Source organism: Bacillus sp. FSL M7-0307, from assembly GCF_038627835.1.
In the GTDB taxonomy this organism is placed as follows: domain Bacteria; phylum Bacillota; class Bacilli; order Bacillales; family Bacillaceae; genus Bacillus; species Bacillus altitudinis.
In genome coordinates, this window is sequence record NZ_CP152023.1 from 1863848 (window position 1) to 1979190 (window position 115343).

Consider the following 115343-nt stretch of genomic DNA (forward strand, 5'->3'; position numbering starts at 1 on the left):
TACTGGTGATACTGGTGTAACTGGTGATACTGGACCTACTGGTGCGACTGGAGCCACTGGTGTAACTGGTGATACCGGGCCTACTGGTGCCACCGGAGTTACTGGAGCTACTGGAGATACGGGTGCGACTGGTGATACCGGACCTACCGGTGCGACTGGTGTAACTGGTGATACCGGACCTACCGGTGATACGGGTGCGACTGGAGATACCGGGCCTACCGGAGATACGGGTGCGACTGGTGATACCGGACCTACCGGTGCGACTGGTGTAACTGGTGATACTGGTCCAACCGGTGCGACTGGTGTAACTGGAGATACCGGGCCTACCGGTGCGACTGGTGTAACTGGAGATACCGGGCCTACCGGTGATACCGGACCTACTGGTCCAACCGGTGATACTGGAGTAACTGGAGCTACTGGCCCTACCGGAGCCACTGGTGTAACTGGAGCTACTGGGCCTACTGGTGCCACTGGAGTAACTGGAGCTACTGGGCCTACCGGAGCCACTGGTGTAACTGGAGATACTGGACCTACTGGTGCGACTGGATCCACTGGTGCTACTGGTGCCACCGGAGTTACTGGAGATACCGGGCCTACCGGAGATACGGGTGCGACTGGTAATACTGGTCCAACCGGTGCCACCGGAGTTACTGGATCCACTGGAGATACCGGACCTACTGGTCCAACCGGTGATACTGGATCCACTGGAGATACCGGACCTACTGGTCCAACCGGTGATACTGGAGCCACTGGTGTAACTGGTGATACCGGACCTACCGGTGATACGGGTGCGACTGGAGATACCGGGCCTACCGGAGATACGGGTGCGACTGGTGATACCGGACCTACCGGTGCGACTGGTGTAACTGGTGATACCGGGCCTACTGGTGCGACTGGTGTAACTGGTGATACCGGGCCTACTGGTGCGACTGGTGCCACTGGTGTAACTGGAGATACTGGGCCTACTGGTACCACTGGTGTAACTGGAGATACTGGGCCTACTGGTGCCACTGGAGTAACTGGAGATACTGGGCCTACCGGAGCCACTGGTGTAACTGGAGATACTGGACCTACTGGAGATACTGGAGCCACTGGTGCTACTGGAGATACCGGGCCTACTGGTGCCACCGGAGTTACTGGAGCTACTGGAGATACTGGGCCTACCGGTGCCACCGGAGTTACTGGATCCACTGGAGATACCGGACCTACTGGTCCAACCGGTGATACTGGAGCCACTGGTGTAACTGGTGATACCGGACCTACTGGAGCCACCGGAGTTACTGGAGCTACTGGAGATACCGGGCCTACCGGAGATACGGGTGCGACTGGTGATACCGGACCTACCGGTGCGACTGGTGTAACTGGTGATACCGGGCCTACTGGTGCGACTGGTGTAACTGGAGATACCGGGCCTACTGGTGCCACCGGAGTTACTGGAGCTACTGGAGATACCGGGCCTACTGGTGCCACCGGAGTTACTGGAGCTACTGGAGATACTGGTATAACTGGTGCGACTGGAGTTACTGGTGATACTGGTCCAACCGGTGCCACCGGAGTTACTGGATCCACTGGTGATACCGGACCTACTGGTCCAACCGGTGATACTGGAGCCACTGGTGTAACTGGTGATACCGGACCTACTGGTCCAACCGGTGATACTGGAGTAACTGGAGCTACTGGCCCTACCGGAGCCACTGGAGTAACTGGAGCTACTGGGCCTACCGGAGCCACTGGTGTAACTGGAGATACTGGGCCTACTGGTACCACTGGTGTAACTGGAGATACTGGGCCTACTGGTGCCACTGGAGTAACTGGAGATACTGGTCCAACCGGAGATACGGGTGCGACTGGTAATACTGGTCCAACCGGTGCCACCGGAGTTACTGGATCCACTGGAGATACCGGACCTACTGGTCCAACCGGTGATACTGGATCCACTGGAGATACCGGACCTACTGGTCCAACCGGTGATACTGGAGCCACTGGTGTAACTGGTGATACCGGACCTACCGGTGATACGGGTGCGACTGGAGATACCGGGCCTACCGGAGATACGGGTGCGACTGGTGATACCGGACCTACCGGTGCGACTGGTGTAACTGGTGATACTGGACCTACCGGTGCGACTGGTGTAACTGGTGATACCGGGCCTACTGGTGCCACCGGAGTTACTGGAGCTACTGGAGATACCGGGCCTACCGGAGCCACTGGAGTAACTGGAGCTACTGGGCCTACCGGAGCCACTGGTGTAACTGGAGCTACTGGGCCTACTGGTGCCACTGGAGCTACTGGGCCTACCGGTGTAGGATTAACAGGAATTGAAGCGTTTGATCCGGTAGTAAGTCCTACTTACCCGGTAGGGCAAGTAGTGACCTTTAATGGCAGTACGTATGTAGTAAATACTGCACCACCGACAGGTACACCAGATACTTCCCCAGACTACACATTACTGGCTGCAGCAGGATCAACTGGAGATACTGGAGTAACTGGAGATACCGGACCTACCGGTGCGACTGGTGTAACTGGACCTACTGGTGATACTGGTGTAACTGGTGATACTGGACCTACTGGTGCGACTGGAGCCACTGGTGTAACTGGTGATACCGGGCCTACTGGTGCCACCGGAGTTACTGGAGCTACTGGAGATACGGGTGCGACTGGTGATACCGGACCTACCGGTGCGACTGGTGTAACTGGTGATACCGGACCTACCGGTGATACGGGTGCGACTGGAGATACCGGGCCTACCGGAGATACGGGTGCGACTGGTGATACCGGACCTACCGGTGCGACTGGTGTAACTGGTGATACTGGTCCAACCGGTGCGACTGGTGTAACTGGAGATACCGGGCCTACCGGTGCGACTGGTGTAACTGGAGATACCGGGCCTACCGGTGATACCGGACCTACTGGTCCAACCGGTGATACTGGAGTAACTGGAGCTACTGGCCCTACCGGAGCCACTGGTGTAACTGGAGCTACTGGGCCTACTGGTGCCACTGGAGTAACTGGAGCTACTGGGCCTACCGGAGCCACTGGTGTAACTGGAGATACTGGACCTACTGGTGCGACTGGATCCACTGGTGCTACTGGTGCCACCGGAGTTACTGGAGATACCGGGCCTACCGGAGATACGGGTGCGACTGGTAATACTGGTCCAACCGGTGCCACCGGAGTTACTGGATCCACTGGAGATACCGGACCTACTGGTCCAACCGGTGATACTGGATCCACTGGAGATACCGGACCTACTGGTCCAACCGGTGATACTGGAGCCACTGGTGTAACTGGTGATACCGGACCTACCGGTGATACGGGTGCGACTGGAGATACCGGGCCTACCGGAGATACGGGTGCGACTGGTGATACCGGACCTACCGGTGCGACTGGTGTAACTGGTGATACCGGGCCTACTGGTGCGACTGGTGTAACTGGTGATACCGGGCCTACTGGTGCGACTGGTGCCACTGGTGTAACTGGAGATACTGGGCCTACTGGTACCACTGGTGTAACTGGAGATACTGGGCCTACTGGTGCCACTGGAGTAACTGGAGATACTGGGCCTACCGGAGCCACTGGTGTAACTGGAGATACTGGACCTACTGGAGATACTGGAGCCACTGGTGCTACTGGAGATACCGGGCCTACTGGTGCCACCGGAGTTACTGGAGCTACTGGAGATACTGGGCCTACCGGTGCCACCGGAGTTACTGGATCCACTGGAGATACCGGACCTACTGGTCCAACCGGTGATACTGGAGCCACTGGTGTAACTGGTGATACCGGACCTACTGGAGCCACCGGAGTTACTGGAGCTACTGGAGATACCGGGCCTACCGGAGATACGGGTGCGACTGGTGATACCGGACCTACCGGTGCGACTGGTGTAACTGGTGATACCGGGCCTACTGGTGCGACTGGTGTAACTGGAGATACCGGGCCTACTGGTGCCACCGGAGTTACTGGAGCTACTGGAGATACCGGGCCTACTGGTGCCACCGGAGTTACTGGAGCTACTGGAGATACTGGTATAACTGGTGCGACTGGAGTTACTGGTGATACTGGTCCAACCGGTGCCACCGGAGTTACTGGATCCACTGGTGATACCGGACCTACTGGTCCAACCGGTGATACTGGAGCCACTGGTGTAACTGGTGATACCGGACCTACTGGTCCAACCGGTGATACTGGAGTAACTGGAGCTACTGGCCCTACCGGAGCCACTGGAGTAACTGGAGCTACTGGGCCTACCGGAGCCACTGGTGTAACTGGAGATACTGGGCCTACTGGTACCACTGGTGTAACTGGAGATACTGGGCCTACTGGTGCCACTGGAGTAACTGGAGATACTGGTCCAACCGGAGATACGGGTGCGACTGGTAATACTGGTCCAACCGGTGCCACCGGAGTTACTGGATCCACTGGAGATACCGGACCTACTGGTCCAACCGGTGATACTGGATCCACTGGAGATACCGGACCTACTGGTCCAACCGGTGATACTGGAGCCACTGGTGTAACTGGTGATACCGGACCTACCGGTGATACGGGTGCGACTGGAGATACCGGGCCTACCGGAGATACGGGTGCGACTGGTGATACCGGACCTACCGGTGCGACTGGTGTAACTGGTGATACCGGGCCTACTGGTGCGACTGGTGTAACTGGTGATACCGGGCCTACTGGTGCGACTGGTGCCACTGGTGTAACTGGAGATACTGGGCCTACTGGTACCACTGGTGTAACTGGAGATACTGGGCCTACTGGTGCCACTGGAGTAACTGGAGATACTGGGCCTACCGGAGCCACTGGTGTAACTGGAGATACTGGACCTACTGGAGATACTGGAGCCACTGGTGCTACTGGAGATACCGGGCCTACTGGTGCCACCGGAGTTACTGGAGCTACTGGAGATACTGGGCCTACTGGTGCCACTGGAGTAACTGGAGATACTGGGCCTACCGGTGCCACCGGAGTTACTGGATCCACTGGAGATACCGGACCTACTGGTCCAACCGGTGATACTGGAGCCACTGGTGTAACTGGTGATACCGGACCTACTGGAGCCACCGGAGTTACTGGAGCTACTGGAGATACCGGGCCTACCGGAGATACGGGTGCGACTGGTGATACCGGACCTACCGGTGCGACTGGTGTAACTGGTGATACCGGGCCTACTGGTGCGACTGGTGTAACTGGAGATACCGGGCCTACTGGTGCCACCGGAGTTACTGGAGCTACTGGAGATACCGGGCCTACTGGTGCCACCGGAGTTACTGGAGCTACTGGAGATACTGGTATAACTGGTGCGACTGGAGTTACTGGTGATACTGGTCCAACCGGTGCCACCGGAGTTACTGGATCCACTGGAGATACCGGACCTACTGGTCCAACCGGTGATACTGGAGCCACTGGTGTAACTGGTGATACCGGACCTACTGGTCCAACCGGTGATACTGGAGTAACTGGAGCTACTGGCCCTACCGGAGCCACTGGAGTAACTGGAGATACTGGGCCTACTGGTGCCACTGGTGTAACTGGAGATACCGGGCCTACCGGTGTAGGATTAACAGGAATTGAAGCGTTTGATCCGGTAGTAAGTCCTACTTACCCGGTAGGGCAAGTAGTGACCTTTAATGGCAGTACGTATGTAGTAAATACTGCACCACCGACAGGTACACCAGATACTTCCCCAGACTACACATTACTGGCTGCAGCAGGATCAACTGGAGATACTGGAGTAACTGGAGATACCGGACCTACCGGTGCTACTGGTGTAACTGGTGATACCGGGCCTACCGGTGATACGGGTGCAACTGGTGTAACTGGAGATACCGGGCCTACTGGTGCCACTGGTGTAACTGGAGATACTGGTCCAACCGGTGCCACCGGAGTTACTGGATCCACTGGAGATACCGGACCTACTGGTCCAACCGGTGATACGGGTGCGACTGGAGCCACTGGTGCAACTGGAGCTACTGGAATCACTGGTGCCACTGGAGGCACCGGTCCAACTGGAGCTACTGGAATCACTGGTGCCACTGGAGACACCGGTCCAACTGGAGCTACTGGAATCACTGGTGCCACTGGAGGCACCGGTCCAACTGGAGCTACTGGAATCACTGGTGCCACCGGAGTTACTGGATCCACTGGAGATACCGGACCTACTGGTCCAACCGGTGATACGGGTGCGACTGGAGCCACTGGTGCAACTGGAGCTACTGGAATCACTGGTGCCACTGGAGGCACCGGTCCAACTGGAGCTACTGGAATCACTGGTGCCACTGGAGACACCGGTCCAACTGGAGCTACTGGAATCACTGGTGCCACTGGAGGCACCGGTCCAACTGGAGCTACTGGAATCACTGGTGCCACTGGAGGCACCGGTCCAACTGGAGCTACCGGAATCACTGGTGCCACTGGAGGCACCGGCCCAACTGGAGCTACTGGAATCACTGGTGCCACTGGAGGCACCGGCCCAACTGGAGCTACTGGAATCACTGGTGCCACTGGAGGCACCGGCCCAACTGGAGCTACTGGAATCACTGGTGCCACTGGAGGCACCGGCCCAACTGGAGCTACTGGAATCACTGGTGCAACTGGAGGCACCGGCCCAACTGGAGCTACTGGAATCACTGGTGCAACTGGAGCTAGCGGTCCAACTGATACGGCACTTTATGCTGGAAATACAACAGGTCCTACAATCATTACTATTGTTGGTGGTACGAACATTGCTTTACCAAGTAATCAAAATATTAATGGATTTACGCCGAATGGTTCAAATGATACATTCACAGTCCAGCAAACAGGTAAATACTATATCACATATCAAGTAAATACCACTGCTGCACTTTTAGTGAGCACAAGGCTATGGTTGAATGGATCAACTGCTATTCCAGGTTCAATTCAGTCGTCTGCCGTATCCACAACTTTTATGAGCAATACAGTTATTGTCAATTTAACAGCAGGAAATACAATTTCATTACAATTTTTCGGAGCGGTTGTAACAGCCATTCTAATAGGTGGTGGTGCAACCGGTGCATCACTTACCATCATCAGACTCAGCTAAGTGAAACGAAGATAAAAAAAGAAAGGCTCTGTCAGCCTTTCTTTTTTCTATCTTCAATTACGCTTATACAACGGTCAATATCATGAGATTGCAAGAGGTGAAAAATAGACTGTATGAACGAAAACTCTAAGTTCCACCATTCTAATAACTGAAGTTTTTCAATGATATCCGAAGAAAATCGATATTTCATGAGCCGTTGCGGGTTCCCTGCGACAATCGCATATGGTGGCACATCTTTTGTAATCAGACTATTTGCTCCAATGACTGCCCCGTTTCCTATATGTACCCCTGACATGATCGTTGCTCCATATCCAATCCAAACATCGTGCCCTATACACACATCTCCTTTTGATCGTGGATGTCCTTCAATGTGGGCAGCATCTGTGAAAATTTGATTGAAGGGATACGTCGTGACCCAATCTGTTCGGTGTTCACCACCAAGAAAAACTTTTACTTCGTTTGCGATGGAACAAAACTTCCCCACATTCAGCGTTGTCCCTTCTCCCCACGTCAAGACTTGAAAATCTGGTCCAGCATAAGTGAAGTCACCGATATCATACGAACTGAGCTCACTTCTTTGGTTTAAAAACATAGAAGATCAGACCCCCTACAAAGTAATCGATCTTCGTATGTATATGCCAGATGATAGGCTCACATTATGATTGGACAAGTGCAACGATCTGCTTTTTCTTCCATACTAGTCGATAATAGCCATATTGGAGCAATAAGTTTACAAAAAAGGCTGCAGGATAGCCTATCCAGATTCCTTTGATCCCCAGCGATGTATAGTGTGATAGCACATAAGCAACTGGTACTTCAACAAGCCAAATGGAACAAATACTAAAGATGGTCGGCCATAGCACTGTTCCGCTTGCTCTCATTGTGGCTGCAACGATTTGCGCCGTTCCAAAAATGAGATAGCTCCATAGGGTAATCACGACCAAACTATATGCAATGTCAATCGTTGCAGGATCTGTTAAAAAGATAGATAAAATTTGTGGTGCGAAAATATAGACGAAAATAATAATCAATCCGCCTATCGCAAAGTTTAGCCCCAGCCCAATTTTAATGACATCTTTCAAACGATTCATGTTTCCTGCGCCAATGAATTGTGCGGCGAAAATAGATACTGCAATACCAAGGCTCACTGCAGGCATCTGTACATAACTTACGACTTGGTTAACAACGCCATAAGCTGCGGTCGCCTGTGATCCATAATCGTTGACAAAAGAAATGACAGCAATTTCTGATAAAGAAATGAGAATCATATTAATACTAGAAGGGATACTTAACTTTAATAGCGTTTTTAATAAATCTCCTTTCATCAATAAATGCTTTCTAACCGACGCATCAATGCGAAGCGGGTGCTTTGTTTTATAAAGATAGATATGAAGAATGATAAACGTAACGATTGTAGAAATCACAGAAGAATACGCAGCACCATATAAACCAAATGCCGGTAATCCAAGCCAGCCGAATAATAAGATTGGTAGCAATAAAATATTTGTTCCTGTACTAATCATTAAGAAATAAAATGGTGTCTTAGAATCTCCTGTTCCTCGTAAAAAAGTTGTATAGACAAAATAAAGAAATAAGATGGGCATGGAGATGAATAGGATTCTGGCATATGCCGCACTTTCCTCCACAATATTTGCAGGTGTCCCCATCAGATGTAAAATATCTGTGGCAAAAAAACCTCCAATGACAGCTAAAGAAAGTCCGATTAAAAAGGTGAACGAAAGCGTTGTACCGATAATTTCCTTTAACCTCTGCTCATTTTTTGCTCCGTACGCTTGTCCAATCAGGATCGAGCTCCCTGATCCAATCCCAATGGAAAAAGAAACAAGTAAAAAGAAAAGTGGAAAGAATGCAGAAATCGCAGCTACTGCATCCTCTCCAATCCATCTACCGACAAGCACAATGGAAACAAGCTGTCCAATTGATTGCAAAATATTGCTTAATAAAAGTGGAATTAGAAAGATCGACATGGTTTTTACTAAAGATTGATTATTATCTAACGTCATGATGGTTCTCCTTCTCTGTCTAAAGATCCTCAGCTAATATGCTGACAATGCGGTCTTCTATCTCTTTTCCTTTTTCGTCATCAACGAGATGATTCAATAAGATGGAAAAAGCAAGCGTTTTTCCACTCTGCGTTTCAATATATCCAGATAGTGTGCTGACCGTTGATAGCGTACCTGTTTTTGCACGCACTTTTTCTAGTGTAGCTGGTTCTTTCAATCTGTTTCTTAATGTACCTCCCACCATACGCTCACTTGCCCCAGCTAATGGAAGTGCATGGACATAGGTGTTAAACCATTTTTCCTTTTGAATGTTTGTCAAAAATAAAGTGAATTGGTTTGCAGAAACAAGGTTAATGGGTGATATGCCTGATCCGTCTCTCAACACAGTCATAGATGCATCTATGCCATAGGCAGGAAGGCGTTCATTCAGCACGTCAAGCCCTTTGTCAAAACTTCCTTTGTTCTTTACCCGCTTCCCAAGTTCTTTTAACAGAATTTCTGCATGTGTATTGTTGCTTAATTTCATCATCGGAACAAGAAGATCGGATAAAGGCATTGATGAATGGGAAGCGATTTTTTTCGCTTTTTTAGGAACTTGTTTTGTTTTGAGTGGTCCTTTCAGCTGAATCCCCTCAGCCTTTAATGCTCGTTTCATTAAGTCTAAAGCATACGTTGTCGGTTCCCATAATGCGACCCATTGTTTAGACGAAGATGCTTTTAGCGGAATCGTCCCAGTCAGTGTAATTTTGTTTGTACCGTGAGAGCGTTTAAAAGATACTTTCTTCTTTCCTCCTTCTGGCACAGTTTTCACTTGATTGACAACTTGAGCGACGTCAGTCTTCGGGATCATCTCATAGCTGGCCTTCTGCCCTGCTTTCTTTCCCGGCTTAACTTCGAGAATGATCGTTCCTGCATCATAATCCTCATTCGGTGAAGCAGTAAGAGCAGATATTTGAGCGCCGTAATATTGATCTTCATCACTCCACGGCAGATCGATGGAATACCTTGTGTCATCAAACCAAGTATCATCAGCCGCAAGCTGTCCACGAATCGTATGTATTCCGGCCTTTTTGACTTGTTTGGCTAATGCGGCAAAATCGCTTTCTAACAATGTAGGGTCTCCAGTGCCTCGGAGATAAAGATTGCCGTGCAATGTTTTCTTTTGGATTGGACCATCCATCCAAACGTCTGTTGGAAAAGTGTGTGTTTCACCCAGTAGATCGAGTGCGATAGCAGATGTGAGTAGTTTCATATTAGAAGCAGGAGTCAGACGGATGTCTGCTTGATGTTCATAAAGAAGGGAAGTGTCAGAAGTATCGCGTACGCTGATGCCAGCAATCGCGCCCTCTAGATCAGGTGCTGTTCGAATGAATTCGTCTAAAGAAGTGATCCATTTTGATTGATCATCATGAGCTGTTAGTTGTTCATCTTTCACTGAAAAAGGGAGAAATAACATCGACAAAATACATAGTTGTAAAAACATGACCTGTGAGAAACGTTTCACGCAATCCCTCCTTTTTAGAAAAGCAGCCAAATTTAGCAGATTATGTTCATTATACACAAAAGAACGTTTGTTCTCAAAGGTTTTTTAAACAGAAAAGTCAGCTTTCTTTGACGAAAACTGACAAGCCTCTTTTACCTTTTTTCAGGATTCCAGCCATCGCTTCCGCTAAGCACGGCTTGAACGGTGATTTGACTTGCTTCGTTTTTTGTTAATATCGTTGACCACTTCACCCGGTTTGCCACATGACTCCCTGCGCCCGTTGATCCATATTCTTGATATCTAGCCGTTTTTTCGTTGTCTTTGTTATCCCAGTTATGCCATCCCTCAGCTTTAATATGTTCATCCATTTTTGTTTGGAGGAACGTGACAGCCGAATGAGGTCTCCACGGACGGCCTAAGTAAACAGATTGAGACGCAGCCGTTCCTTTATTTAATGTGGAATCAATAAAAACGTAGCCATACTTTTGCGCTTCTGTTGTGGATGCCGCTGTAATATACCCATTTCCAAGACTTTTTATTTCAGCTCTTTTAAATACAGCCGTTGCTGAACCAAATATGAAGTCAACCGTGCCCTCGATATAGCAATTTTCATAATATTGTCTTCCTGTGCCTGTGGCATATAGTGTATCTTGATAACCGAGAACACGTACGTGTTTAAACACAGCCCGGTCTCCAGACACATAAAGGGCAACTGCCTGCCCTGCGTTTCGGCCAGCTGTATTTTGAAACGTGATATTTTCTGCGTAAAAATGATTTGCCCGAATCATTGTACTAGAGCTATTGGTTGTGCTCCCGCTGCTTGCATTTGTATCATCATACGTCAGAATCGTCTGATACTGATTTTCTCCAATAAAGGACACATACGGCTTATTTTGCGGAAGAAGAATCTTTTCTTTATACACACCATTTTTAATATATATCGTCGTTTGCTGTTGATTGTTCACTGGTATCGCATCAATGGCAGATTGAACCGTTCGAAATGTCCCATTTCCTTTTTGATCGACAATAAGCACGCGGTTTGTTTGATGGTTGTGTCCAGCTGCTTGCGCATAAGCTGAGTCAAAAAGCAGTAAGGCCAATACCATCATCAGCAGTCGTTTTCCGTACTTCATCACACATCTCCCCCTTATATTGTGAACGTTTTCATTGACGTATTCTTTTTGATCCTATTCAGTTATAAAACAAAAAAACACAAAAAAACATCCACTGTGTTAGGTTGTGGATGTTTTTTCATATTTCATCGCATAAATTCCTTCATTTTCAATCCATTCACAAAATAGGACGTCTTTATAGGAGGAAATGTGCTGCTTTTTCAATTGCTCTCTCAGCCACGCTTCATCAAATCCAGCTTCCTTTAAATCTTTTCTTAAAATCTCTCCGTCGATAATAAACGTTCTAGGTAATGTGACTTCTTTTCCTTTCACGTTCACATCTTCTGCTGTAGCTGGTGCATACTTCATTTTCGGAAGTACACTCACAGACCCGTCCGTTTCCAAAATGGCAAATTCAATTTCATTAAGAGCAAAATGCCCTTTCGCTCGAATCAGCGTCTGCAGCTGATTTAAATCGAGCATATTTTTCTTTAATCGATTATAGTGAATCTTTCCTTTATCAATCACAAGAGTCGGTCTTCCTTCTAAAAAGGCGCGAATGGATTTGAATTTTTGTGAAAGCCATTCAACTGTGTAGATTAAAACGCCCCAGACTGCAACTGCAAAAAGGATATGTAGCACGTTGACTTCTGGATCAAAAATGGCGTTACCGACCATCTCCCCTAAAATCAGTGCAGAAATAAAATCAAACGGCGTGATTTGTGCAAATTGTGTTTTCCCTAATAGCTTTGTAATGGAAAATAAAGCAAAAAATCCGATAAAGAGTTCAATCAAAATATTTAAAAATGGCACAAATATACCTTCCTTTCTCACTGCATGTACTTACAGCATGTACAGGAAAGGAAGGTTCTAAACCATTTATGAAGGCAGTAAAATAAAGACGTCGTCTTCCTCAAGCGTTTTGTTAGATCCATCATCTAGAATTTCAAATCCCACCATGTCTGAATCATAAAAAGCCATGACCACTCTTTGGTCATGGCTTTTCTCTATATATGGTAAACACCCTTTGTTTGACCTATTTTGGCAGAACCGAACTCCCCATTAAATAACGGTCTACCTCATGCGCCACTTGTCTGCCTTCGTTAATTGCCCAGACAATCAAGCTTTGACCGCGTCTTGCATCTCCCGCTGCAAATACGCCTTCTACATTCGTTGTATATTCCCCATATTTTGCGTCAATCCGATTGTTTTTGCTGTCCACGCCAAAGTGTTTCACTAGCGGCTGTTCAGTTCCCTCAAAACCAATCGCAATAAAGACTAGCTGAGCTGGCCATACCTTCTCTGTTCCTGGAATCTCATGAAATTCAAACTTCCCTTGCTCGTTTTTCACCTTTTCCATTTGAATGGTATGAAGCTCTTTTAACTTCCCATTTTTATCAGCCACAATCTTTGTGGTTTGAATCGAATATTGCCGCGGGTCTTCTCCAAATTTTGCTTGTGCTTCTTCGTAAGCATAATCTAGAGAGAAGACATAAGGCTGTTCTGGCCACATGTTATCCCCTACACGTGTATCTGGAAGCTTTGGATGCTTTCCGAATTGAACAACACTTTTTGCTTTTTGGCGAAGTGCAGTTGCAACGCAGTCAGCACCTGTATCTCCTCCGCCAATCACAATGACGTCTTTCCCTTTTGCGTCAATAAAGTTTTTATCTTTGAATCCTGAATCAAGCATGCTTTTTGTTGCGAGTGTTAAATAATCCATTGCCAGGTGAATCCCTTTTGCTTCCCTGCCTTCAATTAACAGGTCACGCTGCTTTTGTGCACCTGTACAAAGGATAACCGCATCAAATTGCTCTTTCAGTTCATCAGCCGTGATATCCACACCAATTTCTGTATTGGTCACAAAGTCAATGCCTTCTTGTCTTAGCAGTTTAACTCTGCGCTCAACGACTTCTTTGTCGAGCTTCATATTCGGAATACCATAAGTGAGCAGTCCACCTAGACGATCAGATCGTTCAAACACGGTTACAGCATGGCCTGCTTGGTTTAGTTGGTCTGCACTTGCCAGTCCTGCTGGTCCTGATCCAACAATCGCAACCTTTTTCCCTGTACGACTTGAAGGAATTCTTGGTGTAATCCAGCCATTTTCAAAGCCTTTATCAATGATCGTCCGTTCGATATTTTTAATCGATACTGCTGGATCATTGATCGCGACGGTACATGAGCCTTCACAAGGTGCTGGACATACTCTCCCAGTGAATTCAGGGAAATTGTTCGTTTTTTGCAGTCTTTCAAGCGCTTCTTTCCATCTGCCCCGGTAGACAAGGTCATTCCATTCTGGAATTAAATTGTAGATCGGGCAGCCAGAAACGCCGCCCCTGATCTCCATCCCAATTTGACAAAACGGTGTTCCGCAATCCATACATCTAGCACCCTGCTGTTTCAATACCTCATCTGTATAAGGAGCTGAATATTCTTTCCAGTCATTTTGACGAGTGAGAGGGTCACGTTCATTTGGCTTTTCTCTTTTATAATCCATAAAACCTGTTGCTTTGCCCATTGTCCTCTCCCCTTTCTTAATGAGCGAGGGCTGCTTTTTGCCCGTTTGCCGTTTCTTTATTTTTCGGTTTTGTGTTTGCTTCAAATGCGAACATAACGGCTTCCTCGTGGCTGAGGCCTGCTTGTTTTTGTTCCTCAATGCTTTGAAGCATCATTTTGTAATTTCTCGGAATGATCTTAATGAATTGATTCTTTTCTTGTGCCCAGTTCTCTAGAAGCGCTGCTGCTTTTGAGCTGTTTGTATAATCAAGATGTTCCTGAATCATTTGCTTCACTTCTTGTTCTTCTTCGTGATCTGTCAGTTTTTCAAACATGATCATTTCCATGTTACACATTCTTTTGAACTGTTTTGCATCAGATGTATGCACGTAAGCGATACCGCCAGACATCCCTGCACCAAAGTTTTTCCCGACGTCACCTAAAATGACAACACGTCCGCCAGTCATGTATTCACAGCCGTGATCACCGATTCCTTCAACGACCACATTGACACCTGAATTACGCACGGCAAATCGTTCACCTGCACGGCCGTTAATATAAGCTTTTCCGCTTGTTGCGCCGTAAAATGCAACGTTACCGACAATCACGTTCTCATGTCCATTTTGTACAAAGTGATCAGATGTTTTGACAGCAATTTTGCCTCCAGAGAGTCCTTTGCCGATATAGTCATTTGAGTCACCTGTTAAATATAAAGACATCCCCTTTGGAACAAATGCGCCGAAGCTTTGTCCAGCTGAACCAGTGAACCGAAGTGTAATCGTATCCTCTGGCAGACCTTCTTCTCCGTAGCGCTTAGACACTTCACTGCCCGTAATCGTTCCAGCTACACGGTGAATGTTGCGAATGTTTAGTGACAGATCAACCGGTGTTTGATGATCGAGCGCTTCCTGTACATAAGGGAGAATCTCATTCATATCCAGTGATTCATCAATTTTATGATTTTGTGGCGTTCTGAATGTGCGTGCTCCCTCTGGCTGATAAAGCAGGGTTTCAAGGTTCAGCTGTCCTGCTTTCCAGTGTGCTTTTGCTCTTTCACTTACTGATAAAACATCCGTACGCCCAATCAATTCATCCATTGATGTAAAGCCAAGTTCAGCTAAGATTTCTCTTACTTCCTCTGCAATAAACATCATGAAGTTGACAATGTGATCAGGGTCACCCATGAATTTTTTGCGAAGTTCAGGGTTTTGCGTAGCGACACCGACTGGGCAAGTATCTAAATGACATGCTCTCATCATGACGCATCCTAATACGACAAGTGGAGCTGTCGCAAAGCCGTATTCTTCTGCTCCTAAAATCGCAGCCATGACAACGTCGCGTCCTGTCATTAATTTGCCATCCGTCTCAAGAACGACTCGCTCTCGAAGACCGTTTAAGACAAGGGTTTGATGCGCTTCTGCCAATCCAAGCTCCCAAGGAAGTCCTGTATGTTTAATACTTGTTTTCGGAGAAGCCCCAGTACCGCCATCATATCCACTAATCACGATAACATCCGCTGTCCCTTTTGCGACACCTGCTGCAATCGTTCCAACGCCCGCTTTAGAGACAAGCTTGACACTAATGCGCGCGTCACGGTTTGCATTTTTCAAATCATGGATCAGTTGAGCCAAATCCTCGATTGAATAAATATCATGGTGAGGCGGTGGTGAGATCAGCCCAACACCTGGCGTAGAACCGCGTACGTCTGCGACCCAAGGATACACTTTATTTCCTGGCAGCTGTCCGCCTTCTCCAGGCTTTGCACCTTGCGCCATTTTAATTTGCAGTTCATCTGCATTGACTAAGTAATGACTCTTCACGCCAAAGCGGCCAGAAGCAATCTGTTTAATCGCACTTCTGCGATCATCCCCGTGCTCATCTACTGTAAAGCGTGCAGGATCTTCCCCGCCTTCTCCGCTGTTGCTTTTGCCGCCAATTCGGTTCATCGCAATCGCTAGTGCTTCATGCGCTTCTTTACTTAATGAACCAAATGACATCGCACCTGTCTTAAAGCGGCGCACAATGGATTCTGCAGATTCAACTTCTTCCAGACGAACTGGCTTTTGTTTTGAATGAAAAGCAAATAGATTTCTAAGGAAACCAATTCGTTCTTCATCTGCTGCCTTCGTGTATTGCTTAAATAAATCATAATCTTCGTTGCGGCATGCCCACTGAAGGGTATGAATGGTTTTTGGGTTAAAGGCATGATGCTCTCCATTTTTTCTCCACTGGAACTCACTGCCTGATTCTAGTGTTTGATCAGTTGATGCCTGATACCCTGCTTCATGACGAAGCTTTGCTTCACTTGCAATGGTGTCAAGATCAATACCGCCTAGCTGAGAAGCTGTTCCTGTGAAATACGCCTGGATGACATCTTCACTAATGCCGACTGCTTCAAAAATTTGTGCGCCTCGATAGCTTTGGACAGTGGAAATTCCCACTTTAGACATTACTTTAACGACGCCCTCAGTCACACTTTTCCCAAACTTTGTGACAGCTTCATCAAAGCTAATCGCAATCGCTTCTTCAGCAATAAGCTGTTTGTATGTTTCGTAAACGAGGTACGGATGGATCGCATCTGCACCGTAGCCAATCAGTGCGGCAAAATGATGAACCTCTCTTACTTCTCCAGATTCGACGATTAAGCTCACCTTTGTTCGTAAGCCTTGACGCACAAGATGCTGATGAAGTGCACTCAATGCAAGAAGTGGTGGAATCGGCACTTTTTCTTCCGTCATGTCACGATCGGAAAGAATTAGTAAAGATACCCCTTCACGAATGGCTTTTTCTGCCTCTTCAAACATCGCATCAAGACCTCGTTTTAGGTCATCAGTGAAAAGTGTATGAATCGTTTTGCTTTTAAAGGCGTTATGAACAATTGTTTTCAAGCCGTTGAACTGCCCGCTTGTTAAAACAGGTGTATAAAGTTTAATTCTTCGGCATGAATATTCATTTGGATGTAAAATATCTCCTTCTGCACCTAACCAAGTCATGGTCGATGTAACAAGCTGCTCACGAATGGCATCAATCGGCGGATTCGTAACTTGAGCAAACAGCTGTTTGAAATAAGAAAACAGCGACTGTGCACGATCTGATAACACAGCAAGCGGTGTATCACTTCCCATTGAGCCAATTGGGTCCTTTCCTTCTTCGAGTAAAGGAATTAAATACTTTTGAATGTCTTCGTACGTATAATGGAAAGCACGCTGACGCGTTAACAAATCACTCATTATACTAGAATTTTCTGAATTTTCTTCAGAGCGATTGACGTGAACCATTTCTTCATCGAGCCATTTTTGATAAGGAAGTTCATTCGCAATCGAAGATTTCACTTCTTCATCAGAAATAATGCGTCCTTCTTCTAAATCGATTAACAGCATTTTACCTGGTTCAAGACGGTCTTTATACTTCACATCTTCTTCATTCGTGTCGATGACGCCGACTTCAGATGAGAAAATGATATGATCGTCATTTGTCACATAGTATCTCGCAGGTCTTAATCCGTTACGGTCTAAGATGGCGCCGATTTGTTTACCATCCGTAAACGAAATCGCTGTTGGGCCATCCCATGGCTCCATTAACGAACTATGGTATTCATAAAATGCCCGTTTCTCTTTTGACATGTGCGTATTCTCCGTCCACGGCTCAGGAATCAGCATCATCGCTGTATGAGCAGGAGTACGCCCTGCAAGCACGAAAAATTCAAAGGCATTGTCTAAAATGGATGAATCACTTCCGTCTGCATTCAGCACTGGCAAAATCTTGTCTAGATCTTCTCCGAAGGCTTCAGACACGAATTGTTGTTCTCTTGCTCTCATCCAATTGATGTTTCCTCTTAATGTGTTAATTTCTCCGTTATGAATTAAGTAACGGTTTGGATGCGCTCGTTCCCATGTCGGGAATGTATTTGTACTAAATCTTGAATGAACGAGTGAAAATGCAGAAACAAATGTTTCATCCTGTAGATCAAGATAAAAAGCATCAACTTGATCTGATGTTAAAAGCCCCTTATATACAATGGTTTGACTAGACAGGCTGACAAAGTAAAATTGTTTTTCCTCTGCTGTTCCCCAATTTTCAGCCTGCTTACGGATGACATATAATTTTCGTTCAAATGACAAACGGTCTGTTACGTTGTCGTTTGCTCCGATGAACACCTGCCGGACAACCGGACAGCTCTTCGCTGCAACCGTTCCAATTTTCCCAGCATCAACAGGGACCGTTCTCCAGCCAATTAATGTTTGCCCTTCTTGTTTAATGAAGCCGTTGATCTTTTGTTCGATCGCTTGACGCGTTTTGGCATCATCATCTTTTGAAAAGAACACCATTCCTACCCCGTAACGGCCCTTTTCAGGAAGTGCAAAGTCTTGACAGTTCTTTCTAAAAAAAGCGTCTGGCAGTTGTACCATTAAGCCGGCACCATCACCTGTATACGGATCACTGCCTTGCCCGCCGCGGTGATCAAGCTGGCACAGCATTTGCAATCCCTTTTTGACGATGCTATGTGTCGCCTCCCCTTTTAAATGGGCGTACAGTCCGATTCCACATGCATCATGTTCAAATTCAGGACGGTAGAGACCTTGTGGTTGTGGTAGTTGATTATAAGTCATCGTTTCTCTCCCCCGTTTAAAAGATCCGTTTTTTCACAGTAATAAAATCTCACAAACTCTGTAACTTATTTTAAGTTTTCAAATTGATATAAACAATATATAATTTAGATCAAAACAATCTCTTTTTGAGATAGATGGGTGTGAAGTGCAAAAATGGAGCTTCGTCAATTACGTTATTTTGTAGAAGTTGCTGACCGTGAACACGTGTCAGAAGCGGCTGAAAACTTACACGTTGCCCAATCTGCCATCAGCCGGCAGATTGCCAATTTAGAAGAAGAACTTGGAGTGGCTTTATTCGAACGAGAAGGACGAAATATCAAATTAACGAAAATCGGCAGACAATTTTTGGACCATGTCAGAACCGCCCTAAAAGCGATAGATTACGCCAAAGAACAAATTGATGAATACTTAGACCCACACAAAGGGACAGTGAACATTGGATTTCCTACAAGTCTAGCAAGCCAAGTGCTCCCTTCTGTCATTTCCGCATTTAAGCTGGAATATCCAGAGGTCGATTTTTTACTTCGGCAAGGTTCCTATAAGTTTCTGATTGAAGCTGTTAAAAATCGAGACATTGATCTTGCCTTTTTAGGACCCGTCCCGACAAACGATCCTCAAATAGAAGGAAATATCTTGTTTTCCGAAAGCATTTATGCCCTTTTGCCTATTAGTCACCCCTTTAGCGGGCAAAGAAGTATTCATTTAAGTGATTTGAGAAAAGACCATTTCGTTTTGTTTCCTGAAGGATATGTGCTGAGACAAATTGCGGTTGATGCCTGTAAGCAGGCTGGCTATGAGCCTACTATCTCATCTGAAGGAGAAGATTTGGATGCCATTAAAGGTCTCGTGTCAGCGGGTATGGGCGTTACCTTATTACCCGAAAGTGCCTTTTATGAAACAACACCGCGATTTACAGTGAAAATTCCAATTGATTTCCCTCAAGTGAGGAGAACGGTCGGAATTATTGCTTCTAAATCGAGAGAGATGTCTCCTTCTGCCCATGATTTTTATATGTTTGTAAAGGATTTCTTTTCAAAAATTGAACAATATAAATAATTCATTAAAACAAGACATTTCATTTGTAGAAATAATCCCTCTTTGTATATGATGAGTTACAGAACAACAGACTATATGGAAGAAAGGTAATCGTATGAAATCAATTTTATCGTTTTTAAAGCCCTATCGGCTATCCGTTGTGTCCATTGTAATTCTCACCTTTTTAAGCAGTATGCTCCAGCTGTATTTACCGACGCTTACGGCAGATATCGTTGATGTCGGGATCGTCCAAGGAGATGTCGCTTATATATGGAAGGTTGGGGGCTGGATGGTGGCTTGTTCTTTACTTGCCATCTTGCTCACGATTTGGAAGTCCTACTTGTCATCTAAGACAGCTCTAGGCTTCGGGCGTGATATGAGAAGACAGCTGTTTGTGCATGTCGAACAATTCTCATTAGAAGAATTTCAAAAAATCGGGACATCTTCCTTTATTACAAGATCAACAAATGATGTGAAACAAGTTCAAGATGTCACGATCATGATCTTACAAATGATGACACGGGCGCCACTTATGCTCGTTGGTGGAATTATTTTGGCTGTATCTAGAGATGCTGTGTTATCTCTCATCTTTTTAGCAGCTCTTCCCCTTCTTGGCGGGTTCATTTATTTGGTGTCAAGAAAAGCGATCCCCCTCTTTGGACAGCTTCAGAAAAAAACGGACCGGCTGAACTTAATTATGAGAGAGTCGCTTTCAGGCATTCGGGTCATTCGTGCGTTTAACCGAGTAGATGACGAAAAGGAACGTTTTCAAGAAGCCAATACATCGTATAAGGATACTGGCCTTAAGGTCAATCGATTAATGGCGTACTTGTTTCCTTTTATGCTCATCATCATGAACTTCACGAATATCGGCATTGTCTGGATTGGCGCTAATCGGATTGATGCCGGACAGATGGAAGTCGGGAATCTGATCGCCTTCATTCAATATGCGATGATGATTTTAATGGCACTCATTATGCTTTCTATGAGTTTTATTATGGTGCCTAGAGCTCAGGCATCAGCTAAACGGATGAATGAAGTGTTAAATCTAGAACCAAAAATTAAAGACAAAAAAGAAGCTGTCACTAAACTTGATCAGCCGGCCCAGTCCATTCGCTTTGAGAATGTGTCATTTTATTATTCAAATGCTGAAAAACCAGCCGTTCAAGACATGACGTTTGAAGCCAAAAAGGGTGAAACGACGGCGATCATTGGCAGTACAGGTTCCGGGAAAACGACCCTTCTTCAGCTGATGACACGTTTTTATGAAGCAACAGAAGGAAGAATTACATTAGATGGTGTCGATATTAGAGAATTGCCTCAAGAGAAACTGAGAAGTCAGATGGGTTATGTTTCTCAAAAAGCCATTTTATTTAGCGGAACCATTGCTGATAATGTGCGCTTTGGCAAACGCGATGCAACAGATGACGAGATTTGGCAGGCACTGCGGACGGCACAGGCCGAAGAATTTGTTTTGCAAAAAGATGGCGGAATTCACGCAGAGATAGACCAAGGAGGTTCGAATCTCTCTGGCGGTCAAAAGCAGCGTCTTTCGATCGCAAGAGCACTCGTAAGAAAACCTTCATTCTACCTGTTTGACGATAGCTTCTCTGCCCTTGATTACAAAACGGATGCAAAACTTCGGTCAGCACTAGAAGCTGAAAAAGAGCATGCTGCTTTGATTATTGTGGCTCAAAGAATCAGCACGGTGAAGCATAGCGATAAAATCATTGTGTTAGATGATGGAAAAATAGCAGGTATCGGTACACATGAACAGTTACTGAAAGATAACCTTGTCTATCAAGAGATAGTCGCATCACAGGAAGGTCAGGAGGTGGAGCAAGGATGAGTAAAAAAATGTCTTCTGGAATGGGACATAAAGGCGGTCACCCAAGGGGCCCAGTACCAAAGCCGAAGGAATTTAAAAAAACACTTCTTCGTTTAACGGGCTATTTAAAACCGAGAAAATTTCAGCTGATCATTGTCCTGATTGCAGCGATCGGTTCAACCGTTTTTAATGTCATCAGTCCAAAATTACTTGGGGATGCCACCTCTTCCCTATTTGAAAGTTTTACACAAGGAACTGGCGTTCAATTCGATGTCATTTCACGCATTTTATTGCTGCTTGTTCTATTATATGTCGTCGCATCTCTCTTCTCATTCGTGCAGCAATATGTAATGGCGGGTGTCTCGCAGCAGACCATTGCTGAATTAAGGCAAGAAGCAAATGACAAGCTCACACGTCTCCCCCTTCGTTATTTTGATAAAACAACACACGGAGACACGCTGAGCCGGGTGATGAACGACATTGATAATATTAATACTTCTTTACAGCAGGCACTCACGCAAGTGATTACATCTGTTATTACAGTCATTGGAATTGTCGTCATGATGCTTTTCATCAGTCCGCTACTGACGCTGCTTGTTTGTTTGACGCTGCCGCTTAGTTTGTTTGCGATTCGTGGCATTACATCATTTTCGCAAAAGCATTTTAAGGCACAGCAAAAAGAACTAGGGATGATCAATGGACATATTAATGAAATGTTCACAGGACATCAGACGGTTCGTGCGTATGGCTATGAAAAGAAAGCCATTGATACATTTGATCAATTAAACGAACAACTATATGAATCTTCAAGAAAAGCACAATTTATCTCCGGCTTAATGATGCCGATGATGACCTTTATTGGGAATCTTGGCTATGTGGCGGTAAGTGTTGCTGGCGGAATTCTTGTCATTAACGGGAATATTCGTGTTGGGGATGTGCAAGCATTTATCCAATACACACAGCAAATGTCGCAGCCGCTTGTGCAAGCATCCAGTGTTGCAAACTTAGTTCAATCTGCTATCGCTTCTGCTGAACGGGTGTTTGAAATTCTGGATGAGGAAGAAGAACATGCGGAAGAAGATGCAGCGATTGATCTTAAATCCCTTTCCGGAGATGTGGCCTTTGAGCACGTTCACTTCGGTTATGAGAAAGATCAACCCATTATTAAAGATTTGAATTTACATGTCCGAGAAGGACAAACGGTTGCCATTGTTGGGCCAACAGGCGCTGGAAAAACAACGATTATTAATCTGTTAATGCGCTTTTACGAGCTAGATCAAGGCTCCATTCGCATTGGCGGCGTAAAAACAACCGACCTCAGCCGAGAGCAAGTGCGTGACTTATTTGCGATGGTTCTTCAGGATACATGGCTCTTTGAAGGCACAATTTATGACAACATCGCATATGGCAGACCGAATGTTTCAAAAGAGGATGTGTTGAAAGCCGCTAAACATGCCTATGCAGATGATTTCATCCGCACCCTTCCAGATGGATATGACACACTCTTAACAGAAGATGCCGGCAACCTCTCGCAAGGTCAGCGTCAACTGTTAACCATCGCCCGTGCCATCTTATCTGATCCGAAGATATTAATCTTAGATGAAGCAACAAGCAGTGTCGATACACGGACAGAGATGCATATTCAAAAAGCGATGAATGAATTAATGAACGGCAGAACAAGCTTCGTCATTGCACATCGACTTTCAACGATTAAAGATGCCGATCTCATTTTAGTCATGAAAGATGGCACGATTATTGAAAAAGGAACTCATCGTGAGCTTTTGAAAGAAAAAGGTTTTTATGCAGACCTCTATATGAGTCAATTTGCCGAGAACCAAGTCGGTTAAACAGCACCAAAAAGGATAGACAGTATGTAAAAATGCATGTCTATCCTTTTTGTGATGCCTTAAGCTTCCCGTTTTCTGACTTTCACACTGAGTTTTGTCATGTAATCCGCTTCATTTTTAGACATCAGAGAATGAAGTAAATACTCCTCAAAGACATCTCCATCCAGTATCATATCCTCTGCTTCGATTTGATCTAATAAACGTGAATAGGCAGTCTCCATCTCTTCATATGTTCCTTGTTGATACATGACTGCATATAGACCCGCTGGCTTTTTGACTGCATCCGGCCCTTCCATTCGGCAAAACAGCCTATCAGACTGATGATAATGACGCTGCAAAAACTGCTCCTTGTTTAAAACAGAACCATTTGCCGCAGCACCTTTAATCCCAATTCCTTTCAGAAATTCTCCTACAATTCGAGAAATTTCTTCTACAGGTGTGTTTGAATCAATCGGGTTTGATGTACTGAGGACGATCGGTTCCTCTGGCAGTTCTTGAAACAAGACCTCCCCTGTTTTCACTGATGATAATTCATTCGTTGTCTCGATCACACGAAAAAGAAAAGATTGAATATCCTGTAGTTTTTGGATCTCCTCCCCGACCTTTTCTGCTTGATCAACCGCCAGGCTTTGCAATTTATCTTGAGAAGGCTCAGTAAAGTATTGTTTTAATTGCTTGATCGGAAATTGAACAGCACGAAGGGATTGAATGGCCATGAAATGGTCAAATTGTTCAAATGTATAATAACGGTATCCATTTTCCTGAACACCTGCCGGCTTAAACAAATCGATTTTATCATAATAGAGCAGTGTATCTTTTTTCACTTCAAATAATGCCGCAAATTCTCCAGTTAAAAATGTTTTTTGACCATCGCTCATCATTTTTAAGGCTCCTTTCTTGACTATGGAGTTACTCCATCCTTTATGATAACATGCATAAACACCACGTATGTGGAGAAAGGATTTACACATGAACAAAATCGCACAAGATCAAGTCACATTATCACTTGCAAATCAAGAAGACTTCCCTTTGATGAAAAAGGAACTGCAAGATGCTTTCACTGCTGGCATCATTGATGCATTTGGCGATGCAGAAGGTGGACCAATTCCTCCTGATGAGTCGATTGATGAATCCTTTTATTCGTCAGAGAACCTTGTCTATCATATTTTACTAAATGGTCAAAAGGCAGGAGGGGTTGTTTTAAAAATCAACCATCACACACACCGCAATTCGGTGGACCTGTTATACATCTCTTCATCATCTCACAGCCGAGGCATTGGTCAGGCAGCATGGAAAGCCATTGAGGCGCAATATCCAGAAACCAAGGTGTGGGAAGTTGTCACTCCTTATTTTGAAAAGCGCAACATTCATTTTTATGTGAACAAATGCGGGTTTCAGATTGTTGAGTTTTATCACTTACACCATCCAGATCCGAGCTTCCCTCAAGAGAAGAATCAAGAAAATGACCCTTTAGCACCTGAGACATTTGAATTTTTCAAATTTGAGAAAGTCATGAAAAAAGATTGTTCAAGTTCATAAAAAAACTCCCTCTTATGGGGAATTTCAGATTGTTGACAAAGGGCTAAAATGGACTTTACTTTAGCCCTTTGTCTTCTTTTTCAAGAGTTGTCAGTGCTTCAGCATCGTTTCCATGTCGTTCCCCCTTTTTCTCTCTTCTTTTCTCATACACTAAAAAAACACTACCCCAAGGAGAAAGGTAGTGTTCGTTACATTCATTCTAGCTTCTAATCTGACCATCACCAGATAGAAGCAGCTTTGTTGTTGTCAGTGCAGGAAGTCCCATTGGCCCTCTTGCGTGCAGTTTTTGAGTAGAAATGCCAATTTCAGCGCCATATCCTAGTGCACCGCCATCTGTAAAACGTGTAGATGCGTTATGGTAAACAGCGGCCGCATCGACTTCGTTTAGAAAGATTTGTGCGTTTTTTTCATCCTCTGTTATGATGGCTTCTGAATGTTTGGTCCCGTACTGATCAATGTGGTGAATGGCGTCCTCAATTGAGTCAACCACTTTCACCGCAAGATCAAGACTTAAATACTCATCTGTCCAATCTACTTCTTCCGCAGGAACCGCTTCGGAAAAGAAGGATTGAGCGTCTTGATCTCCATGCACAGTGATTTGGTGCTGAAGCAGTGCTTCATTCAATGCTGCACCATTTTCTTTCAGCCAATCGCGATGAACGATCAGAGTCTCAAGCGCATTACAAACGGCCGGGCGATTTGTTTTCGCATTGATGACAATCTGAATGGCTTTTTCCACATTCGCTGTTTGATCAACAAAAACATGGCAGTTCCCTGTCCCTGTTTCAAGAACTGGAATGGTCGATTCTTCTACAACTGTTTTGATTAAAGAAGCCCCGCCTCTCGGAATTAAAACATCTATCCATTCTTTTAGATGAAACATCGCTTGAACCGATGAACGGTCTGTTTGTTCAATAAACTGTACCGCATCACGAGGAATCTTTGTTTGATCCAATGCCTCATGAATGACGCGGACGATGGCTTTGTTGGAAGAAATAGCGGAGGAACCGCCTTTTAAAATCACTGAGTTGCCTGCCTTAAGGGCAAGCCCTGCTGCATCGACAGTGACATTCGGTCTCGCTTCATAGATCATCCCGATCACGCCGAGCGGTACTCTTCGGCTTTTCACATGTAAGCCGTTCTCAAGAGTCCATTCATCCAATATTTCTCCAACAGGATCTGTTAATCTCGTCACAAGCCGCAAACTTTCCGCAAACTCATGAATTCTCTCTTCATTTAACATTAATCGATCCATTAATGCTTCAGAGAAGCCCTTTTCTTTTCCTGCCTCTAAATCCTTTTGATTTTCCTGTAAAATAAAATCACTTTGCTGTTCGAGTGTTTCTGCTATTTTCAGCAGCGCCTCATTTTTTTCCTCTGTTTGAAGTAAACCTAGTTTTTTTGATACATGCTTTGCTTTTTTCGCTTTTTCTTTGACCGATGTGACAACTTCAGCTGTCAGTGTCATGAAATTCCTCCCTTATGATTAGCAAACTGGTATTGATAAATCTAAATGACAAACAAACGCTTCAAGATCTACGACATGCACCACTTCATCCTGTAGCAAGTCACCGTTCAGTGCGAGTTCGTCGGACGCATAATTGACAATGCCAAGCCCTATTTCTCTTTCATCTTGATCTAAAATACGGACAACATCGCCTTTTTTAAACGAACCCTTTACATCGACTATGCCGTCAGAATCCAGACTTTTCTCACGATGCATGAGAAGCTCCTGTGTTTTCTCTTGAACAACGATTTCGCCTTTTGGTCCAGAATGAAAAGCAATCCACTGTTTTTTATAATTCAGCGGCGCTAAATTTTCGTCAGCTGTAAAATAAGTGCCGTCCTCTGTCCCATTGATGGCTTTGTCTAAAATGTGAGGCGTATCGGCTTTTCCCAAAAAGCCATTGATGCCTGCGGCCATTGAAATTTTAAAGGCATCGAGTTTTGATTTCATTCCGCCTGTGCCAACGCTGCTTCCCGCATCTCCAGCGGCTGCTTCGATGTCTTCTGTGATTTCTGTGACTTCGAGAATTCTCTTCGCATTCGGATTTGTATGAGGGTTATCTTCATACAAGCCGTCAATATCAGATAAAATAGCGAGGAAATCCGCATCAATCAGTCCAGCTACTTTTGCAGACAATGTATCATTATCTCCAAACTTCAAACGATTGATCGTCACTGTATCATTTTCATTAATAATCGGGATGATCCCTCGATCTAATAACACATTCATTGTATTTCGCACATTTTGATAGCGCGTTTCATCTGAAAAATCGCTTCTTGTAATTAATAGCTGTGAAGCAATATAACCGTGCGATAAAAATAAAGTAGAATATGACTCCATTAAAAGCCCTTGCCCTATTGAGGCTGACGCCTGTTTTTCTGGCAGTGTTTTCGGTCTATCAATAAATCCTAATTTTCGGTAACCAGCTGCAACCGCACCAGATGAGACCAAAATGACTTCGTGTCCTTCATCTTTGAGTTTTACAATTTGATTGACGAGGTTTTCTAGTTTTTTTAAACTAATCTCACCTTGAAAGCTAGTAAGAGAGCTGCTTCCGATTTTCACAACAATTCGTTTTCTCTCTTTATCTGCGTACACCTTATCACTCCTGTATTGAGGCTCTATTTATATCGTTACTTTTTGTTTTTGCTGTTCACTTATTTCTTTTGATCGATTGGCGGCATGTTTGACGGCCTGCTTGATGGCTTCTCCTCCGCCAAAATCATCTAATGCATCTAGTCCTGCAGCAGTTGTTCCATTAGGTGACGTAATTTTTTCTCTGAGGACAGAAGGGTTTTCAGCTGTTTCTTGCAGCATCTTCGCTGCACCGAGAAGTGTCTGTGTACCGATTTGACGGGACATTTCTTTTGATAAGCCAGCTTCTTCTCCAGCTTCTTCGATTCTTTCCATTAAGAAATAAAAATAAGCTGGACCGCTTCCGGCAATTCCTGTGAAAATATCCATTTGCTCTTCCTGAATGGTATACACTTCTCCCATTTCAGATAAAAGAGCCCGACTCGTGCTTACATGTTCATTTTTCACATAACGTCCAGCAGATAAAGCGGTCGCCGACGCCCCAATCGTACTTGACGTATTTGGCATTACTCGCATAACAGGCTGCCCTTCATGCAGCATGTCTTCAATATACGATGATTTCACACCTGCAAGTACAGACAGGATGAGCTGATCTTTCTGAATATGAGGTTTTAATGATTCAAGTGCTGTTTCAGCATCCTTTGGCTTCATCGCCAGGATCAACATATCCATTTCTTCAAAAGGAAATGAATCCATTGTGGCTGTTTGGATTCCGTAGCGTTTCGTTAGTTCGTTTAATCGCTGCTTATTTTGCTTGTTTGTTGCGTAAATTTGGCTGAGCGGCATCTGACCTGATCGCACAATACCTGCAATCATTCCTTCCGCCATAGAACCTGCTCCAATGAAAGCAACTTTCTTTTGATCAATGATATTGATCCTCTCCCTTGTTCGCTTTTTGTTCGTGTTTTTCGCACGTTAGTTATCGTAACATGATGAGAAATCGTGTCAAGAAAGAGCCAGCGCTTTTCAAAAGTCCCGAATACGCGCTGAACAGCTTGCGGTATGTATGTTAGCCGTGTTTTTTTAAATCATCAATTTAGATCAAAAGAACTATACAGATTTGAATCATAGTACCCTTTCGTTCGACTGAATTCACCATTTTATTTTTGGTTTCGGTGACTTCAATTCTAGTTTTTAGAAAGCGCTATCATTTTTGATGACTTTCTATTTTCCTATAGGATGAATGTGTTTGAATCTTTCGATTAGACTATTGACATATTTTAGAAAACATGTCCGTTGAAATGCGTTTTTCGTGGTGATACCGTGAAAGGGAAATCAAGTGAAAAAGGAGCGTTCATAATGAAAGTAAAAGAAAATTACGTCAATGTCATCCCAATGAAAGAAATCCGATCTACTGATGACCTTCTTTTCCCATTCCCTATCTACAATGAATTACGATCGCAGGGTGATATTCGATACGATGAAACGAGAAAGTGCTGGGATCTCTTTCGATATGCTGATATTCAGTCCGTTCTGAAGCAGCCAAAAGTGTTTTCATCACAGCGAGGAAGAAGTACATCTAAAACGAGTATTTTAACAATGGACCCTCCAAAACATACCAAAATGAGAGCACTCGTCAATAAAGCCTTCACGCCAAAAGCGATCAAACAAATAGAAGAAAAGATCAAAGACTTGACCCATGATCTATTACATCAAGTAAAGGATCAACGGACCTTCGATATTGTGCAAGATCTGGCCGCTCCCCTACCTGTCATGATCATCGCCGAGCTTCTCGGTGCAGAAGTGAAAGACAGAGAGCTGATCAAAAAACATTCAGATGCTCTAGTTGCAGGAGCCAAAGATGATTCAAAAGAAGCTATTCAAGCCGTTGTCGACATGCAAAAACAAGCAGAAAAAGAGCTGTCAGCGTACTTTGCTCATTTGATCCAAAAACGAAAAGAAACACCAGCCGATGATTTAATCTCCCTTCTCATCCAAGCGGAAATTGACGGTGAGCGTTTATCAGAAAATGAACTGCTTGGCTTTTGTATACTCTTACTCGTTGCTGGTAATGAAACAACGACTAATTTAATCACAAATGCCGTACGACTTTTAACAGAACAGCCGCATATCGCCGAATCAGTGCGGCAAGACCTGTCTCTCATTCCTCAATTGACGGAGGAAACGCTGCGCTATTATCCGCCTGTTCAAGCGATTGGGCGAGTTGCAGCAGAGGATGTTCAGATTGCCGGTTCTCACATTGAAAAAGGAGACTATCTCATCAGCTGGGTGGCATCTGCGAATCGTGATGAACGGAAGTTTGACGATCCAGATACGTTTCGTCTTGACAGAAAATCAAATCCGCATTTGAGCTTTGGCTTCGGCATCCATTTTTGTCTTGGTGCTCCTCTCGCCCGGCTTGAGGCTCATCTAGCACTTGAGATTTTACTCCGTACGTTTCGAGAAATCACCCGTGCGGCAGATCAGCTGAAACCAATTCAAAGCACGTTTGTTTTTGGGGTCAAAGAATTCCCTGTGCAGGTCACCCGTTTTTAAAAGCCCCTTTCATCAGGGGCTTTTTTTCATATGCTTATCCTTACCTTCCTGGTCTGAACATGCTAAAATAAAATCCATATGTACAGTGATCACGGAATTCGGAAAGGAAGCTAAACGTATGACCGATTACACAGCAATGAAAGACGGAATATTCAAATCAGTTTGTTCGTTAGATTGCCCTGATCAGTGCGGTCTTTTAATACATAAAGAGAACGGAAAGATCGTTAAAGTTCAAGGAGATCCAGATCATCCAGTCACTCAAGGAAACATTTGCAATAAAGTGCGGAATGTCACAGCTCGTTTATATGATGAAAAACGTCTGACAACACCATTAAAACGTGTAGGTCAAAAAGGTGACCGGCAGTTTGCACCAATTACGTGGGAAGAAGCGATTGAAACCATTCGTCAAAAATGGACAAAGCTGATCGAAGAAAAAGGACCAGAAAGCATTTTGCCTTACAGCTTCTATGGGAATATGGGGAATCTTAATGCAGAAGGAATGGACCGCCGCTTTTTCTATCGACTTGGCTCAAGTCAGCTAGACCGAACCATTTGTCAGTCAGCCGGAACAACTGGCTATAAATATACAATGGGCGCAAGCATTGGGACAGACCCAGAAGAAACCATTCATACAAAACTATTTATCTTTTGGGGCATCAATGCGGTTTCAACCAATATGCATCAAATCACGTTGGCACAAAAAGCTCGAAAGCAAGGGGCTAAAATTGTCGTCATTGATGTGCACAAAAACCAAACGGGCCGGATGGCAGATTGGTTCATTCCGCTTCGCCCTGGCACTGATAGTGCGCTAGCTCTTGGGATCATGCATGTCCTTTTTAAAGAAGACCGCACAGATGCGTCATTTTTAGAGACTTACACGGTCGGTCACAATGAGCTTCGCGAGCATGTGAAGCAGTACGATCCAGAAACGGTTGAACAAATCACGGGTGTCCCTAAAGAAGACATCATCTCACTTGCGAGAATGTACGCAGAGACAACGCCGTCTCTCATTCGTATTGGCAATGGGCTTCAGCATCACGATAATGGCGGCATGAGTATTCGAACCATCTCCTGCCTCCCTGCCCTCACCGGTCAATGGCTGCACAAAGGCGGCGGTGCGATGAAATCGAACTCTTCTTTTCTTAGTTATAATGAAACCGCTCTTCAGCGACCGGAATTATTAAAGGAACGCGAACCTAGAACATTTAATATGAATCAGCTGGGCAGCGTGCTAACGAACGCAGAACCTTCTATTGATTCTCTTTTTGTCTACTCTTGCAACCCGGCTGTTGTGACACCTGAAGCAAATAAAGTAAGAGACGGTTTAATGCGGGAAGACTTATTTACGGTTGTCCATGACTTGTTCATGACAGAGACAGCTACTTATGCGGATATTGTTCTGCCAGCGACATCTGCCTTTGAAAACGAGGATTTTTATACTTCTTACTGGCATCATTACATTCAAATTCAAGAACCTGTTATAGAACGTTATGGAGAAAGCAAATCAAACACTGAAGTGTTTCGTCTTTTGGCTCATGCGATGGGCTTTGAAGATGAAGCCTTTAAAGAGACAGATGCGGAACTAATGGAACAAGCTCTTCATCATCCTGAAAACCCGCACTATGAAAACATTTCATATCAAGCGTTAAAAGAGAAAAAGTGGATCAAAGCAAAACGAGGGCCTTTCGAAGATTTAAAGCTTCCTACCCCAAGCGGGAAAATTGAACTTTACTCTGAACAAATGAAAAAAGATGGATATCCAGCCCTTCCAACCTATGTACCTTTATTCAAGGAAAGTGATTATCCACTAACGTTTATACCGGGACCAAACCATAATTTTCTTAATTCCACCTTCTCTCTTCATGAGAAGCATCAAAAGCTTGAGAAATTTCCGAAGCTTCATATGAATGAACAAGATGCAAAAGAAAGACAGATTGAAGATGGGGATATGGTTCGTGTGCTGAATGATCGAGGAGAATGCGAGCTGATCGTGTCAGTCGGACAAAATGTGTTATCTGGTGTTGTTGTCAGTCAGGGATTATGGGCAGACCAAAAAGGCAAAAAACATTTGGTGAATGGCCTCACACCTGATCGTTTGGCAGATATGGGCGGTGGTGCGACGTTCTTTTCCGGCAGAGTCGAAGTTGAAAAATTATGATAGAAAGAGCCAGGAGTTTTGCTCCCGGCTCTTTTCTTTGACTTTTTTAGTTGCCAATAAACAGCTGATTGGTCATCACATTTGCACTTCCGCTGCTTTGGTAGCCTTCTACAGTAAATGCCGTTTCATACATTTTCCCCATTGGCATCCCTAAGCTTTCCCATTTTCTAAAATGCGCACTGACGGAGACCGTTCCGCTTGTACGTTTCGTTTGACGTACACTCCAATATTGCTTGAAGGTTGCGATCCCGATAATGGAAGGCTGATTGACACGGGTTGTTTCATAAATGTCATATGTGCCTCCATCAGCATAAAATGATCCTTTATACGCTCCTGTTGGACGATACGTGCCCCATGAATCAACAATGTAATATTCTGCTAATGGAGATTGTGTCCAGCCATAGACACATAGATAGGAATTCCCGCCTGGGTTAAAACTTGCGTTGTAATTGATGGAGATGTTGCCAAGCTGATGGTGAGTTCTAGTGGAATCAAACTTTTTCCCTTTTCTAAATAAAGCATTTCCGATATTGTTCCAGCCTGCACTAAATGCCCCGCCGTTATTGAGTGTCATCGAGGTATTTCCATAATCCTTCCATAATTCATAATCGTACCCGCTATGGTTACCCATTTCATTATTCGTAATGGTTCTCGCATGGGCTGGTACAGCCGTCAGTATAAGCGTCAGTCCAATACACATCACAAACAACAGTCTTAATTTTCTCAAATTCATCGTCCATTCCTCTCCTTTTTCATCCTTTTGATTCTGTCATCTCTAAGATGAAACGAATTCATCACCTCCTTTCATGCCCCCACTCACTGCTAGATTATCGATACTTTGCTAGACCCGCATGAATGTCTCTTGTGTATGTATAAATGCTTTGATACAAACGAAAGAGATGATCATATACATCGACATGCTGTTGATTTGGTGTAAATACGGCCGCTTGATGAATAAACTGATCCGCGCACGCCTCAAGTGACTCGTACCAGCCGCATCCAACTGCTGCAAGCATCGCTGCACCTAACGCGGGCCCTTGCTCATTTTCAAGCTGAATCACTTCAGCTTGAAAAATGTCTGCCTGCATTTGAAGCCATGTATGACTTCTCGCACCTCCACCAATGGACACAATAGCATCTATTCTTTTTCCGGCCTGCCTGAATAAAGCGATCGATTCATTTAATGAAAAAGTGATTCCTTCAAGCACAGCTCTAACCATATGCGCTTTTTCATGCCGGCTGTCTAATCCAATGAAGCTTCCACGAATGACTGAATCTGCATGAGGCGTTCTTTCCCCAACTAAATATGGCGTAAATAGCAATCCATTTGCGCCAGGCGCTATATCCTTTGCTCCGGCTAAAAGGGCTTTAAACGAATCATTTGGAGCAAGTAAAGATTTAATCCAATCGAGGCTATAACCTGCTGATAAAGTGACTCCCATTGTATAAAAAGCGTCTTTTTTTGCATGATGGAATAAATGCAAGTTTCCATTCAGCTCTCTGTTATGATTTTCTTCATAGGAAAGAATGACACCTGATGTGCCAATGCTGCATAATGTGTGACCTGATGATAAAATGCCGGCGCCAATGGCACCGCAAGCATTATCCGCTCCACCCGCAAAAACCTTCACCTCTTCTGTCATCCCGGTTTCCTTTGCGATCTGCGGCAAGAGTGTTCCAACCTCCGCCTCCGATGAAACGAGTGGCGGGCAAATACGAATCGGAATATCAAAGGTTTGACAAATCTCCTCACTCCATGTTTGTTCTCCAATATCCAACAGTAACGTACCAGCCGCATCAGAATAGTCCATATGAATAGCACCGGTTAATCGATATCTGACATAATCTTTTGGAAGTAAAAACAAATGGATTCGTTGATCAATTTCTGGTTCATGTTCCTTTACCCATAACAACTTTGGCAGTGTAAACCCTTCTAACGCCTGATTTTTTGTGATCGCTTGCAGCCTGCCTCCTAGCTTTTCTGTCATGCGCCCACATTGCGCTGTTGTTCTTGTGTCATTCCACAAGATGGCAGGCCTGAGCACCTGAAGGGATTCATCCAATAAAACAAGTCCGTGCATTTGTCCAGAAAAACTGATGCCTTCTACCTGCATTGACTGAACAGGCTTTCTCTCCATAAGTTCTGTCATCGCGACAATCGTCTGCTCTACCCAGTCTTCAGGATTTTGCTCACAATAACCTGGTTTGCTTTGAATGAGGCGGTAAGATTTAGTCGTCTCGCAGCATACCTTCCCGCTCTCATCTACTAATATCGCTTTAACTCCGCTCGTTCCAAGATCAATTCCCATCACATACTTCATGTGTTCACTCCTTCAAAACATCCGCCCGCTCAATTAATCTTCTAACAAATATTGATTTAATCTGGCTTTCAGCTGTTCCTCTCTGCCAGATTCGTTTCTGATGAGCGGATGTTTCAGTGCATATTCTTCTAATGTATGAAAGTTTGCCTTTCCTTCTGAAATCTCCCGTCCAATTCCTTCAGAAAAACTGCGGTACCGGTGCTTGATCACATCTTCAAACACACGGTCTTCTATGAGTCTATGAGCCACCCGCAGCCCTTTTGCGAATGCATCCATCCCCGCAATATGGGCATACAGAAGATCTTCCAGTTCAAAGGAGGCTCTTCTGACTTTTGCATCAAAATTGAGACCGCCTGTTCCAAGTCCGCCATTTTGCAAAATTTCATACATGGCGAGTGTTGTGGCATATAAATCCGTTGGGAATTCATCAGTGTCCCAGCCTAGAAGGGAGTTTCCTTGGTTGGCATCAACGGAACCGAGCAGTCCATGAATTCTTGCTACACGCAGCTCATGCTCAAACGTATGACCCGCTAATGTCGCATGATTGGCCTCGATATTTAATTTAAAGTGTGTATCCAATCCATATTGTTTTAAAAAGGCGATTGATGTCGCTGCATCCGTATCATATTGATGAGTTGTCGGTTCCTTCGGCTTTGGCTCAATTAAAAATTGACCTGTAAATCCAATTTCTTTTGCATAATCGACCGCCATATGCAAAAAGGCTGCCAAATGGTCAAGCTCTCTTTTCATATCTGTATTCAGTAGTGTGTCGTAACCTTCTCGCCCTCCCCAGAAAACATAATTTTCTGCGCCGAGTTCCTTTGCTGTTTCGATGCCCTTTTTCACTTGTGCAGCTGCATAGGCAAATACATCTGCATGACAGGATGTCGCTGCACCGTGAACAAATCTTGGATGCTTAAACATATTAGCCGTGTTCCATAGAAGCCGAACCCCGCTTTGCTGCATGTAATCTTTCATTCTTTCTACGATGATGTCTAGCTGCTGATTGGTCTCTTGAAGCGTGTCGCCCTCTGGTGCAATATCACGGTCATGGAATGAAAAATACGGAACATCCAATAGATCAAAGAGCTGAAAAGCCACTTCCAATCTAGCTTTCGCCAAATCCATTCCGCTATAAGAATCCCAGGCCCTTTTCATCGTGCCAGTTCCAAACATGTCTGTTCCATCAGCAGTCAGTGTATGCCAATAAGCGACGGAGAATCGCAGGTGATCTTTCATTGATTTTCCGCCAATCATTTCGCTCGGATCATAATATTTAAATGCGAATGGGTTCTTTGAATGTTTTCCTTCATATTGAATGTTGCCAATCCCCTGTAAACTACTTAACGAAGTCATATTTGATTTGACCATAAGTGATTCCCCCTATATATTCACTTAGTAAGTTGATTCAACAAACGAACGAACGAGTTTACCAACTAATCTCTTTGAATTTTCCATATTTTTTAGTTTTTTAGAAATATTTTCGTTATAATAAAGTGAAAAGCATGTTTTATAGAGAATGAACACGACAAAAAATGGTTTTTCTTCACTTAATCTAAAGACGAAACAAATGGAGTGGATACAATGGATATTGCGGATCAGAACTTTGTGAAAAAAATAAATCAAAAGCTATTGCTAAACGAAATTCTGCACCATGCACCAATTTCCAGAGCAAAATTATCTGAACGCACTGGGTTAAATAAATCGACCGTTTCTTCTCAAGTGAGTACATTAATGAAAGAACATCTTGTTTATGAAATCGGTCAAGGCGAATCTAGTGGCGGAAGAAGACCCGTGCTTCTCATGTTTAATAAACGTGCAGGTTACTCTATCGGCATTGATGTCGGTGTTGATTATGTCAACGGTATTTTAACAGACCTTGAAGGGTCGATTATGCATAATGAGCAGCTCAAGCTCCCATCCAGCACACCTGAAGTGACCGTCCGTATATTAATTGAATTGATTCAGCAGTTACGTTCACACATTCCTTCTTCCCCATACGGGCTGATTGGTATAGGGATTTGTATACCAGGTCTGGTCGATGCAGATGAACAAATTGTGTTTACGCCTCATTCAAAATGGAAAAATGTCGATCTAAAAACAAGCCTCCAAGACACATTCCAAGTACCGGTTTTTATCGAGAATGAAGCAAATGCCGGTGCGTACGGTGAAAAAATCTTCGGTGCTGCTAAACATTATGACCATCTGATCTATGCAAGTATCGGCACTGGTATTGGAATAGGCATCATTATCAATCATCATTTATATAGAGGCACAAACGGTTTTTCTGGTGAAATGGGACATATGACGATCGACTTTAATGGACCGACATGTAGCTGCGGAAATCGTGGTTGCTGGGAACTGTATGCATCTGAGAAAGCACTGTTCCAATCGCTCCAAACAGATGGTCAGTCATTCACCTATCAAGATATTGAGCGGCTGGCGAAGTTAAATGATATGAAAACACTCAATGCCTTGCGTAACTTTGGCTTTTACATTGGGGTAGGTCTCACAAACGTTCTGCATACCTTCAACCCACAAGCCGTTATTTTACGAAACAAGGTCATTGAATCTGAGCAGGCCGTTCTAAGTGTTATTCAAGATGAAGTATCCTCTAGAATGGATGCACAATTCAGCTCACGGGTGGAGCTGCTTCCTTCGTCATTAGGACAAAACGCACCAGCCTTAGGGATGACATCTCTTGTCACTGAAGCTTTTTTACGTGATGTCACGCCTTCACCATAATGGAATACATGTTAAAGAGAGACAGCCTTTAGAGTGTTGTCTTTTTTTATTCAGTTGTTTCTTCGTATCGAAAATACTTAAAATCGGCAGGCAGACGCTCGCCGCTTGTGTCTTGGCACTGCATTCCAACAAAAGCCCCTGTAAAGAATCCCCCTCCTCGAATAAAATCATCTGATAAATGGGTCGATTCAAGCGTTATATCTATTTTTTCCCACTCTTGTTGATCAAAAGAATAAGAATACGTGTACGTCTCTCTTTGAACGGCCACTTTTAAATACACATACGGAATCTCGTCTGGGATGATAATTTTTTTGATTAGCGGCTGAGAAAAGGCCAGATTTTCACACACAGATAATTCAAGGATACGGCCAAGCGCCTCGTCATAAGTCACCTGAAGTGCAGTCCAATTTTCCGTATTATAATAATTCACAAGACCTGCCGCTTGCTGAAAGTTTTCTGGAAAGAAGGAAACCGCTGTCTCTGCTTCAAAATAAAAGCTTTGCCAGCGCCTCGCAACAAACGCTTGTGTAAATTTAGACGTTAAAGATTCCTGCCCATACAGCCTTAAATGATGTGGGTTTTCTGTCACTGAACCAATCTGATCCGTAAATGGAATTCTTAATGTTTGGAAATGTCTATTTAACGATGAATCTTTAAATTCATCGACTATGTGATAGGTTGGAGAGAACTCTTTTACGCTCATCGCAGGCGCTTCAACCTCTAGGAGCCCCTCTTTTCCGCCTACCACATACGGCCAGCCATCTTTCCATTCAAGCTTTTGTATGGCTGTCTCTCTTCCTAAAGGGCACCAGCCTCTTTGCTGAAAAATGGATTCCTTACTTGAATGAATTGGGCGGCCAGTCAGATGAGCCATATACCATTCATTTGTATGCGTTTGTACAATTGATGCATGCCCGCATTTTTGTAGTGGATGGCTAGGCGCATGAAAAGCCGTTAAAATTGGGTTGTCAGGATGAACCTCGTACGGCCCATCAATACTCGAGGAACGGGCGATTGTGGCTGCATGTTCGTAACGTGTTCCCCCTTCAGCTGTTAATAAATAATAGACATCATTGATGTAATAAAGATGCGGGGCTTCTGTCAGTTTGATTGGCGTGCCTTTAAAAATGACCTTCCGCTCACCGACCAGTTTTTTTTCAGATACACTATATTCCTGCAAGGCTATACCTGCAAAGGAGTGATGTTTTTCTCGATGGTCCCACAGCATATTCAACACGTATTTCTTTCCGCTTGGATCATGGAACAAGGAAGGATCAAACCCAGAACTATTGAGCCGAACCGGATCGCTCCACTCGCCATCTACTGCATCAGCTGTGACCAAATAATTATGACCATCCTTAAACGGACCATCTACTACTTTAATATCTGAATAGATGAGCCAAAACTGACCATCCGCATAACTTAAACACGGCGCCCATACCCCGCCGGAATCAGGATTTCCTTTCATATCGAGTTGAGAAGTTTTTTGCAAGGGACGCGCGGCGAGCCGCCAGTGGACGAGATCCTTTGAGTGATAAATTTGCACCCCCGGGAACCATTCAAATGTAGAAACCGCCATGTAATAATCCTCTCCCGCACGGCAAATACTTGGGTCAGGGTTAAACCCTCTTAGCACTGGATTGGTAATGTTCATTGAATTTCCTCCTCTTTTGCTGACACTACATTTTAAAATCGTCGATGTGATCGACATATACTTTATCCCTGTTCTCAAGCTCTCTCACAACTTGTTTATGTTTTTCTTCATCAAGGTTATAAAAGTGAATATCAATCATCGCTAACACAAGTAAGCAGGCAGGGATAACGGTTGTGGTGATTAAAATGCCCAGCAATGCTTCTGGTGTTTGCACTTGGTTTGCTATATAACCAAATCGATCAAGGACAAGTCCTGGAACGATGCCACCTAATGCCATACCAAATTTAAAGAAGAAGCCAATCACTGCGTAGATCAATCCACCCATTCTTTTTCCTGTTTTATATTCACCGTATTCTACAGTTTCAGGAATAAGCGCCCACATGTAAGCGCCAGCCGTAATACTCCCAGCTGCAGCGACTAGCCTGAAAAGAAGAATGAGCACAATTTGGCTCGGCGGTATCACAAGTAAAGCAAGAAGACCAACGATATTCAGCAAAAGCGAATAATTCAGCAGCCTTTTCTTTCCTAACAGTTTGTGCAGCTTAGGTATAAATGGCAGCACCATTAAGGCTGGCAGACTGCCAATCAGGCCGTACCACTTCACTAAATCTTCTCTGCCGAGGTTATATGTCACATAATAGATCCCAACAGAGTTGCTGATCGAGTTCACACCAAAGATAATGATAAAGAATATGCTTAACACAACAAGCGGACGATTCACTCGTAACTGGACAAAGAGATCACTGAACTTGATCTTTTCCTCTGGCTTTTGAAGCGTGACGCGCTCATTCGTACTTTTAAAACAGAAAATCAGTAATCCGCCCCCAAGAACGCCGAGAAATGCCATTGTCATCTGCCAGCCAAGCGCTGTATTTCCTGTTGTATCACCCAAAAAAGTGGCTAGAAACGGAACAAAAAAAGCAACAACTAAACCACCGAGATTTGCAAAAAGCATACGAACAGACGTAATACTGACGACCTCTTGGTTATTTCTTGTCATTGCGGAAGTTAAAGCACCATAAGGAACATTGATGAACGTGTATGTAAGCGATAAACCGACATACGTGATGTACGCATAAATGAGTTTTCCCATTTCGGAAAAATCCGGTGTCGTAAAACAAAGAATGGCAAGAACAGCAAAAGGTAACGCACCAAATAACAAATAAGGTCTAAACCGGCCAAAACGGCTGTTCGTTCGGTCAACCAACGCCCCAATAAACGGATCTGCAAGCGCATCGATGGCCCGAACCACCAAAAACATCGTCCCTGCTGCTGCTGCTGATAATCCATACACATCCGTATAAAAAAATAATAGATACGTAGAGACAGTTGCATAAATTAAATTACATGCGAAATCTCCTGAAGCATACCCCACTTTTTCAGACATACGAATCTTCTTTAAATTCTCACTCACCATGAGTTTTCTCCCTTCTTCACTTAGCCTCTTCTAGCGGACAGATGGTGCAGGGCAGCAGCAATCAATAGGTCGAAAATAAAGCGCTTTCAATTTGTTGTAAAAATGAAGCTGAACATCTCTTTCTTTCAGCTTAGCCCACATAGCAGCAAATCATTTGCTTTAAACAATAGATCAATAGATGATCACCATCTTAGTTTATCGATTAAACAAACTAAGATGAATTCATTTTATAAAATATGATCTAACTTTTCAATATTTTTTGAAAAAATAATCCAAATAATTGATTTACTGTCATTTTTTCTATGCTATGAGGAGATGAACCTTCTTTTTATCTTCCAAAAACCAAGAGAACTCAAATAATGGTTGCATTCATACTGATCCCATGCTATATTAATCAAGCGATGAGCTGAATTGTGTAAGTCGGGTAACACGTCTCTTTGAGACACACACGAATGTGGCGTGTGGTTATTCCGCCTCAATACGCAAAAGACATCTTCTGATGAAGATGTCTTTTTTCTTACCCTATTTTGGTGCCATTTTCAACCGGCTCATCTGTGGCAAGCAGGACAACGTCTTCTTTTGACGGCATGCCTCCTAAGACAAGCACCTCTGATTTAAACCCGGCAATTCTTCTTGGCGGGAAATTAACCACTGCAACAATTTGTCTCCCGGTGAGATTCTCAGCATGATAACGCTTTGTCAGCTGTGCACTAGATTGTTTTATGCCAATCTCATCTCCAAAGTCAATCTTGAGCTTGAAAGCAGGCACTCTCGCTTCTGCAAAGAACTCTGCTTCTACTATCGTCCCAACACGAATGTCTAACGCCAAAAACTGTTCAATATCTGCCATCAGAATCTCTCTCCCTTTCATTCTTTCATAAAAAGGTCACATTTTTCTTCTGCTAGATGATCACTTGTCTCCCACTAATTTCTTTATTGTAGCACACCCTACTCTTCTAAAAGAAAGGGTTAAAAAGCCTATTCATTGAAAATCTCTGTTAGTTTACATAATGATTTTATAGTAGTCTATTAAATGTTTGCATCATAAAAATGAATTCAGTAAAATGGCAAATAATCCTACTGCTTCCTCTCGAATATTTCAGGGAGGGTTAACACTTGTTTACATTATCGGATATGTGGACGTTTTGCTGGTCGTTTTTCGTCATTCTTCCTATCGTTGCCATCTTGCATCAGCTGGGCCATATTGTGGTCGCATGGCTGTTTGGAGCAAAGGTTTCGTTTGCGCTTGGCCGAGGCAAAAAAGTATTGAAAATAGGCGTCGTTGAAATTAGAAGAATCTATTTTCTAGATGCTTTTTGCCATTATGAAGAAATGAGGAGAAATAACCGTTTCTCACACATTCTTGTCTACTTAGGCGGATCATTATGCAACCTGCTCAGTGTTCTCATATTGAATACAATGATCGCCAACGATTTCCTGCCAGAACATCAATTTTTCTATCAATTTGCTTACTTCTCAGTCTACTATGTATTTTTTGCTTTACTGCCAGTACAGTATGCAGATCATCATCCGAGTGATGGGCAAGCGATTGTGAACATCATTCGTCACGGTGAACCATGCGACATCATTGACTAAGATGAGTGGCTTTCACTGTCGATTTGATACTGAATCGTTAAAAAAGGAATACCGAATAGCTTCATTTGATGAATCGCTGTGAGACTTTTTTCCGTCTTCGCTTTCATATGAAAGCTTTCTTCCATTGGCAGTTTCATGGTGATGAAAGACGTATGCAAATACAATCCTTCATCACCCGTACTGCCTTTTGGACTTTTACTTTTTAATAGAAAATCTTCCTTTTCATTCAAAGGTTTTAAAATAGCCGTAAGCTGTGAAAAAGGAAGCGGCAAAGCAATATTCATATAGACTGTCTCTTCATCATGGTGCTGGGCATAGAGCGCATAAAAGACTTGCTCGCCTTTCTCATTGCGCCTGATCCACACACGTACATTCTCCCTTTCTTCAAGAGGATGTTGAAATCTTGAAAGACTACCCGGCATTTCATATGGCATTCGTGATAACCCTAAATAGAGCTGTCCTATTTGTCTAAAAACAGGTTGAAGCAAAAAGACAAACGGCCTTACCCACCAATGAAAACAGACGGCTGCTTTTAACGTAAATGACATCGGGTCCTCATAAAATCTGCGAATAACAGGTGACACACTCTCTGCTGAAAATGCCTTTCCATTTAATTGGTCAAGAGAATCGACTAAACCAATCTTCTCATCATGCTGCATGTGATCATGTTGAAAAGACATGACCTGAAAACGACCGTGAACTCTCGATACCGGAAAATCCTTCTGTTTCAATCGATCAGCTGGTTTTTCAATCAACCATCCTATGAGGCCTGGTAAAATAACCAAACTTGCATTGATACTGCCATGAAACCAAATCATTTGATCCATGCTGATGTAGGTAACATGTAAAAGCATTCCGGCAGAATAAAGGAATGATAGGACGATGGTTCCCATTAACATGATGCTAGAAAACACAACGAACCCTTTTGCGACAGTTGAACGAAAAGAAGTTGTCATACATAAAACTCCATACAAATAAAGTGCGATCACATACAAAACGACGCTGAACGTATCAAACAGGCGAGAATAGCTGATTCCAACAGCAATCATCACTGGCGACAGTAAAATAACCCAGCCGCCCACTTTGTATAGCGTCGTCTCTTTTTTCCGCTGCCTTCCTAATAAGCCATAAAAGATTGGGATAAAAAAAGCCGAATAATGAAAATGAATAGCTGTCAAAAGAACAATCATCGGTGAAAATGTCATCACTTGTATATCTGCTATGTACAGCCAGAACCAAAGCCCACCTAGAGCGATATACATACATGCGCCATCGATCATCAGCTCATGAAGCGGATGGGCCCCTCTTTTCAGCAAACGGGTGAAACCAAATAAAGCCAGAATCATTGTAAAGAAAAGCCATCCCAATGCAAGCCAAAGAGAGTGAAAGATGAATGCGCCTGTTGCACATAGAGCTGCTACTGGAAAGGCTTTCATTATGAAGCTGATCAGCCCCTCCTGCTGCCGTTTCTTCTCTTCCTGATAAAAAAAGTGTAAGAAAGCGGGAAGAAAAAATAACATCGCAATGAGAACAAAAAATTCTGCTATGGGAGCTGTCGTCAAACGTGTAACGAGAAAGCAGGACAGCAACATGATGCTACACATCAAATGCCATTTATTCATGAGGTGACACCCTTTCCGTAAACCGGCCCTTATACGTAAAAAGAGTGCCAAAAAGGCGATTTTTCACTTGAACATCAATGGTATACTCACCTGCATGCTCATCGTAACCTTCTGTTACATCAGATTCACCATAAAGCCAAGAAGGCAGTGGCCACTCCCGCCCAAACAGCAAAAACTTTTGCTTACCTGATTGAATGTGCAAGAACCCTTTTTCCGTGACTGTAAAATGAAGCTCTGACATAAGAAGCCTAGGCTTTCCAAAGTAGTCAAGTACTTGATGGCTCTTCTGATCAATGATCATATCTGCATCAAAATGTCTTTCCTTGTCAGGAAAATAGAACGTTCGAAACCAGTGCATCCCTTCTTCTCCCTTACTTGTCGTAAAAGGCTTGTTCACAATTTGGAAGGGAATATTTCGCCCTCTTTCAGGAAAAAAACAGCGAAACAATGGACCGATTTTGAATAACAATCGGATGAGCTTTGTCCCGCCTCCTATTTCCTCCATGATGCCTTCGGCCGTAAACGCGCGGTTATAACGTTCTTTTAATGTTGGATTCAGCTTATCGTAGTCCTTTACTTGATGATGATGAACGACCATGTCTACCTCCCCTTTTTCGTTTGATCGAAAACACATCTACACAATCTTTTAAATTAATCATTCCTGCAACGGATAAAATGAAAAATGCACTCAGCACCAGCGGCTCGTGCAGAGTCGTTTCTGGCGATAAAATCCCTATACCAAGCATCAGTAGCAGAAAGATGCTTTGAAGGATGAATACATATTTCTTTGGCAGTTTAGGCATGAGCCATGATACACCTAATAGCGCATAAAACAATCGAAATCCGGTGCTATGATCAAAAGCAGAAGGTGAAAAAGGAATGATCGCTTGACATAACCAGACGATGGCAAACAACAAACAAATGCCATAATGGGCAAGTGTTCTCTCAAGCAGCAAACGGGGATGCGTGCCCTTTTCAAGCCACGTCTTTAATGCGCCAAAGCTAAAGGCAGTCATAACCCCCATCATTGGCCGAAAAAAGAACCGGTCTGCCCATTTCCACCCTTTTCCTTCCTTTGTTTCATAATCAAATTGCGTTTGAAACACAATGTGATCATTCGTTTTCATGTATTTCCAATACCCTCCGCCTTCTTTGATGAAAGACAAAGGGTGTGATGATTTAAATTGAAGTGAGGATGCTCTTTCATGACGCTCATCCTTCACGCTCGTTCGATACGCTCCTGTCCCAGTTACACTAATGCCGAATCCAAGGTGTTTCTCATACAAAAAGGATTGGGGCTGTTCATCACTAGGTCCATTTAATGAAATGGTCGAAAATCGCAAATCCCATTGTTCATGAAGCTTTGGATTTTGCGTATACTCCCATACTTTTTCAATAGGTGCTTGAATGGTTGTTTCCACATAAACAGGCTTTCTTTTCATCTGCCTCTACTCCTCTATGTGAATTATTTCACATAATAAGCATACCATGTTTCACAAAACTGTCAAATCTTTATTGGTTTTTTGCCCAAAAAATGTTTTGATTTGTTTACATCTCCTTCATCATATCGGTTCGATACATAAAAAAGACCTGTCAATGAGACAGATCTTCTTGCTCTTTGATGCCTGCAATATAAAGACGGACCGCATAGCTCACACTATCTTCAAGCTGTTCTTTCCGTTGAAATCCTTTTTTGTTTGAAATATCTCCAAAGCCGTGCAGTAAGCTTCTGAGCCCTCTGACGACATGCGTCATGTCCTCTTCTTTTACACCAAAACGAGACATGATGGATTGGACAAAATCAGCAAGGTTCTCTGCAGCCACACTGACTTCTTTTTCATTCATATGTGAAAAAGCAGCTTCATAAAGACCGGGATGCTGACGAACAAATTGAACATATTGTCTTGCAAATGCTAAAACAGCGTCTTCTTTTTCCAGCCCCGCTGTTACTTGTTTGCCGGCCTCACAAAGCATTGTCAGCCCCTTGACAGCAAGAGCTGCCTGTATTTCATGAAGACCGGATATATGGTTGTAAAGAGATGGTGGTCTGATGTTAAGCCGTTTGGACAATGTAGCAATGGTCAACGCGGAAAAGCCCTCTTCATCGACAAATTCGATGGCAGATTCAACAATTTTTTCTTGTGTGATACCCATTCTTGGAGACATGGCTTACTGTCCTCCCTTTTGTAGCTGATGCTTCCTTTTTTCGATAGCGGCTCTGAGCTTTGCCTCAGGCTCTATGATGAGATCACCGTGTCCTGCTGCGAGACAAGACAAGGGAAATGCCAGTAATTTTTCAGCGCTTTTTAGTGCTGTTTCTGCATCCCAAGTGGCAAAAGCCGGGAATGGGAAAGTGAAGCGAAACTCACCCGTTACAAATAAACCGCCTTTTGTCACAACTGCATCACCCGCAATGACAATCCCTGACTTTTCATCGTATAAAGAGATGCTTCCTGGTGTATGTCCTGGTGTGGCAATGACTTTAAGTGACCCAATCTCGTCCCCTTCTTCAACAAGCACGTCTGGTTTTGTGTGAATGTCTTTTGAAAAACTGCCTTTGACTTTTTTCTCTGGCTCACTAGGAAGTAAAGAGAAATCGCCAGCAAACAGGCGAGCATCTCGTTTCGATAAATAAACAACTGCCTCTGGAAAAGCCTTTTTCACTTCATCTAGTGCGCCAATATGATCCATATGACTATGAGTCAGAATAATTTTGTTAATGGGTTTGTTTAATTGATGTGCAAATTCAATTATCGAGCTTGCTGCCATTTTCAAAGCTGCATCAATTAAGATGAGTTCATTCTCTTCCTCAAATACATAACAATTTACCGGAAAAATACGCGGCATGAGTGTAAGCTGGTGCAAACGGTCAAATGTTGTCACTCTCATCTTGTTTTCCCCCTAAAACTAATGTCGTTAGTTTTATATTAACTAATAGTATTAGTTTTAGCAACTATTTTTTCATCGACTGCAATATAAATATCAATTTGCGCTTCTTTTGGATCAATCGATCGTTCGTCGTACCATTCAAAATCGCCAGTATATGTTCGCAAATAACGCTGATCCCAACTCCAAATCTGCTGCCATGTTTCAAACACAACCTCTTCAATCGGGCCCTTTCTCGTTTGAAATCTTGCGTAGGTGGAGCCTGGAATCTCTTTTGCATCTTGTGCTAACTGCTGGTCAACCAATTGCCCCGCTGTGAACAAATAAGTTCCATTTTCATCCTTTTCATAATCTGAATACAGCCCTATGACTGGCGCATGGCCTCCGCGAAGCTGCTGCGTGAAAAATTGCTGCCAAAGCGGTGCAATCTTCCGCTCTTTTGTTTGCTCCATTTCATTTGTTGTTCGAACAGATAATCCCTTGATCCATTGTTTCTGTAAAATCACGATATCGTACATACATTCTCATCTCCTTTTTTCCATCATATAAAAAGAAACCTGACAACATTGTGTCAAGTTCCTTTTGGTTTTTGAAATTGTTTCAACTTGAGATCAAACGCTTCCCGAACGGATGGCGGAGAGACAATGTCAACATCTGGACCTAAATAAAAAAGAAAGCTATATAACCAATCATCCTGAGGCAACGTGATTGTGGCAAGATAGGTACCATCTGCACATACGATGAATTCATTTTCATCTATCCATTCCTTCACTTTACCAACAGAATCTTCAGTCAACCTGAGCGTTAGTGTACTGACGGAAGGTTCTTCGTGCCAAGAATCATTCCAAGGCTTTTCTTCATTTTTTATTCGTTTAGGAAGAAAAGATACTGAATGCGTGATGAGGTCTGACATTCTTTTGAGTTTAAACAGACGAAAAGCTTTTTTCACGCAGCAATACGCATACAAATACCAGTGTCTTCCTTTTAAGACAAGTGTATAAGGCTCTACTTTTCTAGGAAGTGTTTCTCCTTTTGCATTGCGGTAGGTGAACTGGATATATTGATGCGCTGAGGTAGCGGTATGAATGAGCTGGAGCTTCTTTTCTAAGTAGCTGTCTTTCCCCCAAGAGCTTAAATCAATAAATACATGGTGCTGTTTTTCGTTTTGAGGCGGAATCAGGGATTTCATTTTCTTTAGTACATGTTCACTTTCTTTAAAGGTGTATGCACTCGTGATGCTTTCAAGAGCTGTTAAAATCAGTTCAATATCATCATCGGTGAATAATTTTTTCTCTAGACGATAGTCGTCAACGAGTGAAATTCCACCCCCTGCGCCTTGTTTTGTGACAACTGGAATCCCCGCTTGATTAATCGTATCAATGTCACGGTATATGGTTCTCACGCTCACTTCATGTAGTTCAGCGAGGTCTTTCGCCTGTACTTGCCGTTTGCTAATCAGTATCATCACAATGGACAAAACGCGATCGATTTTCATGACTTTTCCTCTTTTTCATAAATATAGGTTTTGATTTGATAAAAAAAGAAAGAATGGTAATGATAAGTAACAGCCAGCATTCGTTTACATCCCTGCCTGTGCAGGAGGAGGTTGCATCATGACACATCACGTATGGCAGTTGTTCATGATCGGGATCGTCATGCTCATCTGGATCATCATTCGAATGAATCGAATGAGACGCTATCAGCTTGTGCGCCCGGTAAATCTTTTCATGAGAATGTATGTATTTAGTCTCACTGCCCTTATTCTCTTATCAGAAGGATGGCAAAATCACAGTATTTTGATTTATGCCGTCATTGGCATGATCTTCGGGAGCAGTCTCGCCGTTCACGCCTATCAGACGATTCAGATGAAATTAGAAAATGGCCGGCTGTATGTGAAAACAAGTAAATGGATTGAAAGCTTTATTTTATGTTTGTTTTTATCTAGGCTGGCATTTAAATCGGTCAATCTGACAACACATGCGATTACCAAAATGGATATCGTTGAATTGTATCAGCATATTGTCAGCGATGATGCGCTGACAATACTCAGCTTTTTCCTTCTAGCGGCTTACTATATTGTGTTTTCTTATCAAATGATGAAAGCAAATAAACGATCAACCCAAGTACATCATGCATAAAAAACCTTCCTATTTAAAAGTAGGAAGGTTTTTTCTCAATCATGCTGTGCATGGTGTATCATTTGTTCAAGCACTTCCATCACATGCTGATCTTCAGGACTGTAAAAAATCGAGGTCCCTGCTCGTCTAGATTTCACGAGACGAAGATTTTTTAAAAAGCGCAGCTGATGAGATACGGTTGATTGCATAAGGTTTAGTGTTTCTGCTATATCATTTACTGAATGTTCACCTTGAGACAGCAAATGCAGAATACGAATACGCGTCGGATCAGATAAGGCTTTAAATGTTTGGGAGACAAGAAATAGACTTTCTTCGTCCAGCTCCATCCGTTCCTGTTCTTGATTTGTATTCAGTTCTTCCTTCATTTCGCTTCACCTTTCTTGTCAGTCAACTCACGACTTATTCTATGTATCATCATATACCAAAACGTGTAGCATGCAAAGCTTCCACACCTTTTGAAAAAAGATTTATTCAAATAGCATTGACACGTGGTAGCATTCTTTTTAAAATGAGCATTATTTATTCATTTTTTTAGAGGAGCTGATAGGCAAATTGACTGAAGAGCCAAGACTAAAACGCAGCCTGACTGTTTTTCCACTTGTTGTGATCGGGCTTGCTTATATGGACCCACTTGTCGTATTTGATTCATACGGCATTGTTGCTCAGCTGACGAAAGGACACGTTGCTGCAGCTTATATCTTTACTTTACTGGCATTACTATTGACAGCGCTTAGCTATGGGAATATGGTGAAGGCTTTTCCAAAAGCAGGATCTGCATATACATACGCGCAAAAAAGTATTCATCCTCACGTTGGCTTTCTTGTAGGCTGGACACTATTGCTAGACTATTTATTTTTGCCTATGGTGAATTTTGCAATCGGAAGTGCATATTTAACCGCAGCCTTTCCTGATGTACCTCATTACATTTGGATCATCATACTTGCTATCGCCATAACGACTGTCAATGTAATCGGTATACGTCTTACAGCCAACATTACAGCGCTACTTGTGACCTTTCAGGTGATTGTCGCTGTTACATTTGTTGGGTTTATTATTTATGGGCTCACGCAGCATGCAGGCACGGGAGAGTTACTGTCAACCCGTCCGTTTTATTCAGCAAGCTTAGATCCCGCCCTTATTTTTTCCGGCGCGACGATTTTATGTTTTTCTTTTCTAGGATTTGATGCGATTTCGACTATGTCTGAGGAAACAATTAAGCCAAAAAGAACGATTCCTCTCGCCATATTTTTAACGGTCGCCATTGGAGGTGTGCTGTTTACCCTCACCTCTTATTTTTTACAGCAGGTGTTTCCAAATTTTCAACAGTTCAAGCATCCAGATGCGGCATCACTTGAAATTGCGGAATTTGTGGGCGGCGCGTTTCTCCACTCATTCTTTTTAGCCGGCACCATGGTCGCTGTCATCTCTTCCTCCCTATCATCACATGCGAGTGCCGCAAGACTCTTGTATGCGATGGGAAGAGATCAATCATTACCAAAGCGTTTCTTCGGTTATATTCACCCAACATTGAAAACGCCTGTATTTAATATTTTATTAATTGGTGTTTTCTCGTTAACCGCAGTTGTTGGTGAGCTTGAGGTCATTTACTCGTTTATCAGCTTCGGGGCATTAATTGGATTTACGTTTGTTAACTTGTCTGTTTTCGCTTACTATTTCATCAAACAAAAACAAAGAGGTGTATTAAACACACTGAGGTATGCCATCATCCCTCTTTGCGGAACGGCTTTTTGTATTTGGCTCTTAACAAGCATCAGTACAAATGCATTAATCATCGGCATGGTGTGGCTCATGATCGGTTTTGTTTATTTCTGCTATAGACTGAAAACAAGAACAGAATTTACGTTTGGCTATGATTGAATATAAGGTTTTCACTTGGTATCCTGTGCAGGATATGGCATAATATAAAGGCTGTACTTCCCTTTTAAAAGCGGGGCAAAACAGGGGTGAACTGACCTTGAAAAAGAAAAAAACAGGATGTTTTGCCATTTCAGGCTGTTTCACGATTTTTCTGTTTGTTTGCGTATTAGCGGCCATTGTCATTTCCTTTAATCAAAAGGAGTTAAAAAAGCTGCCGATTGATACGGAATCAATTGTTTTGTCGAGATTGGATGATTACAAACCGCTTGTAGAAACAGAGTTAAGAGATCAAGATTTAGATCAATATACCGCGTTAATTCTCGGTATGATGTATCAAGAATCAAAAGGCAGAGGCGGAGATCCAATGCAGTCCTCTGAATCTCTTGGTTTGAAACGAAATGAAATCAATGACCCTCAGAAAAGCATTAAACAAGGAGTCCATCATTTTTCAACCATGTACAAGCATGGGAAGAAAAAAGGCGTTGATTTGGAAACCATTATTCAAAGCTATAACATGGGAATCGGCTATATTGATTTTGTTGCAAAAAACGGGGGAAAACATTCCGAAGAATTGGCAAAGCAATACTCCAAAAAGCAAGTGAAGCGAAACCCTGAAGTTTATACATGCGGGGGCGACAAAGATAACTTCCGCTATCCGTATTGCTACGGTGATTTCACTTATGCTGAAAAAGTAAAAGAAAAAACGAAAACAGTTGAAGAAAAGATGAAATTGGCTTCATCATCCACACCATCATCGTAAAAAAAGCACTTCCATGAAGGAAGTGCTTTTCATTTTATGAATGTTCTTTCCCGATTTCCGGCAGGATCGTTTTGGCTAAACGCTGGTCCATTTCTTCATATTCATCATAATGAATCGTTTCATATAGCTCTTTTCTCGTTTGCATGTCTTCCAGCATCCCCTGTTGCGTCCCCTTTTCCTTAATCTCTGTAAATAAACGCTCATACGCTTTTGCAGCAACTCTCAGGGATGACACAGGATAAATCACCATTTGAAAGCCAAACATAGAAAATTCGTCTGCATGATAATAAGGTGTTTTTCCAAACTCCGTCATGTTTGCAAGAAGCGGCCCTTTTATATTGTTTGAAGCATACGTGAAATCTTCTGCTGTAATCAGCGCCTCAGGAAAAATGGCATCTGCTCCTGCTTCTAGATAGAGATTAGCCCGGTGAATGACATCCTCCATCCCGTTTACTGACTTCGCATCCGTTCTTGCGATGACAAGAAGTGTAGGAGCCGCTTGTTTGATCGCTTTGATTTTCGCCATCATTTCTTCTACAGAAACAAGTAATTTTCCGTTTAAATGTCCGCATTTCTTCGGCATTTGCTGATCTTCAATTTGAACAGCAGCTACCTTGCTCTCAACCATCTCTTTTGCTGCTCTGGCTGCATTTAATACACCGCCATAGCCAGTATCCATATCAACTAAAAGAGGCAGCTGAGAAGCTCGAATGATTTCCTTTGCCTTTTCCGCCATTTCAGTGGAATGAATCATACCAAGGTCAGGAAGCCCTTTGCTTGCGCAAAAAGCGGCACCCGATAAATAAAGCCCTTGAAATCCCATTTTCCTCGCATAGAGCGCAGACATTCCATCGTGAACGCCTGGAATTTGAAATAAAGCGGATTTGTGCATTTGCTCTTTAAAAGCTGCGGCTAAGTCAGCTTGATTTACTTCATCATTCACGATCCACACACTAGCTCCCCCTTATATGACAAATAAATCCATAAATGCTGGTACTGTCGTTGTTTTTAATTGATTTGGATTTTGACAAAGTGAAACAATTTGATCGACTTGTTTTTGTGGAAATCTCGTTTTCAAATGATACACCCATTTCTTTTCAAGCAGTGGGATCCCTTCCTGCCTTCTTCTGCGATGACCAAGCGGATATTCAATTTCGATTCGATCTGTCATCGTTCCGTCTTTAAAGAAGATTTGAACACAGTTTGCAATTGATCTCTTTTTCGGATCTAAATAGTCTTCTGTATACCTTTTATCTTCTTTCACGATCATTTGATCACGCAAACGGTCAATGAGCGGATTCTGCGCCGTTTCTTCTTCATAATGATCAGCGGTCAGCTCACCATAGATCAACCCAATGGCCGTAATATACTGCAAGCAATGGTCACGGTCTGCCGGGTTGTAAAGTGGTCCTTTTTTATCAATAATTCGAATGGCTGATTCATGTGTCGTAATCTCAATCCTGTCAATCTCATCTAAACGGTCTTTTACCGCGTCATGTAGAATGACAGCGGCCTCAGCGGCAGTTTGCGCATGAAATTCTGCTGGATAAGCAATTTTAAAGAGTACATTTTCGATCACATATGACCCGAGCGGCTGGGCAAGTGTGAGTGGTTTTCCTTTCATTAACACATCTTCAAATCCCCACTTTTCTGCACTGAGGGGCGTTTGATAGCCCATTTCTCCTTTCAATGTCATCATCGCCAGTCTCACCGCACGGCTTGTAGCATCCCCTGCTGCCCACGATTTCCTTGATCCTGTGTTCGGGGCATGCCGGTACGTTCTAAGCGGTGAATTATCCACAAATGCTTGTGATAACACATGCTGCACATCTTCTTTCGTTCCGCCAAGCATTGCACAAACGACTGCACTTGATGCCACCTTGACAAAAAGAACATGATCCAAGCCATTTCGATTCAAACAATTTTCTAAAGCAAGCACACCTTGTATTTCATGTGCCTTTACAATCGCATGCAGTACGTCATTCATCGTTAGCGGCTCTTCTCCGTTTGTAAGGCGAGTTCTGCTGATATAATCGCTTATAGCCAATATCCCGCCCAGGTTATCTGATGGATGGCCCCACTCCTGTGCAAGCCACGTGTCATTATAATCTAACCAGCGAATCATACAGCCAATATCAAAAGCCGCTTGAACAGGATCTAATACAAATGAAGTGCCGGGCACTCTTGCTCCGTTAGGGACAACAGTTCCAGGTACGATGGGTCCAAGATGCTTCGTGCATTCTGGAAAGTTGAGCGCCAGCATTCCGCAGCCAAGTGTATCCATGAGTACATACCGAGCTGTTTCAATGGCCTCTTTGCTCGTAATTTCTCCATCCACGGCATAGGCTGCGATGTCTTCTAATAGTTGATCTGTTTGATTGGCTACTGCTGTTTTATTCATATTCATTCCCCCGTTTTTCCATCATCATTTGAGACTTTTAATCCTCTTGGTCCTAAATACCGTACTCTCGGTCTAAAAATCCGATTGTGTGAATGCTGCTCGATGACATGCGCTGCTAATCCGCTTGCTCTCGCAGCAAAGAAAATCGGTGTATATAGTGAAATAGGAATGCCGAGCACGTAATAAATCGGTGCTGCGTAATAATCAAGGTTTGGATAGAGGTTTTTCTTTTCTTTCATGTATGCCTCGCCTGCGACGCACATGTCATACAACGTCGTGTCTCCTTTTGATTCGGTAAGCGTTTTCAACGATCGTTTTAAAAGAGCCGCTCTTGGGTCCATTTTTCTCATATATACCCGGTGTCCAAAGCCCATCATTTTTTCTTTTGCGGCTAATTTACGTTCGATGAGCGCAAGGAAACCTTCTGTTGTTTTGCCTTCGAGCAGCATGTGCATGACTGCTTCGTTTGCGCCTCCGTGTAAGTCACCTTTTAATGAAGAAATCGCTCCAGTAAAAGCACCATACATGTCAGAATGAGTAGATGCAATGACTCTTGCTGCAAATGTTGAATTCGGCAGCTCATGCTCACTATAAAGCGTGAGTGTTTGGTCAAATGCTTTGATTTCGTCTTGTGCCGGAGTGCGGCCTGTTAACATCGCTAGAAAGTTTTCAGTATAGGATTTGGTCTGGTCTGAAGTAGGTGTGGTGTCTTGTGTGAGAATATGATAGCTTCCCGCAACAATCGCTGGCAGCTGGCCAAGTAATCGAACGGCACGCGCTTGTTGGCATACTTCTGATCGATCATTCAGTTGTTCATCGTACCCTGCAAGAGCAGATAAACACGTTCTCATGGCATCCATTGGGTGAGTGGTTTTTGGCAGTTTTGTCAAAATGGTTTGAATGGTTGGATGTAAGCTTGTTTGTGAGGAAATATCTTGCTGAAATTGGTGATATTCCATTGCATCTGGTAATCTTCCGTAAATGAGCAGATAGGCTGTTTCTAAGTACGTCTTGTTTTGTGCCAGCTCGATGAGGTCATAACCGCGAATCACAATTTCTTCTTGCTGGACATCTAGGAACGAAATTGACGTTTCGCTTGCCACAATGTCTTCAAGCCCCGGTTTGTACTGCAATTGTTCAGTCATCATATAACCCCCGTTTCGTTCAATTGTGTTCTCCAAACGAGCAAACGGCCAGACATGATGTGATTCTATAGGTGGGAAGATACCGTGCAAGTCGGATACCCAATTCCCATTTTATCCAAAGCACTTCATCTTGTAAATAAAAGAACGTATGTCCAAATGGACATACGTTAGCTGTAGTATGGAGAAATCATGATATATACGATGACACCGGTTAGACTGACATAGAGCCAAAGAGGCATGGTCCATCTGGCAATTTTACGATGACGTTCGACTTGCATTTGTGCGCCTCTAAAGAGAGTGATCAGTGCAAGCGGTACAATGACGGCAGATAAGACGATATGTGTGATGAGAATAAAGAAGTAAATCGGACGAATGATTCCTTCTCCCCCGAAGTGTGTATCAGCTGCCATTGAATGATACGTCACATACGAAATTAAAAAGACAAGTGTTGTTGAAAAAGCCGCAAAGATAAATCGTCTATGGGCTTTAATGTTCTTTTGTTTAATCATAATGAGCGCTGAAAGTAAAAAGATAAACGTAAAACTGTTCATCACGGCATTCAGTAACGGCAGAAATGTAATATCCAGATGACTAAATTTATCTGTTTTTGGCATGAAAAATAATAAAGCAATTAAGCCGTTTATGGCAATTGTTAAAAAGACAACAATGCCGGTGAAATTTTTCGGTTTTTGATTCTGTTCGTTCATGTTTGAAAACCTCTCTTTATTAGTTCCGACTAAGAGTATGTTATTTAACTTTCTCTCTAAAGTCAATGAATTCGCTGTCTTCGTCGAATTTTAGACAAACTTGCCGATTGCCTGCCTTCTAGCGGCTTGAAAGATCCACTCACTTCCTTTAGAATGGGAATTTGTGTGGTTTTTATCAACTCTTCTATGAAAGGAGCAATAGACTTGTCAATCTTACAGGAAACAACAAAAGATGTGAAGACATTAGAGCAAGAATTACAGCAGTTGCAGTTCCAAATGTATCGAATGCAAGAAAATATAAAAGATATTTCAAAAAAAGCAAAGATTATTGGCATTGATCAAGCGAAGGAAGATGAATGGATGATCGTCTCTGCAATTGAGAATGCAGATACGTGCAAAATCATGTTAAGCGATTGCGAAAAAGCTTTTCGCGGACAATCTGATTTTTCCTTGATCGCGGAATATCCTGAAGAAGGAAAGATTCACATTGCCGATATTAAAGGCCCGCCTGATAATGGCTATGGATCAATTTGTATGAAGCATTTAAAAGAAATCGCAAGAGAGCAAAACATTCCAGTCATTACTGGGGATCTCGTCAAAAGAGATTGGAACCATGTGGACCGCCTGATTCATTTTTATGAAAAACACCATTTTGATGTCCAAATTAATTGGAAAGAGCAAAGCGGAGAAATTTATTGGGTAGACAGCTAACGACACAAAAACCAGCGTTGAGATGGGCTTATACGCTGGTTTTTGTCGAAAATGCGAATTTTTCAGAAAAATATGTGTATTTCCGGCCAAAAAAAGGTATAATAAAAGCATCAGGCCGCCACCTGATGCTTTCTTCCAAAAACAATAGACTACTAGTTAAGTACTTTCACTTTGACTGATTTTACGCCCCAATTTTTAGCTTGGGATTTGCTTGGTACGTGTACATCAATTTTGTTACCTTTAATTGCGCCGCCAGTATCTGCTGCGATGGCTTCACCGTAGCCTTCAACATAAACCTTACTTCCTAATGGAATGACATTAGGATCTACTGCGATTACTTTTGCATTTGGGTTTTTGTTTAAGTTTACCCCTGTTGCAGTGATACCTGAGATGCCACCATCATTTGCTGTATAAGCCGTAGCCGTTACAGTCATTTCTTTTTGTACACTTTGACTAGCAGAAGATGATTCTGCTTTAGCTGTTTCCTTTTTAGGAGCAGCTTTTTTCGTTGTTTGCTCTTTTTGGACAGGTGCCTGTTTTTGAACAGGTTCTGAGCTTACCGGAGCTGAGCTTTGACCAGCAACACTTAGTGTTGAACCAATCATAATTATATCTGAGTTTAAGTTATTCCAAGACTTAAGATCGCTAATTGACACATTGAATTTTTGAGCGATTTTCCAGAGGCTGTCCCCCTTCTGGACTTTGTACTGCTCCTGAGTTTTCTCTTTTGAAGAGATTGTCAATTTATCTCCTACATAGATCATGTCTGTAGATAAATTGTTCCAACCCTTTAGGTCCTTTAGAGACACATCATTTTTTTGAGAGATTCCCCAAAGTGTATCACCTTTCTGTACAGTGATTTCCTTTGCAGAAGCTTGCTGTGCTCCTAATGCTGTTGTTGAGATTGCTGCAACAGCAACCAAGGACATAATAGTCTTCTTCATAAAGTAAATCCTCCCTTGTTAGCTTTTTATGGCGGCTAACGAGTGCTATCGTAACATATGTAAATGTCATTTCAATAACAAAACGATATGTTTTAGATTACAGTTCCTTTACATGAAACATCTGTCTCCATTGGTAAATCAGCCCACTAAATGGCTCAATTCCGCATCATATCAAGGTTTTGAAGGGATGGAAATCATCATGATGAAAACGCGTCCAAGTGAAACGAAAAAAATTTATTTTCCTTCTTCAAACTCTTTATTTTTTCTCTTTTTCTATAAATAAACGAATTTCTTCTAAAAAAACATCTCCATATTTCTCTCTTTTTTGTGCGCCGACACCTTTAATATTTAAAAGTTCTTCTTCTGTTTTAGGCTCTACTGCTGACATTTCCTTCAATGTTTGATCAGAAAAGACAACAAATGGCGGAACGCCCTGTTCTCTTGCCAACTTCATTCTGACCATTCTTAGCTGCTCAAATAATGCATCATTTTCTTGAATAGACTCTGCCTTTATCGCCTGCTTTTTATAGACGGTCTCCTGCCCCACTAGCACTTTCTTTCCTTTTTGTGTCACTTTTAGTGTTGGAAAAGCTCCTTCAGACATGTGTAAATACTCTTCCGTAATTAAAAATTCAATGAAATCACTGATATGTTGGGCTGAATGCTGTTTCATTAAAGCATAAGTAGGAAGCCGGTCAAAACCAAAATCAAGCACTTTTTTGTTTTTAGAGCCGGCTAATACTTGAGCAATCATCATTTTTCCGAATCGTTCGTTCATTCTAACGGTACACGACAAAACCATTTGTGCTTCTCTCGTGACGTCTTCACGCTCTCTCTCGTCTAGACAGTTGCTGCATTTTTGACAAGGGGCACTTGATGATTGGTCAAAGTAGTCCATCACAAATTGCTGAAGGCACTGTTCCGTATGACAGTAGTCTACCATTTGTCTCAGCTTGAGCAATTCATGCTGATACCGTACTTCATCTTCTGTTGATTGTTCAATGAGAAAGCGCTGCACGCGTACGCCTTGCGGTGAAAACAGCAAAATGCATTCACTTTCAAGCCCGTCTCTCCCGGCACGTCCTGCTTCTTGGTAGTAACTTTCAATATCTCTTGGAATTTGATGATGAATGACAAAACGTACATTAGACTTATTAATCCCCATACCAAATGCAGATGTAGCTACCATTACTTGAATATCATCATTTAAAAAAAGATTTTGCTGTTCTTCTCTCACTTCATCATCTAATCCTCCGTGATAAACGCCCGCTTTGATCTTTTGCTTTTTTAGACGATGATAAATTTGATCTGCTTCTTTTCGTGTGGCTGTATAAATAATGCCTGACTCAAGACTGTTTTTCTTCATATATTGTGTGATGAATTGGTCGCTGTTTTGCCCTTTCACCACTTGAAAAGACAAATTTTCTCTAGCAAAACCAGTAAAGATTGTTTCTTCTTCGTCCATGCCAAGCTGCTCACATATATCCTGTTGGACCTTCTTTGTAGCAGTGGCTGTTAATGCTACAATAACAGGCCTTTTTGAAAGCTTGTTTACACATTCTTGTATAAAGCGATAGCTCGGTCTAAAATCATGTCCCCACTCAGATATACAGTGCGCTTCATCTATAGCCATTAAAGGAATCGTCAATCGATCAAGCAGCTGAAAAAAACGTTCATTTTGTAAGCGTTCAGGGGTGATATAAAGCAAATCATACTCCCCCTGTTCACATTTTTTCAGCCTTGTATTCATTTCACCTGCTGAAAGTGTACTATTTAAAAAGGACGATCGTATTCCCATCTCATTTAATGCATCAACCTGATCTTTCATTAAAGAAATAAGCGGAGATACAACGATTGTCGTTCCTTCCATCATAAGGGCAGGAATCTGGTAGCAAACCGATTTCCCTCCGCCTGTCGGCATAATGCAGACCGTATCCTTCCGTTTATTCACAATCGATTCAATGGCTTGTTTTTGTCCTTGCCTAAAAGCATCAAAGCCATAATATTGTTTAAGAAGTGCTTCAGCTTGTTGTAACATCCAATTCCCTCTCCGTCGTTTGTTTTGTCTATTTTAACATACATTTGTCCATCCACATTCGGTCTGTTCAAAATCGTATTTTTGGCAAAATAAAAAGCCATTTTCCAAAAATGGAAAATGGCTTGAATCATCCTAGGAAAAGCTGCGGATGCCGTAATCTAAGTAAGAAAGTTTTAAACCACCACTCCTCAAAGTGGGTGTTTGCAGAAACGTTCCTGTCTTCCTCTCGAAGGAGGCGTGACATTCCGGCTTCAATATAAAACTCCCTATTACAGCTTAAAGGTTAAAACTTAATTAACATTACGCGCATCGCAGCCTTTAAACTATACTACACGAAAGTTTATTAAATTTCAAGATATGTTTTTTCTAAAAAAATACTCATGTATACAAGATATTTGTCCATGTAGACGGGGAAAAACATTATGTTGAGAAAACATAAATTCCTCTCATCATGTTATTTTTCCTCATCTACATCAACATCTTGCTCTTCTTCTAGCCTTTCATACGTATCTGAATGCATTTGATCCATCGTTTCTCTATTTGTTAAATCACGCATTTGCTCAGAGAACGAACGGTCAAATTCATTTGGATCTTGATTGGTTTCTTCATTTTTCTTTGCATCAATTGAATAACGAGTATAGGGTACTGCTTTCAAACGTTCATATGGGATGTCTTTTCCTGTTTTTTCACAAATTCCATATGTTCCGTCTTCCATCCGCTTAAGCGCTGCATCAATTTCACCTTCGAGCTGATCATCGACTTGATCTAGCGTCTGTTCGGTCATGCGGTCTAAATAGATGCTTCCGTGATCTGCGATATGGTTTCCAACACCATTTGAAATCTCATTCGATTCGGCCAGCATGGATTCTTCTTTCTTTTTTGATCCTTTCACATCTTCTTTTAATTGAATAAGTCTTTCATATAAATCAGCTTTTTGCTCTTTCGTTAAGCTCACGGTCAATCACTCCTTTCTTTTTACCTTCCCGCTCCATGCGAAATGAAAACATCAAAAAAGCCGCCGCCTCTTTGGCAGCAGCTTTCTTCATTTAAAGATTGCGAAGTGCTTCTTCTACTGGTGTATCACCTTTGATTAAGTCAAAGGCTTTATTTTTCACATTGAATTCCGTTAAGCTTTCCACTAAGACAGTGGCTACATCTTCTCTTGAAATCTCAATGTCACGATCGTCTGGAATATGAGCAGACGCTTCTATTTTCCCTGTCTTCTCCTCATGCAGCAGTGCTCCTGGCCGCACAATGGTGTAAGAAAGACCAGACTGTTTTAAATGTTCATCGGCTTTTCTTTTCGCTTCATAATAAATCTCCATACTGCCTTGTCCTTTTCCTTGATGAGGATCGTCAGCATTATAAGAACTCAGCATCACAAAATGCTGAATATTTTCTTTTTTGGCTGTATCAACGAGGCGTTTTGCCCCCTCTTGATCAACAGCGATGGTTTTATCTGCACCTGTTTTTGAGCCTGAACCAGCTGCAAAGATGACAGCTTCTGCTTGCTTCACAGCATCTGTCACATCCTTTTCAAGATCACCGATGACAGGCGCTGCACCAAGTTCTTTTAGCGCATCTGCTTGTTTTTCATCTCGAATGAGAGCAAGCGGCTCATGTCCTTTTTCTTTTAAATATCGAATGACAAGTCTCCCTGTATGTCCGTTTGCTCCAGCAACTAATACTTTCATTGTTCATTCTCCTTTCTGTATCTGTTTCATCTTTATCCTTTTTTGTTGTGATTCAAACACATGAATAGAAAAAAAGCCTTCCCCACTGTAGTGGGAAAAGCTCAAGAGATGTGCGATAGATAAAAATAAGAACAAAGAATGAGAAAAGTGCATGTGATCTATGTAATCGCATCGTTGATCAGCAAAGATGTTTTGTTAAAATGGCCTGCACGTCACTCAAATCTGTATCTTTAGAAAAATCGAGTTCAAATACTTTTGAGCTTGTAACAAGCAGCATACCAGTGTCCTGATCAAACACGCCAGCTTCTTGAATGGCAAAACTTTCAATTGATCGATACGGCAAGGAGACCCTGACTTTCTTTTTAGAAAATACGCGGTTATCGCCAAAGATCAGTCGTTTATTGGTGAAACAAATTTGGTCGTGACGCAGTCTGTAAACAGCCTCAATTCTTTCTCCTTCAATTAATAAGGATTCGAATTTTTTATGATCATTTTGTTTACTGACAGAAAAAATACCCACGTAAACCCCCTCTTCCTGCATCAAATTCCTTTATGACAAAACGGCCACACGGCTCTGTGGGTACGTTTTATTCTCACTTATAGAATACGCTATAAATCGTCGTTATTCCATTACGAATAGATTAAATTTCATTTAACTTTTTCTTTTTGATCCGATGCTCTTTCCTCTACTTATTTAGACTGTTAAAGCAGGAAAAAAGTTTCAGTTTTTTCAAGAAATCATTCGTTATGAGACCATAAAAAAACAGTGATTATGTAAAATCACTGTTTTAAATGACTATTCATCTTTCGGGGTATCAATCGTTCCTTCGGCATACACATCAGAAATCTGCTCAAGCGTAATCGCCATATCAGCATCTTCATTGTCATGCCAAGCATTTTGATGTTTCTGCTCTTCTTGCTGCTGCTTTTTCATCATCATCACCCTTTACTGTTTTTCTTAGTATGAGTGATGACCCTCAAAATCATTCAGCAGAATTGTCTTCGAAATACTCTTTGTAATACCCGCCTACTTTACCCGTATTATCAACGACAAAGAGAAATTCCTCTGTTTCATTTTTCACATCATATGTGTGTCCAACCGTTAATGCCCGGTCAACCATATATTTTTTCGCATTTGTATGTACACATTTTACTTGTTTTACCGTTTCAGCCGTTTGCCAGTTTTGATGGATCATGATTTAAAAACTCCTTTTTTCATCTATACATTTATTGTAGCCAATTTTTCGTGAAATGCAATGAGTGTTATCGATTGCTTTCAAAGATGTCGTGTAATATGATAAATGTATACGTTTACATATGTGTGCGTATAAAATTGCTTCATGTCCACTTTTTCCACCTAGAACTCGCAGAACAACCCATATCTTTAAGGAGGTTTGTTTATTTATGAGCTCTACAACACTTCAAATCAGTTCAAAACTCGAATCTTTTCTCCAAGGGACGAAAAAACTCTACATTAACGGTCAGTTTGTCACAAGTTATGATAACAAAACATTCTCTACACCTAACCCTGCCACAGGAGAAACCCTTATTGATGTATATGAAGCAGGTGCAGCCGACATTGATGAGGCAGTAAAAGCTGCTAAAAAGGCTTTCCATGGACCTTGGCGTTCTATGTCTGCAGCCGAACGTGCCCGCTTGATGTTTAAGCTGGCAGATTTAATGGAAGAACACCAAGAAGAACTGGCCCAACTGGAAACACTTGACAATGGAAAACCAATTAATGAAACAACCAATGCGGATATCCCTCTTGCCATTGAGCACATGCGCTATTATGCAGGGTGGACCACAAAAATGACTGGACAAACCCTTCCTGTCAGCCAGGGATATTTTAATTATACCCGCCATGAGCCTGTTGGCGTTGTGGGACAAATCATTCCTTGGAACTTCCCGCTACTCATGGCCATGTGGAAAATGGGTGCTGCACTAGCAACAGGCTGCACCATCGTTTTAAAACCAGCCGAACAAACACCGCTATCTGCTTTATATTTAGCTGAATTAGTGGATAAAGCCGGATTCCCAGAAGGCGTGATTAACATCGTTCCTGGATTTGGTGAAACAGCTGGTGAAGCATTAACCGATCACCCTGATGTCAATAAGCTGGCTTTCACTGGATCAACAAGTGTTGGGAAATTGATCATGGAGAAAGCAGCCAAATCCATCAAGCGTGTTACTTTAGAGCTTGGCGGAAAATCGCCGAATATTATTTTACCAGACGCCGATTTAAAGAAAGCCATTCCAGGTGCATTAAACGGCGTGATGTTTAACCAAGGCCAAGTGTGCTGTGCAGGATCAAGGGTCTTTGTGCACCGGAGCCAATATGATGAAGTTGTCGATCAAATGGCTAAATATGCGACATCCTTAAAACAAGGAGCTGGTCTTCATCATGATACCCAGATTGGGCCTCTAGTGAGTAAAGAGCAGCATGAACGTGTGTTAGGTTATATCGAAAAAGGGAAGTCAGAAGGTGCAACAGCCGTAGTCGGTGGTGACTGCCCTTATGAAGCAGGCTATTTCGTCTCCCCTACTGTCTTTAAAGATGTAGAAGATGAAATGACAATCGCAAAAGAAGAGATTTTCGGCCCAGTTCTATCTGCGATTCCTTACGATTCCATTGATGAAGTGGTCGAACGTGCCAATCAATCTGACTATGGGTTAGCGGCAGGACTTTGGACAGAAAACTTAAAGCATGCCCACGATATCGCTGCACGCCTAGAAGCAGGAACCATTTGGGTCAACTGCTATAATGTCTTTGATGCCGCCTCCCCGTTTGGCGGATATAAACAGTCAGGTCTTGGCAGAGAAATGGGATCATATGCCCTTAACAACTATACAGAAGTCAAAAGCGTGTGGATTAATCTGCAAGACTAATCATTTAAGAAAGCCGATGACGATGTCATCGGCTCAGATTGTTGACAAAGGGCTAAAATGAACTTGATTTTAGCCTTTTGTCTTCTTTTCAGCGTGATAGAAAACCTTTGCAGCCCTAGGAAGGACGAGTACTGGAGCGAATTTGACATTCGTGAGCACCGGAACGCAGGACTGACAAAGAATGCGAGGGTTTGTCTACACGCTGAGCCGGTGACGATGTCATCGGCTTTTTTTGTGCTGGCATGTGACAGGCCGACTCCTGAATATAGTGATAAAGGAAAGGAGCATGGCCGAATGCAAGATTTAAAAACGAGAGTCAACGAATATATCGATGAACTGCACATGCAGGTAGAACGCAGACAAAGAGAAGATGGCGCATTTATTTTCTGCTTTGAAGGACCTATGATGACAAATTCTTTTTTCATTATGCTACTAAAAGCCGTTGGTGACCCTGATCAGCAATTGATCCATCAATTGGCCGAAGCAATACATGCCAAACAAAATGAAGATGGTTCCTTTTCTTTGTATCATGACCAGTCGGGACATCTCACAGCTACAGTACAAGGTTATTGCGGAATGCTCGCATCTGGCAGATTTCAAAAAGACGAGCCTCATATGGAAAAAGCAGCACAATATATTCGCTCAAAAGGTGGCCTAAAGAACGTTCATTTTATGACAAAGTGGATGCTTGCCATAAATGGCATGCACCCTTGGCCCTACTTCTATGCACCTCTTTCCCTTTTACTCATCCCTACGTCTTTTCCGCTGCACTTCTACCACCTTAGTGCCTATGCAAGGATTCATTTTGTACCCATGATGATCGCACTGAACAAACGGTATACCTCTCATGCTACGTTTCCATCATTAGCCCATCTTGATGAAAACATGTCTAAAAATCCATTTGACTGGTTTATGGCAAGAGAAGAACGTTCGACTGATCACTTCCTCATGTATATGCGGTCATATACAGCCCTCGACAGCCGGCTCGACTTTTTCGGATATGAAGCGGCAAAGCGATACATGTTTGACCGTCTTGAAAAAGATGGGACGCTGTACAGTTACTTAAGTGCAACCATCTTTATGGTCTATGCCCTCATGAGCCTTGGATACTCCCCTGGACATCATCTCATCCAAAAAGCAGTCAGGGGTATGAAAAAGCTCGTCACCTCCTGTCAAGGCAAGATATATGCTGAGAATTCCACCTCGACTGTGTGGGATACAGCGCTTGTCAGTTACGCTTCTCAAAAATCAGGAAGAAAACGAGAAGATCCCATGATCATGAATTCCTTCATCTATTTGCTGGACCGGCAGCAAATGAAGAAAGCGGATTGGGCAGTTCATAACCGGCATGCTGCTCCTGGTGGCTTTGGTTTCTCACATATCAATACGAATAATCCTGATTGTGATGACACGCAAATTGTGTTAAAAGCGATCCCAAAGGAATACACTCCACTTCAGTGGAAACGAGGATATGACTGGCTTCTCTCCATGCAAAACCGTGATGGCGGCTTTTCTGCTTTCGAAAAAAATCAAGATCACTTTCTGCTTCGTCACCTTCCGCTTGAATCTGCGGAGGATGCGGCGATTGACCCGTCAACTCCTGATATTACTGGCCGTGTGCTCCATTTGATTGGTTTAGAAGAAAAAGATACTGCTTCACCCACGATTCTCAGGCAAAAAGATCGATGTGTAAAATGGCTCATTGACCACCAGGAGAAAAACGGATCATGGTTTGGCAGATGGGGTGTTTGTTATATTTATGGAACTTGGGCAGCGTTAACAGGACTGAAAGCGGCCGGCATCCCCTCCTCACACCCTGCTGTGCAAAAAGCGTGCCGTTTCCTAAAGCAGATTCAGCTTGAAGATGGCAGTTTCGGAGAATCGTGTAAAAGTGCAGAACTGAAAACCTATGTCCCGCTTCCCTTTGGCACAGTGGTTCAAACCGCATGGGCGACAGAGGCGCTCCTCCAATATGAGAAAGCAAATAACGCAGCCATTTTGAAAGCTGTCTCCTTTTTAGTGAACCATCACCATACTGAAGAAGCCATGTACTATCCAGTCGGCATTGGACTACCAAAACAATTTTACATCACCTATCATAGCTACCCATTTGTGTTTCCGATGATGGCTTGTTCTACATTTTTAGAGGAAATGAGGCGTATACATGAATAAAGAAGAATATCGCTCACAGCTCAAAGAGTGGCTTAGCACGATTCAACATGTGTGGCAAGATGATAAAATTCATCGAAAAGTGGAACATTTACGACTCAAAATGGAGGATGACCATTCGAGTGAACAAGAATGGTACGAACTAGCCGAAAGGATTGCAGAAGACATGCAGCCACACGAAGAAGTGCGCGATGTAGCAGTTGGAAATCATCAGTTACCACCACTGCCTTATCGGTATGACGCGCTGGAACCTTATATTTCAAAAGAAATTATGTACTTGCACCATCAAAAGCATCATCAAACTTATGTTGATGGGCTAAATCAAGCTGAACTTGCGCTAAAAAAAGCAAGAAGAACCAATGACTTTACGATGATCAAGCATTGGGAACGTGAGCTTGCCTTTCATGGGGCAGGACATTATTTACATTGTATCTTTTGGTTTTCAATGAGTCCTTCAGGAAAAAGAAAACCTACTGGTCAAATGCTTCGTCTCATTGATCAATCATTTGGTAGCTATGAAGCGTTCAAGTCACATTTTTCAGCTGCTGCCAAACAAGTAGAAGGTGTCGGATGGGCGATCCTTGTATGGTCCCCGCGATCTCAGCGTTTAGACATTTTACAAGCAGAGCGCCATCAGTTCCTCTCACAATGGGATATCATCCCCCTTCTTGCTCTTGATGTGTGGGAGCATGCCTATTACCTCCAATATCGAAATGAAAAGGCGCAATATGTAGACCGGTGGTGGAATGTCGTTGACTGGCGTGAGCCAGAAGCAAGACTAAAACAGGCTCAACAAGTGAAATGGACACCTTTTTGATCGCATACTCCACATAGTTCATTTACTATGTGGGTTTTTATTAGTTTACATAATAATATTATAAGAACCTGATGCAAAATCATAGGTTGTTTTTTCAGAAAATTCATTTAAAATAGAAAAGATATGAAAAGAAAGAGAGTTGAAAGATAGTATGAACATCCTTTTACGCATTAGTCATTTTGCAGGAAGAACATTTGCCATCTGGGTCATTGTCTTTGCTTGTTTAGGCTTTGCTTTTCCGGCGGCATTTTCTTTGATTGGACCTTATATCCCTTTTTTACTTGGCATTATTATGTTTGGCATGGGGCTGACGCTGTCTTCTGAAGATTTTAAAGAGCTTTTTAGAAAGCCTCTTTATGTATTGATCGGGGTTTTAGCGCAGTATACACTGATGCCACTCATTGCATTTTTATTGGCCTATGGGTTACATTTGCCTTCTGAAATCGCTGTTGGTGTCATTCTCGTTGGCTGCTGTCCAGGCGGGACTGCATCCAATGTAATGACCTTTTTGGCGAAAGGAAATACGGCCTTATCCGTTGCCGTGACAACGATCTCGACCCTACTTGCTCCCATTTTGACCCCTGTTTTTATTTATATTTTTGCAAAATCTTGGTTATCTGTATCACCGGGTGCTTTGTTTTTGTCGATTGTCCAAGTTGTCTTAATTCCGATTATTTTAGGCGTCATCGTCAAATTGTTTTTTAAAAAACAAGTGACGTATGCTGTACAAGCACTCCCACTTGTATCTGTTGCTGGCATTGTCGCCATCATTGCAGCTGTTGTCAGCGCAAATAAAGAACAGATTCTGCAATCTGGACTGCTTATTTTTGCCGTTGTTGTTTTACATAATGCTCTTGGTCTATTATTGGGTTACCTCATTGCAAAATGGTGTAAAATGGACATTCCTTCTCAACGAGCGATTTCAATAGAAGTAGGGATGCAAAACTCTGGACTTGGCGCAGCTCTTGCAACAGCACATTTTTCTCCACTTGCCGCCGTCCCCAGTGCCATTTTTAGCGTATGGCATAATTTATCTGGCTCTTGGCTGGCAACATTTTGGTCAAAAAGAGGCTACCCAGAAAATAAAGACAAAAAAAGCTAGTACCTTCATCGGTACTAGCTTTTTCCTTCGATTATCCTTCAAGCAATAGCTGTTCAGGATCTTCAAGTAGATTTTTAATCGTGACAAGGAACCCAACAGCTTCTTTACCATCGACAATACGGTGGTCGTATGAAAGAGCTAAATACATCATTGGACGGTTTTCAAAGCGTTCTTCATCAATTGCAACAGGACGAAGCTGAATTTTATGCATACCTAAAATTCCAACTTGAGGACTGTTTAAAATTGGTGTTGAAAGCAGAGAACCAAATGTTCCTCCGTTTGTGATCGTGAATGATCCACCTTGTAATTCATTGAGCGATAATTTGTTATCTCTTGCTTTTTTCGCAAGATGACCGATTTCTTTTTCAATTCCAGCAAATGATAGTCTGTCTGCATCACGGACAACTGGTACCACAAGCCCTTCATTGGCGGCTACAGCGATACCAATGTCATAGAATTTTTTAATGACAAGCTCATCACCTTGAATTTCTGCGTTGAGAAGTGGATATTTTTTAAGTGCTGCTACCACTGCTTTTGTGAAGAAGGACATGAAGCCCAGTTTCACATCGTTTTGTTCAAGGAAGGCATCTTTGCGACGCTTTCTTAGATCCATTACAGCTGTCATATCGACTTCATTAAATGTTGTCAGCATGGCTGCCGTTTGTTGAACTTCAACTAAACGTTTTGCAATGGTTTGTCTGCGGCGTGACATTTTTTCACGCTCAACTGGTTTCCCTGCTTGATCATTTTGCACCGCAGCATTTGCTTTTGGCGCGGCTTTCGGTGCACTTGCAGGAGCTTCATTCTTTTGGTAAGAAGCTACATCCTGCTTTCGTACCCTGCCCAGCGGATCTGCGGTTGGAATCTCAGATAAGTCTAACCCCTTCTCTCTTGCTAGTTTTCTAGCTGCTGGAGAAGCGATCGTTCTGCCATTACCAGATTTCGGCTCTTCTTTTGCTGCCTCTTCTTTTTGTTCAGCTGCTGGTTCTTCTTTCGAAGCTGGTGCAGAATCTTGCTCAGGTGCTGGAGCTGCGGACTCGCTTCCGCCAGCTTCACCTGCTGCAATCGTTCCGATGACTTCTCCAACTTGGACAGTGTCACCAGAATCTTTCAGTACTTCTTTTAGAACACCAGATTCTTCAGCTGTCAATTCGACATTGACTTTATCTGTTTCAAGTTCTAACAGGTATTCCCCCTGCTCAACATAATCGCCCGGCTGTTTTAGCCATTGAGCAATTGTTCCTTCCGAGATTGATTCCGCTAGTTCAGGTACTTTAATTTCCGCCATTTTTCATTTCCCCCTTAGTTTTTGCGAGTCAAGCTATCAGATACAATTCGTTCTTGTTCTTTTTTATGAACAGTTGGATCACCCTCAGCCGTACTTGAACGTCTTCTGCGGCCGATGTAACGTACTTTCACTTTTTCAGATGCAATTTCACGTAAATATGGCTCAATATATCCCCAAGCACCCATATTTTGCGGTTCTTCTTGCACCCATACGATTTCTTCTAAGTTCGTCAGTTTTGATAAAATAGCTTTAATATCTTTGGCTGGGAATGGATATAATTGTTCCACTCTCGCAATATGAAGCCAATCTTTTGGGTCTTCCATTTGAGTAAAACGATCACTAATATCGATCGATACCTTCCCGCTCGATAGCACAAGGCGTGTTACTTTTTCATGATCATGCACAAGGCCCGGCTGTTCAAGAACTGGACGGAACTGTCCATCTGTTAGTTCTTGGACTTCGGATAATGTGTTCGGGTTACGAAGCAGACTCTTCGGTGTCATGATGACAAGAGGACGAATCTCTTCACGAAGCAACATTTTCGCCTGTCTTCTAAGAATATGGAAGTATTGAGCTGCACTTGTCAGGTTCGCAACTGTCCAGTTATTCTCAGCAGCTGATTGCAAGAAACGCTCTGTTCTTCCACTAGAATGTTCTGGACCTTGTCCTTCATATCCATGTGGCAAGAGCATCACAAGCCCTGACTTTTGTCCCCACTTGGCGCGGCCTGCTGAAATAAATTGATCAAAATACACTTGAGCCGCATTTGCGAAGTCTCCAAATTGAGCTTCCCAAATCACTAATGTTTCAGGAGAATAGACATTATAACCATATTCAAACCCGATGACAGAGCCTTCTGACAGTGGACTATTATGGACTGTAAATGATGCATTTGCATCACTCAGTTCATGAAGAGCAATGAATTCATCACCCGTTTGACTGTCGTGAAGAACAAGGTTTCTTTGAGCAAATGTGCCTCGCTCAGAATCCTGTCCGGTCATTCGAATCGGCGTACCGTCTTTTAATATAGATGCAAATGCCAGTGCTTCACCAAGTGACCATTCCACTTTGCGATCATCTGTAAACACTTTTGCACGTTTTTCAAGGATCCGCTTTAGCTTACCGAATACTTGGAAGTCTTTCGGCCAGCTAATTAATTCTTCATTCAGCTTTCTTAATACATCAAACTCTACAGATGTATCAACTGCAGGGAAGCCGTTAGATACAGGCTCTGGCAGTTCGATTTCTTGAATCGTATGTTCTTTCTTTGAAGGTACTTTTTTATAAGCTTCTTCAATTTTTGCCGTGACAGCCTGCTCAATTTCTTCTCTTTGTTCTTTTGACAGAAGGCCCTCAGTGACAAGCTTATCTGCGAAGATATTCTTGACCGTTTTGTGCTTTCTGACCGCATCGTACAGCATTGGCTGAGTAGTAGAAGGCTCATCCATTTCGTTATGGCCATATCTGCGGTAGCCAATCAAGTCAATTAAGAAATCCTTTTTAAACCGTTTACGGTATTCTACCGCCAGCTGAACAGCTGCTAAACAAGCTTCTGGATCGTCTGCATTGACGTGAACAATTGGAATCTCGAAACCTTTTGCAAGGTCACTAGCGTATTTCGTTGAACGAGATTCATTGCTTTCTGTGGTAAACCCAATCATATTGTTGGCAATGATATGGATCGTTCCCCCCACTTGATAGCCGACTAATTGACTTAAATTTAATGTTTCTGCGACAATTCCCTCTCCAGGAAATGCAGCATCCCCATGAATTAAGATGGCTAACGCTTTTTCAACGTCTTGAACTGGATAGCCTTTTTGAGTACGCGATTCTTGAGCAGCACGAGTGCTTCCTTCAATAATCGGGTCAATAAATTCCAAGTGACTTGGGTTATTGGCAAGTGTGACTCTTGCACTCTTTGTATCTTCATCTTTGATTTGGCGGTCAGCACCGAGATGGTATTTTACATCCCCTGTCCATCCGTAGCTGATGCCGATAGAGCCTTCTGATGGTACAAGCTCTTTATTAGGCGCATGCTGGAATTCTGAGAAAATGATCTCATATGGCTTTCCTAACACATGTGCTAATACATTTAAACGGCCTCTATGTGCCATTCCAATGTTAATATTTGAAGTCCCTTGTGTAACAGACTCGGATATAATTTCATCAAGTACTGGAACAAGTGCGTCTAATCCTTCAATAGAAAAACGCTTTTGTCCAACAAATGTTTTATGAAGGAACTGCTCAAATTGCTCGACTTCTGTTAATCTTTTGAGTACAGAAACTAGTTTATCTGCTGGTTTTTTCTTAAATAATTCGCCAGACTCAATAGATTTAGAGAGCCAGTTGCGCTCTTCGAAGTCATGTACATGATCAAACTCAAATGAAATGGTACGCTTATACGTATTTCTCAAATGGTTAATGGCTTCTATGCCGTTTGAAATGTGTTTAGGTGCATCTGGACTAATAATTGATATTGGAATATTCTTAACGTCTTCTTCAGTTAAACCGTATTCCTTTAATGGAAACAGCTCTTGTAATTCCTTTTCTTTGCGAAGAGGATTGACGGAAGCATTTAAATGGCCATACGTTCTGATGTCTTCTGCCAGTTTAACGACTGATGCTATCTTTTGGATTTGTTCAGAAGTAACTACGCTATTTTCTTTTTTCCCAATTTCCTCCTTCATTTCACTCGGTGGTGCACCAAGTTCATCAAATATGCCTCTTATGTCTTCATCAACACTAGTAGGATCCTGGACATATTGATCGTAGAGCTCGAGCACGTAGCCGAGGTTCGGACCATGAAATTCTTCCCAACTCAACGGTTGTTTCACATCATTTTGAAACATTTTGAACACTACCCCCAACTTTGATCATCAAGTGATTGAACACTATCTCGATATAACTTCCAGAACACAATGACCAAATTTATGTAATAAAACGCTTCCAATCATATTCTACCACTGTTTCGGATTACTTTCTACATTCTTTGTTCAATTAAAGATAAAAAATTCAAAGAAAAACAAAAAATTTAAATCATTCCGAAAAATATTTTAAAGAAAGGGGCAAAACCTTATGCCCCAATGCTTTTATGCAGCAATTTCTTGAGTAATGGATAGAGCACATCTGGCAATGTATCGACATCCGGTACAAAAATGCTGAACTTGCCATACATATCTTGGATCGTTTTCATCTGCGCCTCTTCAATCGGAGAATTGGATAAAAACACATTGATTACTTCAATTCCCTTTTTTCTCGCTTCGAGAACCGCTTCATGTGTATCCACGATCCCATTTTGTTCGTAGCTGAATGCAGCCGGCTCTCCGTCTGAGAAAACAATGAGGAATTTTTGCTCTTCTCTTCGTTTTAAAATCATTTTTGTCATTTGGCGAATCGCATACCCATCCCGGTTATCCTCTTCTGGCTCAAGTGACATAATGGATGGTCCTGCGTCAAATAAGGAATCTTTGAACGATACGACGGTGTTAAAGTAGTTCGGTTGACTTGTTTCAGTTGCGTCATTTGTATCTTCCCAGAACCCTACAATTTGATGAGGTACCTGAACTGATTTTAATGCTTCATGAAACAGAACAATCCCTTTTTTTGTCTCATCCATCTTGTCAAACATACTCGCAGAGCAGTCAACTAATAAAGTGAACACAGCATCAATTTGAGAAGATGGCGCTTGTTTTTTATAAAATAGTCGAGGATTGGACTCTGTAAAATAACGAATAAGCTTTTTGCTGAGACGTCCTGCATGAAGATCTGTTTTTGGCCATGATTTTTTATGCTCAAGTGTTTTTTGAATCATTTGTTTTAAGCGTTTCTGATAAGGCTCGATTGCCTTTGCGTGCTGCTTGTACACATCTATTTGCTCTGGTGCAGGAGGTTCTGGTGAAATCATGACTGGAAATGCATATTTGTTTTCTTTTCCATTCTCATGCGCATCTGCCCCGCTTTCTTCTCCTTCTGCCTCTTCTAGTGCTTCAAGCTTTGAATAGTCTTTTCGATGGGTTTGTTTGGCTGAACCTTGAACCGTTCCAAGCGCCTGATCTCCATCGTCACCTTCTCTTGCCGCATCTTTGCCGAGATCGCTTTTACCACCGTGTTCTAAATCAAATTGAAGGAAACTTTTAGATGGTGCTTCTGTTTCTCTATGCCATACTTCCATATATTCATTATGGATGTCTTCATCCCCCTCTTTTTCCCGATCGACTTTTATATCCTCACTTAATTTAGGCTTTCTTTTGAGGTCATGGAAAAGCGGTTCTTTTGCCGCTTTTTCATAGTCCAATTCTGGGAAGAAAAAGTATGTGTTCAGCATATCCTTTTCAAGGAGCTCATCGAAGCCTTCTGTCAATTCCTTCACAATGATGGCGATATCAGATGTCGAGCGTGCGTCATATACACGTTCAAGACTTGACTCAATAAACGGAATCATTGGATCTATCCGCTCATGAAGGGGTGGAATTTCTTCAAGCGGAGATTCGGCTGTCAGCTTCACGTATATCGCACAAAAGAGTGCATCTGTTAAAATACTGCGCTCTTGGTTAATCGTTAATTGTGTTTTAAAGTGACGTCTGTAAAGCTCTCTTCTCCGTTTAAATACCTTTTTTGTTCCTGGGCGGTCACGTTTAATCCGCTCTTCAATCCGGATATCTTCAAACAGCATAAACAATTGTTTGCACACATCAGGAATGGATAATGTGTGGGCATAGCGAATGATGTCTTCAAATACTGTAAGATCGCTATACACTGTCCCTACTGCTCGCAGAAACACATCACTTTTTAGGCCTGCCATCATATCCTCTTGATGACGATCATCCCAAAAATGGCTGATGAAAATTTTCTTTTCAAACGGTTCATAGTACGATTGAACACCGTATTCAAGCTCCACATCATCACTTTTGGCAAGTGTTTTGGCTAAATCCGTTAATTCCATAAATAGAAATGAATCGATTCTGCTGTCATTAAATTTGATGAATTTCAAAAGTCAGAACCTCACTCGAATAATGTTTGAGCGATATTTCTTACCGCTGCTTTTTCCCGGTCATCTTCTAGCTTCTCTACAATTCCTCGTTCAATTGCACGAAGCGGCGGGATATATTGCGCAAGATCACATGTATCTAACAGTGCGCGAATGGATGCTGCTTCTTCACTGACCTGTCCATTGTGTGCTTGGACGATGAGATCTGATGAGAGCTGTACGAATTGATCGATTAAACGCTCATCCTTTAATACGGATTGAGTGTGCAGTACTTCTTTTAAAATGCCACCGCCAATGTAAGGAACTTCAATGACGACAAAACGATTTTTCAGCGCTTCATTGAGCGGCACTGTCCCCACATATCCCTCATTGATTGCTGCAATCACGCCAAAACCTTCTTCTGCTCTAACGACTTCACCTGTAAATGGGTTTGTCATCATTTTTCTGTAATCAAGCACACCGTTTAAAATAGGCAGTGTTTCTGGTTTAGCCATGTTGATTTCATCAATATATAAAAGGTGTCCTTTTTTCATTGCTTTTGTAACGGGTCCTTCAATGAATTCTATAGAAGCAACTTGCCCATCATTATGGATGGTTTTATAGCCAATAAGACTTTCTGCATCAAGGTCAACTGAGCAGTTTATACTGTGCATCGGCTGTTGAAAGAATGCGGATAAAGTTTCTGCTAGTTTTGTTTTACCTGAGCCCGTCGGTCCTTTTAACAGAACATTTTTTCCTAGGGCAAGTGCAATCATGGCATCTTGAATAATAGACGTATCTTGTGATTCATAGCCGCCTGTTCCGATAAGCGGACGAAATTCTTCTTCGAGAACTTTTCCTTTTGCTTCGATCATTGCTTGAATTTCTTCTGGGAGTGATGGTTGGTTAAACATATATGATTAATTCCTCTCTTCGATCATTTTCCTCACCAAGTATACTAAAAAAACCTTTATGCACTCAATACATAAAGGTTCGTCTTCTGTTATTTTACCATTTCTTTTGTGATGGCTCCGCAAGCAATGCGTTTCCCTGAGTTGCCAGAAGGGTTGCTTAAGTAATCATCTGCTTCTGCATGGATGATAAAACTTCGCCCGTTTTGATTAACTAATTGATTCTGGCCTCCCTTTAACGTCACATCTGGTACATTCACGACAACATCAATTTGTCCATCTGCCCCTACCTCTAAATTAGGCATATCTCCAGCATGGTGCCCCTTTGGGTTGTCGAAGCCATGCTCTCTATGGGTCGGATTAAAGTGAGCCCCCGCCGTTTCAAAATCTGGCGTTTCACATATTCCTGTTTCATGAATATGAAAGCCGTGAGGACCTGGCGGCAGTCCTTTCGCTTTCACATGCAGATCCAGCCCATTTTCTGAGGACTCTCTTATTTCAATGCTCCCTATTTTTTGACCGCTTTCGTTTATGAGTGACGTTGTGACTGGTGCTTGTTTAGGTGCGGCAACTTCTCTTGTTTCTTCTGTCGTTTCTTTTTTCGGCGGTGCATGACATGCTGATGCGGTAAAGATCAAACATATCATGATCATCCACACTGACTTTTTCATTTATGACTGCCCCCTTTTGCTATCAGTATGGACAAACTGATGAGAAGGCAAACAAAAAAAGCCGAAAATCGGCTTTTTTAGAAGAAACGTTTCGCACCTAGGTACGCTTTTTTCCAATAAGGATTGCTTAAGTTTGAAATTCCTACTCCGCTGTCACTTGCATGAAGGAAATCTCCTCCACCTAGGTATAGTCCCATATGAGAAGGACCTGCTTTGTACGTTGTGAAATAAACAAAATCTCCAACTTGTGGTGTGCTGACAGGCGTCATCATATTCCAGTATCCTGCTGTACTCAATCTAGATACTGATGAAACCTTATTAATGAGATAGTAAACAAAGCCGCTGCAATCAAATCCAGCTGGTGTATTGCCGCCCCATCTGTAAGGAATGCCTGTGAGTTTTTTACCTTCTTGAATCATTGTCGTGATTTTTGCATTCATTGGAACGTCATTTTTATTATTGTTGACCGGTGTTGTTGAACCGTTTGACGTAGAACCATTAGATCCAGTTGAACCGGAAGCTGTTCCGTTGATTTTTAATACTTGTCCAATTCTAAGCACATCACTTTTCAAGCTGTTTGCTGCGCGGATTGATTGAACCTGCACCTTAAACTGATTCGCAATTTTCCATAATGAATCACCTGATTTAACCGTATAAGATGTTGTTTTACTACTTGAAGACTGATTGCTGTTTGAAGGCGTGCTAGGTTGAGCAGGTGCTTTCGGCTGACTTGGTTTTGACGTCACCGTTCCTTTTACCTTCAATACTTGATTTGGATAAATCATATCAGATTTTAGCGAGTTCAATGTTTTAATTTCACCAATCGACATGTTTAACGAATTGGCAATTTTCCAAAGTGAATCGCCTAATTTTACTTTATATGTACTAGATGCTGATGACGAACTATTAGAATTTGTTGATTTGTTACTTGAGCTGGAATTAGATGTTGAGTTTGAATTTGAGGACTGGCTGCCGCTCGTTTTCGTCGTTCCAGACACTTTCAGCTTTTGTCCAGGACGAATGAGGTCACTGTTTAAGCTGTTCAAACTTTTCAAACTTGCAACTGACATTTTGTGATTCTTCGCAATCAGCCATAATGAATCCCCAAGCTTGACTGTATAGCTAGATGTTGTTGAAGCACTTGATTTCGTTGCTTTTGAACCTGTTGATGAGCTGGATTTTGAACTTTTTGCACCAGGAATCTTTAAGCTTTGTCCTGCAAAAATCATCGTCGTTTTTAATTGATTAAGAGATTGAAGTTCCGAAATACTTGTGTTGTACTGTTCGGCAATCTTCCAAAGTGAGTCACCGCTTTTCACCTTGATCGTCTGTGCTTCTGCCGGTGCAGCAATAACAGCTGAGCCTGCGATCGCTGAAACTGTGAGGCCGGTTACTACTTTTTTCTTCATAGATGAATCTCCGCCTTTCATGATTTCGTTCCATAAGACTTATGTACTAGTTTTGAGTTTAGCATTTAATGGCCCTGCTTCTCTTGCACTATTTTATCTTTATTTCTATTATATTACTCGACATGAAGACGTTGGGCAATACTAAATAGGTTGGAGCAGCAAACTCAAAATGCTAAAACAAAGCCATATCGTTTCTATCGGCTGTTTGCTGTATTTATCAACATTTTTTAAGGAATTTTTAAGTTGACGTTTAGAAATTTGTCAAAACAAGCACGTTGCTAGTTTCATAGTTCTATTCTACATGACAAATTTTTCTGTATCAAATGACTTTTTACTTAATTGCCTGTTTTTTCTCCTCAATAAAAAAAGCACCCTTCGCAATGAAGAATGCCGTGTGCATGTTTACTTTCTGATTTCTTGGTCTTTTACAGTTAACGGATAGAGGACTCCTTCTTTCGCAAACGACATTTTCCCTGTTTCTTCTGATACAACAAGAACAAGGGCATCGGTCATGCCAGAAAGTCCAATGGCTGCCCGGTGTCTTGTGCCAAGAGAAGGGCTGACTTTTTTTGAGGTGAGCGGTAGAACGTTTGCAGCGGAAACAAGCGTATTTTCTTTTACTAAAAGAGCGCCATCATGAAGTGGGTTTCCAGGATAGAAAATGCTTTCTATTAATGATGCGCTAATTTTTGCATGGAGGTTTGTCCCTTTTTGTATATAATCCTCAACCTCATCTCTCCTTTGAATCACAATCAGTGCGCCATGCTTTTGTTTTGATAAGTTCTCAATGGCTAAAGAAAATTGAGCAAAACCTGGTGTGAATTCTTCCATATACGCTTGTAAATAAAACGAGGAAGCCTCTGCATGCATTTCATTAAACTGATCATGCAATGATTCGAGTTCACAAAGAAGGCATTGTTCGGTCTGGTCAAGCGAATCGACGATTTTCCTTGCATCCATCATAATTTGCGTCAAATGAGATTTCATTTCTAACTTAAACATCGCTTCTTCATTTGTGCGATTGATCATCTCACCATGTCCCTCCTTCTTTCGCTTGTGTCATAAAATAACAAATTGTGCACATTCTATTTGTATGGAGGTGAATTCAATATGACCATTCAAAAAGTGATTCAATATGCTTGCAGCATTTTAGGTGTTGTCAGTCTTTCTTTTATTTATGCCCAAATGTTCAAAAAAACGAAGCCCTCAAAGAAAAATAATCCGACGGAGAATTGATTTTTTTACATAGCATGATATAATTCCTCTCGTTATTTCTGTTCAGAGAGGAACTTATGATGAGAGAAACGAATAGTATTCGAGCAAAATTGGCACAATTTTTAACCATATTGATTCCGATTTTAATTACACAGGCAGGTCTTTCGCTTATCACATTTTTAGACACGGTGATGTCTGGAAAAGTGAGTGCAGAAGACCTGGCAGGTGTAGCGATCGGTTCGAGCATTTGGACACCTGTTTATACTGGTCTTGCTGGTATTTTAATGGCTGTTACCCCTATAGTGGCTCAGCTGATGGGCGGCGGCCGCAGAGAAGACGTTCCTCGGGCAGTCTTCCAGGCCATTTATTTATCTTTTCTTTTAAGTATCGTGGTGATTGTCATCGGATCGTTGTGTGTTCCTTTTATTTTAGGCAGACTTGGGCTTGAACCATCCGTAGAAACCATTGCCCGTCATTTTCTCAGCTTCCTTGCTATTGGAATCATCCCACTTTTTGGTTATTCAGTCATGAGATCTTTCATTGATGCATTAGGAAAAACACGTGTGACGATGTTCATTACGTTAACCGCACTTCCTATTAATTTTGTTTTAAATTATCTCTTTATTTTTGGAAACTTTGGGTTTCCAAAGCTTGGCGGTGCAGGGGCAGGTCTTGCATCTGCGATGACGTATTGGGCGATTTTCATCATGAGTATTTGTATTGTCATCAAAGCCGAACCGTTTGCATCCTTTCGGTTGTTTCAGACATTACCTCGCTTCAACGTCGCAAGAATGGGTCAAATATTGAAAATCGGTATCCCTATTGGGTTTGCGATCTTTTTTGAAACAAGTATTTTCGCAGCTGTCACGCTCTTAATGGGTCACTTTGATACCGTGACAATCGCCAGTCACCAAGCAGCGATGAACTTTGCTTCTATTTTATATATCCTGCCGCTTAGTATCTCAATGGCTTTAACGATTGTTGTAGGTTTTGAAGCCGGTGCCATGCGGTATAAAGACGCAAAAAGCTACAGCTATATTGGCATTGCAACAGCTGTTTTGTTCTCATTATGTACCGCAGGACTCATCTTGTTATTTAGACCTGAGATCGCTGGTTTATATACAACTGAATCAGCTGTTTTACAAATGACACAGCACTTTTTGATGTATGCGATCTTTTTCCAGCTGTCTGATGCGATCGCTGCACCCATTCAAGGGGCTCTGCGCGGCTATAAAGATGTGAATTATACACTGATTGCTGCGTTTGTCTCTTACTGGGTCATCGGCCTTCCAGCTGGCTACCTGATTGGCACGTATACCTCATTTGGAGCGTTCGGTTATTGGATCGGACTGATTACTGGGCTTGCCGCAGGTGCAATCGTCCTATTTGTTCGTCTCAGGTTGATTGAAAGACGTATGCATTCTGATACAACAGGAAAAGGCAGCTGACTGAAGTCAGCTGCCTTTCATTTAGTCATTCCATTGATACGTCCAGAAAATTTCTTCATCAAACCATTTTTGAACGACTGGTTCTTTGTTTTTCAGCTTTTGTTCAAGCTCTCTTAGCATGCCTTCTGTTTGTGTTCTATGCGCTCTTAGTGCATTTAATTTGATATCTGCTACATCCGTAATATCAATCACAATATCGGCATTTCCTAGCACTTCTTCTCGATTTTTTGTAATGGCCATGCAGTATGTGACGGGACGGTCTTCTTTTTTCTTGCGATATAGAGCACGAATGACCGCTTCACCTGTCGCGTCATGATCAGGGTGTACGCCATGACCTGGATAAAACGTGACAATAAGAGTTGGTTTCACTTCATCAATTATGCGTTCCATCACATCCGCTAAATACTCATCATCTTCAAATTCCAACGTTTTATCCCGAAGACCAAGCATACGCAAGTCTGTGACATCCATTTCTTTACATGCATTGATTAATTCCTGTTTTCTTAATTCAGGAAGTGTCTCACGGTTAGCATATGTTGGACTTCCCATATTTCTTCCCATTTCTCCAAGTGTCCCGCATGCATAAGTCACTGGAATTCCACGTTTTCTGCTTTGCGCGATGAGCCCTGCGACCCCGAAGGATTCATCGTCGGGGTGAGGCAGCATCACAAGTACATGTTCGTTCATCACTGTTCCCCTCTCTCCTACACCTGAAATGGTGTTTCACTAATTTGTAATGAGATCGCTAGTTTTCCGTCTGGCAGGTGTCCTGCTAACAGCAGGCGACCTTGTTCATCAAACACGTAATCGGTTAAACCTTCTGCGTAAATCCAGCCATCTTCTGTTTTCATCCCGACACGGTATGGACCTTGTCCTTTTATTTTTGCCTGTGAATAGACGACTTTTGCGTTGCGGATATACGCCACGACCGTCATATTTTGCTCATTCACATGCGCTGAATAAGAACCAGTTGTCGTTTCAAGATGAACGAAGACTGGCCGATTTAAAAACGATTCAAGATGTGCTGTGACATCTTCCGTTTGAATTGGTTTCATGAGTGGTTCCTTCCTTCATTTTGAATTAGTTCTCGCAGCTTTTTCGTATGTAAGCTGATCAGCTGTAGTTGATGACCCTGTTCAATCGTGCTTTCTAAAATTCTTTCCACAGCGAGTACATACTTTTGATGTAATGACTTTCTTGCGCGAGGATGGGTGCGTGCATCAAGCAAATCATCTCGTATCGCCTCGTGTAATGAAGTCATATCCACTACATCAAGCTGCCGATTTTTCCATAAAGATTGATAAGCGTGTGCAAGCTCATCGACTGATGACATGTGATCACCTCTACAGTTTTGGTAACAACTTATTATGACATGATCCGCCTGCAAAAAAAAGCAAACTGCTTCGTCTCTTTAATGAGAATTCGCTGTTTTTTTCATTCGCAGTTGAGAGGTTGTAAATAGTAAAATCGCCACCCAAATACAGAGGAATGTCACGATTTTTGCTGCAGATAAGTGTTCGTGATACACAAACAGCCCCAAAAAGAGTGTAATGGTCGGTGCAATATACTGCAAAATACCAACTTGGTATAAAGGAATTCTTTTGGCCCCTTCAGCAAATAAAAGAAGCGGTACAGCTGTAAAGACACCTGCAAAAAATAATAGCCCAAGAGAGCCGAAGCTGCTCGGATTCATCGTGACAACAGGTTCTTTTAAGAAGAAGAATAAGTAAACAAGCGCAGCTGGTGCAAGAAGCAGTGTTTCAATGGTTAATCCAATGGCACTCGTAAAACTCATCCTTTTTTTAATCAGTCCATAGAACCCAAAACTAAAAGCCAATACGAAAGCCACGACAGGAAATGAGCCGTACTGAACAGTTGAGATGATGACCCCAGCTGCGGCAATGAGAATGGCGGTGGTTTGCATTTTATTCAGTCGTTCTTTTAAGAAAATGATGCCTAGTAAAACTGATACAAGCGGATTAATATAATACCCTAAACTCGCTTCCAGCATAAGATCGTGATTTACCGCCCAAATATACACATACCAGTTGACCGAAATTAAAATAGCCGATAAAAGTAATGAAAAAAGTGCTTTTCCATCTATCATCAGACCTTTCACAGTCTGCATCGCTGGACGGACTTGCTTTAAATATAAAAGAATACCGCACATAAAAATAAAGGACCATACGATTCTGTGCGCTAAAATTTCGCCTGACGAAATATGCTCCATCAGTTTCCAATATAATGGGAACAACCCCCATAATGTAAAAGATGCAGCCGTATATAAGACACCTTTTGATTGTTGTTCGTTCAATCTAACCATTCCTTTCTAAACCTATCGTATATTATAGCACGCACATCACATTATGGGCATATACTAATTCAGGGCATTTAGAAAGGATGATTTGCATGTTTGACTGGAACCGATTATTCCCTTTTCAAAAGCAATTTTCAAAAGAAGCGTTAAAAAATTCAGACCCTAAAGACGTTGAGCAATATGTCAATCAAGTCATGGAAAGTGTTTTCGGCTCCAATTATTCTGCTCAATTCCCCTTTCAGGATCCGCTGTCTCAGAAGCAGAAAGCAAGAGAGACAGACGATAAAAAAAAGAAAGAGCCGAATGTTGAAGTATTTGAGACGACAGATCACGTGTTTGTCAAAATAGAGCTCGATCGTCCGAACACTGAAAAAGTAAAAATCAAACATACAGCCAATCTGCTGTTTATTGATCATTTTCCTGAAGAGAATAAACAAAAGAAGGTTGTCCTGCCTGCTGCTGTGAAAAGAAAAGGAACGAAGGCTTCGTATCAAGATGGTATTTTAGAAATTATGTTTTTAAAGCATGATGATCCAGGCATCTCTGAAATTGATATTCCATTATAAAAAGCCTGCTTTGAAATGGAAGCAGGCTTACTCTTTTTTCTTAATAATATGGTGGATATCCGCCGCCATAAGGTGGTGGAACAGGCGGTGGTGGTGGCGGGTAATATGGACGAGGATAATTAAAAATCGCACTTCCTAGAAATCCGCCAAGCAGTCCGCCGACTAAAGGAGCGCCAAAACCAAAAAACAAAGGGACTCTAGATTCATATGGCGGAATGCCAGGGGCACCGCCTCGAAAATACGGAGTATGAGGGTACATGCTTTTCTCCTCCTTTGTCATGTGCCTAACATCAGCATATTCATTAGGAGACAAAACGTTTGGGCAAACCTAAAACTAAGCTTGCTCCTTTTTTACATGAGATCCAGCATACTCCCCTGCCCAGCGCGATACTTCTCCGAACACACCATGTAATGCACTTCCTTTTTCGGTTAGACAATAGATGACTTTGACTGGCGTTTCAGGAAGTACAGTGCGCTTTATGATTCCTTCTTGCTCAAGTTCTTTTAAGCGTTCTGCGAGCATTTTTTGACTGATGGATGGAATAATGTCCGTCAGGTCTTTAAACCGCTTCGGACCATCAAGCAATACATGAATGATGAGACCATTCCACCTTTTGCCAAGAAGTAAAAAAGCTTGCTGAATGTTTGGACATAATTGAAATTCCATATTTTTCAGCCTTTCTTTTCATGATCGTTTGACAAACTAACGGTATACAATTTAAAATATATCTCTAGTTACAATAAGTAAGTTTCTCACTTTTTTATTTATTGTACCATACTATTTGCAAAAACGGGAGGAAATATCCATATGGCGAGCGATCAAAAAACGATTGACATTTTAAAAGAAAGAGCTTCAGTAAAAGAGTATGATACAACTCATGAAATGACAAAAGAAGAGTTAAAAGAGCTTCTTGATATCACAACAAAAGCACCATCTGCTTGGAACCTTCAGCATTGGCATTTCACTGTTTTCCATAGTGCTGAATCAAAAGCAAAACTTCTTCCAATTGCTTATAACCAAAAACAAGTCTCACAAGCATCAGCTGTGATTGCAGTGCTTGGTGACCTTGAAGCCAATCTAAATGGTGAAAAAATCTACAGTGAGCTAGCAGAACAAGGTTTCATCACAGAAGATATTAAAGAAACACTGATGACACAAATCAATGGTGCTTACCAAAGCGAGCAATATGCACGTGAAGCTGCTTATTCAAACGCTTCGTTAGCTGCTATGCAATTAATGATTGCGGCGAAAGCAATGGGATATGATACATGCGCAATGGGCGGTTTCAGCAAAGAAGCGTACGTGAAAGAATTCAATGTGAGCGGTCGATACGAACCAGTGATGTTGATTTCTGTCGGCAAAGCAGCAAAAGAAGCTCATAAAAGCAATCGTTTTGACATCGAAGAAGTATCTGATTTCCTATAAAAAACGGCACAGTCTCAGCTTCATGCTGGGGCTTTTTTATTTGCTCTAAATATTATTTTTCCATACTTATTTTCAAGTCTTCCTTTCTCACTCTTCACTATTTACCTCTTTTTAAAAATGAAAGCGTTATATTAGTATGATATTCATAAAAATGATTGTTTTTTCTGAAAATGGTCTTGTGATCTAATCTGACAACTGCTATTATTATGAAATTACAAAATATTAGAGGAGGAAAACATGAACAAAAAACTGATACTGACACTACTCATCGCGATTCCATTCATTGGGCAGCTTGCACTGCTCCCCTTTGTGAATCGTATTCATCCATTTGTCATCGGGCTGCCCTTTTTCCACTTCTGGCTCTTACTATGGATTGTACTCACACCCGTTTGCACATTTATCATTTACAGGATGCAACATTCAAATGGAGGAACTGACGAATGCAAGGAAACTTAACAGCTTTATTGATTACTGCAAGTATTATTTTCATCGTCGTGGTCATCGGTTTTGCCGCTGGTCGTGATAAATCATCAAGACAATCAGTAGAAGAATGGTCTGTTGGCGGGAGAAAATTTGGCGGGCTTCTCGTCTGGTTCCTTGTTGGCGCAGACTTATATACTGCTTATACCTTTTTAGGGCTCACAAGTACAGCTTATACAGCGGGAAGTGTTGCTTTTTTCGCTATCCCCTATTCAGTTCTTGCTTATTTTATTGCGTATTTCTTCTTACCAAAACTTTGGACGGTTGCAAAAAATCACAAGCTGACAACACTTGCTGATTATGCACGTGAGCGATTTGACAGTAAACTGTTATCCAGTTTGATTGCCATTGTCGGTGTACTCATGCTCATTCCATACATTTGTCTTCAGCTCAGCGGGATTCAAGATACGTTAACTGTCGCTGGAACGGGTTATATTAATGTGAATGCAGTTGTTATGATTTCATTTATTTTAGTTGCACTTTATACATTTTTCAGTGGTATTAAAGGTCCTACATATACAGCTATTATTAAAGATATTCTTGTTTGGGTAATCATGCTCTTTATGGTGGTTTCCCTCCCGATTATTCATTTTAACGGCTGGACGCCGATGATGAATACGTTAGCTAAGGAGGCCCCACAGCTTCTGACGATACCTGAAGGAGGCCCTAAAGGCATTTTGTGGTTTATTACCGCATCAGGTGTTTCTGCACTCGCATTATTTATGTGGGCTCATGCAGCAACTGGCGTTTTCACAGCCAAAAGCGCAGATGCCATCCGTAAAAACAGTATGTTTTTACCTCTTTACAACATTGTATTGATTTTGGTCATCTTCCTTGGCTTCATTGCCTTTTTAGTCTTACCGGAAGATACAAATCCAAGATTTGCTCTTCTTCATTTAATTCAGACGTCATATGGCGGCGTGATGCAGGGGCTTGCGTATTCAACGATTGCACTTGCTTCTCTCATTCCATGTTCGATCATGGCCATTGGGGCGTCGAATTTATTTGCCAATAATTTGTACCGTGATTTAATCCATCCAAATGTGTCACCTAAACGGTTAACGATCATTACACGTTCGATGGTATTTATCGTGATCGGGCTTGCTCTTTTATTCGGTATGCTGTTCCCGACTGCGCTTGTCACGCTTCAGCTGATCGGTGTTTCTGGAATGGTTCAAATTTTCCCAGCCATTGCCATCAGCTTATTCTGGAAAAAACAATCTAGAGAAGCAACGATCGCAGGGCTCATCGTAGGAATTATCGTTACCTTTACAGCGAATATGACACAAATGACATTCGGCCTTTATGAAGGCTTTCTCGGCTTACTAGCAAACGTTGTGGTCATCTTGATATTGAATCCATTCTTCCAGAAGAATGTCGCATCTAATTCTGTGACAAGTGATTTGTTTGAAAAGAATGGGAAAACAACGGAACCTGTGGCTAAAAAAGCGTAACACAAGAAAAAAGCAGTCCCCTGATGAGGACTGCTTTTTCTATTTCATTTCTTTTTTCAACACTTCAATGGCTTTTTTCATTTGCGTGTCATTTTTCTTGAGCTTATCTTGGATGTTTGTCATCAGTACCGTCGTTGTGTCCCCTGTCAGAATACCATCAGCCTTTAGATTGTGATCTGATTGGAAACTTTTCACGATCGACTGGAATGCTTGATCATATTCTCCATTGGCTTTTGCTTTGTAGCCAAGCGCTTGGAACATTTTTTGAGCTGCTTTGACTTCATCTCCATGATCATTCAGTTGATATGTCTTTTTCGGACTTAAGTATGGCAGCTTCGCATAACTCGGCAGAGATGCTTTCACCTGTGGCTCAATTCCTTTTTTGTGAATCCAAGACCCGTCTGGTGTCAGCCACTTGGCAATGGTTAATTTCACACTAGAGCCATCATTGTAGCTTTGCGCATTCTGAACAGTTCCTTTACCAAATGTCTTTTCTCCAACAAGTTGAATGCTAGAGGATTGGTGTAGAGCCGCCGCCATAATTTCAGCAGCACTCGCTGAACCACCGTTTACAAGGACAACTGCCGGCTGATGAACTTTACGTTCTTTTTCCGCTTTGTACACTTGTTTCTTCCCTTTTTCCTCAACTTGCATAATGACTTTTCCTTTATCGATAAAGTCATTGCTCATTTCAATCGCTTCTGTCATAATGCCGCCTGGATTATCTCTCAGATCAATGACAAAACCTTTTGCCCCTTTTTTCTCGAGGTCATCAATCGCTTTATCCAATTCTTTAGACGTGGTTTCAGCAAAAGAAGTGATTTGGATTTCGCCTATTTTATCTTTTGTTAGTTTTGCATACACCGTTTCAAGCGGAATGGTATCTCTTGTGATCGTGACATCCACATTTCCAACACCTTGTCTGTTCAAATGCAGTTTGACATCCGTTCCTTTTTTCCCTCTGATAAGAGAAACGGCTTTATTCACTGACATGCCTTTTGTACTTTTACCATCCACTTTTAAAATACGATCATGAGGTTTCAAACCAGCTTTTTCAGCAGGAGAGCCTTTAATCGGTGCGACAATTAAAATTTGTCCATCCTTCTCTTCTACTTGTGCACCAATTCCTTCAAATGAAGATGAAATCGTGTTGTTAAATCCTTCGGCTTCCTCCTGATCCATATATGTAGAGTATGGATCATCAAGTGATGCAATCATTCCTTGAATCGCACCGTCTACTAGTTTTTGATCATCCGTTTTTTCGTAATACTCGTTTTTTACCTTCGTATATGCAGCCATGAGTTTACTAAACTTCTCATCTCCTGAAACGCTGACAGCACCTTGTTTTGTCATAACAAATGTAATCGCTGAGGAAAGCGCTGCTGTCACCAGAATGGCTATCACGAACTTGAATTGTTTTTTCAAAAAAACACCACCTTTATCTCCTTTCATTATTATCAAGGACGATTCTTCATCCGTCAACCAAAGGATCAAACTTCTATTTGAAAAGATAAGCCATTTAGCCCTGCAATGCATAATCTTTAGAGAGAAACATGATAAGGAAAGAAGGGATTCCATGAGTGACTATGTAGAAATGCTTGCCTATTTTGGTGTATCAGGTGCCCATCCTGGTGGAATTGAGCTAACAAAAACGATGATTGAGCAACTAAACTTGACGTCTGAAGATCGTATACTGGATGTTGGATGCGGCACAGGACAAACAGCCGCATATTTAGGACATTTAGGTTATGAAGTAGAGGCGATTGATACACACCCTTTGATGATTGAAAAAGCCAATCTGCGATTCGAGCGGGAACAACTACCTTTCCGTGCACAGCAAGCATCGATCGAACACCTGCCATTTGCGGATGACTCGTTCTCTCTACTGATCAGTGAATCTGTTTTAAGCTTCACCCATTTACCTGCTGCGCTTGCTGAGATGAAACGGGTACTTGCTCCTGGAAAACAATTGATCGCTAATGAGGCTGTGTTAAAAGTGCCGCTTCCCTCAAAAGACCAGGCAGCCATTCGGGAGTTTTATGGGTTTCACTCCCTCTTTTCATTTTCTGAATGGCAAAAGCAGTTAGCGTCCGCAGGATTCCGTGAGATTCGGATTCTCTCATTCGATGAGCACATGGTGCAAGAGGAGCCGACCGAAATGGAATTATCAGATCAAATACCACCTTCTCTTTATGATACATTGCAGACACACTATGACCTGATTCAAACACACCGAGAACATCTGAGTCACCTTGTATTTGAATGTACAGTATAAAATGAGCGAATCTCCTATATGTTTTGTCCAAACTCTATGAAGTCTTTCGCATAGGATAAGAGTGAAAAGAGTTTGTCATAAGGAGGAAAAACATGGAGCGCTACTATAAACTTTGTCAGCAGCATATGGGGAAAGTAGCTAGAATTACTGATCGAAATGGCAGAGTACATGTTGGACGTATTGAGCGGGTGTCAAACCGCAAAGTTTATATCCGGCCAGTCGGCGGGTCCCGCGGGGGCTTTGGTTATGGATATTACGGAGGTTATTATGGCTGGGGTGCAGCTTATGGCATCGGTCTCGGTTTTATTACCGGCTTCGCTTTAGCAGGTTTGTTCTTTTTTTAAACGGCGTATAAAAGAAGGCCTCCCAGCTTCGGGAGGCCTTTTATTTGTTTATATTTTCTTCACTTTGTTCATATACTCTTCGAATGTTAAATCATGATCATGCATCGCTTTTGCAGCTTCTTTCCCTACATAGCGCAAGTGCCACGGCTCATATTCATATTTCGTGATGTCTTCTTTCCCTTTTGGATAACGGATGATAAAGCCATATTTATAAGCGTTTTTGGCTACCCATTTACCATCAGGTGTTTCACCAAATTTTTCAGAGATTTCAAAGCCGGCACTTTTTGAGGAAATATCCATGGCAAGACCTGTTTGATGTTCACTTTCGCCTGGTAAGGCTACGGCTTCTTGGGCTTTTTCTTTCCCTTTTAGTTTCACTTCACTATCAAAAATGACTTTTTGACGATCATAGGAACGATAGCCAGATACTGCAGCAAGCTCAAAGTTTTCCTTTTTAGCACCTTTGAATAACTTTGCAAGTGCCTCCGCTGCTTCTTTTCGAATATATCGTTTTTCAATATCCTCTGAAAAAGAGAATTCCACTTTTGGTACAACGAGATCAGAAGGTTTATAGGTTCCTGGCAGTGCATATTCTTTGTTCACTAAAGCAAGCACATTTTCAGGGTTTTGAATGGTCTTCAGTCCGCTCACTACCTTGATGTCATTGAAATATTCACTCTTTAACGTCAGCTCTTGATTAGATGAATCTGCCGTATCGTTTGAGTTTTGCTGGGATGATGAACTTGCTGCGTTCTTTTGTTCGTTTGTTTTGTTAGATTCAGTGGTACCGCTTTTCTGATCCAGCAACTGGCAGCCTGATAATGCGGCCGTCAAACCAAGAATCGATGCGATTGAGAGTATTTTATAGCTTTTCTTCATGACATACCTTCCTTTTGCTCTACTAAAAAAATAAAGATGCGCTACATCGTAGCACACCCTTTATACTATTATAAAACAGAATCTAGTGCAATTAAGATCATTTCGTCAAATGTCGTTTGACGCTCTTCAGCAGTTGTTTCTTCTCCTGTTAGCACATGATCACTCACTGTCAGAATCGACAACGCTTTTCTGCCAAATTTTGCAGCAAGCGTATAAAGAGCCGTTGTCTCCATTTCAATCGCTAGAATTCCATATTGGTCCATCAGCTCAAGTGGTTTTTCATTATAAAACTGGTCTGCTGTAAATACATTCCCAACACGCACAGCTACATTTTTCGCTTCTGCTGTGTCGTAGGCTTTTTTCAGTAAACCAAAATCAGCACATGGTGCGTAATCAATCGGTCCAAATGCCACACGGTTCATTTGAGAATCTGTTGATGATGTTTGAGCTAAGATGACGTCACGTACATTGACATCCTTTTTGATCGCTCCGCAAGAACCGACACGGATTAAGTTTTGAACATCATAGCTTTGGATCAGCTCATTCACATAGATCGAAATAGACGGTACGCCCATTCCAGTACCTTGTACAGAAATGCGTTTTCCTTTATATGTCCCAGTATAACCATACATGCCGCGCACTTCGTTATAGCACACTACATCTTCTAAATATGTATCTGCAATATATTTCGCACGAAGCGGATCGCCTGGAAGCAATACCGTTTCTGCAATTTGTCCTTTTTCTGCTCCAATATGTACACTCATTTTTTAGCCTCCACTTACGTTTAACATGTGTTTAGTCCCATTTATTATAAACGATTGAGATCAAAAAGGAAAATACCAGCTGAAAGTAAAGCTGGCATCGTCGTTTATATTTAACTCATCGTCATTAGGCGTTCACTGCGTTTCCATCCTGCCGGAAAGAGCTGGTAGTAACACTTCCCTTTTTTCTGATCATCAATCACAACGATATCCCCTGTTGTGATAAACCGTGCATTGTAATCATTAGGGACTGTATCTTGTACATTAAATGTCGAGAATGCTTTTTCCAGTACATCAAGGTGTGTCCTGCCGCCAATCTTTGTCCGGTACACAGGCTGATGTCCGCTTGCAGCACCATATTCAGGTGTTTGGTAGATGGTTAAGTGATAAGCTGAAGGTTTCTTTTGAAAAAATCTCAACGTCAATTGCATTCAAATCCCTCCCCTTTTATATAAAATTGGCTGGGATCTATGAATTTCCTTCTTCTATTTTTGTCGAATGACGGACAATTTTTCGTCAATCTTTTTACATATGAGAAATAAAGCTAGTCCTATCGCAAAGCCTCCTGCTACATCAGTGACATAATGAACACCGATATACATCCTGCTGATGCCGATCATCAGCACACAACATCCTGTCACCATGTAGACTGCTTTTTGTCTCTTTTTCAGCCACGGAACCATTTCAATGAATAGATAGGCGATAAATGGATAGATCGTTGCTGCATTCATAGAATGTCCGCTCGGAAAGCTGTAATAGGTCTCATTCACTAGATGATCAAAGGCCGGACGCTCTCTAGCAAACAGTCCTTTCAGTTCATGATTGACCGTTTTTTCTGCTATATATAGTAGAAAAAGCAGCATAATAGAGTGGTAGCGTTTATACATAAACAGCATCACGCTAAAGATGAGCATGATTGGGACAAGCAGCGCACTGATACCAAAGTCAGTCAAAGTCAGCATGACATCATTTAAAAAAGGAAGTCTAATGTTCTCAAACGATAAGATGATCTGGTTGTCCAATTCCTGAAACTTACCAGATACCATAAGCGCAGCGATGGCGCCAAACAAAAGGAAAAAAATGATCACATACACGCGAAACAATTCCCCCTCCCTTTCTACTCAGAATCTCTTCAAAGTATAGTGCCTACCGTGCCTCTTCTTCAACTATCATTGCTTTCCTCAGCATATATTCAAATGTAATATCGGCAAGCTCAAACGTTTCCAGCTCAGATGGTATGTACCCTCTTTTGACCAGCTCCATGTAGAAGAATTCTGCAATTTCCTCTGTATCAATCACCAAATCTGCTTCTTTCATTGCTTTCCGCCTCCTTTTTTATGATGTATGAACGTCGCCTTATTTTTATTACAATTTGTCATAATGGCTCATTCCATACATATAAATGCAGTAAACGAAAAGAAAAGGGGCATGAGGCAATGAAATGGTTAAGCATATTAGATGGTCATACTTTTGATCAGGTGATGGGCCGTATCTTGAGGGGATGGTTTTATGTGATTGCTTTTTTCTGTGTTCCTTACTTTTTATTCGTGTTAGGACAAGTCTTCTTTTAACCAAAATGCTCGTTTAAACTTTCCAAAATAAAGTCCATCATATCCTTATATTCTGGATCATTGAAAAATTCATAGAGAATTTTATAATCATTGTAAATATCAAGAAGCTCATCCACTATAGATACAGCGAGAAATTCTAGTGATGCTTCGCTTTCTTGTTTCTCTTCTAACTGTAATAGAGCGGTTTGCACCATATCTTCCTCTATTTCTTTTGAGGTTTCTCCAACGTAATGCACAAAAAGAAGCTGATGAACAAACTGATCCATCTCATATTTCCTTAGAACAAGCGTCAAGTCTTCTTCTTCTGTTTCCAGCCATTCTCCGTCTTTTAACCTTGTCAGTTCATAAATGACATCTTCCCAGCCATCTTCAAGGTAACGCCATATTTCAGTCCGATGACCAATGATTTTAAATAGCTCTTTCCCGTAATCCTTTACATATACAACATCGCCAATGAGGAACTCATATTCAATGTCCAGCTTTTCTGTATCTACAATCACCCCGTCGTACTCATCGTAAAGCTGGAGTGATGTTTCAAAATAAAGCACCTCATTATGATTGACCTCATATAGATAATGTTGGTCAATTTGATGGACTTTTGTTATCGTTCCAACTGTGCCGTACATGACAACGACGACAATATCCCCTACTTTATATTTTGGTGCTTTCGCCTTCATTCTGTCTCCCCCTTGCCCGACTTTTGGTCTTAACGTATCGTATGCCGGCGCAAGGAATTCTGCATGGGCAACCACACCATGCAAAACGCCATTTTATTTCTTCATGAAAAAACCGCTTCTTCCATACGGAACAAGCGGTTGTGTGTGTTATTTTTTTTTGACTTCTACTTCGTATTGCTCAAAAGCCTCGTCAAATGTCGTCATGGAGCTTAAATAGTCCCCATTTAACTCTAAATAGGCACATAGCTCATGATAATCAGTGGATGCTTTAGGAAAGCTGTGATCTTCATAAGCAGCATTTGCAAAATGACTGATTTCATCCTTCGGTTTTGGATGTCTGTACTTCATTAAATAATGGTAAAACGACTTCACCTGTTTTTCCCTCCGCGACACTCTATTTTGTTGTTATATTATACAGGAATTTGATGACTTGTATAGGCGGAGGTACAACTTATGAAGAAAAATCAAAGTAATTTCGCTTTAATAACCGCTCCATGCTCATTAATTCTGCATATGAGATTTTTTCTGGAAGCTTTGTTTGATCGACTAAAATTAATTGATCTTCTATCTCTTTTACTGTCTCATCCTTCTGATACGTCATCCCGCAATGCGTGCAAGAAATCGAAGGCGTTTCCAAAATCTCAATCGATTGTGTGCCCGTGATGAGTTCCCAATAGACTGTGGTCTGTCCTGCGTTCGCTTCCTTCTCCTCACACCAATCACATGTCAGCAACGTTATTTCTCCTCCTTTACGGTTTGTTCTTTTTTGAGCTGGGCTTGATATTTCTTCTCTTTTAATTCATCTCGTTTTTCACGTTTGTTTTTGAGCGTATCATGTTCAGGATTCGTTTCATAAGACTCTCTTCGTTTCATTCGGCTTAAATTTTCAGGCGTAAAGGATTTTGCTTCATCCTCAAATAGAGCTGTCACGCCAATGGCCGGTTCTTTCTTTTCTTCATAGATTTCATTAAAATACGCATCCGCTTGGCCGGCGACGTAATGTTCTGGCTCTGGATAAGAGGTGATCACACCTTCAAAGTTACGCAGGACCACTTTCTCTGGGCTTTGAGATAATAAATAATTTGGCTGTAAGGCGATCTTCCCCCCTCCGCCTGGTGCATCTACAACAAAGCTTGGCACGGCATAACCACTCGTATGTCCTCTTAAGCCTTCAATGATTTCAAGGCCTTTTGAAACAGGTGTTCTAAAGTGGCCGATCCCCTCAGATAAATCACATTGATAAATATAATAAGGTCTGACGCGAATCATGACGAGATCATGCATCAGCTTCTTCATAATTGGAACACTGTCGTTAATTCCCGCTAGAATCACCGCCTGATTGCCAACAGGCACGCCAGCATTGACAAGGCGCTCACACGCTTCTTTCGCTTCTTTTGTGATTTCAATGCTTGTATTAAAGTGAGTGTTCAGCCAAACTGGATGATATTTTTTCAAGATTTCACACAATTCATCTGTTATTCGCTGCGGAAACACGACCGGGGCACGTGTTCCAATTCGAATGATTTCAACGTGAGGAATGTCTCGTAAGTTTTTCAAAATGTATTCAAGCACTTGATCATTAATTAACAGCCCGTCACCGCCTGAAATTAACACATCCCGCACTTCAGGGGTTTCTCTAATATATCCAATGGCGGCATCTAATTGCTTTTTCGGCACGCCCATCCCGATCTGACCGGAAAAACGTCTTCTCGTACAATAGCGGCAGTACATGGAGCACTGATTTGTGACAAGAAACAGCACACGATCTGGGTAACGGTGCGTTAAACCTGGAACAGGTGAATCCTCATCTTCATGGAGCGGATCTTCAAGATCATATTTTGTTTTATGAAGCTCTTCTGCAATCGGTACAGACTGCATACGGATTGGGCATCTTGGATCATCTGGATTCATCAGTGAGGCATAGTAGGGTGTAATGTTGAGTGGAATGGTTTTCGTGGAAATCTTCACCCCTTCTTTTTCCTCTTCTGTTAAGTTCACGACTTTTTCTAAATCTTCAAGCGTTTTGACCGTATGCGTCAGCTGCCAAATCCAGTCGTTCCACTTTTCCTCGGGTACGTCCTTCCAAAGTTCAATGTCCTTCCAATGTCGCGCAGGTTGATACAGTTTTTGATTCATATCCATTCCCCCTATCAGCATTCACTTTATACTATGCAAGTTATGTGCCAACATGGGAAAATGCCCCTATTCTTTATAAAAGGAGCTTTTCCGTCACATTCAACTGTTTGAAGTGCCTACTTTTCGGCATCTGTATATTTTTTTAGCTTATACTGCAATGTTTGTCGAGGAATCTTTAAAGCGGCTGCCGTTTGCTTAATATTCCCTGCGTGCTTTCGTAAAGCTTCTTGAATCAGCGTTTGTTCAAATGACATCACTTGACTTTTTAATGAGGACTCTGGCGGATGACTTTCTATCTGATGCGTCCGCAAATGAGCAGGGAGATATGCTGGGGTGATTTCTTCTGCTTCCTTTGGCATCATCAAGACGGCATGCTCAATCGTATGTTTTAATTCTCTGACATTCCCTGGCCACTGATGGGCCATAAATACTTGGATAGTTTCTTCAGAAAGGCGGTTGACGTTTTTAGAAAATTGCTGATGATACGTTTGAATAAAGTGGCGGGATAACAGCTGGATATCATGCTTCCTTGTGCGAAGCGGCGGGATATGAAATGATGACACATGCAGTCTATAAAATAAGTCTTCTCTTAACATTTGTTTTTTAACGGCTTCAAATGGGTCGATATTGAGTGCCGTAATCACTCTGACATTTACTTGAACCGCTTTTGCATCACCTATCCGGCGGACGACACCATCCTCTAACACACGCAGTAGTTTTGTTTGCAGCGTAAGCGGCATCGCTTGCAGCTCATCAAGAAAAAGCGTACCGCCATCTGCTAACTCAAACAGCCCCTTGCGATCTATTGCGCCCGTATAACTTCCTTTGACAGACCCGAATAAAAGACTTTCAAGTAGCGATTCTGGAAGAGCAGCGCAGTTTTGTGGGATAAAGACTTGATCTTTCCGATCAGATGCATGAACAATCGCTTGTACGAGTACCTCTTTTCCTGTCCCAGTTTCCCCGAAGACCATAACGGATGAAGGATATGCAGCAGCTTTTTTCGCTTTCTCCAGCATTTCTTTTAAGTGTGGATCATTTGTTAAAAATGAAGAAAAATCATGCATTTGAGTGGTGCCAGGCGCACCATCCGTTCGCTTTTTTTGATCTAAACGATTCGAAAGTGCCGACAGCTTCGACACATCCTTCGCTACTTCTACCGCCCCAATTAACTTGCTGCCTTCTATAATGGGCAATGTGGTGTTGACGGTCTCAATTTTTTCTCCATTTTTGTTCAAATAGGTTTGCAAAGAATGATAAATGGGTTTTCCTGTTCTAAGTACATGCATGAGTGTACTTGTCTTTTCAGTTAATGAAGGATACACATCCAGTATGTACTTGCCAATCACCTCTTCTTTCGCTAAACAGTCGAACTTCGCTGCATTATGATTATAAAAGATGGTGACCCCTTGATCGTCTACAACGTGAATCGCTTCATCGATGGCTTCTAAAATTAATTCAAACCAATCCGCTCTTTCGACAACCTTCCCCACTATTTCCCCCTCACTTTCTATGCCGAAAATTCGGCACGTATTGCCCAATTTTCAGCGGCTTGATGATATTCAACGTGTTCCCCTATCCTTTTCACGTTTCGCTTTTTCCTTTCGATCTCCTGCTTTTTTCGTCAATTCGAAAAAAAGCACCCCTCTTATGAGGAGTACTTTCGTCCTGACATCTGATAAAGAGACAAGTCAAATTCCTGAAGTGACTCCATATACAGCGGCACAATTGGCTTTCCTTCTTGAAAAAATGCAAATTGAGAAGGCTGTAGTTTGATTGGCTGATGGTAAAATGCAAATATTTTCACTACCTCAGGGACAATCCGGCAAAAGGTATCATGCACAAATAAATAGACATCTTGTTTCCATTTGAACAGCCGTCTATTTGGCGGGCTGAATATTGGAGATACTTGAATGATGCTGCCTTCCTCAAACGTCTCCAGCTGCTCTTTTGTTACCGTGTATATCTCCTTTTGGTGAAACTGAAAATATTGCACATCACGTTTTGAAGCAAACCGTCTTTTTGTCTGATGTTCAATATAATAAAATGTTCTGCCGTTATCTGCGGTGACGACTGTATAATTTGGGACTGTCAGCGGCTCGTTCATTTCATATTTCATCGCACATAACGAGGGAACACGAATCGCACGCCTGTTTTTTTCATTCACCCAGCGCCTGTCAATACGATGAAGATATCCGTGAGCGATTTGATAATAAGCGCCTTCTCTTTCAATCACAGCTCCGTCAATTAAATCGTAGGGCATACTCGCAAACATATGATGGAATGATTGTGGCGTTTTATATGTGGTATCAAGTACTTCTTGTAATGGAAAGAACGCAGCAAAATGATTCAGTCTCATCCAAAACACAGAGTCAGCATGATGCCAATGTTTTGGTTCGTCAGCCCAGTATTGTCCATATTTTTCATGAATAAGCGAAAGCAGCCGGCTTCTATGCATAACAGAGCAATGGTCGACTTGAAAGGATGCATGCTCCAACACTTGATCTGCTTCTCGAACGAAGCTCGCCGTTTCCACCAAATGCTGATTCACATGCACGACACGCTGCGAGGAATAGACGATATCTATGTGAGGCTTCGATTGAAAAACCTCGACCATTTTCTCTAAACGATCTTTTCTGTATACTGTATCATCAGTTACATAACAAACCAGCTCACCTGTTATACGTGTTAATGCTTCATTAATTAGCGTTGCATAACGTACAGTCTTCAGCCGGTTTGCAGGATGAATTTGATGAGAATACAATTGAATGCGCTTATCCACTAAATAAGGCTGCATCTTTTGGATCGTTTCTTGTTCAGAGCCATCATCCATGATCAAAAGCTCCCAATGCTGATACGTTTGTTCTACCACACTCTTTAGCACACGTTCAATGAAATCAGGTTTGTTGTAGCTTGTTAATATCACTGATACTTTCATGACCATTATCCTTTTTTAAATAGATTAAAAAGCCCCCCAGCTGACAATGTTCACATAAGGAACACTTACTCTTAGCTGATTTGTCGCATTTTTAAAGACTGCTACTGAGTCAAACAATTGTACGACAACCACGTTTTGCAGCACATCTCCATTGACTAAATGAACACGCGGCAGCGGAATGCCGAGCTCAAGCCATGGGCGCAACAATTCTTTAATCTCTGACGCACTCCCTTCTTCACTTTCCTCTAAAAGATGAAGAAGAAGTATAATCAACACAACTTCAAGTATTCCTTCTGTTTCTAGTAATTCTTCGTTCCAGCCATTTAATAGTTGTTCAAATTCCATTCAGATTCCCTCTTTCTTCTCGTTTGATCTTTACTAGAGTATGAGGATCACTTCATTTAGCATCAGCATTTGAAAACATTTTTCAAAAATGTGTGAAGTCATTAAATGAAAAAAGAACAAGGAATGAGCATTCTGCTTATACCAAAAAAAGAGAACGGCATATACATAGTGGTGTGTTTGAATGGATGAAGAAAGGATGGGGAAAACATGAGCGAAAAGCGTGCCGAATTAAAAAAAGAGCTATTAAAGCTGTTTTTCAAACCGCTTAGTCATGCGTTAACAGTTAATCTCGAAGAAGGAGGAGTTCAAGTGGAAGAAAAATTGAACGATTTATTTAGTGAGGTAGCAGCTGAAGCATCACCTTCAGATTCTGCTACAACACTCGACGTATCTCAACCAGCAAGATGGATTTTCGCAAGACTTGCACCTGGAACAGTCATTAGCATTGTCATGGACTCAGGTGACTTAATCGGACCCGTTCAATTCGTATCATTCGATGCTTCAACAGGTGTTGTTTTCGTCACACAAGAAAGCTCTGTGACACCTACGGGCTCTGCAACGACTCTATTAGATGTAGATAAAGTAGAAAGTGTTACGTTCACATCTTAATGTGAGAGGGCCATCATGAAGCTTCTTTATATCAGCTCTGGCTACGGTGGAATCTATCAGATGTTCGATCAATGGATAGAAGATAGCTTCATTGATTCCCCCTTTTCATGCGTCAAAGTGGAAAGGGAAACTCTACCCGCTTATATGCACAAAATCCGGACATTCTCTCCGGATTTTGTTTTCATGATGATCGGTGATCATATTCCAACAGAACTGCTTCATCAATTCAAACAAGAAAAGATCCCCGTTGTACTGTGGATGACAGAAGACCCTTTTTATATAGATGTGTCAGCTGCATGCGTAAATGATGCACAGCTGATCTTAACGATTGACGAAGGTGCTTTGTCATTTTACAAACAACTAGGCGCTAATCACACGCACTACTTTCCCATTCCAACCAATACACACGTATTTCAGAAAAAAGAATCACCACATGAATCGTGCATCTATGACATTGCACTCATTGGCTATCCTTATCCAAACCGCATCAAAGCAATCGATACACTCTTACATCAAAACAAATGGCGCATTCTCGTAGCAGGAAAAGATTGGCATCGCGTGTTGAATAAATCACGCAGACGATATCGTGATCTCTCACTGATGACTCACTGGCTGAGTCCCGAGCAGATGGCAGACATCTATCAAACATCAGCCATTGTTCTGAATCCGCACAGGCCCGCACAATTTACCTATAATCAAAACAAAGTCAATGTTCAAAATATGAGCCTCAACAACAGAGCATTTGATATCGCTGCAAGCGGAGGCTTTCAGTTGACAGATCTACAACCGTCACAGTCATTTTCAAGCTTCGCTTTTTACACACATGAAAACGATTTGATTAAGCAGGTCGAGCACTATGTAAAAAATCCTCAACAAAGACAATCGGTTGCAGAGAACAATTACGAGCAAGTCGTTCGCTGGAACACATTTGATACGCTGCCTTACAGACTTTATGAAATAGTCAAAAGCGCCCTATGACCGGGCGCTTTTTCTAATTGACATCATCTTATGCCGTTCCTTCTGCATCTTGTCGAGCCAATAAAATCTTCTCTGCCTTTTTCCGATCTTCCTCACTTTTCACAACAAGCGATTGCGCATGATCCATCATATATGCACCAACAGATCCTTCTAAAAAGGAATGAATGCATTCTTTTGCATATGGAACATGAAACGCATAGACAGCTCCATTTAAACGTCCATACTTATAAGGGTGCTCCTGAGTTGGTACAAAAAAATAATGATTGTCCTTATACAGGCTGGCTTCATTGGTGTCATGAAGTGTCCAAGTTTCATTTGGATTTTCTAACGCCTCTGTAAAAGAAGCCGCACAATCATATCCTCCCTCTACTAGAAGCTGCAAGCAGTTCTCAATATCTGCCGTCTGCCTTAGTGGTGATGCTGGATGCAAATACAAAACAATATCAAACGTCTTTCCCTCTCGTTCTAAATAAGCAAGTGCATGCTTCACAGCTACTAAAGAAGGTGTTTGTTCCGTCACATGTGTGCTTGGCAGTTCAATGACATTTGCTCCATAGTGGGACGAAATGATTTGAGTATTCACATCCTCTGAAGATACGATGACTTCATCTAATTCAATCATTTGTAATAATGGCTGAATGGTCCAATAGATTAGCGGCCGCTCCGCCAATACGCGAATGTGTTCAGCATGATGCCCCTGCTTGCTGCTAAAAGCTGGTATCATGGCTAAAATACGATTTCCCCTATACATGTATGATCTTCTCCCCTCGTGCAGCTCAGTATCAGTGAATACATTCTGAGAGCTGAACTGATCGCCGTACTGAAGTCTTCAGGTGCCTCGCTATTCTACTTAATCTTCTATCTCTACATATTCTATTAAGTCGTCAAGCAGATGGTTATAATTGGTTCACCTAATTTATGCATGAAGTGGTTCTTTTCCTCAAACGTCTTCCTCTCTTTCACATATGATGCAAAGTAGAGAAATGAGAGTTGGGGGATTAGATATGTCCAAACAAATAGAAACGAGTTTGAAGACCTTTTTTCGTGACAAAATCATCTTGGTCACAGGCGGTACGGGTTCGATTGGCCGGCAGATTGTGAAAAAATTAACAGCCTGCTCTCCTAAAAAGGTCATTGTCTTCAGTAAAGATGACAGTAAACAATACATGATGAAAAATGAATATGCGGCAAATCCAGAGGTTGTATTTGCACTTGGAGATGTGAGGGATGCAAGCCGCGTCAGGCAGCTTGTCAAAGGAGTAGATATCATCTTCCATGCAGCTGCACTCAAACAAGTACCCACCTGCGAAGATAATCCGTTTGAAGCTGTCCAAACCAACATCATCGGCGGACAGCATGTCATCGAAGCAGCACTTGAACACGAAGTCAGTCATGTTGTGAACATTTCAACCGACAAAGCGGTTTCTCCGACAAATGCCATGGGAGCTACAAAATTAATTTCAGAAAAATTGTTTTTTCAAGCGAATGAAAGTATTTCAAATCAGAAAACGAGGTTTTGCTCTGTCCGGTTTGGCAATGTGCTTGGCTCAAGGGGTTCCGTCATCCCCATCATGCTTCAACAGTTGTTAAGTGAACAACCTCTAACTGTAACTGATCCTAAGATGACACGCTTTTTTATGTCTATTGAAGAAGCTGTATCCCTCACGCTTGAAGCAGCTATCATGATGAAAGGCGGCGAAACATTCATTCTCAAGATGGAGTCATTACAGCTGGCTGATCTATTGAAAGCATTTCATGAATATGCCGGTCAGATCAACGTTCCTTCTCCTGATATTCTCGTTGTCGGCAAAAGACCTGGAGAAAAACTTCACGAGGAACTCACATTCCCTCACGAGGGAGATGCACTGTTTGAACATGAACAATTTTATGCCATTTTACCAAGACCACATCTTCACCCTCATTTTCAAAAAGTCCATTTGACCCATTACACATCAAACGAAGCACCGCTCATTACAAAAGAGAAGCTGTTTCACATCATTGAACAATTACATCATACCCACCATAAAAAATAAAAAAATCGTCACACGGAAGCAGATGACTTCCGTGTGACGATTTTTAAAATCAATTATTGAAAGATGTGTTTCAAATGGCCATAGCCTTCTTTTTCAAGATCATCCTTCGGGATAAACTTTAAAGCGGCTGAATTAATACAATATCGAAGACCGTTTGGCCCTGGGCCGTCAGGGAATACATGACCAAGGTGAGAGTCGGCCGTCTTGCTGCGAACTTCTGTCCGCACCATTCCATGGCTCGTATCTACTTTCTCTTCTACCTCTTGATCTTCAATCGGTTTTGTAAAACTTGGCCAGCCGCAATGGGCATCAAATTTATCTAAAGAAGAAAACAATGGTTTGCCTGAAATGATATCTACATAAATGCCCTCTTCCTTATGATCCCAAAATTCATTTTGAAATGGCGGCTCAGTGCCATTATTTTGCGTCACTTCGTACTGCATTCGGTTTAATTCTTTGATGCGCTGCTCTTTTTCGTTAGCCATTATTTATCACTCCAATGAGATTGAATAAAACCTGCTCTGCCCGAACCGACATGGTATCGTTCGTAGTGCATTTTGTTCTTTTTATAATAATGCTGATGATATTCCTCAGCAGGATAAAAAGGACCAGCCCCTAAAATTTCTGTCACGATTGGCTTTTGGAAAATTCCACTTTGGCTCAGCTGCTCTTTTGATGTTTCTGCAAGTTGCCTTTGTTTTTCATTATGGACATAAATCCCTGTACGGTAGGACTCTCCTCTATCACCAAATTGTCCTCCATCATCTGTTGGGTCTATTTGCTGCCAATATAGTTCTAATAGCTTCTCATACGGAAAAACGTCTGGATCAAAGGTAATTTGAACGGCTTCTCTATGGCCTGTCGTATTTGTACATACTTCCTCATAGGTTGGATTCACTGTATGTCCGCCAGTATACCCTGATTCAACTTTGATAATGCCTGGCTGTTCATCAAAAGGTTTAACCATACACCAGAAACAGCCTCCAGCAAATGTGGCTAATTCTTGTTTTTCAGACATATTAGTGCCCCCTTCATTTAAAAAATGGTATCATCATATTATAACATGATAAAAAATAATGAAAATGATACGACTTGTATACCTAAAAACAAAAGAAAGCATTCTGTCGTATCTTAAAATATAATGGGGGTTTAATGATTGGAACAAAGAAAACAAATGATGTATGAAATGGATACTTTACTGAGAACCGTATTTAAGCAAATACGTTATGAAATTAACAGCCTGCTTGAAAACGAATTATCTCGGAATGAATTTCTCATTTTAAATCTGCTGCGTGAACAAGGCGCAAAAAAAGTAACGGAATTCGCCTCAATTCTCGGTGTATCAGCAAGCCATATTACAGCTGTAACCGACACACTTGTAGAAAAAGGCTGGATCACTCGTATCCGTTCAAAAGAGGATCGACGCATCATCAAAATCCACTTAACCGATAAGGGTAAGGAAATTACTGAGCATTTTGAGAAAAAGAAAACAGAATACTTCATGGAACGATTTGAATCATTTGATGATGAAGAACTGAAAACGATGATCAAATTATTTAAAAAGCTGGATAAAAGTCAAAAAGATTAAGCATAGATTTTAGCGTGGAGGACATGCTACGGATAAAAAGGTGGAATGAACCATGACAAGTCCATATCTTTGTCCGAACTGCAAAACCAACAGAACGCGTTTTAATCTCATCGAGCAGCATTCAGAACCTGTGAAACTTGATCCAGCAACTGGAGCTATTGTCGAAACATATGAAGGAGATCAGCTTTCTCCTTTTCACATGAACTATCAAGGACCGAAAATCAAAGTCCAGTGCGGCGTTTGCGGATTAATTGAGGATGAAAAAACGTTCATTAAGTTGGCTGAATATCATCAATATTCATCTCCTTCTTAATACGAGAGCCTGACACTTTTTGTCAGGCTTTTTTCTATGTTTCTTTTGCCTATACAGATCGTCCCTTTCTTGCATACGCTACAAAAAACACATTGCAGAGAAAGAAGGGATAAAGACGTGCAGCAGCTCTACGAGATGAATCAATTTCTATATCGTCCATTAGCTACCTTTCCCCCATACCATCCGAGAAACACCATTTCCAAAGCTGTTATTCGATTATTTCACGCTGCACCGGATTTAAGTGAGCTTGCTGTATTTGTAAATCAGCAGCCAATCCAAAAAAAGCTGCCATACGGTCAGCTGTCTGCTTATATGGAATGGGATGAGGGTGTTTATGAGATAGAAGTATTCAAGCTGGCTACAAAAGAAAGAATTCTTTCTTCTCGTATGATGATTAATGGAAACGAGACTTACACGCTATGTATCACAGGAGCTCGTACCGGCTTTGCGCTGCTCACAGAAAAGCAAGACTCGCTGATTAAGCAAGATGAGCTATCAGCACTCACGTTTATCCAGCTGTCACCAGACCTCCCTTTCATTGATATATATGAACGAGATCAAGGCATGTTATCAAAGGAGCTCGGATATGTAAACGGCACCCAAACCCACCACTTCTCTCCGAATAAGTATCACTTTGAATTAAAAGCTGCCGGTACTCAAAGTGTACTGCTAGATATTCCGAAAGTTCACCTGCAAACAAAGCGGGCCTATCTTATTTTACTTCATGGATTTGCAAACGGAGAGCCAGAGCTAATGGCAAAAGTCGTCTTGTCTCACCAAATGTAAAAAGAGCCTTTCCAGATGGAGAAGGCTCTTAGCGTGTAGACATACCCTCGCATTCGGTGTCAGTCCTGCGTGCCGGTGCTCACGAATGTAAAATTCGCTCCGCTCCGGTACTCGTCCTTCCTAGAATGCAAAGATTTTCAATCACGCTGAAAAGAAGACAAATAGCCTTTCCAAATGGAAAAGGCTATTTACGAAACATCTTCAGCTTTTTCTTGTTTTTGAAAATCAAAAGCAAGAATCATGGTACCTAAAAATAATGCACAATAGGCGATATTTAAGTAAAACTGGTCGATATTTTCTGCTTTTAAATGAGAGGCAGCTGTCATGCCAAAGTATGCAGCAAATAAGAGCGACAGTAAACTAAAATATTGATAGACTCGCTTCATCGTTTCACTCCTGACTTACACGTTCTATTGCTTTGGATGATAATATGAGAATTCAATTTCATCATTCTCAAGATCAATTTTGTTCGCTTTGACATACATATCATTCGTCAGCGGCATTTCTGAAAGGCGCACTTCCACCGTTTTTTGGTCTGGTTTCACATGAACGAAATCAGGCAGTTCATAGAATTGACCCATGTAGCTTAAAACAAAACTGATTGGGATGCTTAATTGCCCAATTGAAAAGTCATCTACTTTCAGCAAAACATCCCCGTTATCTTCAACAGTTGGTGTAAATGATACATTTGCATTAATCGTTGAAGAAAAAGCTTTGATTGCACCTGTTACTTTCACATCTTGGTCAATTGCAACATGAAAGTCTGGCATATCGCTTGATCCTTGGTTTTTTAAATAATCATTGACAAAGCTGGTGAGCGATTCTTTTGAACTAGAAATGTTAAAAGCATACTCGCTGTTCACTTCTTTTTTCGAAGCGGATTGATCGCTCGGCAGCAGCATAAAAATACCGCATACAAGAACAATCAATAGATTAATTGACAGTAAAACAAAAAATAAACTCTTCCATTTTTTCATCTTTTCACCCTATTCCTTCGGCAGTCCTTCTTTTTTCACTTCTGAGAATAAACGATTTGCCATAAGAGAGTACCCCTTTTGGTTTGGGTGGAAATCATCATCTGCCAGTAATTTTTCATCTTGATCATCTTCAAATAAATCTGCTACATCGATCATATCAGCATTGCCGTCTTTTTTTAGTTCTTTTTCGGCAGCTGCATTCCAGTCTTTGACGACCTCATCAATATCTCTCAGCTCAGACAAGCTGAACTTAAAAGGATTGTACATACTGACATACATGATCTTTGCATGGTCATTATGCTCTCTTAATTGAGCAAGAATGGTCTTAAAACGCTCTTCAAAAGGACCTTGCTCTTTTTGAAAAGGAGCAAATGTCAAGTTGAGCACATTTTGTCGGACGACATGCATTAAGTCATTTCCGCCGATCGTAAAGAAAATATAATCAGCGTCTTTCAGTCCATCCTGCACTTTTTTTTCTTTTAATCTTTTTAATAAATCTACCGTTCTACTGCCTTTAATGGCATAGTTTTTTAATGTAACAGACTGTACGCCGTCCACCGCTTCTATCTTGTCACGGGTGATGCCTGCATACCCTTTTTTATTTTGATCTCCGATTCCTTCTGTTAAGGAATCTCCAACCGCTGCGATCGTAATATGTTCTTTTACGTTTTGTGTGTCTTCTAGTTTATCCTTTATGCCAGCCTCTTGCGCGGAACATGCAGAAAGAACAAAAGCTAGAGACATCACAATCAAAATCAAACGAGCCTTCAAACGATGATGTCCCTCCTTTTTCTGATTAAAAAAGTGTATCATGTTTTCGCTCATTTGAACATCCTTATGCTAGCTTCGATTCAGTGTTTTGATGTCCTTGATGATTTCATCATATGGCGTATTTTGAACGCCATCATAATTTTTCATCACTTTTCCTTCTTGATCAACGAGGAAAAACAGAGATTGATGTATCACTTGGTCTTCGTCTTCAGGTTTTTTCACAATCGTCTTAAAGCTTTTCATTGCAAATTTTTCAATCGCTGACTGCGAGTAACCAGTGAGAAAATCCCAATTTTTAAAGGATAATGGATATGCTTTTGCAAATTCCTTTAGCTTTTTCGGTGAATCCACCTCTGGGTCGACGCTAAATGAAATGATGTGCGCATCCAATTTTTCTTCTTTTAACCGTTTTTGTAGCTCTGTCATATGTGCCGTCATCGGAGGGCAAATCGTTTCACAGCTTGTAAAAATAAAATCTGCCACCCAGACTTTCCCCTTTAAATCGTCGAGCGACACCTTTTGACCATCCTGGTTTTGATACTCAAACGGCTGGATTTGATAATTTAACGCATCCTTGATTTGTCCATTTGAACATGAGACTAAAAGAAGCACGCTTATGATCGTAAGCGCACCAAATAAGGCTCCCCTTTTTGTATACATGACAATTACATCCCCTTTTCAATCAATCGGTATAAAAAGTAAAGCCTATAGCGCCCTTACCAGTATGACAGGAAATAATCGGAGTTGTATAAGCAATGTCAACTAGTGCATCAGGTGTGTGATCAAGCAGTGCTGCTTTAAGCTTTTCTGCAAGTTCTAATGCGTCTGCATGTGCAATCCCAATTGCCTGAACGGTTTTCCCTTTCACCGCCTGTACATACTGTTTTGTCAAATAGCGGACAAGAGCGGAGTAACTTCTCACATTCGCTTCTGGTGTGTATATGCCGTCTGTTAAGCTGGCAATTGGTTTAATATGAAGAAGTGAACCGATCAGCGCCTTTCCTCTTCCAATTCGTCCACCTTTCACGAGATTTTCTAATGTATCGATTGTGACAAATAGCTTTGTTTTAAGACGAATTTTGTCCATTTCTTTGAGGATGTCATCACGGCTTGCCCCTTTGTTTGCAAGCTCTGCTGCTTTGGTGACTTGAAACCCTAAACCATAGGAAATAAAATTCGAATCAATGACAGTGATATTCCCGTCTACCATTTTAGAAGCGCTTTCAGCAGTTTGAACCGTACCACTCATCCCACCAGTTAAATGGATACTAATGACTTCGCTTCCATCTGCCGTCAGTTTTTCATATAATTCGACGAATTGACCGATCGCAGGTTGAGACGTTTTCGGCAGTTCCTCAGCGGCCTCCATTTTTTCAATAAATTCATCTGGCTGTATGTTCACTCGGTCAATATAATCAACCCCAGAAATGGAGATATTGAGCGGAATGACATGAATGGAAAGATCATTGATTTTTTCTTGCGGAAGGTCCACAGTTGAATCTGTTACAATTTTAATTTGTTTCACTATCGTCTCATCCTTGCTGTCTTAGTCTTTACTTAAGATATTACCTTATTTCCTTCAATCTTCAAAACAACTGTCAGAACGTTTTTGAAATTGTCACATTTTCTTCTTTTCATGTAAAAAATCCTTGCCAAACTGAGCAGGCGCACTTCAAGCGGCCTTTTACTCCTTTGACAAAGATTCTTATTTACGCATTGTGTTTCAATGTAGGCTCTTGATAGATCTGTTCATATGTGCTCCACTTGACGTTACGTTTCACATCCTCCCTGAAAGAGTACACATGCCTCTTTCCCTTAGATACATAGACTTTTTTCAAGAAAGCTTCAAGTCTAAAGGTGAGCATGAAACCATAGGATTCATCTCCCTTTAAAACAGGGACTTCTGTTACCTTGATCTGAGCTCCATCCATCCGTCTAAAACATATTGTTTTGAGCAGCACAAACGATCAATCCTCTTTTCCAATTATCTGTTAAGCCTAAATAAATAGGTGGAATAAATCTTGATCTTTATTCACTTCAACATAGTGAAAGCCTTTTTTATTCATTCGGTCAATCAGCGCTGCATAGTCATCTCTTTCTTTCAATTCGATCCCAACAAGCGCAGGTCCTTTGCTTCGGTTATTCTTTTTCGTATATTCAAAGCGTGAGATATCATCATTTGGCCCTAACACTTCATCTAAAAATTCCCTGAGAGCACCTGCTCTTTGCGGAAAATTAACGATGAAATAATGCTGGAGACCTTCATAAATCATGGAGCGTTCCTTGATTTCTTGCATCCGGCCAATGTCATTATTGCCTCCGCTGACAATACAAACGACATTTTTCCCTTTAATCTCCTCACGATGTGCATCTAAAGCCGCGATCGGTAAAGCACCCGCTGGCTCAGCTACAATTGCACATTGATTATACAGCTCTAAAATGGTTGTGCATACTTTTCCTTCTGGTACAAGACTAATCTTATCGACAACGGACTGAAGCGACGTAAACGTCTTTTCGCCAATCCGCTGAACCGCTGCTCCATCTACAAACTTATCTATTGAATCAAGTGTGACAACCTCCCCTTTCTCATGGGAAGCATGAAGTGAGGCGGCACCAAGCGGCTCGACTGCAATAATTTCTGTTTCTGGTGCGATATTTTTAATATATGTGCCAACGCCAGATAACAAACCTCCGCCCCCAACACTTGCAAATAAAAAGTGAGGCTCCACTTCGATATCATTTAATATTTCTACAGCAGTTGTTCCTTGTCCTGCCATGACATCTAAATCATCAAATGGATGGATAAATTCCCGCTTTTCCTTATCTCCGCATTTGACTGCTTCATGATACGAATCATCAAAGGTATCTCCGGTTAAGATAATGTCAACATATTCTTTTCCGAAAAGCTCCACTTGAGATACTTTTTGCCTTGGCGTGGTAGCAGGCATAAAAATTTTCCCGTGGATACCTAAATATTTACAAGAATAGGCAACGCCTTGTGCGTGATTTCCTGCACTGGCACAGACAATGCCGTTTTCTAGTTTTTCTTTTGGCAACTGGCTCATTTTATTAAAAGCGCCTCTTAATTTAAAAGAACGAACAACTTGCAGGTCCTCTCTTTTTAAGTAGACATTACATTCATATCGTTCAGAAAGTCGCTCATTTTTTTGAAGTGGTGTATGAATCACTACATCCTTCAAATTTTGATGGGCTTTTAAGATGTCTTTCACTTGAATTAGCGTGTTTTCTTTGAGCAACGGTTTCATGTACAAGATCCTTTCTCTTTAACCTTATTTAATTTGTCATTATAACATGAATATTCAAAAAATAAACCAATAGATCATGGATCGGAGATAAATTTCATGAACTTTTTCGTTTTTCTATACATTTGTTCTAATTGGGTGTTATAATAAAACCAATTAGAACCAAAAGAAAGGAATCGCTCGATGACCACACATCCGTTTGCTAATATATATGGAGAACACCAAGATATAAAACACGCCATTCATTTGGCAAAACAATTCACGAAAAACGATCAGCCTGTGTTGATCACAGGTGAAATTGGAACAGGCAAATCACGCTTTGCAAAAGAAATGGCCAATACATTTGCTGCGCAGGCTTCGATGAAACATATCTACTGCCCCATTGTAGATGAAGTGACTTTGCAGGAAGCATTTACTCATGCGGCAAATCATGTGCTTTATTTAGACGAAGTCAGCGCATTTAGTATTCCTATGCAGCATCAGGTCATTCGTTTTCTCGAAGTTTCTCCTGCAACAAAAATCATTGCTTCTTCGTCTTTATCATTAGAGGCGATGAGCGTTTCGTCCAATTTTTTACCTGAGCTGTTTTATCGGCTCAATGTGCTTCATATCCCTCTCCCGCCTTTAGAAGATCGAAAAACAGATATTCCTATTTTAACCGCTGCTTTCTTTCAAGAACTGAACATGACACCTGACATCGACTCAAGTGTGTGGGAAGTCTTACAGCAATATTCGTTTGAAGGGAATGTCCAAGAGCTCAAAAATATCGTTCATTATGCAGCCGCGATCCTCGAAGGGCAAACAGTTTTCTTGCATCACTTGCCACCTTTTGTATTATTACCTCAACAAACAGCTGGTAAAGGAAAAAAAGAAGAACACCAGCTCACGCTTATGGAGAAACAAGAATTTGTTTTCTTACTCGAAGCCATTAAGTCTCTAAATGAAAAAGGAGAAGCAGCCAGCAGACGTATCTTGTCTGAGTTAAGCAAACAAGGCGACATCCCGCTGACCCCTCAACAAGTAAGGAGTCGATTAGATGATCTTGAGAAAAAAGCCTATGTGACGAAAGGGAAAGGCAGAGCTGGAACGAAGATTACACTTGAAGGTCTCTCATTTCTGAAGTCGCTTGATGGTTATATACCGGTTCAATAAAGGAGGACATCCATTGTTTACTGTAAAAGAAGAAATTGCCAACGCGATTACACATGGCATTGGCGTCATTTTATCCATTCCCGCCATTGTTTTTCTCGTTTTATTCGCTGTTCAATACGGCACTGTCACTGACATTATTAGCTTTTCGATATTTGGCGCGTCGATGCTGCTGCTTTATTTAAGCTCTACTTTGCTTCATAGCATTCGGCACAAAAAAACAAAAGATGTATTTGAAATCCTTGACCACTCTGCGATTTATGTATTGATTGCTGGTACATATACGCCATTTTTGCTTGGCCCATTAAAAGGCGCACTTGGCTATACTCTTCTTGCAATCGTATGGGCGCTTGCTGCAGGCGGTATCGTCTTTAAGATCTTTTTCGTCAAACGGTTTATCATTGTATCCACCCTTGTTTATTTATTGATGGGCTGGATGATTATCATCGCAATTAAACCTCTGTACATTCAATTAACAGGAGCTGGATTCAGCCTCTTACTATTAGGCGGTATTTTGTATTCAGTCGGAACGATCTTTTATATTTGGCGGAAAATTCCCTATCATCATGCGATTTGGCACAGCTTTGTTCTCGGAGGAAGTGCATCCATGTTCTTCTGCATTCTATTTTATTGCGTCAACATCCCAGCATGATCAAAAAACCAGCATCCGAATGTGGATGCTGGTTTTTTCTATGCGCGCTTTTGTGCGTAATCACTCATCTTGACCGGTGCTTTTATATGGATATCGACATTAACTGGACGAAGTCTTTTGACGATCTTCCCTGTTAAAAGACGGTCTGTGCCGCTTGTTTCAACCGGAACAAGTGGGCAGTTACATTCGTCAGCAAGCGTCTCTGCCATGACACGATACTGTTCAGAAAGCAACAGACTCTGGCCAGATAGAACTCTTTCTCTTGCTTCTTCTAATAACGCCTCATCAGATTGATTCTGCTTGATCACCGCCATCTTCTTCAACCATTGTTTTAAGATGGGATAGCGAAACAGATGCGGTTTTGCCATAAAAGCAAATGGCTTCTCTAAGTGACCAATCAGCAATGTCGTCGTCACTGGATGATGTGCTTCTGTGACATAAATAACAGGGCCATCTGGCAGCCTTTTTTGCTGATGAATGGTCATGACGGATCCTGATTGATCAATACACCCTCTGGCAAACCTTTTTGCATGCTCATGGATGAGATGCATTCGTTTCGTATAGGAAATGCGTGGATCTGTTAATTCATGATCATACAAATGCCTTATACTTTTAAAAAAAGATACAACAACATAAATCGTTAAAAACCAATAACGAAACAACCGTACTCCTCCTACTCACTTATCCTTCTTTTCTGTCATAGACAACAAATTCATAATTGTAGGGGTTCTTTTCGTCACGATGGCCTGTTTCACGTGATACAACCGTCCAATCATCTTCATCGTAATAAGGGAAGAAACGGTCGCCTTCAAATGAATGATGAATGTGCGTGATATATAGACGATCTGCGTATGGCATCATTTCCTCGTACAGCTTAGACCCGCCAATGATCAATAATTCTTCCTCGGTCTTCGCAATGGTTAAAATATCATCGATTGAATGAACTACCTCGCATCCTTCAGCTTGAAAAGAAGAACTTGTGGTTAACACGATATTCCGGCGGTTAGGCAGTGCTCGTCCAATTGATTCAAACGTTTTTCTGCCCATGACAATGGAATGGCCACTTGTGACTTTTTTAAAATACGCTAAATCAGCGGGTAAATGCCAAGGCATTTGATTATCTTTGCCAATGACTCTGTCTTTTCCTGTCGCCACTATCATGGAAATCATACACTGACTTCTCCTTTAATATGCGGATGTGGATCATAGTTCTCGAGCACAAAATCATCAAACGTAAAATCAAAAATACTTTTGACATCTCTAGTGATGCGAAGCTGCGGAAGTGTGCGCTCCTCACGCTCTAACTGCATTTTGACCTGCGGAAGATGATTTTGATAAATATGAGCATCTCCTAGCGTATGAATAAACTCTCCTGGCTCAAGGTTTGTCACTTTGGCAATCATCATCGTTAGAAGTGCATACGAAGCAATATTAAAAGGCACACCTAAAAAGATATCTGCCGAACGTTGATAGAGCTGGCACGATAATTTACCGTTTGATACGTAAAATTGAAACAAGCAATGACAAGGAGGCAGCGCCATCTGATCAATTTCTCCTGGATTCCACGCACTGACAATCAATCTTCTCGAATTAGGATGATTCTCAATATCATGGATCAGCTTGCTGATCTGATCCACTGTCTCTCCGTCTCCGCTCGCCCATGATCTCCACTGCGCACCATACACACGCCCTAGCTCTCCATTTTCATCTGCCCATTCATTCCAAATACGGACACCATTTTCTTGAAGATATTTGACATTTGTATCACCTTTTAAAAACCACAGTAACTCATGAATGATTGATTTCAGGTGTAATTTCTTTGTTGTTAATAGAGGAAATCCTTCCTGTAAATCAAATCTCATTTGGTAACCGAACGTGCTGATAGTGCCTGTTCCTGTTCTGTCACCTTTTTCATCCCCGTGCTGTAATACATGACGGCATAACTCTTTGTATTGTTTCATTTTTTTCATCCTTTATTTATGTTCTTGTTGTAGTTTACCTTATTTCTGCTTTTGTTGAAACCAATTGAAACCAAAAAAACATGTCTGCATGATGAGCAGACATGTTTTTCTTTTTATGCTTGATTCACTCGATCCTGCTCTTCGTCCTTAATATCTTGGTGAGAGTGAGCTATGCGGCTTGCTGCTGCTGCGGCAAGCGCAGCGACAAGGTCATCGAGGAAGGTGTGTACTTCACCAGGACGACCTTCATCTAATTCTCTAATAATACCAAATTTCTCTTTGTCTAGGTAACCGAAGTTGGTCAAACCGATTGATCCATATACATTGACAATGGAAAGCGGAATAATCTCATCAATTCCATATAGCGGTTCATCTGTTTCAACTAAATGCTGCAAAGGTTCTGGCAAAAGCTTTTTTTCTGCCAGCTGATCAAGAGCAAGTCCTGTCAAAACTGCGTGGACAATTTCCCTTTTATTCAGCACTTTTTCAACATTTTCAATGCAGACACTAAGTGGAAGATTTGGGTTGTATTTCTCTTGGAGTTTCAGCACAATATGTGCAATATCTTCTATTTTCACTCCACGCTCGTTTAACATCTGTTTTGTAATGCGAACCATTTCGTTCATTGTATACTTTTTCAATTGGCATGACATCTCCTTCTAGTGGCTCATCCAGCTCGGCGGGGTGTTTTTATCCCAGTAAATATTACCGAGTTCATGATGCGTCTGGAATCCATCTTCTGCTGTATGGTAGTGAAAATTAAACCAATATCCGCTGTGAGGCGGCTGATCTCTCCTGACATGAAAACGAAGCAAATCTTCTCCAGTCTTTCTATTATAAATGTGGAAGATTTTTTCCCCATTTCCGCTTGAAGGCTGATCAGTTAAAACAACATCTTGAAATTTTTCGTCATCTTTGAAATTTGTTAAAAAGTCGGTTAACACTTGTTCAATTTTGGGTTGAATCTCTTCTCTATACTCGTCCTCAATGACAGGTGTGATTTTACGACCAAATTTGAGAAAGGATTGGTTTTCTGCACTTGATAGAACCTCTTGCTTATATTGCTCAAAGGGGTCTACCCGCTCTTTGTTGTCTTCTTGCGATAATTCCCAGCTGCGCGTATCATCTGATGTATCATAAACTGCTGTATAAGGTGATTTATCAGATGAAGAAAGTTCAGATGGCTTGTCTGTCATCAAAGCCGATGGAGGAGAGATTAAACCAAAAGTCGCAATCGTAAAGAGTGCAACAAGCGTTTTTCTCATCCACATTTTCATGATATCTAATTCCTTCCATAAGTTATCATACTGCTATTCTAGCATATAATGAATTTTCAGTCATTCAATTTGGTCATTGAGTTGAGACTTTCTTTTTCATGATAAAACGTTTACAATGACAGTAACGACGACTAAAATTTGGGAGGAATGGATATGCTTGAAGGGTTTTTCATCACAGCTTCCTTGCTGACGTTATTTTATTTTGTCTATATGGAGATCACCGATTAAAAGCCCTGAAATAGGGCTTTTTTTATTGTTAAGAGTGATTAAAGTTTTGTTGATTTGTCTTCTTCTATTGAGATATATCCGTAATGGAATTGGGCGGTTTTACGTTTCATCACCTGAAATTGATAGGAATCAGTGGTAAATCGTGTGCTTTTCCAATGATCTTTTAAAACCACTCTTTTTCTAGCCACTCTCATTGCTTCTTTCACAGCGGTTTCATGGTCAAAATGATGCTCAGCTGCATGACGAAGCGGCATCATACTAGCAGACTCTTGTATGGTTTCTTCGAACATTGGGTCAAAATAGACGATATCATAGGATCGATCAGGGAGCTTCTTTAACTGCTCAATACTATCCCCGCTGATAACAGATATCCGTTTCATCGCTTCGTCTGCCTCTCTCACACCCGTTTCCCATGTGCTGAGTCCTTCTCGAACAAGCAATGCCGTCACCGGATTTTTTTCAATGCCTGCCACTTCTCCATTGGCGCCTGTAGCGCAGCTTGCGGTAATCGCATCAGATCCTAACCCAAGCGTACAATCTAAAAAGGAATCGCCCGGCTTTAATTGTGCTGCTTCTATTAATGGATCTTTTTCCCCTCGCAGAACCCGCTTCACCCTAAACATCGCTGAGCTTGGATGGAAAAAGAACTTTTCACCATTTGGCTGATACCATTCAAATCGTTCTTTCCCAACAACCAGTACATCCCCCCGCTTGATCGCAAGCTGTTTGACAGATTGTTTGCGCC

General features: G+C 42.0%; 111 protein-coding genes and 1 other RNA gene (2 of these 112 running past the window's edge). 33 read left to right on the forward strand and 79 right to left on the reverse strand.

Annotated elements, in window-relative coordinates:
- Nucleotides 1–7069, forward strand: the 3' portion of a protein-coding gene (locus MHI41_RS09425) for a hypothetical protein (RefSeq protein ID WP_342494755.1). Its footprint begins 1727 nt before the window's first position; only the last 7069 of its 8796 coding nucleotides appear in the window; its start codon lies beyond the left edge, outside the window; its stop codon occupies nucleotides 7067–7069.
- 31 nt (nucleotides 7070–7100) lie between these two features.
- Here MHI41_RS09425 and MHI41_RS09430 read toward each other — a convergent pair whose 3' ends face one another.
- The 7 genes from MHI41_RS09430 to gltB all read right to left on the reverse strand — a co-directional run bounded on the left by MHI41_RS09430 (nucleotide 7101) and on the right by gltB (nucleotide 18797).
- The gene (locus MHI41_RS09430; RefSeq protein WP_272511607.1) at nucleotides 7101–7661 is read right to left on the reverse strand and encodes a CatB-related O-acetyltransferase; all 561 of its coding nucleotides are present in this window, start codon (nucleotides 7659–7661) and stop codon (nucleotides 7101–7103) included.
- Between the two features lie 64 nt (nucleotides 7662–7725).
- Nucleotides 7726–9093: an MATE family efflux transporter gene (locus MHI41_RS09435; RefSeq protein WP_342494756.1), complete on the reverse strand. Its 1368-nt coding sequence runs from the start codon at nucleotides 9091–9093 to the stop codon at nucleotides 7726–7728.
- A gap of 19 nt (nucleotides 9094–9112) precedes the next feature.
- On the reverse strand, nucleotides 9113–10597 hold the full coding sequence (gene dacB / locus MHI41_RS09440; RefSeq protein ID WP_342494757.1) for a D-alanyl-D-alanine carboxypeptidase/D-alanyl-D-alanine-endopeptidase: 1485 nt from the start codon (nucleotides 10595–10597) through the stop codon (nucleotides 9113–9115).
- 131 nt (nucleotides 10598–10728) lie between these two features.
- Nucleotides 10729–11709, reverse strand: coding sequence for a pectinesterase family protein (locus tag MHI41_RS09445; RefSeq protein WP_342494758.1), 981 nt, complete (start codon nucleotides 11707–11709; stop codon nucleotides 10729–10731).
- A 99-nt stretch (nucleotides 11710–11808) separates the two neighbouring features.
- Nucleotides 11809–12501, reverse strand: coding sequence for a DUF421 domain-containing protein (locus MHI41_RS09450; protein WP_272511609.1), 693 nt, complete (start codon nucleotides 12499–12501; stop codon nucleotides 11809–11811).
- Nucleotides 12502–12724: 223 nt separating this feature from the next.
- Nucleotides 12725–14209: a glutamate synthase small subunit gene (gltD, locus tag MHI41_RS09455; RefSeq protein WP_008346585.1), complete on the reverse strand. Its 1485-nt coding sequence runs from the start codon at nucleotides 14207–14209 to the stop codon at nucleotides 12725–12727.
- A 16-nt stretch (nucleotides 14210–14225) separates the two neighbouring features.
- Nucleotides 14226–18797: a glutamate synthase large subunit gene (gene gltB / locus MHI41_RS09460; RefSeq protein ID WP_272511610.1), complete on the reverse strand. Its 4572-nt coding sequence runs from the start codon at nucleotides 18795–18797 to the stop codon at nucleotides 14226–14228.
- 153 nt (nucleotides 18798–18950) lie between these two features.
- Here gltB and MHI41_RS09465 point away from each other — a divergent pair, with 153 nt between their 5' ends.
- From MHI41_RS09465 to MHI41_RS09475, 3 genes are all read left to right on the forward strand, one after another.
- Nucleotides 18951–19853, forward strand: a complete 903-nt coding sequence (locus MHI41_RS09465) for a LysR family transcriptional regulator (protein WP_024718330.1) — start codon at nucleotides 18951–18953, stop codon at nucleotides 19851–19853.
- 94 nt (nucleotides 19854–19947) lie between these two features.
- Nucleotides 19948–21681 (forward strand): ABC transporter ATP-binding protein, encoded by a 1734-nt coding sequence (locus MHI41_RS09470; protein ID WP_148943912.1) that lies wholly within the window; start codon nucleotides 19948–19950, stop codon nucleotides 21679–21681.
- Nucleotides 21678–23507, forward strand: a complete 1830-nt coding sequence (locus MHI41_RS09475; RefSeq protein ID WP_146271430.1) for an ABC transporter ATP-binding protein — start codon at nucleotides 21678–21680, stop codon at nucleotides 23505–23507. Before MHI41_RS09470 ends, MHI41_RS09475 begins: the two co-directional genes overlap by 4 nt.
- Nucleotides 23508–23566: 59 nt before the next feature.
- Here MHI41_RS09475 and MHI41_RS09480 read toward each other — a convergent pair whose 3' ends face one another.
- The gene (locus MHI41_RS09480; protein ID WP_342494147.1) at nucleotides 23567–24388 is read right to left on the reverse strand and encodes a MerR family transcriptional regulator; all 822 of its coding nucleotides are present in this window, start codon (nucleotides 24386–24388) and stop codon (nucleotides 23567–23569) included.
- Between the two features lie 88 nt (nucleotides 24389–24476).
- Here MHI41_RS09480 and MHI41_RS09485 point away from each other — a divergent pair, with 88 nt between their 5' ends.
- Nucleotides 24477–25046, forward strand: a complete 570-nt coding sequence (locus MHI41_RS09485) for a GNAT family N-acetyltransferase (RefSeq protein ID WP_342494148.1) — start codon at nucleotides 24477–24479, stop codon at nucleotides 25044–25046.
- 199 nt (nucleotides 25047–25245) lie between these two features.
- Here MHI41_RS09485 and MHI41_RS09490 read toward each other — a convergent pair whose 3' ends face one another.
- Genes MHI41_RS09490 through proC form a run of 3 tightly spaced genes read right to left on the reverse strand, consistent with a single transcriptional unit; the run spans nucleotide 25246 to nucleotide 28524 of the window.
- Complete coding sequence (locus MHI41_RS09490) at nucleotides 25246–26514, reverse strand: glutamate-5-semialdehyde dehydrogenase (protein WP_182489390.1); 1269 nt, start codon at nucleotides 26512–26514, stop codon at nucleotides 25246–25248.
- 18 nt (nucleotides 26515–26532) lie between these two features.
- Entirely contained in the window at nucleotides 26533–27651 is a 1119-nt protein-coding gene (gene proB / locus MHI41_RS09495) for a glutamate 5-kinase (protein WP_019743320.1), read from the reverse strand.
- Nucleotides 27652–27678: 27 nt separating this feature from the next.
- Nucleotides 27679–28524, reverse strand: a complete 846-nt coding sequence (gene proC / locus MHI41_RS09500) for a pyrroline-5-carboxylate reductase (RefSeq protein ID WP_135227083.1) — start codon at nucleotides 28522–28524, stop codon at nucleotides 27679–27681.
- A gap of 423 nt (nucleotides 28525–28947) precedes the next feature.
- Here proC and MHI41_RS09505 point away from each other — a divergent pair, with 423 nt between their 5' ends.
- Together MHI41_RS09505 and MHI41_RS09510 are read left to right on the forward strand one after the other, a co-directional pair.
- Nucleotides 28948–30144, forward strand: coding sequence for a cytochrome P450 (locus MHI41_RS09505; protein ID WP_317327483.1), 1197 nt, complete (start codon nucleotides 28948–28950; stop codon nucleotides 30142–30144).
- Nucleotides 30145–30262: 118 nt separating this feature from the next.
- The gene (locus tag MHI41_RS09510) at nucleotides 30263–32302 is read left to right on the forward strand and encodes a molybdopterin oxidoreductase family protein (protein ID WP_342494149.1); all 2040 of its coding nucleotides are present in this window, start codon (nucleotides 30263–30265) and stop codon (nucleotides 32300–32302) included.
- 46 nt (nucleotides 32303–32348) lie between these two features.
- Here the strand turns inward: MHI41_RS09510 and MHI41_RS09515 are convergent, their stop codons facing one another.
- The 3 genes from MHI41_RS09515 to xylA form a co-directional block, all read right to left on the reverse strand.
- On the reverse strand, nucleotides 32349–33035 hold the full coding sequence (locus MHI41_RS09515) for a glycoside hydrolase family 11 protein (protein ID WP_007500674.1): 687 nt from the start codon (nucleotides 33033–33035) through the stop codon (nucleotides 32349–32351).
- Between the two features lie 94 nt (nucleotides 33036–33129).
- On the reverse strand, nucleotides 33130–34623 hold the full coding sequence (gene xylB / locus MHI41_RS09520; RefSeq protein ID WP_342494150.1) for a xylulokinase: 1494 nt from the start codon (nucleotides 34621–34623) through the stop codon (nucleotides 33130–33132).
- Nucleotides 34624–34656: 33 nt separating this feature from the next.
- Complete coding sequence (xylA, locus tag MHI41_RS09525) at nucleotides 34657–35994, reverse strand: xylose isomerase (RefSeq protein ID WP_342494151.1); 1338 nt, start codon at nucleotides 35992–35994, stop codon at nucleotides 34657–34659.
- A 213-nt stretch (nucleotides 35995–36207) separates the two neighbouring features.
- Between xylA and MHI41_RS09530 the strand changes: the two genes are divergently transcribed.
- Nucleotides 36208–37368 carry an ROK family transcriptional regulator gene (locus MHI41_RS09530; protein ID WP_342494152.1) on the forward strand — a complete coding sequence of 387 codons (1161 nt, stop codon included), beginning with the start codon at nucleotides 36208–36210 and terminating at the stop codon, nucleotides 37366–37368.
- A gap of 46 nt (nucleotides 37369–37414) precedes the next feature.
- Here the strand turns inward: MHI41_RS09530 and MHI41_RS09535 are convergent, their stop codons facing one another.
- From MHI41_RS09535 to csaA, 3 genes are all read right to left on the reverse strand, one after another.
- Nucleotides 37415–39022, reverse strand: a complete 1608-nt coding sequence (locus MHI41_RS09535) for a glycoside hydrolase family 43 protein (protein ID WP_342494153.1) — start codon at nucleotides 39020–39022, stop codon at nucleotides 37415–37417.
- Between the two features lie 25 nt (nucleotides 39023–39047).
- Nucleotides 39048–40439, reverse strand: coding sequence for an MFS transporter (locus MHI41_RS09540; protein WP_008346546.1), 1392 nt, complete (start codon nucleotides 40437–40439; stop codon nucleotides 39048–39050).
- A gap of 517 nt (nucleotides 40440–40956) precedes the next feature.
- On the reverse strand, nucleotides 40957–41289 hold the full coding sequence (csaA, locus tag MHI41_RS09545; RefSeq protein WP_008346544.1) for a chaperone CsaA: 333 nt from the start codon (nucleotides 41287–41289) through the stop codon (nucleotides 40957–40959).
- Between the two features lie 266 nt (nucleotides 41290–41555).
- On the opposite strand from csaA, the gene MHI41_RS09550 reads away from it, so the two are divergent.
- Nucleotides 41556–42035, forward strand: a complete 480-nt coding sequence (locus tag MHI41_RS09550; RefSeq protein WP_007500681.1) for a hypothetical protein — start codon at nucleotides 41556–41558, stop codon at nucleotides 42033–42035.
- Here MHI41_RS09550 and MHI41_RS09555 read toward each other — a convergent pair.
- From MHI41_RS09555 to MHI41_RS09585, 7 genes are all read right to left on the reverse strand, one after another.
- Nucleotides 42032–43657, reverse strand: a complete 1626-nt coding sequence (locus MHI41_RS09555) for a YndJ family protein (RefSeq protein ID WP_282833926.1) — start codon at nucleotides 43655–43657, stop codon at nucleotides 42032–42034. The two genes, MHI41_RS09550 and MHI41_RS09555, sit on opposite strands and share 4 nt — an antisense overlap.
- On the reverse strand, nucleotides 43650–44255 hold the full coding sequence (locus MHI41_RS09560) for a DUF4166 domain-containing protein (protein ID WP_342494154.1): 606 nt from the start codon (nucleotides 44253–44255) through the stop codon (nucleotides 43650–43652). The genes MHI41_RS09555 and MHI41_RS09560 overlap by 8 nt, the downstream gene beginning before the upstream one ends.
- Nucleotides 44218–45099, reverse strand: coding sequence for a hypothetical protein (locus tag MHI41_RS09565; RefSeq protein ID WP_249476581.1), 882 nt, complete (start codon nucleotides 45097–45099; stop codon nucleotides 44218–44220). Before MHI41_RS09565 ends, MHI41_RS09560 begins: the two co-directional genes overlap by 38 nt.
- 151 nt (nucleotides 45100–45250) lie before the next feature.
- Nucleotides 45251–45823 carry a TetR/AcrR family transcriptional regulator gene (locus MHI41_RS09570; protein WP_008346533.1) on the reverse strand — a complete coding sequence of 191 codons (573 nt, stop codon included), beginning with the start codon at nucleotides 45821–45823 and terminating at the stop codon, nucleotides 45251–45253.
- A gap of 3 nt (nucleotides 45824–45826) precedes the next feature.
- Nucleotides 45827–46546 (reverse strand): MBL fold metallo-hydrolase, encoded by a 720-nt coding sequence (locus MHI41_RS09575; protein ID WP_282833923.1) that lies wholly within the window; start codon nucleotides 46544–46546, stop codon nucleotides 45827–45829.
- A 38-nt stretch (nucleotides 46547–46584) separates the two neighbouring features.
- A complete protein-coding gene (locus MHI41_RS09580) occupies nucleotides 46585–47061 on the reverse strand; it encodes a GyrI-like domain-containing protein (RefSeq protein ID WP_282833922.1) in 477 nt (158 codons plus the stop codon).
- 53 nt (nucleotides 47062–47114) lie between these two features.
- Complete coding sequence (locus tag MHI41_RS09585; protein ID WP_282833921.1) at nucleotides 47115–48038, reverse strand: YafY family protein; 924 nt, start codon at nucleotides 48036–48038, stop codon at nucleotides 47115–47117.
- Between the two features lie 118 nt (nucleotides 48039–48156).
- Here MHI41_RS09585 and MHI41_RS09590 point away from each other — a divergent pair, with 118 nt between their 5' ends.
- Nucleotides 48157–48681 (forward strand): mother cell-specific membrane sporulation protein, encoded by a 525-nt coding sequence (locus MHI41_RS09590; protein ID WP_113747263.1) that lies wholly within the window; start codon nucleotides 48157–48159, stop codon nucleotides 48679–48681.
- Nucleotides 48682–48716: 35 nt separating this feature from the next.
- Here the strand turns inward: MHI41_RS09590 and czrA are convergent, their stop codons facing one another.
- Entirely contained in the window at nucleotides 48717–49046 is a 330-nt protein-coding gene (gene czrA, locus MHI41_RS09595; RefSeq protein WP_007500691.1) for a Zn(II)-responsive metalloregulatory transcriptional repressor CzrA, read from the reverse strand.
- 187 nt (nucleotides 49047–49233) lie between these two features.
- On the opposite strand from czrA, the gene MHI41_RS09600 reads away from it, so the two are divergent.
- Together MHI41_RS09600 and MHI41_RS09605 are read left to right on the forward strand one after the other, a co-directional pair.
- Nucleotides 49234–50559: an APC family permease gene (locus tag MHI41_RS09600; protein ID WP_065460547.1), complete on the forward strand. Its 1326-nt coding sequence runs from the start codon at nucleotides 49234–49236 to the stop codon at nucleotides 50557–50559.
- A 97-nt stretch (nucleotides 50560–50656) separates the two neighbouring features.
- Entirely contained in the window at nucleotides 50657–51319 is a 663-nt protein-coding gene (locus MHI41_RS09605; RefSeq protein WP_008346523.1) for a lysozyme family protein, read from the forward strand.
- A gap of 34 nt (nucleotides 51320–51353) precedes the next feature.
- Here MHI41_RS09605 and prpB read toward each other — a convergent pair whose 3' ends face one another.
- The 4 genes from prpB to MHI41_RS09625 form a co-directional block, all read right to left on the reverse strand.
- Nucleotides 51354–52271: a methylisocitrate lyase gene (gene prpB, locus MHI41_RS09610; protein ID WP_272511622.1), complete on the reverse strand. Its 918-nt coding sequence runs from the start codon at nucleotides 52269–52271 to the stop codon at nucleotides 51354–51356.
- Between the two features lie 12 nt (nucleotides 52272–52283).
- Complete coding sequence (locus tag MHI41_RS09615) at nucleotides 52284–53720, reverse strand: bifunctional 2-methylcitrate dehydratase/aconitate hydratase (RefSeq protein WP_342494155.1); 1437 nt, start codon at nucleotides 53718–53720, stop codon at nucleotides 52284–52286.
- 2 nt (nucleotides 53721–53722) lie between these two features.
- Nucleotides 53723–54865 carry a citrate synthase gene (gene mmgD / locus MHI41_RS09620; RefSeq protein WP_342494156.1) on the reverse strand — a complete coding sequence of 381 codons (1143 nt, stop codon included), beginning with the start codon at nucleotides 54863–54865 and terminating at the stop codon, nucleotides 53723–53725.
- 167 nt (nucleotides 54866–55032) lie between these two features.
- Nucleotides 55033–55572 (reverse strand): DUF420 domain-containing protein, encoded by a 540-nt coding sequence (locus MHI41_RS09625; protein ID WP_008346516.1) that lies wholly within the window; start codon nucleotides 55570–55572, stop codon nucleotides 55033–55035.
- Nucleotides 55573–55776: 204 nt separating this feature from the next.
- Between MHI41_RS09625 and MHI41_RS09630 the strand changes: the two genes are divergently transcribed.
- Entirely contained in the window at nucleotides 55777–56283 is a 507-nt protein-coding gene (locus MHI41_RS09630) for a GNAT family N-acetyltransferase (protein WP_008346514.1), read from the forward strand.
- Nucleotides 56284–56435: 152 nt separating this feature from the next.
- Here the strand turns inward: MHI41_RS09630 and MHI41_RS09635 are convergent, their stop codons facing one another.
- From MHI41_RS09635 to MHI41_RS09670, 8 genes are all read right to left on the reverse strand, one after another.
- Nucleotides 56436–57227 carry a 3D domain-containing protein gene (locus MHI41_RS09635; RefSeq protein WP_135227097.1) on the reverse strand — a complete coding sequence of 264 codons (792 nt, stop codon included), beginning with the start codon at nucleotides 57225–57227 and terminating at the stop codon, nucleotides 56436–56438.
- A gap of 256 nt (nucleotides 57228–57483) precedes the next feature.
- Nucleotides 57484–59265 (reverse strand): DNA helicase RecQ, encoded by a 1782-nt coding sequence (gene recQ, locus MHI41_RS09640; protein ID WP_135227098.1) that lies wholly within the window; start codon nucleotides 59263–59265, stop codon nucleotides 57484–57486.
- A gap of 135 nt (nucleotides 59266–59400) precedes the next feature.
- Nucleotides 59401–59586: non-coding RNA, 6S RNA (gene ssrS, locus MHI41_RS09645), on the reverse strand.
- 133 nt (nucleotides 59587–59719) lie between these two features.
- A complete protein-coding gene (locus MHI41_RS09650; protein WP_057079424.1) occupies nucleotides 59720–60220 on the reverse strand; it encodes a TraR/DksA C4-type zinc finger protein in 501 nt (166 codons plus the stop codon).
- Between the two features lie 91 nt (nucleotides 60221–60311).
- Nucleotides 60312–60959: an SDR family oxidoreductase gene (locus tag MHI41_RS09655; protein WP_342494157.1), complete on the reverse strand. Its 648-nt coding sequence runs from the start codon at nucleotides 60957–60959 to the stop codon at nucleotides 60312–60314.
- A gap of 178 nt (nucleotides 60960–61137) precedes the next feature.
- Complete coding sequence (locus tag MHI41_RS09660) at nucleotides 61138–61479, reverse strand: PH domain-containing protein (RefSeq protein ID WP_008346505.1); 342 nt, start codon at nucleotides 61477–61479, stop codon at nucleotides 61138–61140.
- Nucleotides 61480–61755: 276 nt separating this feature from the next.
- Nucleotides 61756–61893, reverse strand: coding sequence for a YozQ family protein (locus MHI41_RS09665; protein ID WP_017359491.1), 138 nt, complete (start codon nucleotides 61891–61893; stop codon nucleotides 61756–61758).
- A 49-nt stretch (nucleotides 61894–61942) separates the two neighbouring features.
- Complete coding sequence (locus MHI41_RS09670) at nucleotides 61943–62155, reverse strand: DUF6501 family protein (protein ID WP_017367443.1); 213 nt, start codon at nucleotides 62153–62155, stop codon at nucleotides 61943–61945.
- A 208-nt stretch (nucleotides 62156–62363) separates the two neighbouring features.
- Between MHI41_RS09670 and MHI41_RS09675 the strand changes: the two genes are divergently transcribed.
- From MHI41_RS09675 to MHI41_RS09690, 4 genes are all read left to right on the forward strand, one after another.
- Nucleotides 62364–63848, forward strand: coding sequence for an aldehyde dehydrogenase family protein (locus tag MHI41_RS09675; protein WP_342494158.1), 1485 nt, complete (start codon nucleotides 62364–62366; stop codon nucleotides 63846–63848).
- A 294-nt stretch (nucleotides 63849–64142) separates the two neighbouring features.
- The gene (locus tag MHI41_RS09680) at nucleotides 64143–66020 is read left to right on the forward strand and encodes a prenyltransferase/squalene oxidase repeat-containing protein (protein ID WP_342494159.1); all 1878 of its coding nucleotides are present in this window, start codon (nucleotides 64143–64145) and stop codon (nucleotides 66018–66020) included.
- Nucleotides 66013–66834 carry a superoxide dismutase gene (locus MHI41_RS09685; RefSeq protein ID WP_342494160.1) on the forward strand — a complete coding sequence of 274 codons (822 nt, stop codon included), beginning with the start codon at nucleotides 66013–66015 and terminating at the stop codon, nucleotides 66832–66834. Before MHI41_RS09680 ends, MHI41_RS09685 begins: the two co-directional genes overlap by 8 nt.
- Nucleotides 66835–66985: 151 nt before the next feature.
- Nucleotides 66986–67936 (forward strand): bile acid:sodium symporter family protein, encoded by a 951-nt coding sequence (locus tag MHI41_RS09690; protein ID WP_342494161.1) that lies wholly within the window; start codon nucleotides 66986–66988, stop codon nucleotides 67934–67936.
- Between the two features lie 31 nt (nucleotides 67937–67967).
- On the opposite strand, the gene odhB is transcribed toward MHI41_RS09690, so the two are convergent.
- The 7 genes from odhB to cdaS all read right to left on the reverse strand — a co-directional run bounded on the left by odhB (nucleotide 67968) and on the right by cdaS (nucleotide 78210).
- The gene (gene odhB, locus MHI41_RS09695; RefSeq protein WP_007500721.1) at nucleotides 67968–69224 is read right to left on the reverse strand and encodes a 2-oxoglutarate dehydrogenase complex dihydrolipoyllysine-residue succinyltransferase; all 1257 of its coding nucleotides are present in this window, start codon (nucleotides 69222–69224) and stop codon (nucleotides 67968–67970) included.
- A gap of 14 nt (nucleotides 69225–69238) precedes the next feature.
- Nucleotides 69239–72073: a 2-oxoglutarate dehydrogenase E1 component gene (gene sucA, locus MHI41_RS09700; protein WP_019743271.1), complete on the reverse strand. Its 2835-nt coding sequence runs from the start codon at nucleotides 72071–72073 to the stop codon at nucleotides 69239–69241.
- 224 nt (nucleotides 72074–72297) lie between these two features.
- Nucleotides 72298–74214, reverse strand: a complete 1917-nt coding sequence (locus MHI41_RS09705; RefSeq protein ID WP_073414609.1) for a VWA domain-containing protein — start codon at nucleotides 74212–74214, stop codon at nucleotides 72298–72300.
- A gap of 11 nt (nucleotides 74215–74225) precedes the next feature.
- Nucleotides 74226–75104 (reverse strand): MoxR family ATPase, encoded by an 879-nt coding sequence (locus MHI41_RS09710; RefSeq protein ID WP_272511629.1) that lies wholly within the window; start codon nucleotides 75102–75104, stop codon nucleotides 74226–74228.
- Between the two features lie 89 nt (nucleotides 75105–75193).
- A complete protein-coding gene (locus MHI41_RS09715; RefSeq protein WP_019743268.1) occupies nucleotides 75194–75772 on the reverse strand; it encodes a superoxide dismutase family protein in 579 nt (192 codons plus the stop codon).
- Between the two features lie 77 nt (nucleotides 75773–75849).
- Nucleotides 75850–77181, reverse strand: coding sequence for a LysM peptidoglycan-binding domain-containing protein (locus MHI41_RS09720; protein WP_342494162.1), 1332 nt, complete (start codon nucleotides 77179–77181; stop codon nucleotides 75850–75852).
- A gap of 402 nt (nucleotides 77182–77583) precedes the next feature.
- Entirely contained in the window at nucleotides 77584–78210 is a 627-nt protein-coding gene (gene cdaS, locus MHI41_RS09725; protein ID WP_024718575.1) for a sporulation-specific diadenylate cyclase CdaS, read from the reverse strand.
- 81 nt (nucleotides 78211–78291) lie between these two features.
- Here cdaS and MHI41_RS09730 point away from each other — a divergent pair, with 81 nt between their 5' ends.
- Together MHI41_RS09730 and MHI41_RS09735 are read left to right on the forward strand one after the other, a co-directional pair.
- A complete protein-coding gene (locus MHI41_RS09730) occupies nucleotides 78292–78417 on the forward strand; it encodes a hypothetical protein (RefSeq protein ID WP_003215647.1) in 126 nt (41 codons plus the stop codon).
- Nucleotides 78418–78476: 59 nt separating this feature from the next.
- Nucleotides 78477–79844, forward strand: a complete 1368-nt coding sequence (locus MHI41_RS09735; protein ID WP_342494163.1) for an MATE family efflux transporter — start codon at nucleotides 78477–78479, stop codon at nucleotides 79842–79844.
- Between the two features lie 21 nt (nucleotides 79845–79865).
- Here the strand turns inward: MHI41_RS09735 and bshB2 are convergent, their stop codons facing one another.
- The 4 genes from bshB2 to rarD form a co-directional block, all read right to left on the reverse strand.
- Nucleotides 79866–80531: a bacillithiol biosynthesis deacetylase BshB2 gene (gene bshB2, locus MHI41_RS09740; protein ID WP_007500738.1), complete on the reverse strand. Its 666-nt coding sequence runs from the start codon at nucleotides 80529–80531 to the stop codon at nucleotides 79866–79868.
- A 17-nt stretch (nucleotides 80532–80548) separates the two neighbouring features.
- Nucleotides 80549–80899, reverse strand: a complete 351-nt coding sequence (locus MHI41_RS09745) for a YojF family protein (RefSeq protein WP_008346474.1) — start codon at nucleotides 80897–80899, stop codon at nucleotides 80549–80551.
- Complete coding sequence (locus MHI41_RS09750; protein ID WP_008346472.1) at nucleotides 80896–81177, reverse strand: hypothetical protein; 282 nt, start codon at nucleotides 81175–81177, stop codon at nucleotides 80896–80898. The genes MHI41_RS09745 and MHI41_RS09750 overlap by 4 nt, the downstream gene beginning before the upstream one ends.
- A gap of 78 nt (nucleotides 81178–81255) precedes the next feature.
- The gene (gene rarD / locus MHI41_RS09755; RefSeq protein ID WP_234922828.1) at nucleotides 81256–82167 is read right to left on the reverse strand and encodes an EamA family transporter RarD; all 912 of its coding nucleotides are present in this window, start codon (nucleotides 82165–82167) and stop codon (nucleotides 81256–81258) included.
- 86 nt (nucleotides 82168–82253) lie between these two features.
- On the opposite strand from rarD, the gene MHI41_RS09760 reads away from it, so the two are divergent.
- Nucleotides 82254–82727 carry a spore gernimation protein GerT gene (locus tag MHI41_RS09760; RefSeq protein WP_046526872.1) on the forward strand — a complete coding sequence of 158 codons (474 nt, stop codon included), beginning with the start codon at nucleotides 82254–82256 and terminating at the stop codon, nucleotides 82725–82727.
- Nucleotides 82728–82767: 40 nt separating this feature from the next.
- Here the strand turns inward: MHI41_RS09760 and MHI41_RS09765 are convergent, their stop codons facing one another.
- Both MHI41_RS09765 and MHI41_RS09770 read right to left on the reverse strand, forming a co-directional pair.
- Complete coding sequence (locus tag MHI41_RS09765; protein WP_003215921.1) at nucleotides 82768–82986, reverse strand: hypothetical protein; 219 nt, start codon at nucleotides 82984–82986, stop codon at nucleotides 82768–82770.
- 75 nt (nucleotides 82987–83061) lie between these two features.
- Nucleotides 83062–83394, reverse strand: a complete 333-nt coding sequence (locus tag MHI41_RS09770; RefSeq protein ID WP_008346466.1) for a winged helix-turn-helix transcriptional regulator — start codon at nucleotides 83392–83394, stop codon at nucleotides 83062–83064.
- Nucleotides 83395–83535: 141 nt separating this feature from the next.
- Here MHI41_RS09770 and MHI41_RS09775 point away from each other — a divergent pair, with 141 nt between their 5' ends.
- The 3 genes from MHI41_RS09775 (at nucleotide 83536) to MHI41_RS09785 (ending at nucleotide 86087) form a co-directional block, all read left to right on the forward strand.
- Nucleotides 83536–84153, forward strand: a complete 618-nt coding sequence (locus MHI41_RS09775; protein ID WP_113747251.1) for a nitroreductase family protein — start codon at nucleotides 83536–83538, stop codon at nucleotides 84151–84153.
- Between the two features lie 237 nt (nucleotides 84154–84390).
- Nucleotides 84391–84609 carry a DUF3311 domain-containing protein gene (locus MHI41_RS09780; protein WP_008346461.1) on the forward strand — a complete coding sequence of 73 codons (219 nt, stop codon included), beginning with the start codon at nucleotides 84391–84393 and terminating at the stop codon, nucleotides 84607–84609.
- Nucleotides 84594–86087, forward strand: a complete 1494-nt coding sequence (locus MHI41_RS09785) for a sodium:solute symporter (RefSeq protein WP_342494164.1) — start codon at nucleotides 84594–84596, stop codon at nucleotides 86085–86087. Before MHI41_RS09780 ends, MHI41_RS09785 begins: the two co-directional genes overlap by 16 nt.
- Nucleotides 86088–86126: 39 nt before the next feature.
- Here MHI41_RS09785 and MHI41_RS09790 read toward each other — a convergent pair whose 3' ends face one another.
- Nucleotides 86127–87512 carry a S41 family peptidase gene (locus MHI41_RS09790; RefSeq protein ID WP_342494165.1) on the reverse strand — a complete coding sequence of 462 codons (1386 nt, stop codon included), beginning with the start codon at nucleotides 87510–87512 and terminating at the stop codon, nucleotides 86127–86129.
- Nucleotides 87513–87663: 151 nt separating this feature from the next.
- On the opposite strand from MHI41_RS09790, the gene MHI41_RS09795 reads away from it, so the two are divergent.
- Nucleotides 87664–88362 (forward strand): class I SAM-dependent methyltransferase, encoded by a 699-nt coding sequence (locus MHI41_RS09795; protein WP_281215246.1) that lies wholly within the window; start codon nucleotides 87664–87666, stop codon nucleotides 88360–88362.
- 92 nt (nucleotides 88363–88454) lie between these two features.
- The gene (locus tag MHI41_RS09800; protein ID WP_008346452.1) at nucleotides 88455–88706 is read left to right on the forward strand and encodes a hypothetical protein; all 252 of its coding nucleotides are present in this window, start codon (nucleotides 88455–88457) and stop codon (nucleotides 88704–88706) included.
- A gap of 48 nt (nucleotides 88707–88754) precedes the next feature.
- Here MHI41_RS09800 and MHI41_RS09805 read toward each other — a convergent pair whose 3' ends face one another.
- The 12 genes from MHI41_RS09805 to cgeC all read right to left on the reverse strand — a co-directional run bounded on the left by MHI41_RS09805 (nucleotide 88755) and on the right by cgeC (nucleotide 98013).
- Nucleotides 88755–89585 carry a M15 family metallopeptidase gene (locus MHI41_RS09805; RefSeq protein ID WP_007500752.1) on the reverse strand — a complete coding sequence of 277 codons (831 nt, stop codon included), beginning with the start codon at nucleotides 89583–89585 and terminating at the stop codon, nucleotides 88755–88757.
- A gap of 68 nt (nucleotides 89586–89653) precedes the next feature.
- Nucleotides 89654–90349: a purine-nucleoside phosphorylase gene (deoD, locus tag MHI41_RS09810; protein ID WP_007500754.1), complete on the reverse strand. Its 696-nt coding sequence runs from the start codon at nucleotides 90347–90349 to the stop codon at nucleotides 89654–89656.
- Between the two features lie 110 nt (nucleotides 90350–90459).
- Nucleotides 90460–90777: a hypothetical protein gene (locus tag MHI41_RS09815; RefSeq protein WP_148944120.1), complete on the reverse strand. Its 318-nt coding sequence runs from the start codon at nucleotides 90775–90777 to the stop codon at nucleotides 90460–90462.
- A 54-nt stretch (nucleotides 90778–90831) separates the two neighbouring features.
- Entirely contained in the window at nucleotides 90832–91440 is a 609-nt protein-coding gene (locus tag MHI41_RS09820) for a phosphatase PAP2 family protein (RefSeq protein WP_281215247.1), read from the reverse strand.
- Nucleotides 91441–91492: 52 nt separating this feature from the next.
- On the reverse strand, nucleotides 91493–91663 hold the full coding sequence (locus MHI41_RS09825; RefSeq protein ID WP_065460573.1) for a YozD family protein: 171 nt from the start codon (nucleotides 91661–91663) through the stop codon (nucleotides 91493–91495).
- 250 nt (nucleotides 91664–91913) lie between these two features.
- Nucleotides 91914–92594 carry a hypothetical protein gene (locus MHI41_RS09830; RefSeq protein WP_125590358.1) on the reverse strand — a complete coding sequence of 227 codons (681 nt, stop codon included), beginning with the start codon at nucleotides 92592–92594 and terminating at the stop codon, nucleotides 91914–91916.
- Between the two features lie 147 nt (nucleotides 92595–92741).
- On the reverse strand, nucleotides 92742–92966 hold the full coding sequence (locus tag MHI41_RS09835) for a YozE family protein (protein ID WP_003215834.1): 225 nt from the start codon (nucleotides 92964–92966) through the stop codon (nucleotides 92742–92744).
- Nucleotides 92967–93045: 79 nt separating this feature from the next.
- Complete coding sequence (locus tag MHI41_RS09840) at nucleotides 93046–93327, reverse strand: YokU family protein (protein ID WP_342494166.1); 282 nt, start codon at nucleotides 93325–93327, stop codon at nucleotides 93046–93048.
- Nucleotides 93328–93329: 2 nt separating this feature from the next.
- Nucleotides 93330–94730 (reverse strand): lysine 2,3-aminomutase, encoded by a 1401-nt coding sequence (ablA, locus tag MHI41_RS09845; protein ID WP_056704357.1) that lies wholly within the window; start codon nucleotides 94728–94730, stop codon nucleotides 93330–93332.
- Between the two features lie 116 nt (nucleotides 94731–94846).
- A complete protein-coding gene (locus tag MHI41_RS09850) occupies nucleotides 94847–96223 on the reverse strand; it encodes a sigma 54-interacting transcriptional regulator (RefSeq protein WP_342494167.1) in 1377 nt (458 codons plus the stop codon).
- Between the two features lie 155 nt (nucleotides 96224–96378).
- A complete protein-coding gene (locus MHI41_RS09855) occupies nucleotides 96379–97674 on the reverse strand; it encodes a glycosyltransferase family 2 protein (RefSeq protein ID WP_342494168.1) in 1296 nt (431 codons plus the stop codon).
- A gap of 18 nt (nucleotides 97675–97692) precedes the next feature.
- Nucleotides 97693–98013 (reverse strand): spore maturation protein CgeC, encoded by a 321-nt coding sequence (cgeC, locus tag MHI41_RS09860; RefSeq protein ID WP_007500768.1) that lies wholly within the window; start codon nucleotides 98011–98013, stop codon nucleotides 97693–97695.
- A gap of 207 nt (nucleotides 98014–98220) precedes the next feature.
- On the opposite strand from cgeC, the gene MHI41_RS09865 reads away from it, so the two are divergent.
- Both MHI41_RS09865 and MHI41_RS09870 read left to right on the forward strand, forming a co-directional pair.
- Nucleotides 98221–98622, forward strand: coding sequence for a hypothetical protein (locus tag MHI41_RS09865; protein WP_007500770.1), 402 nt, complete (start codon nucleotides 98221–98223; stop codon nucleotides 98620–98622).
- A gap of 15 nt (nucleotides 98623–98637) precedes the next feature.
- The gene (locus tag MHI41_RS09870) at nucleotides 98638–99600 is read left to right on the forward strand and encodes a DUF3880 domain-containing protein (protein ID WP_342494169.1); all 963 of its coding nucleotides are present in this window, start codon (nucleotides 98638–98640) and stop codon (nucleotides 99598–99600) included.
- 28 nt (nucleotides 99601–99628) lie between these two features.
- Here MHI41_RS09870 and MHI41_RS09875 read toward each other — a convergent pair whose 3' ends face one another.
- The gene (locus MHI41_RS09875) at nucleotides 99629–100351 is read right to left on the reverse strand and encodes an acylneuraminate cytidylyltransferase (RefSeq protein ID WP_282833911.1); all 723 of its coding nucleotides are present in this window, start codon (nucleotides 100349–100351) and stop codon (nucleotides 99629–99631) included.
- Between the two features lie 253 nt (nucleotides 100352–100604).
- Here MHI41_RS09875 and MHI41_RS09880 point away from each other — a divergent pair, with 253 nt between their 5' ends.
- Nucleotides 100605–101633: an SDR family NAD(P)-dependent oxidoreductase gene (locus MHI41_RS09880; protein ID WP_282833910.1), complete on the forward strand. Its 1029-nt coding sequence runs from the start codon at nucleotides 100605–100607 to the stop codon at nucleotides 101631–101633.
- A 53-nt stretch (nucleotides 101634–101686) separates the two neighbouring features.
- Here MHI41_RS09880 and msrB read toward each other — a convergent pair whose 3' ends face one another.
- The gene (msrB, locus tag MHI41_RS09885) at nucleotides 101687–102118 is read right to left on the reverse strand and encodes a peptide-methionine (R)-S-oxide reductase MsrB (RefSeq protein ID WP_007500777.1); all 432 of its coding nucleotides are present in this window, start codon (nucleotides 102116–102118) and stop codon (nucleotides 101687–101689) included.
- Complete coding sequence (msrA, locus tag MHI41_RS09890) at nucleotides 102118–102651, reverse strand: peptide-methionine (S)-S-oxide reductase MsrA (protein ID WP_282833909.1); 534 nt, start codon at nucleotides 102649–102651, stop codon at nucleotides 102118–102120. The genes msrB and msrA overlap by 1 nt, the downstream gene beginning before the upstream one ends.
- A 138-nt stretch (nucleotides 102652–102789) precedes the next feature.
- Here msrA and MHI41_RS09895 point away from each other — a divergent pair, with 138 nt between their 5' ends.
- From MHI41_RS09895 to MHI41_RS09905, 3 genes are all read left to right on the forward strand, one after another.
- Entirely contained in the window at nucleotides 102790–103221 is a 432-nt protein-coding gene (locus MHI41_RS09895) for a MarR family transcriptional regulator (protein WP_007500780.1), read from the forward strand.
- A 52-nt stretch (nucleotides 103222–103273) separates the two neighbouring features.
- On the forward strand, nucleotides 103274–103534 hold the full coding sequence (locus tag MHI41_RS09900; RefSeq protein ID WP_008346413.1) for a hypothetical protein: 261 nt from the start codon (nucleotides 103274–103276) through the stop codon (nucleotides 103532–103534).
- Between the two features lie 117 nt (nucleotides 103535–103651).
- The gene (locus MHI41_RS09905) at nucleotides 103652–104320 is read left to right on the forward strand and encodes a DUF4397 domain-containing protein (protein WP_017359694.1); all 669 of its coding nucleotides are present in this window, start codon (nucleotides 103652–103654) and stop codon (nucleotides 104318–104320) included.
- 188 nt (nucleotides 104321–104508) lie between these two features.
- Here MHI41_RS09905 and ypmT read toward each other — a convergent pair whose 3' ends face one another.
- The 7 genes from ypmT to ilvA form a co-directional block, all read right to left on the reverse strand.
- Entirely contained in the window at nucleotides 104509–104706 is a 198-nt protein-coding gene (gene ypmT / locus MHI41_RS09910; RefSeq protein ID WP_008346409.1) for a protein YpmT, read from the reverse strand.
- Between the two features lie 24 nt (nucleotides 104707–104730).
- Nucleotides 104731–105297 (reverse strand): YpmS family protein, encoded by a 567-nt coding sequence (locus MHI41_RS09915; protein ID WP_073414639.1) that lies wholly within the window; start codon nucleotides 105295–105297, stop codon nucleotides 104731–104733.
- A gap of 9 nt (nucleotides 105298–105306) precedes the next feature.
- Nucleotides 105307–106068, reverse strand: coding sequence for an SGNH/GDSL hydrolase family protein (locus MHI41_RS09920; protein ID WP_025207511.1), 762 nt, complete (start codon nucleotides 106066–106068; stop codon nucleotides 105307–105309).
- A 69-nt stretch (nucleotides 106069–106137) separates the two neighbouring features.
- Nucleotides 106138–106728 carry a cytochrome c oxidase assembly protein gene (locus tag MHI41_RS09925; RefSeq protein WP_007500791.1) on the reverse strand — a complete coding sequence of 197 codons (591 nt, stop codon included), beginning with the start codon at nucleotides 106726–106728 and terminating at the stop codon, nucleotides 106138–106140.
- 22 nt (nucleotides 106729–106750) lie between these two features.
- On the reverse strand, nucleotides 106751–107593 hold the full coding sequence (locus MHI41_RS09930) for a DegV family protein (protein WP_135227108.1): 843 nt from the start codon (nucleotides 107591–107593) through the stop codon (nucleotides 106751–106753).
- Nucleotides 107594–107777: 184 nt separating this feature from the next.
- Nucleotides 107778–108029 carry a YpmP family protein gene (locus MHI41_RS09935; protein ID WP_008346400.1) on the reverse strand — a complete coding sequence of 84 codons (252 nt, stop codon included), beginning with the start codon at nucleotides 108027–108029 and terminating at the stop codon, nucleotides 107778–107780.
- A 36-nt stretch (nucleotides 108030–108065) separates the two neighbouring features.
- Nucleotides 108066–109334, reverse strand: a complete 1269-nt coding sequence (ilvA, locus tag MHI41_RS09940; protein ID WP_045035067.1) for a threonine ammonia-lyase IlvA — start codon at nucleotides 109332–109334, stop codon at nucleotides 108066–108068.
- Between the two features lie 180 nt (nucleotides 109335–109514).
- Here ilvA and MHI41_RS09945 point away from each other — a divergent pair, with 180 nt between their 5' ends.
- Both MHI41_RS09945 and MHI41_RS09950 read left to right on the forward strand, forming a co-directional pair.
- Nucleotides 109515–110483, forward strand: coding sequence for a sigma 54-interacting transcriptional regulator (locus tag MHI41_RS09945; RefSeq protein WP_282833905.1), 969 nt, complete (start codon nucleotides 109515–109517; stop codon nucleotides 110481–110483).
- A 13-nt stretch (nucleotides 110484–110496) separates the two neighbouring features.
- On the forward strand, nucleotides 110497–111132 hold the full coding sequence (locus MHI41_RS09950) for a hemolysin III family protein (protein ID WP_008346394.1): 636 nt from the start codon (nucleotides 110497–110499) through the stop codon (nucleotides 111130–111132).
- 38 nt (nucleotides 111133–111170) lie between these two features.
- On the opposite strand, the gene MHI41_RS09955 is transcribed toward MHI41_RS09950, so the two are convergent.
- The 6 genes from MHI41_RS09955 to MHI41_RS09980 form a co-directional block, all read right to left on the reverse strand.
- Entirely contained in the window at nucleotides 111171–111794 is a 624-nt protein-coding gene (locus tag MHI41_RS09955) for a 1-acyl-sn-glycerol-3-phosphate acyltransferase (RefSeq protein WP_251185745.1), read from the reverse strand.
- Nucleotides 111795–111813: 19 nt separating this feature from the next.
- Nucleotides 111814–112302, reverse strand: a complete 489-nt coding sequence (gene folA / locus MHI41_RS09960; protein ID WP_041091285.1) for a type 3 dihydrofolate reductase — start codon at nucleotides 112300–112302, stop codon at nucleotides 111814–111816.
- A complete protein-coding gene (locus MHI41_RS09965) occupies nucleotides 112299–113093 on the reverse strand; it encodes a thymidylate synthase (protein ID WP_017367468.1) in 795 nt (264 codons plus the stop codon). Before MHI41_RS09965 ends, folA begins: the two co-directional genes overlap by 4 nt.
- Before the next feature lie 113 nt (nucleotides 113094–113206).
- Nucleotides 113207–113734, reverse strand: coding sequence for a phosphatidylglycerophosphatase A (locus MHI41_RS09970; RefSeq protein WP_008346387.1), 528 nt, complete (start codon nucleotides 113732–113734; stop codon nucleotides 113207–113209).
- 18 nt (nucleotides 113735–113752) lie between these two features.
- Nucleotides 113753–114370, reverse strand: coding sequence for a YpjP family protein (locus MHI41_RS09975; RefSeq protein ID WP_024718552.1), 618 nt, complete (start codon nucleotides 114368–114370; stop codon nucleotides 113753–113755).
- A gap of 266 nt (nucleotides 114371–114636) precedes the next feature.
- On the reverse strand, nucleotides 114637–115343 hold the 3' portion of the coding sequence (locus tag MHI41_RS09980) for a class I SAM-dependent methyltransferase (RefSeq protein ID WP_282833904.1). The gene runs 91 nt beyond the window's last position; 707 of the gene's 798 nt are visible here — the last part of the coding sequence; the start codon falls outside the window, past its right edge; it ends in the stop codon at nucleotides 114637–114639.

Coding starts and splice junctions, on each gene's coding strand:
- MHI41_RS09430 (WP_272511607.1), bottom strand. CDS start 7,661: ATGTTTTTAAACCAAAGAAGTGAGCTCAGTTCGTATGATATCGGTGAC.
- MHI41_RS09435 (WP_342494756.1), bottom strand. CDS start 9,093: ATGACGTTAGATAATAATCAATCTTTAGTAAAAACCATGTCGATCTTT.
- MHI41_RS09445 (WP_342494758.1), bottom strand. CDS start 11,709: ATGAAGTACGGAAAACGACTGCTGATGATGGTATTGGCCTTACTGCTT.
- gltD (WP_008346585.1), bottom strand. CDS start 14,209: ATGGGCAAAGCAACAGGTTTTATGGATTATAAAAGAGAAAAGCCAAAT.
- gltB (WP_272511610.1), bottom strand. CDS start 18,797: ATGACTTATAATCAACTACCACAACCACAAGGTCTCTACCGTCCTGAA.
- MHI41_RS09465 (WP_024718330.1), top strand. CDS start 18,951: ATGGAGCTTCGTCAATTACGTTATTTTGTAGAAGTTGCTGACCGTGAA.
- MHI41_RS09470 (WP_148943912.1), top strand. CDS start 19,948: ATGAAATCAATTTTATCGTTTTTAAAGCCCTATCGGCTATCCGTTGTG.
- MHI41_RS09475 (WP_146271430.1), top strand. CDS start 21,678: ATGAGTAAAAAAATGTCTTCTGGAATGGGACATAAAGGCGGTCACCCA.
- MHI41_RS09480 (WP_342494147.1), bottom strand. CDS start 24,388: ATGATGAGCGATGGTCAAAAAACATTTTTAACTGGAGAATTTGCGGCA.
- MHI41_RS09485 (WP_342494148.1), top strand. CDS start 24,477: ATGAACAAAATCGCACAAGATCAAGTCACATTATCACTTGCAAATCAA.
- MHI41_RS09490 (WP_182489390.1), bottom strand. CDS start 26,514: ATGACACTGACAGCTGAAGTTGTCACATCGGTCAAAGAAAAAGCGAAA.
- MHI41_RS09505 (WP_317327483.1), top strand. CDS start 28,948: ATGAAAGTAAAAGAAAATTACGTCAATGTCATCCCAATGAAAGAAATC.
- MHI41_RS09510 (WP_342494149.1), top strand. CDS start 30,263: ATGACCGATTACACAGCAATGAAAGACGGAATATTCAAATCAGTTTGT.
- MHI41_RS09515 (WP_007500674.1), bottom strand. CDS start 33,035: ATGAATTTGAGAAAATTAAGACTGTTGTTTGTGATGTGTATTGGACTG.
- xylB (WP_342494150.1), bottom strand. CDS start 34,623: ATGAAGTATGTGATGGGAATTGATCTTGGAACGAGCGGAGTTAAAGCG.
- xylA (WP_342494151.1), bottom strand. CDS start 35,994: ATGGTCAAATCAAATATGACTTCGTTAAGTAGTTTACAGGGGATTGGC.
- MHI41_RS09530 (WP_342494152.1), top strand. CDS start 36,208: ATGGATATTGCGGATCAGAACTTTGTGAAAAAAATAAATCAAAAGCTA.
- MHI41_RS09535 (WP_342494153.1), bottom strand. CDS start 39,022: ATGAACATTACCAATCCAGTGCTAAGAGGGTTTAACCCTGACCCAAGT.
- MHI41_RS09540 (WP_008346546.1), bottom strand. CDS start 40,439: ATGGTGAGTGAGAATTTAAAGAAGATTCGTATGTCTGAAAAAGTGGGG.
- csaA (WP_008346544.1), bottom strand. CDS start 41,289: ATGGCAGATATTGAACAGTTTTTGGCGTTAGACATTCGTGTTGGGACG.
- MHI41_RS09555 (WP_282833926.1), bottom strand. CDS start 43,657: ATGAATAAATGGCATTTGATGTGTAGCATCATGTTGCTGTCCTGCTTT.
- MHI41_RS09560 (WP_342494154.1), bottom strand. CDS start 44,255: ATGGTCGTTCATCATCATCAAGTAAAGGACTACGATAAGCTGAATCCA.
- MHI41_RS09565 (WP_249476581.1), bottom strand. CDS start 45,099: ATGAAAAGAAAGCCTGTTTATGTGGAAACAACCATTCAAGCACCTATT.
- MHI41_RS09570 (WP_008346533.1), bottom strand. CDS start 45,823: ATGTCTCCAAGAATGGGTATCACACAAGAAAAAATTGTTGAATCTGCC.
- MHI41_RS09575 (WP_282833923.1), bottom strand. CDS start 46,546: ATGAGAGTGACAACATTTGACCGTTTGCACCAGCTTACACTCATGCCG.
- MHI41_RS09580 (WP_282833922.1), bottom strand. CDS start 47,061: ATGTACGATATCGTGATTTTACAGAAACAATGGATCAAGGGATTATCT.
- MHI41_RS09585 (WP_282833921.1), bottom strand. CDS start 48,038: ATGAAAATCGATCGCGTTTTGTCCATTGTGATGATACTGATTAGCAAA.
- MHI41_RS09590 (WP_113747263.1), top strand. CDS start 48,157: ATGACACATCACGTATGGCAGTTGTTCATGATCGGGATCGTCATGCTC.
- czrA (WP_007500691.1), bottom strand. CDS start 49,046: ATGAAGGAAGAACTGAATACAAATCAAGAACAGGAACGGATGGAGCTG.
- MHI41_RS09615 (WP_342494155.1), bottom strand. CDS start 53,720: ATGAATAAAACAGCAGTAGCCAATCAAACAGATCAACTATTAGAAGAC.
- mmgD (WP_342494156.1), bottom strand. CDS start 54,865: ATGACTGAACAATTGCAGTACAAACCGGGGCTTGAAGACATTGTGGCA.
- MHI41_RS09625 (WP_008346516.1), bottom strand. CDS start 55,572: ATGAACGAACAGAATCAAAAACCGAAAAATTTCACCGGCATTGTTGTC.
- MHI41_RS09635 (WP_135227097.1), bottom strand. CDS start 57,227: ATGAAGAAGACTATTATGTCCTTGGTTGCTGTTGCAGCAATCTCAACA.
- recQ (WP_135227098.1), bottom strand. CDS start 59,265: ATGTTACAACAAGCTGAAGCACTTCTTAAACAATATTATGGCTTTGAT.
- MHI41_RS09655 (WP_342494157.1), bottom strand. CDS start 60,959: ATGAAAGTATTAGTTGCTGGAGCAAACGGACATACAGGGAGACTTGTC.
- MHI41_RS09665 (WP_017359491.1), bottom strand. CDS start 61,893: ATGAAAAAGCAGCAGCAAGAAGAGCAGAAACATCAAAATGCTTGGCAT.
- MHI41_RS09670 (WP_017367443.1), bottom strand. CDS start 62,155: ATGATCCATCAAAACTGGCAAACGGCTGAAACGGTAAAACAAGTAAAA.
- MHI41_RS09675 (WP_342494158.1), top strand. CDS start 62,364: ATGAGCTCTACAACACTTCAAATCAGTTCAAAACTCGAATCTTTTCTC.
- MHI41_RS09680 (WP_342494159.1), top strand. CDS start 64,143: ATGCAAGATTTAAAAACGAGAGTCAACGAATATATCGATGAACTGCAC.
- MHI41_RS09685 (WP_342494160.1), top strand. CDS start 66,013: ATGAATAAAGAAGAATATCGCTCACAGCTCAAAGAGTGGCTTAGCACG.
- MHI41_RS09690 (WP_342494161.1), top strand. CDS start 66,986: ATGAACATCCTTTTACGCATTAGTCATTTTGCAGGAAGAACATTTGCC.
- odhB (WP_007500721.1), bottom strand. CDS start 69,224: ATGGCGGAAATTAAAGTACCTGAACTAGCGGAATCAATCTCGGAAGGA.
- sucA (WP_019743271.1), bottom strand. CDS start 72,073: ATGTTTCAAAATGATGTGAAACAACCGTTGAGTTGGGAAGAATTTCAT.
- MHI41_RS09710 (WP_272511629.1), bottom strand. CDS start 75,104: ATGTTTAACCAACCATCACTCCCAGAAGAAATTCAAGCAATGATCGAA.
- MHI41_RS09715 (WP_019743268.1), bottom strand. CDS start 75,772: ATGAAAAAGTCAGTGTGGATGATCATGATATGTTTGATCTTTACCGCA.
- MHI41_RS09720 (WP_342494162.1), bottom strand. CDS start 77,181: ATGAAGAAAAAAGTAGTAACCGGCCTCACAGTTTCAGCGATCGCAGGC.
- cdaS (WP_024718575.1), bottom strand. CDS start 78,210: ATGATCAATCGCACAAATGAAGAAGCGATGTTTAAGTTAGAAATGAAA.
- MHI41_RS09730 (WP_003215647.1), top strand. CDS start 78,292: ATGACCATTCAAAAAGTGATTCAATATGCTTGCAGCATTTTAGGTGTT.
- MHI41_RS09735 (WP_342494163.1), top strand. CDS start 78,477: ATGAGAGAAACGAATAGTATTCGAGCAAAATTGGCACAATTTTTAACC.
- bshB2 (WP_007500738.1), bottom strand. CDS start 80,531: ATGAACGAACATGTACTTGTGATGCTGCCTCACCCCGACGATGAATCC.
- MHI41_RS09745 (WP_008346474.1), bottom strand. CDS start 80,899: ATGAAACCAATTCAAACGGAAGATGTCACAGCACATCTTGAATCGTTT.
- MHI41_RS09750 (WP_008346472.1), bottom strand. CDS start 81,177: ATGTCATCAGTCGATGAGCTTGCACACGCTTATCAATCTTTATGGAAA.
- rarD (WP_234922828.1), bottom strand. CDS start 82,167: ATGGTTAGATTGAACGAACAACAATCAAAAGGTGTCTTATATACGGCT.
- MHI41_RS09760 (WP_046526872.1), top strand. CDS start 82,254: ATGTTTGACTGGAACCGATTATTCCCTTTTCAAAAGCAATTTTCAAAA.
- MHI41_RS09765 (WP_003215921.1), bottom strand. CDS start 82,986: ATGTACCCTCATACTCCGTATTTTCGAGGCGGTGCCCCTGGCATTCCG.
- MHI41_RS09770 (WP_008346466.1), bottom strand. CDS start 83,394: ATGGAATTTCAATTATGTCCAAACATTCAGCAAGCTTTTTTACTTCTT.
- MHI41_RS09775 (WP_113747251.1), top strand. CDS start 83,536: ATGGCGAGCGATCAAAAAACGATTGACATTTTAAAAGAAAGAGCTTCA.
- MHI41_RS09780 (WP_008346461.1), top strand. CDS start 84,391: ATGAACAAAAAACTGATACTGACACTACTCATCGCGATTCCATTCATT.
- MHI41_RS09785 (WP_342494164.1), top strand. CDS start 84,594: ATGCAAGGAAACTTAACAGCTTTATTGATTACTGCAAGTATTATTTTC.
- MHI41_RS09795 (WP_281215246.1), top strand. CDS start 87,664: ATGAGTGACTATGTAGAAATGCTTGCCTATTTTGGTGTATCAGGTGCC.
- MHI41_RS09800 (WP_008346452.1), top strand. CDS start 88,455: ATGGAGCGCTACTATAAACTTTGTCAGCAGCATATGGGGAAAGTAGCT.
- MHI41_RS09805 (WP_007500752.1), bottom strand. CDS start 89,585: ATGAAGAAAAGCTATAAAATACTCTCAATCGCATCGATTCTTGGTTTG.
- deoD (WP_007500754.1), bottom strand. CDS start 90,349: ATGAGTGTACATATTGGAGCAGAAAAAGGACAAATTGCAGAAACGGTA.
- MHI41_RS09815 (WP_148944120.1), bottom strand. CDS start 90,777: ATGCAATTGACGTTGAGATTTTTTCAAAAGAAACCTTCAGCTTATCAC.
- MHI41_RS09825 (WP_065460573.1), bottom strand. CDS start 91,663: ATGAAAGAAGCAGATTTGGTGATTGATACAGAGGAAATTGCAGAATTC.
- MHI41_RS09830 (WP_125590358.1), bottom strand. CDS start 92,594: ATGAAGGCGAAAGCACCAAAATATAAAGTAGGGGATATTGTCGTCGTT.
- ablA (WP_056704357.1), bottom strand. CDS start 94,730: ATGAATCAAAAACTGTATCAACCTGCGCGACATTGGAAGGACATTGAA.
- MHI41_RS09855 (WP_342494168.1), bottom strand. CDS start 97,674: ATGGTCATGAAAGTATCAGTGATATTAACAAGCTACAACAAACCTGAT.
- cgeC (WP_007500768.1), bottom strand. CDS start 98,013: ATGGAATTTGAACAACTATTAAATGGCTGGAACGAAGAATTACTAGAA.
- MHI41_RS09865 (WP_007500770.1), top strand. CDS start 98,221: ATGAGCGAAAAGCGTGCCGAATTAAAAAAAGAGCTATTAAAGCTGTTT.
- MHI41_RS09870 (WP_342494169.1), top strand. CDS start 98,638: ATGAAGCTTCTTTATATCAGCTCTGGCTACGGTGGAATCTATCAGATG.
- MHI41_RS09875 (WP_282833911.1), bottom strand. CDS start 100,351: ATGTATAGGGGAAATCGTATTTTAGCCATGATACCAGCTTTTAGCAGC.
- MHI41_RS09880 (WP_282833910.1), top strand. CDS start 100,605: ATGTCCAAACAAATAGAAACGAGTTTGAAGACCTTTTTTCGTGACAAA.
- msrB (WP_007500777.1), bottom strand. CDS start 102,118: ATGGCTAACGAAAAAGAGCAGCGCATCAAAGAATTAAACCGAATGCAG.
- msrA (WP_282833909.1), bottom strand. CDS start 102,651: ATGTCTGAAAAACAAGAATTAGCCACATTTGCTGGAGGCTGTTTCTGG.
- MHI41_RS09900 (WP_008346413.1), top strand. CDS start 103,274: ATGACAAGTCCATATCTTTGTCCGAACTGCAAAACCAACAGAACGCGT.
- ypmT (WP_008346409.1), bottom strand. CDS start 104,706: ATGAAGCGAGTCTATCAATATTTTAGTTTACTGTCGCTCTTATTTGCT.
- MHI41_RS09915 (WP_073414639.1), bottom strand. CDS start 105,297: ATGAAAAAATGGAAGAGTTTATTTTTTGTTTTACTGTCAATTAATCTA.
- MHI41_RS09925 (WP_007500791.1), bottom strand. CDS start 106,728: ATGTATACAAAAAGGGGAGCCTTATTTGGTGCGCTTACGATCATAAGC.
- ilvA (WP_045035067.1), bottom strand. CDS start 109,334: ATGAAACCGTTGCTCAAAGAAAACACGCTAATTCAAGTGAAAGACATC.
- MHI41_RS09945 (WP_282833905.1), top strand. CDS start 109,515: ATGACCACACATCCGTTTGCTAATATATATGGAGAACACCAAGATATA.
- folA (WP_041091285.1), bottom strand. CDS start 112,302: ATGATTTCCATGATAGTGGCGACAGGAAAAGACAGAGTCATTGGCAAA.
- MHI41_RS09965 (WP_017367468.1), bottom strand. CDS start 113,093: ATGAAACAATACAAAGAGTTATGCCGTCATGTATTACAGCACGGGGAT.
- MHI41_RS09975 (WP_024718552.1), bottom strand. CDS start 114,370: ATGAAAATGTGGATGAGAAAAACGCTTGTTGCACTCTTTACGATTGCG.